The organism is Sphingobacterium detergens (assembly GCF_003610355.1).
GTDB classification, from domain to species: Bacteria; Bacteroidota; Bacteroidia; order Sphingobacteriales; family Sphingobacteriaceae; genus Sphingobacterium; species Sphingobacterium detergens.
This window is the reverse complement of record NZ_RAPY01000007.1, coordinates 173,015-288,357: the sequence shown is the minus strand read 5'-3', so window position 1 is coordinate 288,357 and position 115,343 is coordinate 173,015. Positions and strand designations below refer to the sequence as shown.

Annotated in this window: 100 protein-coding genes (2 of these 100 running past the window's edge); 61 read left to right on the top strand and 39 right to left on the bottom strand. The window is 39.6% G+C overall.

Annotated features, from left to right (window positions below; genetic code table 11):
- The 14 genes from DFQ12_RS25720 to DFQ12_RS25655 all read left to right on the top strand — a co-directional run.
- A protein-coding gene (locus DFQ12_RS25720; RefSeq protein ID WP_120261927.1) for a GH92 family glycosyl hydrolase crosses the window boundary here: on the top strand, positions 1 to 1,686 show its 3' portion. 603 nt of this gene lie to the left of the window's left edge; only the last 1,686 of its 2,289 coding nucleotides appear in the window; its start codon lies beyond the left edge, outside the window; the stop codon is at positions 1,684 to 1,686.
- Between the two features lie 175 nt (positions 1,687 to 1,861).
- Positions 1,862 to 2,224 (top strand): hypothetical protein, encoded by a 363-nt coding sequence (locus DFQ12_RS25715; protein WP_120261878.1) that lies wholly within the window; start codon positions 1,862 to 1,864, stop codon positions 2,222 to 2,224.
- Between the two features lie 146 nt (positions 2,225 to 2,370).
- Positions 2,371 to 3,477: an efflux RND transporter periplasmic adaptor subunit gene (locus DFQ12_RS25710; RefSeq protein ID WP_120261877.1), complete on the top strand. Its 1,107-nt coding sequence runs from the start codon at positions 2,371 to 2,373 to the stop codon at positions 3,475 to 3,477.
- Between the two features lie 13 nt (positions 3,478 to 3,490).
- The gene (locus tag DFQ12_RS25705) at positions 3,491 to 8,041 is read left to right on the top strand and encodes an efflux RND transporter permease subunit (protein WP_120261876.1); all 4,551 of its coding nucleotides are present in this window, start codon (positions 3,491 to 3,493) and stop codon (positions 8,039 to 8,041) included.
- Between the two features lie 170 nt (positions 8,042 to 8,211).
- Positions 8,212 to 9,840: a DUF6377 domain-containing protein gene (locus DFQ12_RS25700; RefSeq protein WP_120261875.1), complete on the top strand. Its 1,629-nt coding sequence runs from the start codon at positions 8,212 to 8,214 to the stop codon at positions 9,838 to 9,840.
- Positions 9,841 to 10,096: 256 nt separating this feature from the next.
- Positions 10,097 to 13,069 carry a SusC/RagA family TonB-linked outer membrane protein gene (locus DFQ12_RS25695; protein WP_120261874.1) on the top strand — a complete coding sequence of 991 codons (2,973 nt, stop codon included), beginning with the start codon at positions 10,097 to 10,099 and terminating at the stop codon, positions 13,067 to 13,069.
- Positions 13,070 to 13,079: 10 nt separating this feature from the next.
- Positions 13,080 to 14,600 (top strand): RagB/SusD family nutrient uptake outer membrane protein, encoded by a 1,521-nt coding sequence (locus DFQ12_RS25690; protein WP_120261873.1) that lies wholly within the window; start codon positions 13,080 to 13,082, stop codon positions 14,598 to 14,600.
- A 36-nt stretch (positions 14,601 to 14,636) separates the two neighbouring features.
- Positions 14,637 to 16,109, top strand: a complete 1,473-nt coding sequence (locus tag DFQ12_RS25685; protein ID WP_120261926.1) for a glycoside hydrolase family 30 protein — start codon at positions 14,637 to 14,639, stop codon at positions 16,107 to 16,109.
- 11 nt (positions 16,110 to 16,120) lie between these two features.
- Positions 16,121 to 17,455 (top strand): DUF5125 domain-containing protein, encoded by a 1,335-nt coding sequence (locus DFQ12_RS25680; protein WP_120261925.1) that lies wholly within the window; start codon positions 16,121 to 16,123, stop codon positions 17,453 to 17,455.
- A gap of 110 nt (positions 17,456 to 17,565) precedes the next feature.
- Entirely contained in the window at positions 17,566 to 17,946 is a 381-nt protein-coding gene (locus tag DFQ12_RS25675) for a hypothetical protein (protein ID WP_120261872.1), read from the top strand.
- 433 nt (positions 17,947 to 18,379) lie between these two features.
- Entirely contained in the window at positions 18,380 to 19,324 is a 945-nt protein-coding gene (locus DFQ12_RS25670; protein WP_167457351.1) for a hypothetical protein, read from the top strand.
- Positions 19,325 to 19,329: 5 nt separating this feature from the next.
- Positions 19,330 to 21,318 (top strand): TonB-dependent receptor plug domain-containing protein, encoded by a 1,989-nt coding sequence (locus DFQ12_RS25665; protein ID WP_120261871.1) that lies wholly within the window; start codon positions 19,330 to 19,332, stop codon positions 21,316 to 21,318.
- Positions 21,319 to 21,349: 31 nt separating this feature from the next.
- On the top strand, positions 21,350 to 22,216 hold the full coding sequence (locus tag DFQ12_RS25660) for an MbnP family protein (protein ID WP_120261870.1): 867 nt from the start codon (positions 21,350 to 21,352) through the stop codon (positions 22,214 to 22,216).
- A gap of 175 nt (positions 22,217 to 22,391) precedes the next feature.
- Positions 22,392 to 23,414: a cytochrome-c peroxidase gene (locus DFQ12_RS25655; protein WP_120261869.1), complete on the top strand. Its 1,023-nt coding sequence runs from the start codon at positions 22,392 to 22,394 to the stop codon at positions 23,412 to 23,414.
- Between the two features lie 48 nt (positions 23,415 to 23,462).
- Here DFQ12_RS25655 and folP read toward each other — a convergent pair whose 3' ends face one another.
- The 4 genes from folP to DFQ12_RS25635 all read right to left on the bottom strand — a co-directional run bounded on the left by folP (position 23,463) and on the right by DFQ12_RS25635 (position 26,390).
- Positions 23,463 to 24,302: a dihydropteroate synthase gene (folP, locus tag DFQ12_RS25650; protein ID WP_120261868.1), complete on the bottom strand. Its 840-nt coding sequence runs from the start codon at positions 24,300 to 24,302 to the stop codon at positions 23,463 to 23,465.
- Entirely contained in the window at positions 24,299 to 24,778 is a 480-nt protein-coding gene (locus DFQ12_RS25645; RefSeq protein ID WP_120261867.1) for a DUF4920 domain-containing protein, read from the bottom strand. The genes folP and DFQ12_RS25645 overlap by 4 nt, the downstream gene beginning before the upstream one ends.
- Before the next feature lie 185 nt (positions 24,779 to 24,963).
- Entirely contained in the window at positions 24,964 to 25,542 is a 579-nt protein-coding gene (locus DFQ12_RS25640) for an L-threonylcarbamoyladenylate synthase (RefSeq protein ID WP_120261866.1), read from the bottom strand.
- Positions 25,543 to 25,571: 29 nt separating this feature from the next.
- Positions 25,572 to 26,390, bottom strand: coding sequence for a 2,3,4,5-tetrahydropyridine-2,6-dicarboxylate N-succinyltransferase (locus DFQ12_RS25635; RefSeq protein ID WP_077438248.1), 819 nt, complete (start codon positions 26,388 to 26,390; stop codon positions 25,572 to 25,574).
- 102 nt (positions 26,391 to 26,492) lie between these two features.
- Here DFQ12_RS25635 and DFQ12_RS25630 point away from each other — a divergent pair, with 102 nt between their 5' ends.
- The 5 genes from DFQ12_RS25630 (at position 26,493) to DFQ12_RS25610 (ending at position 33,512) form a co-directional block, all read left to right on the top strand.
- Entirely contained in the window at positions 26,493 to 26,903 is a 411-nt protein-coding gene (locus tag DFQ12_RS25630; RefSeq protein WP_120261865.1) for an RNA-binding S4 domain-containing protein, read from the top strand.
- A gap of 101 nt (positions 26,904 to 27,004) precedes the next feature.
- Positions 27,005 to 30,136: a SusC/RagA family TonB-linked outer membrane protein gene (locus DFQ12_RS25625; protein ID WP_120261864.1), complete on the top strand. Its 3,132-nt coding sequence runs from the start codon at positions 27,005 to 27,007 to the stop codon at positions 30,134 to 30,136.
- Between the two features lie 14 nt (positions 30,137 to 30,150).
- Complete coding sequence (locus DFQ12_RS25620) at positions 30,151 to 31,581, top strand: RagB/SusD family nutrient uptake outer membrane protein (protein WP_120261863.1); 1,431 nt, start codon at positions 30,151 to 30,153, stop codon at positions 31,579 to 31,581.
- Positions 31,582 to 31,585: 4 nt separating this feature from the next.
- Entirely contained in the window at positions 31,586 to 32,641 is a 1,056-nt protein-coding gene (locus DFQ12_RS25615; RefSeq protein WP_120261923.1) for an isoaspartyl peptidase/L-asparaginase family protein, read from the top strand.
- 28 nt (positions 32,642 to 32,669) lie between these two features.
- Positions 32,670 to 33,512: a cyanophycinase gene (locus DFQ12_RS25610; protein WP_120261862.1), complete on the top strand. Its 843-nt coding sequence runs from the start codon at positions 32,670 to 32,672 to the stop codon at positions 33,510 to 33,512.
- Here the strand turns inward: DFQ12_RS25610 and ytxJ are convergent, their stop codons facing one another.
- The 5 genes from ytxJ to DFQ12_RS25585 all read right to left on the bottom strand — a co-directional run bounded on the left by ytxJ (position 33,513) and on the right by DFQ12_RS25585 (position 37,982).
- On the bottom strand, positions 33,513 to 33,842 hold the full coding sequence (gene ytxJ, locus DFQ12_RS25605) for a bacillithiol system redox-active protein YtxJ (RefSeq protein ID WP_208642623.1): 330 nt from the start codon (positions 33,840 to 33,842) through the stop codon (positions 33,513 to 33,515).
- Positions 33,843 to 33,847: 5 nt separating this feature from the next.
- A complete protein-coding gene (locus DFQ12_RS25600; protein WP_120261861.1) occupies positions 33,848 to 34,588 on the bottom strand; it encodes a hypothetical protein in 741 nt (246 codons plus the stop codon).
- Between the two features lie 147 nt (positions 34,589 to 34,735).
- Positions 34,736 to 35,224 carry a 6,7-dimethyl-8-ribityllumazine synthase gene (gene ribH / locus DFQ12_RS25595; RefSeq protein ID WP_120261860.1) on the bottom strand — a complete coding sequence of 163 codons (489 nt, stop codon included), beginning with the start codon at positions 35,222 to 35,224 and terminating at the stop codon, positions 34,736 to 34,738.
- A gap of 83 nt (positions 35,225 to 35,307) precedes the next feature.
- Positions 35,308 to 35,979: a tetratricopeptide repeat protein gene (locus tag DFQ12_RS25590; RefSeq protein WP_120261859.1), complete on the bottom strand. Its 672-nt coding sequence runs from the start codon at positions 35,977 to 35,979 to the stop codon at positions 35,308 to 35,310.
- Between the two features lie 77 nt (positions 35,980 to 36,056).
- Positions 36,057 to 37,982 (bottom strand): polysaccharide biosynthesis protein, encoded by a 1,926-nt coding sequence (locus DFQ12_RS25585; RefSeq protein WP_120261858.1) that lies wholly within the window; start codon positions 37,980 to 37,982, stop codon positions 36,057 to 36,059.
- Between the two features lie 224 nt (positions 37,983 to 38,206).
- On the opposite strand from DFQ12_RS25585, the gene DFQ12_RS25580 reads away from it, so the two are divergent.
- Positions 38,207 to 39,418, top strand: coding sequence for an alanine dehydrogenase (locus DFQ12_RS25580; protein ID WP_120261857.1), 1,212 nt, complete (start codon positions 38,207 to 38,209; stop codon positions 39,416 to 39,418).
- Positions 39,419 to 39,453: 35 nt separating this feature from the next.
- Positions 39,454 to 40,305: an alpha/beta hydrolase gene (locus DFQ12_RS25575; protein WP_120261856.1), complete on the top strand. Its 852-nt coding sequence runs from the start codon at positions 39,454 to 39,456 to the stop codon at positions 40,303 to 40,305.
- Here DFQ12_RS25575 and DFQ12_RS25570 read toward each other — a convergent pair.
- The 3 genes from DFQ12_RS25570 to porX are packed head-to-tail and all read right to left on the bottom strand — an operon-like array spanning position 40,302 to position 43,345.
- Positions 40,302 to 41,345, bottom strand: coding sequence for an ABC transporter ATP-binding protein (locus tag DFQ12_RS25570; protein ID WP_120261855.1), 1,044 nt, complete (start codon positions 41,343 to 41,345; stop codon positions 40,302 to 40,304). The genes DFQ12_RS25575 and DFQ12_RS25570 overlap by 4 nt on opposite strands.
- Positions 41,346 to 41,368: 23 nt before the next feature.
- Positions 41,369 to 41,779 (bottom strand): tRNA (adenosine(37)-N6)-threonylcarbamoyltransferase complex ATPase subunit type 1 TsaE, encoded by a 411-nt coding sequence (gene tsaE / locus DFQ12_RS25565; RefSeq protein ID WP_120261854.1) that lies wholly within the window; start codon positions 41,777 to 41,779, stop codon positions 41,369 to 41,371.
- A 12-nt stretch (positions 41,780 to 41,791) separates the two neighbouring features.
- The gene (gene porX / locus DFQ12_RS25560) at positions 41,792 to 43,345 is read right to left on the bottom strand and encodes a T9SS response regulator signal transducer PorX (RefSeq protein ID WP_120261853.1); all 1,554 of its coding nucleotides are present in this window, start codon (positions 43,343 to 43,345) and stop codon (positions 41,792 to 41,794) included.
- A 260-nt stretch (positions 43,346 to 43,605) separates the two neighbouring features.
- On the opposite strand from porX, the gene DFQ12_RS25555 reads away from it, so the two are divergent.
- The 8 genes from DFQ12_RS25555 (at position 43,606) to DFQ12_RS25520 (ending at position 52,226) form a co-directional block, all read left to right on the top strand.
- Entirely contained in the window at positions 43,606 to 44,856 is a 1,251-nt protein-coding gene (locus DFQ12_RS25555; protein WP_120261852.1) for an HD domain-containing protein, read from the top strand.
- Positions 44,857 to 44,889: 33 nt separating this feature from the next.
- Positions 44,890 to 45,930, top strand: a complete 1,041-nt coding sequence (gene lpxD, locus DFQ12_RS25550) for a UDP-3-O-(3-hydroxymyristoyl)glucosamine N-acyltransferase (RefSeq protein WP_120261851.1) — start codon at positions 44,890 to 44,892, stop codon at positions 45,928 to 45,930.
- A 143-nt stretch (positions 45,931 to 46,073) separates the two neighbouring features.
- Positions 46,074 to 47,474, top strand: a complete 1,401-nt coding sequence (locus tag DFQ12_RS25545; protein WP_208642622.1) for a bifunctional UDP-3-O-[3-hydroxymyristoyl] N-acetylglucosamine deacetylase/3-hydroxyacyl-ACP dehydratase — start codon at positions 46,074 to 46,076, stop codon at positions 47,472 to 47,474.
- Between the two features lie 10 nt (positions 47,475 to 47,484).
- Positions 47,485 to 48,273, top strand: a complete 789-nt coding sequence (gene lpxA / locus DFQ12_RS25540) for an acyl-ACP--UDP-N-acetylglucosamine O-acyltransferase (RefSeq protein WP_075990789.1) — start codon at positions 47,485 to 47,487, stop codon at positions 48,271 to 48,273.
- Between the two features lie 23 nt (positions 48,274 to 48,296).
- Positions 48,297 to 48,920, top strand: a complete 624-nt coding sequence (locus tag DFQ12_RS25535) for an ABC transporter ATP-binding protein (RefSeq protein ID WP_120261849.1) — start codon at positions 48,297 to 48,299, stop codon at positions 48,918 to 48,920.
- 84 nt (positions 48,921 to 49,004) lie between these two features.
- A complete protein-coding gene (gene efp / locus DFQ12_RS25530) occupies positions 49,005 to 49,565 on the top strand; it encodes an elongation factor P (protein ID WP_120261848.1) in 561 nt (186 codons plus the stop codon).
- A 167-nt stretch (positions 49,566 to 49,732) separates the two neighbouring features.
- Complete coding sequence (locus tag DFQ12_RS25525) at positions 49,733 to 50,332, top strand: 5-formyltetrahydrofolate cyclo-ligase (RefSeq protein ID WP_120261847.1); 600 nt, start codon at positions 49,733 to 49,735, stop codon at positions 50,330 to 50,332.
- Positions 50,333 to 50,483: 151 nt separating this feature from the next.
- Entirely contained in the window at positions 50,484 to 52,226 is a 1,743-nt protein-coding gene (locus tag DFQ12_RS25520; protein WP_120261846.1) for a transcriptional regulator, read from the top strand.
- Positions 52,227 to 52,934: 708 nt separating this feature from the next.
- Here DFQ12_RS25520 and galE read toward each other — a convergent pair.
- Together galE and DFQ12_RS25510 are read right to left on the bottom strand one after the other, a co-directional pair.
- Positions 52,935 to 53,966 (bottom strand): UDP-glucose 4-epimerase GalE, encoded by a 1,032-nt coding sequence (gene galE / locus DFQ12_RS25515; RefSeq protein WP_120261845.1) that lies wholly within the window; start codon positions 53,964 to 53,966, stop codon positions 52,935 to 52,937.
- Entirely contained in the window at positions 53,966 to 54,958 is a 993-nt protein-coding gene (locus DFQ12_RS25510; protein ID WP_120261844.1) for a UDP-glucuronic acid decarboxylase family protein, read from the bottom strand. The genes galE and DFQ12_RS25510 overlap by 1 nt, the downstream gene beginning before the upstream one ends.
- A gap of 66 nt (positions 54,959 to 55,024) precedes the next feature.
- On the opposite strand from DFQ12_RS25510, the gene DFQ12_RS25505 reads away from it, so the two are divergent.
- A complete protein-coding gene (locus DFQ12_RS25505) occupies positions 55,025 to 56,263 on the top strand; it encodes a 3-deoxy-D-manno-octulosonic acid transferase (protein ID WP_120261843.1) in 1,239 nt (412 codons plus the stop codon).
- Between the two features lie 151 nt (positions 56,264 to 56,414).
- Here DFQ12_RS25505 and DFQ12_RS25500 read toward each other — a convergent pair whose 3' ends face one another.
- Together DFQ12_RS25500 and hemW are read right to left on the bottom strand one after the other, a co-directional pair.
- The gene (locus DFQ12_RS25500) at positions 56,415 to 57,863 is read right to left on the bottom strand and encodes a glyceraldehyde-3-phosphate dehydrogenase (RefSeq protein ID WP_120261842.1); all 1,449 of its coding nucleotides are present in this window, start codon (positions 57,861 to 57,863) and stop codon (positions 56,415 to 56,417) included.
- A 138-nt stretch (positions 57,864 to 58,001) separates the two neighbouring features.
- Positions 58,002 to 59,174 (bottom strand): radical SAM family heme chaperone HemW, encoded by a 1,173-nt coding sequence (gene hemW / locus DFQ12_RS25495; RefSeq protein WP_244211852.1) that lies wholly within the window; start codon positions 59,172 to 59,174, stop codon positions 58,002 to 58,004.
- A gap of 210 nt (positions 59,175 to 59,384) precedes the next feature.
- Between hemW and DFQ12_RS25490 the strand changes: the two genes are divergently transcribed.
- Positions 59,385 to 60,506 carry a glycoside hydrolase family protein gene (locus DFQ12_RS25490; protein ID WP_208642621.1) on the top strand — a complete coding sequence of 374 codons (1,122 nt, stop codon included), beginning with the start codon at positions 59,385 to 59,387 and terminating at the stop codon, positions 60,504 to 60,506.
- A 108-nt stretch (positions 60,507 to 60,614) separates the two neighbouring features.
- On the opposite strand, the gene DFQ12_RS25485 is transcribed toward DFQ12_RS25490, so the two are convergent.
- Positions 60,615 to 62,492: a M1 family metallopeptidase gene (locus DFQ12_RS25485; RefSeq protein ID WP_120261840.1), complete on the bottom strand. Its 1,878-nt coding sequence runs from the start codon at positions 62,490 to 62,492 to the stop codon at positions 60,615 to 60,617.
- A gap of 160 nt (positions 62,493 to 62,652) precedes the next feature.
- Here DFQ12_RS25485 and DFQ12_RS25480 point away from each other — a divergent pair, with 160 nt between their 5' ends.
- On the top strand, positions 62,653 to 63,510 hold the full coding sequence (locus DFQ12_RS25480) for a hypothetical protein (RefSeq protein WP_147420476.1): 858 nt from the start codon (positions 62,653 to 62,655) through the stop codon (positions 63,508 to 63,510).
- 77 nt (positions 63,511 to 63,587) lie between these two features.
- Here DFQ12_RS25480 and DFQ12_RS25475 read toward each other — a convergent pair whose 3' ends face one another.
- The 6 genes from DFQ12_RS25475 to DFQ12_RS25450 all read right to left on the bottom strand — a co-directional run bounded on the left by DFQ12_RS25475 (position 63,588) and on the right by DFQ12_RS25450 (position 68,756).
- A complete protein-coding gene (locus DFQ12_RS25475; protein WP_120261838.1) occupies positions 63,588 to 64,985 on the bottom strand; it encodes an MBL fold metallo-hydrolase in 1,398 nt (465 codons plus the stop codon).
- Positions 64,986 to 64,997: 12 nt separating this feature from the next.
- On the bottom strand, positions 64,998 to 65,813 hold the full coding sequence (locus tag DFQ12_RS25470) for a sulfite exporter TauE/SafE family protein (RefSeq protein ID WP_120261837.1): 816 nt from the start codon (positions 65,811 to 65,813) through the stop codon (positions 64,998 to 65,000).
- Between the two features lie 58 nt (positions 65,814 to 65,871).
- A complete protein-coding gene (locus DFQ12_RS25465; protein WP_120261836.1) occupies positions 65,872 to 66,285 on the bottom strand; it encodes a DUF6691 family protein in 414 nt (137 codons plus the stop codon).
- The gene (locus DFQ12_RS25460; RefSeq protein ID WP_244211851.1) at positions 66,286 to 66,780 is read right to left on the bottom strand and encodes a YeeE/YedE family protein; all 495 of its coding nucleotides are present in this window, start codon (positions 66,778 to 66,780) and stop codon (positions 66,286 to 66,288) included.
- A gap of 148 nt (positions 66,781 to 66,928) precedes the next feature.
- The gene (locus DFQ12_RS25455; RefSeq protein ID WP_120261835.1) at positions 66,929 to 67,369 is read right to left on the bottom strand and encodes a hypothetical protein; all 441 of its coding nucleotides are present in this window, start codon (positions 67,367 to 67,369) and stop codon (positions 66,929 to 66,931) included.
- Positions 67,359 to 68,756, bottom strand: a complete 1,398-nt coding sequence (locus DFQ12_RS25450; RefSeq protein WP_120261834.1) for a WG repeat-containing protein — start codon at positions 68,754 to 68,756, stop codon at positions 67,359 to 67,361. Before DFQ12_RS25450 ends, DFQ12_RS25455 begins: the two co-directional genes overlap by 11 nt.
- A 293-nt stretch (positions 68,757 to 69,049) precedes the next feature.
- Between DFQ12_RS25450 and DFQ12_RS25445 the strand changes: the two genes are divergently transcribed.
- From DFQ12_RS25445 to groL, 26 genes are all read left to right on the top strand, one after another.
- Positions 69,050 to 69,730: a response regulator transcription factor gene (locus DFQ12_RS25445; protein ID WP_077438218.1), complete on the top strand. Its 681-nt coding sequence runs from the start codon at positions 69,050 to 69,052 to the stop codon at positions 69,728 to 69,730.
- Positions 69,720 to 71,102: a sensor histidine kinase gene (locus tag DFQ12_RS25440; RefSeq protein ID WP_167457350.1), complete on the top strand. Its 1,383-nt coding sequence runs from the start codon at positions 69,720 to 69,722 to the stop codon at positions 71,100 to 71,102. Before DFQ12_RS25445 ends, DFQ12_RS25440 begins: the two co-directional genes overlap by 11 nt.
- Positions 71,103 to 71,255: 153 nt before the next feature.
- Entirely contained in the window at positions 71,256 to 72,464 is a 1,209-nt protein-coding gene (locus DFQ12_RS25435; RefSeq protein ID WP_120261832.1) for a porin, read from the top strand.
- Positions 72,465 to 72,500: 36 nt separating this feature from the next.
- Positions 72,501 to 72,803: an urease subunit gamma gene (ureA, locus tag DFQ12_RS25430; protein ID WP_046674789.1), complete on the top strand. Its 303-nt coding sequence runs from the start codon at positions 72,501 to 72,503 to the stop codon at positions 72,801 to 72,803.
- Positions 72,804 to 72,817: 14 nt separating this feature from the next.
- Entirely contained in the window at positions 72,818 to 73,189 is a 372-nt protein-coding gene (gene ureB / locus DFQ12_RS28425; RefSeq protein WP_120261831.1) for an urease subunit beta, read from the top strand.
- 6 nt (positions 73,190 to 73,195) lie between these two features.
- Positions 73,196 to 75,046 (top strand): urease subunit alpha, encoded by a 1,851-nt coding sequence (ureC, locus tag DFQ12_RS25420; RefSeq protein WP_120261830.1) that lies wholly within the window; start codon positions 73,196 to 73,198, stop codon positions 75,044 to 75,046.
- Between the two features lie 10 nt (positions 75,047 to 75,056).
- Positions 75,057 to 75,551 carry an urease accessory protein UreE gene (locus DFQ12_RS25415; RefSeq protein ID WP_120261829.1) on the top strand — a complete coding sequence of 165 codons (495 nt, stop codon included), beginning with the start codon at positions 75,057 to 75,059 and terminating at the stop codon, positions 75,549 to 75,551.
- A 131-nt stretch (positions 75,552 to 75,682) separates the two neighbouring features.
- On the top strand, positions 75,683 to 76,369 hold the full coding sequence (locus DFQ12_RS25410) for an urease accessory protein UreF (protein ID WP_120261828.1): 687 nt from the start codon (positions 75,683 to 75,685) through the stop codon (positions 76,367 to 76,369).
- A 102-nt stretch (positions 76,370 to 76,471) separates the two neighbouring features.
- A complete protein-coding gene (gene ureG / locus DFQ12_RS25405; protein ID WP_120261827.1) occupies positions 76,472 to 77,101 on the top strand; it encodes an urease accessory protein UreG in 630 nt (209 codons plus the stop codon).
- 12 nt (positions 77,102 to 77,113) lie between these two features.
- A complete protein-coding gene (locus DFQ12_RS25400) occupies positions 77,114 to 78,085 on the top strand; it encodes an urease accessory protein UreD (RefSeq protein WP_120261826.1) in 972 nt (323 codons plus the stop codon).
- Positions 78,078 to 78,557 (top strand): urease accessory protein UreE, encoded by a 480-nt coding sequence (locus DFQ12_RS25395; RefSeq protein ID WP_120261825.1) that lies wholly within the window; start codon positions 78,078 to 78,080, stop codon positions 78,555 to 78,557. The genes DFQ12_RS25400 and DFQ12_RS25395 overlap by 8 nt, the downstream gene beginning before the upstream one ends.
- A gap of 106 nt (positions 78,558 to 78,663) precedes the next feature.
- Positions 78,664 to 79,713, top strand: a complete 1,050-nt coding sequence (gene mutY / locus DFQ12_RS25390; protein WP_120261824.1) for an A/G-specific adenine glycosylase — start codon at positions 78,664 to 78,666, stop codon at positions 79,711 to 79,713.
- 19 nt (positions 79,714 to 79,732) lie between these two features.
- A complete protein-coding gene (locus DFQ12_RS25385; protein ID WP_120261823.1) occupies positions 79,733 to 80,191 on the top strand; it encodes a single-stranded DNA-binding protein in 459 nt (152 codons plus the stop codon).
- Positions 80,192 to 80,487: 296 nt separating this feature from the next.
- On the top strand, positions 80,488 to 81,528 hold the full coding sequence (gene pheS / locus DFQ12_RS25380; RefSeq protein WP_120261919.1) for a phenylalanine--tRNA ligase subunit alpha: 1,041 nt from the start codon (positions 80,488 to 80,490) through the stop codon (positions 81,526 to 81,528).
- 114 nt (positions 81,529 to 81,642) lie between these two features.
- Positions 81,643 to 82,218, top strand: a complete 576-nt coding sequence (locus tag DFQ12_RS25375) for a TetR/AcrR family transcriptional regulator (RefSeq protein WP_120261822.1) — start codon at positions 81,643 to 81,645, stop codon at positions 82,216 to 82,218.
- A 403-nt stretch (positions 82,219 to 82,621) separates the two neighbouring features.
- Entirely contained in the window at positions 82,622 to 84,034 is a 1,413-nt protein-coding gene (rlmD, locus tag DFQ12_RS25370; RefSeq protein ID WP_120261821.1) for a 23S rRNA (uracil(1939)-C(5))-methyltransferase RlmD, read from the top strand.
- 4 nt (positions 84,035 to 84,038) lie between these two features.
- On the top strand, positions 84,039 to 84,437 hold the full coding sequence (locus DFQ12_RS25365; RefSeq protein ID WP_120261820.1) for a hypothetical protein: 399 nt from the start codon (positions 84,039 to 84,041) through the stop codon (positions 84,435 to 84,437).
- A gap of 221 nt (positions 84,438 to 84,658) precedes the next feature.
- Positions 84,659 to 85,414, top strand: a complete 756-nt coding sequence (locus DFQ12_RS25360) for a hypothetical protein (RefSeq protein WP_147420475.1) — start codon at positions 84,659 to 84,661, stop codon at positions 85,412 to 85,414.
- 201 nt (positions 85,415 to 85,615) lie between these two features.
- Complete coding sequence (locus DFQ12_RS25355) at positions 85,616 to 86,305, top strand: YiaD family glycine zipper/OmpA-like lipoprotein (protein ID WP_208642619.1); 690 nt, start codon at positions 85,616 to 85,618, stop codon at positions 86,303 to 86,305.
- A gap of 249 nt (positions 86,306 to 86,554) precedes the next feature.
- Positions 86,555 to 87,991 (top strand): tRNA (N6-isopentenyl adenosine(37)-C2)-methylthiotransferase MiaB, encoded by a 1,437-nt coding sequence (gene miaB, locus DFQ12_RS25350; RefSeq protein WP_120261817.1) that lies wholly within the window; start codon positions 86,555 to 86,557, stop codon positions 87,989 to 87,991.
- A 37-nt stretch (positions 87,992 to 88,028) separates the two neighbouring features.
- Positions 88,029 to 89,309 carry a sigma-54 interaction domain-containing protein gene (locus DFQ12_RS25345; RefSeq protein ID WP_120261816.1) on the top strand — a complete coding sequence of 427 codons (1,281 nt, stop codon included), beginning with the start codon at positions 88,029 to 88,031 and terminating at the stop codon, positions 89,307 to 89,309.
- A 79-nt stretch (positions 89,310 to 89,388) separates the two neighbouring features.
- Complete coding sequence (locus tag DFQ12_RS25340; RefSeq protein WP_341867870.1) at positions 89,389 to 89,835, top strand: LptE family protein; 447 nt, start codon at positions 89,389 to 89,391, stop codon at positions 89,833 to 89,835.
- Positions 89,836 to 89,847: 12 nt separating this feature from the next.
- A complete protein-coding gene (locus tag DFQ12_RS25335; RefSeq protein ID WP_244211850.1) occupies positions 89,848 to 90,933 on the top strand; it encodes a hypothetical protein in 1,086 nt (361 codons plus the stop codon).
- 12 nt (positions 90,934 to 90,945) lie between these two features.
- Positions 90,946 to 91,365, top strand: coding sequence for a preprotein translocase subunit SecG (gene secG, locus DFQ12_RS25330; protein ID WP_120261813.1), 420 nt, complete (start codon positions 90,946 to 90,948; stop codon positions 91,363 to 91,365).
- Between the two features lie 301 nt (positions 91,366 to 91,666).
- On the top strand, positions 91,667 to 91,942 hold the full coding sequence (locus tag DFQ12_RS25325; RefSeq protein ID WP_088160030.1) for a co-chaperone GroES: 276 nt from the start codon (positions 91,667 to 91,669) through the stop codon (positions 91,940 to 91,942).
- A 116-nt stretch (positions 91,943 to 92,058) separates the two neighbouring features.
- Complete coding sequence (gene groL / locus DFQ12_RS25320; RefSeq protein ID WP_120261812.1) at positions 92,059 to 93,696, top strand: chaperonin GroEL; 1,638 nt, start codon at positions 92,059 to 92,061, stop codon at positions 93,694 to 93,696.
- 68 nt (positions 93,697 to 93,764) lie between these two features.
- On the opposite strand, the gene ggt is transcribed toward groL, so the two are convergent.
- The 4 genes from ggt to DFQ12_RS25300 form a co-directional block, all read right to left on the bottom strand.
- The gene (gene ggt / locus DFQ12_RS25315; RefSeq protein WP_120261811.1) at positions 93,765 to 95,468 is read right to left on the bottom strand and encodes a gamma-glutamyltransferase; all 1,704 of its coding nucleotides are present in this window, start codon (positions 95,466 to 95,468) and stop codon (positions 93,765 to 93,767) included.
- A 67-nt stretch (positions 95,469 to 95,535) separates the two neighbouring features.
- Positions 95,536 to 95,862, bottom strand: a complete 327-nt coding sequence (locus DFQ12_RS25310; protein ID WP_077438193.1) for a nucleotide pyrophosphohydrolase — start codon at positions 95,860 to 95,862, stop codon at positions 95,536 to 95,538.
- An 18-nt stretch (positions 95,863 to 95,880) separates the two neighbouring features.
- Positions 95,881 to 96,339, bottom strand: a complete 459-nt coding sequence (dtd, locus tag DFQ12_RS25305) for a D-aminoacyl-tRNA deacylase (protein WP_120261918.1) — start codon at positions 96,337 to 96,339, stop codon at positions 95,881 to 95,883.
- Positions 96,340 to 96,475: 136 nt separating this feature from the next.
- Positions 96,476 to 98,932, bottom strand: coding sequence for a TonB-dependent receptor (locus DFQ12_RS25300; protein ID WP_120261810.1), 2,457 nt, complete (start codon positions 98,930 to 98,932; stop codon positions 96,476 to 96,478).
- 411 nt (positions 98,933 to 99,343) lie between these two features.
- On the opposite strand from DFQ12_RS25300, the gene DFQ12_RS25295 reads away from it, so the two are divergent.
- The 3 genes from DFQ12_RS25295 to DFQ12_RS25285 are packed head-to-tail and all read left to right on the top strand — an operon-like array spanning position 99,344 to position 102,355.
- Positions 99,344 to 100,519 carry an amidohydrolase family protein gene (locus DFQ12_RS25295; protein ID WP_120261809.1) on the top strand — a complete coding sequence of 392 codons (1,176 nt, stop codon included), beginning with the start codon at positions 99,344 to 99,346 and terminating at the stop codon, positions 100,517 to 100,519.
- 37 nt (positions 100,520 to 100,556) lie between these two features.
- Positions 100,557 to 100,838, top strand: coding sequence for an acylphosphatase (locus DFQ12_RS25290; RefSeq protein WP_120261808.1), 282 nt, complete (start codon positions 100,557 to 100,559; stop codon positions 100,836 to 100,838).
- Between the two features lie 44 nt (positions 100,839 to 100,882).
- Positions 100,883 to 102,355, top strand: coding sequence for a lipopolysaccharide biosynthesis protein (locus DFQ12_RS25285; protein ID WP_120261807.1), 1,473 nt, complete (start codon positions 100,883 to 100,885; stop codon positions 102,353 to 102,355).
- A 144-nt stretch (positions 102,356 to 102,499) separates the two neighbouring features.
- Here DFQ12_RS25285 and dusB read toward each other — a convergent pair whose 3' ends face one another.
- From dusB to DFQ12_RS25225, 12 genes are all read right to left on the bottom strand, one after another.
- Positions 102,500 to 103,495 (bottom strand): tRNA dihydrouridine synthase DusB, encoded by a 996-nt coding sequence (gene dusB, locus DFQ12_RS25280; protein WP_120261806.1) that lies wholly within the window; start codon positions 103,493 to 103,495, stop codon positions 102,500 to 102,502.
- 66 nt (positions 103,496 to 103,561) lie between these two features.
- Positions 103,562 to 106,003: an outer membrane beta-barrel family protein gene (locus DFQ12_RS25275; RefSeq protein WP_120261805.1), complete on the bottom strand. Its 2,442-nt coding sequence runs from the start codon at positions 106,001 to 106,003 to the stop codon at positions 103,562 to 103,564.
- 10 nt (positions 106,004 to 106,013) lie between these two features.
- Positions 106,014 to 107,147, bottom strand: a complete 1,134-nt coding sequence (locus tag DFQ12_RS25270; protein ID WP_120261804.1) for a PepSY-associated TM helix domain-containing protein — start codon at positions 107,145 to 107,147, stop codon at positions 106,014 to 106,016.
- Positions 107,148 to 107,214: 67 nt separating this feature from the next.
- Positions 107,215 to 108,471 carry a DUF4374 domain-containing protein gene (locus DFQ12_RS25265; protein WP_120261803.1) on the bottom strand — a complete coding sequence of 419 codons (1,257 nt, stop codon included), beginning with the start codon at positions 108,469 to 108,471 and terminating at the stop codon, positions 107,215 to 107,217.
- Between the two features lie 25 nt (positions 108,472 to 108,496).
- A complete protein-coding gene (locus DFQ12_RS25260) occupies positions 108,497 to 110,887 on the bottom strand; it encodes a TonB-dependent receptor (protein ID WP_120261802.1) in 2,391 nt (796 codons plus the stop codon).
- A gap of 114 nt (positions 110,888 to 111,001) precedes the next feature.
- Positions 111,002 to 112,090, bottom strand: coding sequence for a DUF4374 domain-containing protein (locus tag DFQ12_RS25255; protein WP_244211849.1), 1,089 nt, complete (start codon positions 112,088 to 112,090; stop codon positions 111,002 to 111,004).
- Positions 112,091 to 112,235: 145 nt separating this feature from the next.
- Positions 112,236 to 112,874 carry a hypothetical protein gene (locus DFQ12_RS25250; protein WP_120261800.1) on the bottom strand — a complete coding sequence of 213 codons (639 nt, stop codon included), beginning with the start codon at positions 112,872 to 112,874 and terminating at the stop codon, positions 112,236 to 112,238.
- A 49-nt stretch (positions 112,875 to 112,923) separates the two neighbouring features.
- Positions 112,924 to 113,469 (bottom strand): RNA polymerase sigma-70 factor, encoded by a 546-nt coding sequence (locus DFQ12_RS25245; RefSeq protein WP_244211848.1) that lies wholly within the window; start codon positions 113,467 to 113,469, stop codon positions 112,924 to 112,926.
- Between the two features lie 34 nt (positions 113,470 to 113,503).
- Entirely contained in the window at positions 113,504 to 114,286 is a 783-nt protein-coding gene (gene trpC, locus DFQ12_RS25240) for an indole-3-glycerol phosphate synthase TrpC (RefSeq protein ID WP_120261799.1), read from the bottom strand.
- 65 nt (positions 114,287 to 114,351) lie between these two features.
- The gene (locus DFQ12_RS25235; protein WP_120261798.1) at positions 114,352 to 114,924 is read right to left on the bottom strand and encodes an anthranilate synthase component II; all 573 of its coding nucleotides are present in this window, start codon (positions 114,922 to 114,924) and stop codon (positions 114,352 to 114,354) included.
- Entirely contained in the window at positions 114,911 to 115,204 is a 294-nt protein-coding gene (locus DFQ12_RS25230) for a chorismate mutase family protein (protein WP_120261797.1), read from the bottom strand. Before DFQ12_RS25230 ends, DFQ12_RS25235 begins: the two co-directional genes overlap by 14 nt.
- On the bottom strand, positions 115,201 to 115,343 hold the end of the coding sequence (locus DFQ12_RS25225) for an anthranilate synthase component I family protein (RefSeq protein ID WP_120261796.1). 1,261 nt of this gene lie beyond the right edge of the window; the window shows 143 of its 1,404 coding nt (coding positions 1,262-1,404); its start codon lies beyond the right edge, outside the window; its stop codon occupies positions 115,201 to 115,203. The genes DFQ12_RS25230 and DFQ12_RS25225 overlap by 4 nt, the downstream gene beginning before the upstream one ends.

Here is a 115,343-nt window from a genome sequence, read left to right as displayed (position 1 = left end):
AAGAATTATTTTGTCATAACTTTTGATCGGCCTTTTTCGTACCAAGCCGGAGTAAGGAATGGCAATATCAAGGATAATCAATTGGAAATTCAGGATGATCATGCTGGAGCGATCATTGGCTTCCCTTCTTTAAAAAGGGGGGAGAAAGTAATGGCAAAGGTTGCCTCTTCCTTTATTAGTTTTGAACAAGCGGAGCTTAATCTCAACGAAGTGAAGTCTAAAACATTTGAGCAGGTTGTAGATGAAGGTAAACAACAATGGAACGAGGTATTAGGGCGTGTTCAGGTAGAGGATAAAAACGTGGACCGCTTGCGTACATTTTATTCCTGTCTATACCGTTCAACATTATTTCCAAGGGATTTCTCCGAAATTGATGGTTCAGGAAGACGAATTCATTATAGCCCTTATAATGGCCAGGTTCTACCTGGTGAAATGTTTACAGATACAGGTTTTTGGGATACATTCAGAAGTTTATTTCCGCTTTTGAACCTGCTCTATCCGTCTATGAATGATCGCATGCAGGAGGGCTTAGTGAATGCCTACAAGGAAAGTGGATACTTGCCAGAATGGTCTTCACCAGGACATCGTGCGTCTATGATCGGTAATAATTCTGCATCAGTAGTAGCGGACGCTTTGGTCACCAATCGAACAGGTTATGATAAAGAAATCCTTTGGGAGGCTCTGAAACATGGTGCACATAATGCGTATCCTAAACATTCTTCTACTGGGCGTTTTGGCCATGAGTACTATAATAAACTAGGTTATATTCCAGCGGATGTAAAGGTTGACCAGAACGTGGCCCGCTCCCTGGAATATGCCTATAACGATTGGTGTATTTATGAATATGGAAAGACCTTAGGTAAACCAAAATCTGAAACAGCTATTTACGCACAACGGGCGATGAATTACAAAAATCTTTTTGACCCAACGACAAAGTTGATGCGTGGTAAAAAAGCGGATGGTTCTTTTGTCGCAAATTTTGACCCAAGTGCTTGGTCCCGTGAATATACTGAGGGTAATGCGTGGCATTGGAGTTTTTGTGTATTTCATGATCCACAGGGACTAATAGATTTGATGGGCGGAAATAAATCTTTCGTTTCCATGTTGGATACTGTCTTTGTTATCCCAAGTTATGAAGGTATGAAAAGTCGTAGCATGATCCACGAGATGCGTGAAATGCAGGTGATGAATATGGGGCAATATGCACATGGGAATCAGCCGATCCAACATATGCCTTACCTCTATAACTATGCCGCAGAACCATGGAAAGCACAATATTGGGTCCGTAAGATCATGGATAAACTGTATCTTCCGACACCAGATGGTTACTGTGGTGATGAAGATAATGGACAGACTTCGGCTTGGTACGTGTTTTCATCATTGGGATTTTATCCTGTTTCACCCGGATCAGGGGAATATGTGATTGGTTCACCTCAGTTTGATAAGGTTACCTTAAAACTCGAAAATGGGAAAGAGGTCCGTATTCATGCGAAACAAGAGCGGGGCGATCAGGTTTATGTGAACCAGCTCTCCTGGAATGGAAAAGCTTATGAGAAAAACTATATTCGCTATTCGGATCTCCTAAAAGGAGCAAATCTGGAATTTAAAATGAGTACAGAACCGAATAAAAATAGAGGAACCAAGAAGGACGATGCTCCATATTCTTTCAGTAACGAAAAGTTTTAGTACGAAAGGTAAGGAAACAAATAATATAGTATAAAAAAATTACAGGTACAATTCACTTAAAAAAGTGAAACATAAAAAACCATGATGACCAATCTATTTGCTGTCATGGTTTTTTTACACGAATAAAATAATCTTGGCTATTTAAAGTCATACCTTTGTGGTTCGAAAATTCGATATGTTAGGTAAATTATTCCATCTTTTAACACTCTTTGCGTATCTCAATCTCTTGACGTATGAGTCATTCTCATCGACGACGGGGCAAGTTTTGCATGCGGGAGAGACGATAGTGGAGTATTTTTTGGATGATGTATTGGATTTAGAACCTATTCATTCTTCACAAGAAGAGAAAGTCCTATTGCAGGATGACTACCGCATATTTTCTGTCAATAGTCAGGTACTGTCCATTTTCATATTTGTTTTTGGGATCGTATTTACTGCATTGTGCTTTTCCAAGGATAAAATACATCCATTTTATCGGTCAAAAACTCTTTGTCGACCAGGATATTATCAATTTTTATATAGATTCCGGCCTTTCTAAGGATTCTCCTATACTTTTCTATTGGAGTCTATAAAATAATAGTGTTTTTTATTTTTTCTGGTATCCAGGAGCAGTAGCTCTGGTGCATTTCTACACAATATTATTGTAGCTCCCATCTAGTTTTACATTTTATTTTTTATCGTTTTATGAAGAAATTATTTGCACTGTGCCTATTATTGGGTGCGGTAGGGATGCTAGCTTCTTGCAGCTCCTCCAATGCTAATGCCGAGCAAAAGGAAGAAATTAAGAATATACCAATTACACCGCTTGTTGTAATGGATACGACTGTCTATCAGGAGTATATTGCAGATATTCAGGCCTTGAAAAATGTTGAGATTCGGTCCAAATTAAATGGGTTTCTAGATAAAATCTATGTGGACGAGGGTGCTTGGGTAAAAAAAGGCCAGATTTTATTCAGATACAATAACGAAGAGTATCGCTCGGAGGTTGCCAAAGCAAAAGCACAATATGATAATTCCATTGCTGAAGCTCAAAAAATCAAGCTTGAGATGGAAAGAACCCAAAAGTTGGTGGATAAAAATATTGTGAGTCCTTCGGAATATAATCTATTGAAAATTCAGTTGAAGGCCGCTAATTCTAAAATTGAAGAAGCCCGTGCTTTAGTTAATCAAGCCCAAACGAGATTGGATTATACGGTTATCCAGGCACCATTTGATGGTCGAATAGATCGGATCCTATTGAAGGAAGGTTCGCTACTGACAGAGGGAAGCCTCATCACGACGATTTCTGATCTAAGCCAGGTCAATGTTTATTTTGATATTTCAGAACGGGAATACCTGACGATGATGCAAGATAAAATGAATGGAAAGGAAACTCGTAAAACGGTAAAATTAATTTTGGCGAATGGGGCCTTATACCCGCATGAAGGGGTTGCGCATATTGTCGAAAGTGAATTTGAGGCAAACACGGGTTCTATTGCCCTTCGGGTGCAATTTCCAAATAAAGAACATATCCTGAAGCACGGTGCTACTGGTAAGATTGCTGTGCCGATGGAAACTGGAGAACATGCATTTGTACATCAAAAATCAGTATTCGAGATACAGGACAAGACTTATGTTTATACCATGCAGGCCGATAGTACGGTCAAGATGACACCTTTTGTTGCTGGTCCCCGTGTAGGCCATTATTACATTGTTGAGGGCGGCCTTGATCCAAATGTTAAAGTGGTTTATGAAGGCGTGCAAAATTTGCGTAATGGGATGAAAATTAATCCAAAATTGAGGAAGCTGTAGCGGAGGATAAATTATGTTTGAAACATTTATAAAAAGGCCCATATTATCGCTTGTAATATCGGTTTTTATTACACTCTTGGGCTTACTGGCATTATTTACGTTGCCGATTACGCAATTCCCAGACATTGTACCGCCGTCGGTGGTTGTAAACGCCAATTATACAGGAGCGAATGCCGAAGTAAGTACCAATGCCGTCGCTATTCCATTGGAAAAGGCGATCAATGGTGTTGCAGGGATGACCTATATGAACTCCGTATCTACTAATAACGGAAGTACGGTGATACAGATTTTCTTTGAAGTAGGAACGGACCCGGATATTGCTGCGGTCAATGTTCAGAACAGGGTGACGACTGTACTGGATGAATTGCCTGAGGAGGTTATTAAAGCTGGGGTAACGACAGAGAAGGAAGTCAACTCCATGTTGATGTACCTGAATGTTTTTACTGAGGATGAAACTGCAGATGAACGTTTCATCTATAATTTCGCCGATATCAATATCCTTAAAGAGCTGAAACGTATTGAAGGGGTAGGACTCGCTCAGATTATGGGTATGCGTGATTATGCGATGCGTGTATGGGTAAAACCCGATCGTATGGCGGCATATAATATCTCTGCCGAAGATGTGGTAGCGGCTTTGCGCAAACAGAATATTGAAGCTGCGCCTGGGCAAACTGGGATTAGCTCAGACAAAATGCGCAATATGCAACAGTACGTCTTGCGTTATCCAGGAAAATTCACAGAGATTGATGAATATGCCAATGTGCCTATCCGTGCAAATTCCAATGGTTCGATTATTCGTATCAAGGATGTAGCAGACGTTGAATTTGGCTCGCTGGATTATGAAATGGTCTCCAAAACAGACGGGCGCCCATCTGCGTCTATCATGTTAAAACAGCTACCAGGATCAAACGCACAGGAAGTTATTCAACGGGTCAAAGATCGTATGGCTGAACTGAAGCAGAATTCGTTTCCAGCGGGTATGACCTATACCATGGGTTATGATGTATCACGTTTCTTGGATGCGTCTATTTCATCGGTTATAAAGACCCTACTGGAGGCATTCCTATTGGTTTTTATCGTGGTGTTTATCTTTTTACAGGATTTTAGAGCGACTGTTATCCCAATTCTGGCGGTACCGGTCTGTCTGATTGGAGCCTTGTTTTTTATGCAGATGTTGGGTTTCTCGATCAATCTACTAACACTATTTGCTTTGGTATTGGCAATTGGAATTGTGGTCGACAACGGGATTGTGGTCGTAGAAGCAGTTTACGCCAAGATGGAGGAAGAACATCTACAGCCCATGGAAGCAACCTTAGAAGCCATGAAAGAAGTTGGAGGGGCGGTAGTAGCGATCACATTGGTGATGTCGGCAGTTTTCGTTCCTGTTGCCTTTCTTTCAGGCCCAGTGGGTATATTTTATAGGCAATTTTCGCTGACTTTGGCCGCGGCTATCGTGATTTCAGGTATAAATGCCCTAACGTTGACACCGGCATTGTGTGCGCTTTTCTTAAAATCACCACATGATCGCAAACCATCCAATAATTGGCTGGATCGTTTTTTCAAACAATTCAATGCTATTTATGACCGAACCGCTTTCGGTTATAAAGGAATATTGATGAAAACAAGTGCTAGACGCGGACTCACGCTACTATTGTTGGGTGGATTCTTTGTTGCTACTTGGGGAAGCAGTGCGATATTGCCATCGGGCTTTATTCCAACAGAAGATCAAGGTATGATCTATGTCTCGGTAACTACACCTCCGGGGGCAACAGTAGATCGTACCGAGCGTGTATTGGATAAGATTGATTCTGTTGCACGTAAGTTGGATATTGTCGAAACCGTTTCAACCTTATCGGGATATAGTATCGTTACGGAGGTCTCCGGTGCATCTTATGGGATGGGGATGATTAACCTTAAACCTTGGAAAGAAAGAGATCAGACGGTCGATGATGTAATCAAGGAATTGCGGGAGAAAACAAAGGATTTTGTAGATGGGCAGATTGATTTCTTCCCTCCACCAACAGTTCCGGGATTTGGTAACTCTTCAGGCTTTGAATTACGGTTGTTGGACCGTAGCGGTAATGAAGATCTCAATAAGACGGCGGAGGTATTGCAGAAATTTATGGAGGATATGGAGAAAAGTGAAGTCATTCAGGACATCAGTTCCAGTTTTGATGTTAACTTTCCGCAGTATATGCTGAAAGTAGACTACGATATGGCTGCAAAGAAGGGTATATCAGTAGAAAATGCAATGAATACCCTACAAACCTTGATGGGGAGTCTATATGCAACAAACTTCATCCGTTACGGGCAAATGTATAAGGTGATGGTACAGGCAGGACCTGAGTATCGCCAGCGGCCTGAGGATGTGCTCCGTCTATATGTAAAGAATGAAACGGGAGAGATGGTACCTTATAATGCTTTTATTTCCATGGAACGTATTTATGGCCCAGAGCAGATTACTCGTTATAATATGTTTAGTTCAGCGATGGTGACAGGTCAGTCTTCTCCTGGATTTAGTTCAGGACAGGCGATCGAGGAAGTTGAAAAGATTGCATCTTCTTTGCCGCAAGGTTACAGTATCGAATGGTCGGGGATGACGCGTGAACAGAAGATTTCAGGAAATCAGGCCCTGTATATTTTTGCGCTCTGTTTACTCTTTGTTTACCTGTTGCTGTGTGCTCAGTACGAAAGCTTTTTATTACCATTACCAGTTCTCCTCTGTTTACCTGCCGGAATTTTTGGAGCCTTTATTTTCCTGAAAATATTTGGCTTGGAAAACAATATTTATGCTCAGGTCGCACTGGTCATGTTGATCGGTCTTTTGGGTAAAAATGCGATCCTAATTGTGGAATATGCTAATTTGAAATATAAGCAGGGAATGGATATTGTGACTGCTTCAATTGAGGGGGCTGTCGCGCGTTTACGTCCTATTTTGATGACTTCTTTCGCATTTATTGCTGGATTGATTCCATTAATGATGGCAAGTGGGGCTGGTGCTTTGGGGAACCGGAGTATCGGTACAGCTGCAGTCGGTGGGATGCTTATCGGGACGATATTAGGTGTTATTGTTATCCCGGGGCTGGTGATCTTATTCTCAAAAAAGGAGAATAAAAAACAGGTTATAAAACAGACATCGTTAGTGATTGCTGCACTAATTCTTTTTGGTAGTTGTTCTGTCCCCAAGAAGGCGGCACAGCCTGAGAAAATTGCCGTACCGACCGCCTTTGCAGAAAGGACTGCCGTTGATAGCGTAAATGTAGGGAATCGGTCCTGGCGCGATATTTTTAAGGATCCACTTTTAGTAGCATTGATTGATTCAGCATTACAGCATAATATTGATATTCGTCAATCGATCTTACGGTTAGAGTCGGCACAAGCTTATTTTAAACAGCGGAAGGCTGCATTAGGCCCTACTGTAGAAGCAGCTGTTGAGGGCGGGATACGTAAATATGGGCATTACACGGAATCGGGTATCGGTAACTATGATTCAAATTTTTCGGATAATTTGAAAAATGATGAAAAGTTGCCAGAACCATTTATCCCGGATTATTTTATTGGACTTCGTTCATCGTGGGAAATTGATCTATGGGGTAAATTAAAAAGTCAAAAGCAAGCTGCTTATTTTGGTTTGTTAGCCGAACAGGAAGGAAAACGCCTGTTGGAAACAGAATTGGTATCCAATATTGCAACGGCCTATTATGAGTTAATGGCTCTCGATCAAAAGATCAAGGTATATAACCGTAATATTGAACTGCATACCAATGCCCTTGAAGTCGTTGAGGTAAAAAAAGATGCCGGTTATGCTACGGAACTGTCTGTTCAGCAGTTTAAAGCACTATTAGCAAATTCTAAATCAGCTCAGGAGAAATTAAGTCAGGAGATTGCACTGTGGGAACATCATATCAACGGATTGTTGGGACGATATTATCAGCCTATTAAGCGCAGTGAATATATTGAAAACACAAATCTATATCATGCAATGACTTTTGGTACACCAGATGATCTGGTCAATCAGCGTCCGGATATTAAAACAGCTTACCTGAAGATGATGGCATCGTCAAACAATCAAGAAGCATCACGATTGGCCTTTCTACCTTCGGTAGCCATTAGTCCTTTTGTCGGTCTACAGAGCTTCAGTTTCAACAAGTTGTTTAATTTGGACAAATCTATTGCCTATAATTTATTTGGTGGTATCACGCTGCCTATATTAAATCAGAGACAATTGAAAACACAGTATGAAGTTGCAAAAGCCGATTACGGAATTGCTTTTTTAGACTATGAGAAATCTGTTGTGAATGCTTATAACGAAGTTTCTAATGTCATTATGACCCAAGAGGCAATCAGTAGACGTAGAACATTTGTAGACGAACATGTAAAAGCCTTGGACCTTTCCATTGAAGCAGCACAGGAGCTGTTTATCGCTGGACGTGTGACATCGCTGGATGTGGTTACAGCTCAAAAAGAATCCTTGGAAGCCCAGATTGGAAAAGTTGAACTGGAGAAAGAAAATACCTTGAACCAGATTTTACTTTACAAAGCTTTGGGAGGTGGATGGAAATAAACCCAATGTTTAGCTAATTAGGAAAACTATTTTTCATGCGATAAAGAATTAATTTGTTAATTCTTAGACCCCAAAAAAAGGGTCAGGGAAAGAGGCCGTCGTGAGATGTCCTCTTTTTTATTGTTATTTTTATGTAGTTTAGCTTTGACTATGTTGAACCTGACTTTATTATGTTGCAACGCATTTTTGTTTTCATTTTTCTATTTCATTTAAGTTTTTTATTAACTGCACAGGACTATTCGGATAGTACCAAGATTTTTCAACGGTTAGAATATCTAATGGAAAATCAGAAGATGTATGTTAAAAATCGGGAAGACAAATTGGATAAACTAAAACAAGAGGCGAAAGCACTTGAAGCTGACCAAATCCGTTTTTTTGAGAAGAATTATGAAATTTTTGAGAACTATAAAAAGTTCGATTCCGATGCTGCACTTACCTATATCACACTTTGCCAAAAATTAGCTCCAGCCAACAATGATTCACTTCATACAGTTATTCAATTGGATTTAGCCTGGGTGTATTCCACGATTGGACGTTATATTGAAGCATCAAAATTGTTGAACCAAATTAGCCCCTCGGGCCTTGCTACCAAACTTTTAGCCAAATATTACGATACCTATAGTTCATTTTATAGTCATTATGGACAAAGTAACAACCGTCAGGAATATTATCAAGCAAGTGAACGCTATCGAGATTCATTATTACAGGTTTTACCGAAATCTTCATTGGAATATCGGACGACCATTGCGATAAAGACCTTATTTAATGGCAGTCGGGAAGATGCGAAAAAGCAGTTTTTCAAGCTTTGGACAGAAAATCAGAAAGACTTGGAGCAGCGCGCCTTATTGTCCTATTTTATTAGCTTGATCTATAAATACGAAAAAAATACGGCCAGTCAACTTTATTATCTAGCTGTTTCAGCGAGTGCAGATATTGAGATGGCAAATCGAGACAATGCGTCATTTCATGATTTAGCGCTAGCTTATTACGATAAACAGGATTTTGATCGTGCCTTTCGCTATATTGAAAAAACGATTGATGATGCGATGTTGTGTAAAGTACGTTATCGGATTATTGAGGGCACTTCTTCCTACCCGATCATTAATGCTGCCTACCAACAGAAAATCAATAGTCAGAATAAGCAATTGATCGCCTTGGTTGTTGTGGTTAGTATTTTGTTGCTCGGTGTAATTATCGGCTTGATTGTAATCTATCGTCAAGTCCAGCATTTGCGAAGGATCAGATCGGAATTGTCAGGGACCAATCAGCAGTTGCGGTCATTGAATACTGAAATCAATCAAACGAATTTAAAACTCTCAGAATCCAATCACATTAAAGAGGAGTATATTGCGCAATTTTTTGATATGTGTTCAAGTTATATTGACAAAATGGAAGATATACGAAAAGCATTGCTGAAAAAGGCTTCCCATCACCAGTGGGAAGCAATCCGGGAGCAATTGAAATCGACACAGATGGAAGAAAGGGAGATACAACAACTCTATATCAATTTTGATCGGATCTTTTTGAACCTTTATCCAACGTTTGTTGATGAATTTAATGCCCTCCTTCAGGAGGACGAGAAGATATATCCGAAGAAAAACGAATTGCTCAATACTGAACTGCGTATTTTTGCTCTAATTCGTCTAGGAATAGATGACTCGGTTAAGATCGCTAGTTTTCTTAGATATTCCCTTCGTACAGTTTATAACTATAGGACCAAGGTACGTAACAAAGCAGCTGGCCATCGCGATGCCTTTGAGGCTTCTGTTTGTCAAATTGCAACTATTGATCGACCTTAATATCCGCTGATAAACACCGAATAGTTAGTAATACAAGCCTGTATTCGATCTCTTTTTAGTACTTTTTATCTTGTATTTGTTTTTGTAGTTAACTGTTTTGTAGTGTGTTGTGTTTTTTGGGAGGTACTTTTTAAGTACCGTCGCTTTTTTTCCTGTTTCGGTCCTGCTAGTTTTGTTTTGAGCGATGGAGCAGGGGAAACTCCTCGCTAGTTTGGAATAACCAAAGACAAAACAATAACCAATTTTTTTATTTCATATGATTTACTTTACTCGAAAAGTAACCTTTTCAATAGGGCTGATTTTCTTGTGTACCTGGTTGAATTCGGTGTTTGCGCAAGACCGAATTCAGGTCAGTGGACGGGTGCTGGATGCCCAGGATCAGAAACCACTCACTGGCGTAACAATTACACAGAAAGGTACCAGTAATGCGGTCTCCAGTAACGGAGATGGGCGTTTTCAAATGTCAGCTGTTCAAGGTAGTATTCTTCAATTTAGTTTTGTTGGCTACGACAATAAAGAATTGCCGGCTAATAGTACAATGACTGTTCAGCTGAACGCATCGACCAATGTACTTGAAGACGTTATTGTGATCGGTTATGGTGCCGTAAAACGGAAAGATGTAACCACCGCAATTTCTTCTGTATCGACCAAAGATCTGGAAAAGAGACCAGTAGTAAGTCTGGGTCAGGCTATACAGGGGAAGGCGGCAGGCGTATCTGTGATCCAACCCAATGGAGCACCCGGTGGTGAAATGTCAATTAAAGTCCGGGGTACAACCTCATTTAATGGTTCAAATGATCCACTTTATGTTGTCGATGGATTACCTGTTGAGGACATCAAATTTTTATCACCAAGTGATATTACGGACATTCAGATTTTAAAAGACGCATCTTCTGCAGCTATTTATGGGTCGCGCGGTGCAAATGGTGTTATTCTTGTAACTACAAAATCCGGAAAAGCTGGGGAAGCTAAAATTACCTTAGGCGCACAAGCTACAGCAAATGTGGTTAATAATACCGTAAAAGTCCTGAATACCGCACAATATAAGGAGTTGATGGATGAGACAGGTTATGGTAAGCTGCCTGAAGGGCTTACTGATCAAACAGACTGGTTTAAGGAAACCTATAAAACCGGAGTTCAACAGAATTACCAGTTATCAATCTCCGATGGTAACGAGAAATTACGCTATTATTTGGGTGGGGGCTATCTGACAGAGAAAGGCACACTGCAAGGTTCATTCTTTAGACGTTATAACTTCAAAGCGAATATAGATAATCAAGTAAAAAGATGGATGAAGGTTAATGCCAATTTATCTTATGCGGATTACAATACCAACGGGATTATCTCGGGCAATGGATCTAATCGTGGCGGAGTCGTTACTTCGATCATTAATACGCCAACTTATGCGCCAATATGGGATCCTCTGTTTCCTGATCGATATAATACCAATTTCAATGGGCTAAATATAAACAGCCCTTTAGAAAATCTCGAACGGACCAAGAATAACAATAATCGGGAGAATAGATTATTGGCAACAGGAAGTGTATTGATATCTTTTATGCCCAATTTAACCTGGAAGTCCTCTTTTTCAATGGACAGACGATCGGGTGTACTGACAACGTTTTTAGATCCCTGGATTACGCAACAGGGTAGAAATCAGTTTGGAGAGGCATCTGACGTTCGCAACACAAACACGGTATTGACTTGGGATAATGTGCTGACTTACAGCAGAAGTTTTGGAAAACATAGCTTGGAGGCAATGGCAGGGTCATCCTGGACAGATTCCAAATACTCCAATAGTTATATTTATGGTTCCAATTATGCTAATGGTATTATACAGACGCTCAATGCGGCAAACAAGATTTCATGGAATGGAACTGGGTCGGGGGCATCCAATTGGGCCATCCTATCCTATTTTGCCCGTGCGATGTACAATTACGATGGAAAATATCTTGTAACAGCAAATATGCGTGCGGATGGATCATCAAAATTAAGCCCTTCTGGTCGATGGGGATATTTCCCTTCGGTATCGGCAGCCTGGCGTTTATCTGCCGAGGATTTTATGAAGGACGTGGATTGGATCAATGACTTTAAAATACGTGGGGGATGGGGCCAGACCGGGAATCAATCCGGATTGGGGGACTATTCTTATCTTTCATTCAATGTGATTCAGCGTTTACCTTGGTTTGAAGACAAATATCAATATTCTCCGCCAAATATTGGGAATTCGACCACCTTGCGAGCGACAGATTTAAAATGGGAAACAACGACCCAAGCGAACGTGGGGATTGATTTTTCTACATTAAATAATCGATTGAACCTGACTTTAGATTACTACCATAAAAAAACAACAGATATGTTGATGGAAGTGAGCTTGCCTACAGGGTCTTCTTCGGCTAGTACAATTAAACGGAATGAGGGCGAGATGACCAATAAAGGATTTGAGATTGGGATCAACTCCAAGAATCTCACAGGCGATTTTACATGGAATACGGATTTCAATATCTCGTTTAATAAGAACCGTCTGGATAAGCTTGTTTTTACAAAAATCTACAATGATGCGGTTACAAATAATCTAGTCAATGCAACAGTTGTTAGAAATGAACCTGGAAGGCCTTTAGGTGGATTTTATGGTTATATCTCCGATGGTGTAAATCCGGAGACGGGTGAATTGATGTATAGAGATCTGAATGGTGATGGTAAAACTTCTCCCTCCGATCTCACTTATATCGGAGACCCCAATCCAAAATTTGTGTACGGATTGACAAATAGTTTTTCTTGGAAAAATTTTGACTTAAGTATATTTCTGCAGGGCACTTACGGTAATGATATTTTCAATGCGAGCAGAATGGAAACAGAGGGAATGTATGATGGTCGTAACCAAACGACAGTTGTACTCGATCGTTGGCGTGTACCGGGACAGATTACACATGTGCCCAAAGCAGGTTTTGATATCAAAAACTCATCTTATTTTGTGGAAGATGGAAGCTATTTGCGTGTGAAAAATATTTCATTGGGTTATTCTATCGCACCTGAAGGTTTGAAAAAGATTGGAATTCAGAAGATTCAGCCTTATTTTTCAGCAAGCAACCTATTTACGCTAACTAAATATTCAGGCATGGATCCGGAGGTAAACCAGTGGGGGAACTCGGGAAGAGTACAAGGTCTCGATTGGGGGACATATCCACAAAATAGATCTTTTGTACTTGGTGTAAATGTTGAATTTTAATTGAATTGTGATGAAAAAAACAAATATTAAATACGTTTTACCTTTGTTCATAACAGGCTTGTTGCTGGCATCTTGCTCGCTAAATCGTGATCCTCTGGACAGCTATACAGATGTGAGTCAAGGTAAAACTGAAAATGGAACACAGATCGTCTTTAAGAACAGAAGCGAGGTTGATAATTTTCTTTCCGGGATTTACCAACAGATGCGAGATCGGCAAGAGCATTGGTACCTTGATTTATTGCTGATTGGCGATTCGCATGCTGACAATGCGTACGCAGGAACAACAGGTGCGGAAGTTGTACCATTTGAGAATAATTCCATTGAGGGATCCAATTCGGTTGTTGATCGAGATTGGGCACGTTATCTGGAAGATATTGCGCGGGCCAACCGTTTAATAATCAATGTCGATAGTGTTGCGGATAAATCGATTAGTGACGCTGACATCAAAGTCTACAAGGCGCAGGGTAAAATCTTTCGGGCGCTGGCGATGTTTGATATGGTGCGCATATTTGGATCCATTCCAGTAATTACAACACAAGGAAAAGATATTACCGCGGAAAATATCGAAGCGGTATACCCAGAGTATTTCCCCAAGCAAGCAACTGAAGAGGAAGCGCATAAACAGATTGAGAAGGATCTTTTGGAGGCCCTGGTTGATGCCCCGGTCAATAACAATGCAAATAAAACTTTGTTTACAAAGTCTGTAGCCCGAGCTATGTTGGTAAAGCTATATGCTGAGAAACCGCTCAGAGATTATAATAAAGTGATTCAGTATGCAGATGCATTGGCTGGAGATGGATTTGATTTGAACCCTAATTATGGAGATTTATATGAAGTGAATACGGCCAAGACCGATTTAGGGCAACGAAATACAAAAGAATCAATTTTAGAGGCGCAATTTATGCCTGGATCTGGAAACTGGGCGACTTGGATGTTTGGTCGCGACCTCTCCAATTACGACAATGCATTTACCTGGGCCAAATGGGTCACACCATCGCGTGATTTGATACAGGCATATACGAATGAGGCAGACCAAATTCGGATGGAGCAAGCGATTGTCTACTATACAACAACCTGGAGCAACTATTACCCTTCGAGCCATTATCCTTTTATGTTTAAATTGCGTTCGGGTATGAGCAGTATCGTCAAGCTACGGTATGCAGATATTTTATTGCTAAAGGCTGAAGCCATGATCCAATTGGGGTCAAATCTTTCCGGTGCAGCTGACATTATTGATAAGATCCGTACACGTGTAAAATTGCCCAAATTACCTGCGGGAACTCGGTCGAATAAAGATGCTTTATTGGAAGCATATCTGAAAGAACGTCGTCTGGAATTAGCCTTCGAGGGGCAGCGTTGGTTTGATCTAGTTCGTTTGGATAAGGTGGAAACTGTCATGAATGCGGTGTATGCGAAGGACTCAGGAAGAAAGGCACAGGTATATCCGTTTACAAAGAATTCCTACCGTCTGCCGATTCCACAGCCTAAAATTGACCAGAATCCTAACTTAGTTCAGAATCCAGGATACTAATTATTTTAATTGTTTATGAAACGTAATAATAACACTATGATATATACATTCTTGTTGTCCTGTTTGATCACGGCAACATCTTGTAACCGTGATAGCTTCACACCCTCACAAGGTGATGATATCAAAAAATCTGGCGATGTCACTATTGTGATGACTAATACAAACCGAGCCTATGATCTGACAAAAAAATATGTCGATTTTAGTACAAAGTTTAATATGTCGCCCAGCACAATTACCTTAAATCCCGCTCAGAAGTTTCAGACAATGGACGGATTTGGTGCAGCTATTACCGGTTCTACCTGTTATAATCTAATGAAAATGAGTAAGGAGGATCGGACGAAATTTCTTACGGAAACTTTCTCCGATAAGGACGGTATGGGCATGAGCTATATTCGTATTGCTATCGGATGTTCTGATTTTTCATTGAGCGAGTATACGTGTTGGGACAAAGAAGGAAAGGAAAATTTTGGGTTGCAGTCTGAAGAAACACAATATGTCATTCCCGTGTTGAAAGAAATACTGGCCATCAATCCAAACGTCAAAATCATGGGTTCACCATGGACTCCGCCAAAATGGATGAAGGTCAATAATCTGACAGATTTAAAACCTTTCGATTCTTGGACTAGCGGTCAGTTAAATCCGAGATACTATCAGGATTATGGTTGGTATTTTGTACAATGGCTTCAAGCAATGAAGAAGGAGGGCATTAATATTTATTCAATTACTGTTCAAAATGAGCCATTGAATCGAAAAAATTCTGCTTCAATGTACATGTCATGGCAGGAGCAACAAGCATTTATTAAACAATCTCTAGGTCCACAGCTCAAGGCTGCAAGTATTGCGACGAAGATCTACGCGTTTGACCATAATTATAATTACGATAATATGGCCGATCAGGAAGATTATCCTATTAAAATCTATAATGACGCCGGGGCGGCTTCCTTTATCGCTGGAGCGGCTTATCACAACTATGGGGGAGATAAAGCCGAGCTAATTGATATTCATAATCAACGTCCGGATAAGGAGCTGGTCTTTACAGAGACATCGATCGGCGAATGGAATGACGGGCGTAACCTTAATAAGCGTTTGATGGAAGATATGCGCGAAGTAGCGTTGGGAACGGTCAATAACTGGAGCAAGGGTGTTATTGTTTGGAATTTGATGTTGGATACTGATAAGGGGCCGAATCGCGAAGGTGGTTGTCAAACCTGTTATGGTGCTGTCGATATTAGCAAATCAAATTATAAGAGCATCACGCGCAACTCGCATTATTATATTGTAGGACATCTGTCATCTGTAGTTAAATCGGGAGCGACACGAATTGGCGCTACAGGATATACAGCAGAAGGGCTGGTTTATAGTGCCTTTCAAAATACAGATGGTACCTACGCTATGGTGTTGTTAAATGAATCGAATGATAACCGGAAAATTACGCTGGCAGATGGTAAAAATCATTTTAGCTACGAGGTGCCCGCAAATTCAGTCGTCTCTTATCGTTGGAAAAACTAAATAACGGGATTATGAAAAGATATCTCATCAATATACTATTTGGAACAATAGCTGTTGTAAGTTCTTGTAAAAAGGATGAAAAATATGTCTATCAAATTGGTGATCCCAAAATTGAATTGAAATCAGCTATTTCTGCTGCTCATTTTGGGGATAGTCTCGTATTTAATATTCATGTATCGGATAGTGAAGTCGCGTTATCTACACTGAAAGCTCAATTATATTTTACGGATGACAAGGTTGCCGAAATGACAATTCGCACAAAGGAGAATGGCGACTATAGCGGAAAAATTTACGTCCCTTTTTTGAAAGACATTCCAGACGGGAAAGCTACGATTAAGTTTGTTTTGCAGAATATTAGTCAGAAAAAAAACGAACAATCCTTTGATATAGACTTAAGCCGTCCGGATTTTCCTTATCTCACTTTGGTCACCGAATCAAAGTCCTATCGGATGGAGAAAACAGGTCGAAATCAATATGCGGCCAAAGAGAATTTTCCGTTTTCTGTAAAAGGATATATTCAAGCGCCAAAGGTTGGTGAGCAGGGAAATAGCATGAATTTTGGATGGGTCAATAATGCCGTTACACTCGGATCCACATTGGATATTCCTTTCTCAAATTCGACCTCTGGTGTGTATAGTATCGCATTGAATACGTTGACTTATCAGGCATCACCATTTATTGTCGCTTATGCAATCGATGGGACAGTATTTAGTCGTCTTGATGATACACATTTCAAGGCGGAACTGAATATGACCAAGGGTAATGCGGTTACGATAGATGGTATCGAGGATCTAAAAGATTGGTGGATTGATCCGGATTTCTTCAGCCAATCAGCTGACGGGGCTATTACTTTCAATGGTGTTAACGGAAAATACCGGATTACAGCTGACTTCGCGTTGAAGTATTTTGTCGTTGAAGCAATGGCCGGAAATGATCTTGCCAAATTGCAGGAAGATGGTACTGGAGCCGTGTGGATTATTGGAGAAGGTGTTGGAAAGCCCAAAGTATCCAGTAATCAGGTGGGCTGGAATACTGATAAAGCACTTTGTTTAGCTCCATTGGGTAATAAAAAGTACCAAATTACATTAAAGGCCGCCGAGTCTATCAACACCGATAATATCAATTTTAAGTTTTTCCATCAGAAAGGCTGGGGTGGAGAATTTGGAGGTACGGATGTGACAACGTCGAGCGATGTGATTTTTATTGGTGATGGTAAAAATGGGCGTGATTCCGGAAACTTGGGTGTCAAAACAGGTAAAACCTTGGAAGCTGGAAAAACCTATCTATTTACGCTGGATTTAACTGCCGGTAATAAAAAAGCAGTGCTTACAGTTGTACCAAAATAATCTGTTTTTTGATTTTTCAGTCCCCAGGTAAAACCTTACCTGGGGACTTTATTGTTCCTATTGAATTTGTTTAATCAAGGATTCATTTATATATTTGCCGAACTCACAAGATGAAAGCTAGACAGTTCATATGGATTTTATTGCCTTTGATGCTCCTCCAGAGCTTCTCAACAGTATGGCTGTGGTCCATTTTTGAGCTCAATCGAGATTACATTGCACGCTACGAATGTATCAACCGTTTCAATGAGAACGCCCTTTCGTGTAGAGGACAATGTATCCTAATGAAAAAAATGCGTGAACACGAAGAAAAGGAGCAAAAGAACCTTGAATCACGTATTATCGATGTCGTTTTTATCAATAACTCCCAGAATTTTGACTTTAAGGTCTCTTCTTTATTTCAAGAAGATGTTGCGGAACGCTCGTTCCCTGAATACAACGAAAATTATTCTTACAGACCTATTTTTACCATTTTCCATCCTCCATTAGTTTAAATCCATTTTAAGGAATCATCATGAGTTTTTTGTTGTTCACGTAGAGCGACAAATAGTTTCTCGTGGTCACCTCATCCTGTTTAAGGAATAGTTTATTCCGATAAAACTATCATGATTTATTCAATCTTATAAGGAAATGAATAACTGAGCAAAGCGAGCCTATGAATGCCGCTGAAAACATATGCTCGATGAATAAATCCGATAGCTTCGTCACAACTGAATAAAAAATTAAACGGATGAAAACTTTATTTGAACAGGTTATCGGCTCTTTAGATGTCGGGTTCCAGTTAATTTAGAAGATTCTACGAATAGGATATGTATCGTTATCCCTTTTTGTTGGCACATCTTTCTGTCGTCGTTTTTGTCGTCTTCTAACTATACTTATCCTACACTAAGATTAGTCTCCTGTTAACTAAGCTAAGATGGTATTTTTATGAAGGTAAGTATATTGATAAAAACAATAGTTTTTTATGTTGCTATAACATGCGTATTTCTCGGGTCATGTACAAAGGGAAAAACAAATTATGAAGCCGAAAGAGGGGAGGTGGTTGAAGAAGGTGTTGAATTTAAAGAGGTTACAGATTTTGTGGCCGCTGGTTATACGATTAGCATCGAGGCGTTGAATGGCGTATTGTATCGCGGTTATAATGATATCCGCGTGAGAATCAAGAACACGCAAACGAATACTCCTGTGGAAGTGTCCAGCGTTACATTTTTGCCAATCCAGACTGCTGTTTCAGGAGAGAAAAGATCATGTCCAAATCAGTATAATTTCAGTTATAAATCGGGCGATAAGTATTTCTCGGGGTATACAGTTTTTACCAGCGAAAGTGGTGCGGAGGGCAGTTGGGAAATCAATGTCAATTTTACAGTTGGCAGTCAAAATTTCTCTGTGATAAAAGAAGTATTGGTCCGACAACAAACCAATAAAAATCTGAATATGACTATGTTCACAGGGAAAGATGATGAGCAATATGTCATAGCATTGGTCTCTCCACAGAAACCTAGTGTTGCTGAAAATAAATTGGTCGCTGGTATCTATAAATTGAATAAGCCACTTGATTCTTCATCGAAGAGCATCGCTGATCAATTGCAGTTTTCCTATTCGCAAGTCGATCGTTATACACTGAAGTTAGACCCACGTATGCCTGAACCGTCTATGGGCAATCACTCGTCTCCTAATAATAAAGATTTGATACAGGAAGCGGATGGTTTATATCACGGTATTGTGAATTATACGATGACCGGCAACTGGACGTTAAATTTCATTTTGTTGAATCCAGATGGAAAAGTAATCCGTGGTACCGAGGTGCCAAAGGATTTTACACCGGGAGTAGAGGGCCGTAAAAGTGAGTTGTACCTTGATATCCTATTCTAAGAGTTATGAAGAAACTAAGTATTATTCTTTTTATTCTTTCTCTTGGATTGAAAGTACATGGGCAAAGCATCTCCGTAAAAAGAGATACAACGAGACGTTTGGGGGAAGTCAATGTTGAAGCGGCGATCAAGCGAAAGATTGAAAGTGACATGAAAATGGCCGTCTCCGTCGATGAATTTTTGGCTTCATCAGACAATATCAGCTTTATCAAACGTGGGGCCTACGCATGGGAACCCTTACTGAATAACATGAGTACTGAGCGTTCCACAATCACAATTGATGGTATGCATATTTTTGGTGCCTGCACAGATAAGATGGACCCCATAACTTCCTATGTGGAAACGAACAACCTTTCTTCCATTGATATTAAATCTGGGCAAGAAGGGAATATGCATGGCGCGACAGTGGCTGGAAGTATTGATCTCAAAAGGAGAAGTACGCCTTTTGGTCTGCAACAAAAAGTAGGTGGTGCGTATCAGACAGGTTTTGAGTTTAACAATAAACAAGCGTTTAACCTTGGAAATCTATTCTATTCAACCGACAACTTCGTTGCTGATGGTAGTGTTGCCTTTCGTAAAGCCGGTAATTATTATGACGGAAACAACAAGGAAGTACTACACTCGCAATATAATAAACTGAATGCATCATTGGGTCTAGCCTATAAGACAAGTCCACTTTCTGCCATCAGGGTAGATGCGATATTTGATCGGGCAAAAGATGTTGGCTTTCCGGCTTTACCAATGGATCTATGGTTATCGCGGGCGATTATTACATCAGCATCCTATAAACAATTGTTTGAGGAAGGGTTGGTAAAAGTGTGGGATACCAAAGTTTATTTCAACGCCGTGGAGCACTATATGGATGATACGACACGGCCGGAGAATTTGGTACATATGGATATGCCCGGATGGAGTACAACCTATGGATTGGTGTCAAAAATAAATTTAAAGAAAGACCGATATTCTTCAGAAGTACAGCTAAATGCTTATGATAATCTTTCAATAGCGGAAATGCGGATGTACCCACAGGATCGATCCAAACAGACCATGTTTGCCTATAGTTGGCCCTGGGTAACAACCCGTTTTGCGAGTATTGCAATGAATAATTCTTGGGAGATTTCAGATCGGAGTAAAGTGAACTTGGGTGGATCGTTGGGCTGGAACTACAATTATTCTAAATATGTGGAATTTAACTGGATTTTTCATCCGGGAGCACCGCAAAAAAAGAATAGATGGCTTCCAGGGCTACATGCCAGTTACGAGTTAAACTTAAATCAGTTTGATATTTCTGTCGGAACAGGGTTTGGACATCGCGCTCCTTCCGTTTCCGAAGCCTATGGCTATTATATTTATAATAGCTTTGATCGCTACGATTACATCGGAAACCCTGATCTCAAAAATGAGATTTCTTATGAGGTTAACGCCAGTGTTGGCTTCAAAACGGAAAAGCTAAGTATATCCGCAAAAGTGAACTACTTCTACATCGACAATTATATCATCGGACGGATTTTGAGTTTAGGGAGTCCAATGAATTATCAATCCGTTGGTGTGAAGGGTTATACATCTTTAAAGTATGGGACGCTGTTTAATACAGCGATGAGCATAGATTATAAAGTCCTGGATAACCTGCATTGGAAAGCGGTGATAACATACGCCAGAGGTAAGGACGACGAAGAGGGGAATCTACCTTTTATACGCCCGTTGAGCTATCAGACATCACTGCATTATAACTATAAACGAATAGGCTTGCGGACGTCATTAAATGGAGATTTTACACAGACAAATTATAGCCCAGCCTATGGTGAAGATCAAACCTCTTCCTACAAAATATGGAATTTATCTGCCGATTATAGTTTCAGCCTAGGCAAGTTCAAAACTGTATTTCAGGTTGGCGCCGAGAACCTGTTGAATGAATACTATAGCACCTATGCGGATTGGGGAAATATTCCACGAATGGGGCGGAATATTTTTACCTCCCTAAAAGTCAATTTTTAAAAAAATCAATCACATTTAAATAACACATACAATGAAAAAATTAACGAACTATCTAATTTTATCTGCTGCTTCATTAATAATGATTTCCTGTAGTAAAAACGATAACAACCCCGTAGCAAATAATATCAGCCTACATTTTAACAATACATTTAAAAATAACACGATTGTCCTTGGAGGAGCTGCATCTACTGATGCTACCGTTAACACATCAGAAAAGGATCAAGCACACCACCTCTCAGAACTTAAGTATGTTGTCAGTAATATTCGACTTGTTAAAACAGATGGGACTGAAATTCCTTACAATGTAAGTGACCTGGATAAGGGGGCTACTGTGGTTAACCAAAGCAAGCAAGCGAGTTTGGATTATGTATTGACTAATATACCTGTAGGGGAGTATCGTCAGCTCAAATTTGGGTTAGGGGTAAAGCAAGAAATCAATACATTGGATCAGGTCAGATTTCCGGTATTTTATGCAGCAGCGGGAGCTAATGATACCGACATGATGTGGCAATGGGCTACTGGATATCGATTTACGAAGATCGAAGGATTTTATGGTGGTGAAAATAATGCATTTCAGGTCCACACCGGAAGTACGCTGAATGGAGAGGGAGGTAAACCTGAAACATATACGCAGGGCGTGGATGCTTATCGCGATATCACGTTGGATCTAACGACGACTGCTGTTGTGGGAAACAATGCGCCTAAAATCACGATCAAAGCTGACTTTGATAAACTCTTAAGTGGAAAAACAAAAGTAATCCTAACCTCGAAAAATGCAACAACACCGAGCCTACATAGCAGCATGGCAGCCATGGAAGTGTTTGTAAACAATATTGGGGGGGATGGTAAAGAGGATAAAAGCGGCATGTTTTCTGTCGAGCGTGTCGAAAATAATTAAAGGAAATATAAATTGATAGCAGGGCCATCAGGAACTTAGGAATATTCAGATTGGAATGTCTGTGCTGTTCCTGTGATGGCCCTGTCTAACATAAAATCTAACAGACCTTTTGTTAGTTAATAGGGAACTATAGCGGTATAATACCCCGATTCTTATTTGCAAATCATTTATTCTAATGAAAAAAGTAATCTGCGTTTTAGGTGTTTTGTTGATTGTGCTATCCTGCAGTAAAAGGGATATAAACGAATCAATCAAGGAGGACAACCCAGAAATTTCTCTGGAGATACCAGCTGAATTTCCAGCGCTAAATGGCTCCGTAGCACAAAATAGACCTACAAAATATGGTGTTGAATTGGGCGAGAAATTATTTCATGAAAAAAGGTTCAGCGGAAATAATACGATTTCCTGTGCGAGTTGTCACAATCCCAACCTAGCTTTTTCAGATGGAAAGCAACAAGCGGTCGGAATTTATGAACGGGTGGGACTTCGTAATACCCCTGCAATTCAGAATATGGCATTTATGAAGTTTTATAATTGGGATGGAAATATCCTGCAATTGGAAAAACAACCTCTCGTTCCGATTATAACACATGAAGAAATGAACTCTTCTATTCTTGAGGTGATTGGTAAAATTGCTGTTGATACCGATTATAAAAAATTATTTCAAAAAGCATTTGGCGATGCAAGCATAACGGCTGATCGAATTTATCGCAGTATTGCACAATACGAGTATACATTGATCTCTGCAAATAGCAAATATGATCGTGTAAAAAGAAATGAAGGGGAGCGATTTACAGCGGAACAGGAGAGAGGGTATACTACTTTCAAAAGTAAATGTGCAAGTTGTCATAGTACAGCGCTATTTACTGATCAAAGCTTTAGGAATGTAGGGTTTCCATTGAATCCAAACCCAGAAGAAGTCGGCCGCGGTCGGGTCACAGGGCGTATTGAGGATCAGATGGCATTTCGTGTTCCGTCGTTAAGAAATGCCATGTATACGGCCCCTTATGGGAGTTTTGGTCAATTTCCAACTTTAAGATCTGTTTTGGATTATTTCGATAAAGGCGTGTTAGCAGCGGAAAATCTCGATCCTATTCTTAAAGAAAACGGTAATCGAATTCCATTATCAGAACAGGAAAAGCAGGATATTATCGCTTTTATAGAAACATTAAGTGATCCAACATTTATTGGGAAGTAAATACAACATACTCCGAGCGATGTTTATACAGATAGTGTGTGCACTGCTCTAATAGAAGAGATCAACAAGCTGTTTCGCTTCTGCGACATCATGGACACGGAGTATCTGTACACCTCTTTCCAAAAGTAGGGTATTTAATGCCGTTGTACCATTGAGTGCTTCTTGGGCCGTAGTACCCAATTTTTTGTAGATCATGGATTTACGTGATATGCCACCTAAAATTGGTAGACCAAGATAGTGTAATTCATCGACCCGATAAAGCAGCTCGTAATTTTGATCGATTGTTTTGGCAAACCCAAACCCGGGATCGAGGATTATATCCTTTACACCCAGATCCCTTAAACGAGCTATACCTTGTCCCAAAAAGGTAGCAACATCAGTCACGATGTCGGTATATTCGGTTTGTCCTTGCATGGTTTCTGGAGTTCCACGCATATGCATGAGGATATAAGGCACCTGATATTTGGCTACTGTTGCAAACATCTCCTCATCAAGCGTGCCTCCTGATACGTCATTGACAATATGTACACCCGCGTCAATGGCTTCTGCAGCGACATCCGCCCGGAAGGTGTCTATGGATAAGATCGCTTCTGGAAAGGCGTTTCTGATTGCCAGGATAGGGGGAAGCGCTCTGTCCATTTCTTCCTGAGAAGAGATTAATGGCGCGCCGGGACGTGAAGAATAGGCCCCAATATCGAGGATTTGAGCGCCTGCCGTTAAGAGACTACTTGCTTTTTCCAGCGCTTTCTCTACTGTTGTATTATCTCCACCATCAAAAAAGGAATCTGGTGTAACATTGAGAATACCCATAATAACAGGTTTTTCAAATGTCATTAGCTTTCCACCTACATTGATGGATGGGGCAGTTGCTGTTTGAAATTTTTTCATCTTACGACAAGAACCCCATCAGCAACAATATTAATATCGTTTTTTGGCTGAGTAATCTGATTTATTTCGGCTTGAGATTTACCGAGATCTTTTGCGGCATGTTGCAATGAAGCGACTGAAGTTTCTTTCCGCTTGGCTACACCTTCGACAACAACTGTCTTACCGATGATATCTGCGGGCATAAAGAATCCATAATCTTTAAAACGTACCATAATAGGTTCCTCTCCGTCGCGTTGTAAGGTCATGAAACAGCCTTTCTTTTTGCAGACTTCAACGACTTTGCCTTCAATTTTACCGTTGAAAGTATTCTTGCTACTTAGTTCTTTTTCCAGTTTAGCAACAGAAATCGCTTTATTAGCCTGAATTTCCTTTCCATATTTTACACCCGGTTTCGCTGAAGGAATCTCCTTTTTCTGAGCGTATAATTGCGTATTTACAGCAATTGCCAATGCAAAAAATAAAATGATCTTTTTCATCTGTATAAATTATTTGTTCATCAATCACGCTGCCTTCGACGGTTTCAATTGTGATGAAGCTATCCGCTTAGTCTCCGAGCGCACGGGCTCGGTTTTCATCGCGACTATATGAAAGCTGCATGCAAGATAACTAACACCATTTATTCAATCTACTATGAGTTTGAATACATCATGATGGATTGATATTACTTTCGAATGAATTCAAATTTACCACTTGGGTCCAGCTTCATAATGGTAGACGATTTACCATCAGTCTTCACATGCCTGTCGTATTCGACAATATAGTCTACACCTGCTTTGATCTCTTCAGCTATTTCGTCAAAATCCTTCGCTGTTGGTTCACCACTGATATTTGCTGAAGTAGAGATAATAGGTTTACGGAAACGTTGTAGAAGCTGTTCACAAAAAGGATGTTTGACAATTCGAATGCCAATCGAACCGTCCTCTGCAATGGCATTAGGAGCAAGATTTTTGGCATTCGAATAGACAATTGTCAATGGCTTGTCCGTATATTCAATAAGTTGATAAGCAACATCTGGGATTTCGTTGACATAACTTGCCAATTGGTTGTCGTTATGTAAAAGGACGATCAGACTTTTGGACTTATCTCTTCCTTTCAATTGAAAGATTTTCTCTACGGCATCAGGATTAGTGGCATCACAGCCTATCCCCCAGATTGTATCTGTTGGGTATAGAATTAATCCACCTGCTTTTAGCGTTTCCAACGCTTTGTTTAAATCCTCACGATCCACAAATGCATTCATTTTTTATTTTTTTAGTTCTGACCTTGAATTTAGACAGCTACATTGTGCTCACGCAGAGCATCATTTAATGAAGTTTTCTTATCAGTAGATTCTTTACGTTGACCAATGATCAATGCACAAGGAACTTGATACTCGCCAGCGGCGAATTTTTTAGTATAAGATCCAGGGATGACAACCGAACGGGCAGGAACATAACCTTTGTATTCTACAGGTTCAGGTCCAGTAACATCAATAATTTTAGTCGATGCAGTCAATACGACATTAGCACCTAATACAGCTTCTTTTTCTACGCGAATTCCTTCAACAACGATCGCTCTTGATCCAATAAATACATTGTCTTCAATGATAACCGGAGCAGCTTGAACTGGCTCAAGTACGCCACCGATACCAACACCACCACTTAAGTGAACGTGTTTACCGATTTGAGCACAGGAACCGACTGTTGCCCATGTATCTACCATGGTACCTTCGTCTACATAAGCACCGATATTAACATAAGAAGGCATCATGATTACCCCCTTCGCTAAATAAGCACCTAAACGAGCAGAAGCGCCAGGAACCACACGAACACCCGTGTGTTTGTAATCTGTTTTTAGCTTCATTTTGTCATGGAATACAAAAGGACCTGCTGTCATTTCGCGCATATCGTTGATCGGGAAATACAAGATCACAGCTTTCTTGATCCAGTCATTTACATGCCATCTCGTGCCGATCAATTCCGCTACACGGATTTCACCGCTGTCTAGCTTCATGATCACGGTACGAATCGCTTCTGTATATTCTTTATACTCCAATAATTGTCTATCTTCCCAAGCTTCCTCAATCAATTTTTTAAGTGGCTCTACCATATTATTTGTTTGCTTATTTGAATTTGTTTATTTTGATGTACAAATATGTTAATTTTCGGTGGGAATACCACGATAATTTGCTAATATAACTATTTTTGCACTATGGCTGCAGCATCAGAAAAATTGAGAATTGATAAATATTTATGGTCGATAAGATTGTTTAAAACAAGAACTTTGGCAACCGAAGCCTGTAAGGCGGGACGGGTCAAGCTGAATGGTCAAAATATTAAACCTTCTTACGAAGTTAAGATCGGCGATGTCTATCATATCCAAAAAGGAATAGAAAAGAAAGTTGTTAAAGTGATCGGTCTTCTCGAGCGGCGGGTGGATGCAAAAACTGCTGTTCAGTTTTATGAAGATCAAACCCCTGTAGAAGAGACTGTAGGCTACAAATCGGTATTTCAGGCACCTGTGCTTAAGCGAGACCGCGGAACGGGAAGACCAACGAAGAAAGATCGTCGTGAAATAGACGATTTGCAAGCTTCAGACTGGTGGGATAAAGAAGATGAATAACGCAAAAAACATTTCATTTCTTCGATAATTATTTGCATTTTAGGTTAGCTAAAGTTATCCATGTTGATACGCTTTAACACTGACCAAAAATGTAGATAATTATGAGAGGTAGCATGCACGCACAAGCGCTGATGACACTAGCGCTCACCCTAAACCTAGCACCAACTATTGCCAAGACTGGAAGCAAATCCATCTCATTTGCCAATCATGGAAATTCATTTGTAGTATTTCAACAAACTATTCGAGGAAAAGTCATTGATGAGAAGGGCCAGGGCATAGGAGGCGTTACCGTCAGAAATTCAACGGCAGGAACAACGGCACAGTCTGCTCCAGATGGCAGTTTCAGTATAGCTGCAAAACCGGGGGATCAATTGGAATTCTCCTCTGTGGGCTATGACCGACAGCGCAATACTGTCAGTGGTTCTGGTCCGCTAACGATTGTATTGGCAAATAAGAGCACGGTGTTGGAGGATGTGACGGTGACAGGATATACGAATTATTCGAAAAAACAGTCCGCCAATGTTTCAACCACAGTGAAAGCAAAAGATCTGGAACAGGTACCTATGGCTTCTGTTGACCAAATGCTGCAGGGGCGTGTTCCGGGGATGAGTGTGATGGCTAGTTCAGGACAACCCGGTGCTACTGCTTCTGTCGTTATTCGAGGAATTGGTTCCATCAATGGTATTTCGGATCCTCTGTATGTAATCGATGGAATTCCTATTGCCACATCTGAACTGAAGAATTTCAGCGCGAATGATTTTGAATCTGTCAATGTATTGCGCGATGCAACAGGAAAATCTTTATACGGATCCAGAGGTTCAAACGGTGTTATTGTTATCACGACAAAAAAAGGTAAATCTGGCCAGCTAGCTGTGAATTTTAACTCTCAATATGGTCTTTCCAAACTGACACGGCCAAAATTCCAAATGATGAATACACAGCAACGTTTGCAATTTGAAGAAGAATTGGGGCCCTTTGTCGATCCAGATAACAATGAAGGCATAGGTCCCGGATGGACGTATTCACCTAAAAATCCCGAGGTAGCGGGCGGAACTTCCGCTTATAAAGCGCGAGCAGCTCAAATTTTGGATAGTTTGAGAGGGATTAATGTTGACTGGCGTGATTACTTCTTTCGTAACGGAAAGTTTATGGATCAGCAGGTGAATATAAGTGGAGGCGGGGAGCATGTGCGGTTCTATAGCAGTGCGGGATACTATAAACAGGAAGGTGTTGCCATTCGATCTGGTCTTGATCGGTATACCTTGAAAAATAATGTAGATTTTGATAAAGGGAAGCTTTCAGGAGGTGTAAATGTGACCCTTGGGTATACAAATTCGAAATTTACCGAAGGTGTAGGAGCTTCACGTGTCGGATCGTCTATGGCATCGGTTTATTATGCACTACCTTATGAATATCCGTATGCACCGGACGGAACGCTCATTCATTTTGGTAATGAAGACGATTACTTTATTTTGGATCAGCGTGAAGGGAGTGCCGGATTGGAACGTCTGCTCAACTCAAGTAGCTCTTCTGAGTTATTTAATACCAATGTTGGCCTCAATCTAAATTATCAATTGCTACCGACCTTAAAAGTCCACACGCGATTGGGGATAGACTATAATACGACTACCGGCCAAGATTATATCAACCCGGATTCTTATTATGGATCACGGGATCGAGATCCGACACTTGGGGGAAAGGGATTATTTGCAGAAGACAATCTCCGGTCTACCAATGTGATCAGTACCACAGGATTAACCTATCAAAATACTTTTGACGAAAAGCATAATTTGGAGCTCTCGGCTTATTTTGAATATTTATATCGACGTAACCGCGCCTTTGGGTACAAAGGTTACGGTATTGATAGCCGTCTACCGGAAAATCCGAATGGTGTAACTGTAAGTCCGACCTATTTACCAGCCATTTTGGGTGGGCGCACCAAATATGCATTGGCTTCGTATATGGCCCTGGGAAGGTATACTTATGACAATCGTTACTCGTTGACGGCAAGTTATCGTTATGATGGCTCTTCCCGTGTAGCGGAGGCGAATCGTTGGCATGGTTTCTATTCCTTCGGTGCCAATTGGAATGTCAAGGAAGAGGAATTCTTGAAGTCCAATGAATTCATACAAGGCCTATCCCTACGGGCTAGTTACGGTACCACGGCCAGTACAATCAATGGTGATTTCAATTACTTAGCAACTTTTAGAAAGGACATTACCTATGGTGGTGAAACAGCCATTCGTCCTTATGATCCCGGAAATCCGAATTATGACTGGGAATATGTGGATGAGTTCAATGCAGGATTTGATCTGGAGCTTTTTCCATCAAAGCGGCTTCGTGTTGCCATGGATTATTATAATAAAATAACCAAGAATATGTTTTTTGATCAGCCGATTTCCTTGACATCGGGATTCTTGGATCGTAAGCTACCATTGAGCACGGGCAAGATGCGTAATAGGGGAGTGGAGATGAGCTTATCCGGTGATGTCATAAAGAGGGAAGATTGGGGGCTGACTTTAGGGGTCAATGCTTCCTATAATAAAAATACTATATTATATCTTTCTGATGCATTGACAGAGGTTTTAGATGGAGATACACGGATCATGCGAGTTGGATTGCCTTATGGAACCTATTATGCGCCAGAGTGGGCGGGGGTTAATCCCCAGACTGGCGATGCGCAGTATTATAACCGTGATGGTAGTATAACAACCGAATATGATGAAACTTCACAGGCCGTTACAAAATCTGGCAGTATGTTTCCAAAATGGGTTGGCGGATTTAATACAACTGTCCGCTGGAAAAACCTCTCGTTGGATGCTTTGTTTGCATTTGTTAGTGACGTGCGCCGTTGGAATAACGAGGATTTTTATAATGAGAATTCGAGCTATATGACGAGTAACCAAAGTATACGCATGCTTACTGACCGTTGGAAGCAACCGGGAGATAATGCCATTTTACAACGGATTGATATACCGCGCGAATATACATCCAAAGATATCCAGGATGCTTCTTTCCTCAGGTTGCGGAATGTCAACTTAGTTTATCAGTTTCCAAAAACCTTGTTTGGGGATCAAAAGGTAATTAAAGGGGCCCGAATTTTCTTTCAGGGGCAAAATTTATTGACCTGGACGTCCTGGAGGGGGCTTGATCCCGAAAATAGTGAAGGGATAAGTCGTTTTAACTATCCAGCTCCGAGAACATATACAGCAGGATTCAGTGTTAATTTTTAAAAAGGACTACGGCAATGAAATCATTTAAAAATATATTAGTAATTGGCCTCTTTACTGTGGGTTTGTCGACTTTCTATTCCTGTAATAAATTAGATCTAAAACCTTCAGATACGATTGATCCCGAAAAGGCTTACCGTAATCTGGATGATATCGATATGGCCATCAAGGGTGCTTACGCTGGTATGACCTATACACTCATTGGAAATAGTGTGGTTGTCTCGGATGAAGCAATTTATCCACTGGAAAACACCGTCGGAAATGTTAGTGCTTATCGTTGGCAATATACCGCCTCAAGTTCATCGGTGACGAGCGCTTTTGGTGAGTACTATGTGGTCATAGATCGTGCGAATCGCGCTTTGGCAGGACTGGAAAAATTGGAGAAAGTGGATGCTGATAAGCAAAAGCATTACCAAGGCGAATTGCTTGCCATCCGTGCTTTTGCTCATATTGAGCTTTTGAGAGCTTATGCAGCGGGCTATGAGCCTACAGCATTGGGAATTCCCTATATGTTAAAGTCTGAAATTGGACATCCACCACGCAAAACAGTTGCCGAAGTAATCAGCTTGGCCCAAAAGGACATTAATGACGCTTTGGGATTAATTGGAGATGAAGAGGCTGTTTACCGTTTTTCTAAGACTGGCTTGTATGCATTGCAGGCAAGAACCGCTTTATATGCAAAAGATTGGACCTTGGCAATTGCTGCTTCATCAAAAGTCATTGCTGCAAAGCCACTGGCTGACCGGACTTCTTTTCCGAAAATATGGTCAGACGAGAGTTCCAATGAAGTGGTGTTTTCATTGCGTAGGACAGCCGCAGATCTACCTAAAGAAGATGATTCTCCAGCTGAAGGACCTATCGGGGCGATGTTTTTTAGGCAGGATGGCGAGATAGCACTTTACACACCTTCAAATAAATTGATTGCTCTATTTGACAAGAATAAAGATATCCGTTTTGGAAGCTATATTCTCGATGATCCCAATCGGGGAGAAGGGAAACAACAGTACCTGATTGGAAAATATTTGGGCCGTAAAGAAGCTGATGCAACAGCTGGCCTCGTGGACGTAAAATTATTTAGAACAGGCGAGATGTACCTGATCCGCGCGGAGGCCAATGCGGAGACAAATAAGCTCAATGAAGCAAATAATGATTTGAACGTGTTGCGGAAAGCGCGAATCCAAGATTATCAAAATCAGGTCTTATCCTCCAAAGACGAATTAATTGATGCTATTTTAGCGGAGCGTTATAAGGAATTGGCATTTGAGGGTCATCGTTTTTTTGATTTAAAAAGAAGGAAAATGCCTGTACGTAGAGGAGCCCAAGATGCTATAAATACTGCGGGAGCACTATTGTTGGAGTCAACAAAAGCGCAATACAATTTTCCTATTCCCGCAGATGAAATATTTGTCAACAAAAATATGGTGCAAAATCCAGGTTATACAAAATAATAAAATGAAGATACATGCAATGATAGCCATGATTATTGGAAGTGCTGCGGTTGCAGCTTCTTGTAATCACAATGACGGAAAGGAAAAACAAGAAATGACGAAAGAACAATTTGTTCTGGCAATTCATGGAGGTGCAGGGACAATTTTGAAAAAAAATATGACTGACTCCATGGAGCAGGCGTATAAAACAGTTTTGGAGCAAGCTTTGAATGAAGGTTACAATCAATTGAAGAAGGGGAATTCCAGTTTAGATGCTGTTGAACAAGCGATTCATGTAATGGAAGATTCTCCTTTGTTTAATGCAGGCAAGGGAGCTGTCTTTACGAATGAGGGAAAAAACGAGTTGGATGCTTCTATCATGGATGGAAAGACATTAGCTGCTGGTGCAGTAGCTGGAGTCACCACCATTAGAAACCCAATTTCCGCAGCGCGTGCGGTCATGGAGAAGTCGGAACATGTGATGATGGTGGGCAAAGGAGCAGAAGAGTTTGCCAAAGAAGCTGGTTTGCAAATCGTTGATCCATCTTATTTTTGGACGAAAATGCGTTGGGATGCCCTGCAAAAAATTAAAAAAGAGGATAGTACCAAAACACAGCTGGATCATGATCAGAAACAGAGTTCCCGTTTGGGGATTCTTAATAAGGATTCTAAATTTGGGACAGTGGGTTGTGTCGCATTGGATAATCAGGGAAATTTAGCTGCGGGTACTTCGACTGGTGGGATGACGAACAAAAAATTTGGTCGTGTTGGTGATTCACCAATTATTGGTGCAGGGACTTATGCTAATAATGCAACTTGCGCAGTTTCCTGTACCGGTTGGGGTGAGTTTTATATTCGTAATGTAGCCGCATATTCTGTTTCGGTCTTAATGGAATATAAAAATGATAATGTATGGCAAGCCGGTCAAGCTGTCATTGATCGGATTGGCAAAATGGGCGGAGATGGTGGAATGATTGTTATGGATAAAGAAGGACATGTCGCCATGCCGTTCAATACCGAAGGCATGTATAGGGGCACGGTAACAAAGGAAGGTAAGATAAAAGTAGAAATTTATAAGTAATCAAACGTATAATCTAAGGGAAGCTGTTATGAAAAAGTTGTTGTGTATTATCGCGGTAATCGTTTTGTGTTCTTTCACCAGCCAGAAATCACGCATTTCACCTAAAGGAACATTGTTTGTCATTGGTGGCGGACATAAAGATGAACATCTGATGGAAGCTTTGGTCGAAGCAGCGCAGCTTTCACCAAAGGATTACATAATGATCTTACCGATGGCTTCCACCGTCCCCGATGAGTCTGTAGAGGGGATGGTAAATCAATTAAAGGAAGTGACAAAAAATAAGATCACCAGTATTAATTTTTCGAAATCGGATGCTGAAGATCGGAAGCTTGTTGATTCGGTACGCCATGCAAAACTGATTTATATTACAGGGGGAGATCAAAATCGTTTTATGTCGATCGTAGCACATACAGCATTGTTCGATGCGATTCATACAGCTTATCAGCAAGGTGCTTGTATTGCCGGTACAAGTGCTGGTGCGGCTATTATGAGCGAGACAATGATAACAGGTAATCAATTAAAAGATTCGGTCTATCGAGCTACCTTCAATAGACTGGAACACCAAAATTTAGAGACAGCCAAAGGTCTGGGACTGATAAAATCTGCGATTATAGATCAGCATTTTGTAAAGAGAAGTCGATATAATCGACTTTTTACTGCCTTAGCGGAGTTCCCTGACAAGACCTGTATCGGGATTGATGAGGGAACTGCTATCATCGTTCGACAGAATACCGTAAAAGTGGTTGGGGAATCCCAAGTCATCGTTGCCAGAAATCCACGTGGATTAAAGAAAAAATCCAATGGAATGATCACTTGGGATAATCTTACATTGAGTGCCTATGATGAAGGCAAAATATTTAAGATCAAATAATTACAGGTATTTTTCAATTTCGTCAAATTGAATATCCCCATGTGAAGCATCGTAAAGGCTGTTTTTGCCTTCGACAATCAGTATCTGTGGCGATTGATGTTCGATATTCCATCGTTGTGCAATTTCATTGGAAAGTGCCCGATAGCGCAACAGGTCTAAAAGATAAATAGAATAGTCCTGATCAACAGTAGTTGACATCCGTTCCAAACTGCGTTTTGCCATGTTACTGATACCACAGGTTGTGCTGTGTTTGAATATGGCGGACACCTTATCGGATTGATAAAGTTCCTGTAATTGTTCTTCTGTATTTAATTCTATCCAATTAATCATAATAGCTATAATTCTTTAAATTTCTTTTGCTCGACTTGTACAAATGAAGAGATCGAAGAGAATACACAGGTTCTCTTGTCGTTGCTTGCAGCACTAAATAAACTAGGTAGACGTATTCCATCACCTATTTCTTTGTATTTGCTTACCTCATAACTGATTTTTTCTGTTTTATCAGTGTATTCGTAGCGCGTAATCTCACCCGTATTTTGATCGATATAGATTAAACCGTCTAGCTTCGAGCCAAGAACCGGACCTGATGAGGTAATACTTGCAACTGTTAATTTTTGCCCACCAATAAATCGTTCTTCCTGATTTTTAAACTGAACACTTCTTTGCTCTATCAGCGTTGGTAGCAAGAGCAGATTTAGATCCGCAAAAAGTTGATTTTTTATGGATTTCTTTATTTCTTGGCCATCAGTAGATAGATTGCCCGCAATAAAAAGCTTATCTGTGCTGCTTCCTTTAAAATTGAATAAATAGGTTACCTGATCAGATCCGCTAAATCCATCGAATCTACATTCTCCTGTTGTACGGTTAAAGAGGAATTTACGTTCTTCATTGGACAACTCTTCCGATACGGTATTACCCTTTGCAGAAAAAGCGAGATACTGTAGGGAATCCCATTTACCTTGGCCACCAATACTGCGCCAGATTTGCTTATTCAGGCTATCGTCTTGAGCAGATAAATGCCCGACAGAAAGAAATGATAGCATAAATACGAAGAGTATGTTCGATAATGTTTTCATAATCATATCTAAAAAATAAAAATCGATTAATAAGATATTATCATACTTTATTAATCGATTTATTTAAAATTAAAGTACTTGTGCGTTTCTATGTTTTGGCCCAGAATACTTTTTCATGATTAAATAATAGACAAAATTGATACCAAACTAGAATTTTTTAGCAATGGCAGCCATTTGTATTGCTGTAATAGCAGCTTCTTCACCCTTATTGCCATGTTTACCACCGGCACGGTCCAAAGCTTGTTGAAGGTTGTCTGTCGTTAGTACACCAAAGATAGCTGGTTTGTTGTACTTCAGTCCTACGTTTGAAACACCATTGGCTACCGCATGACAAATAAAATCGAAATGGCGGGTTTCTCCCTGGATTACACAGCCTAGACAGATAACAGCATCAAAGCTTTGATTTCTCAATGCCAGATCTGCTCCAGAGGTCAGTTCGAAGCTTCCTGGAACCTCGATAACTTCGATATTGCCTTCTTTTGCACCATGTTTTTCTAAACCTGAGATAGCACCGTTCAATAGTGCACCAGTAATTTCTGCATTCCACTGTGCAACTACAATTGCAAATTTGAATGGACTCGCATCCGCAACTTGGATATGCGAAAAGTCTGATAGATTTTTAATGCTACTTGCCATAATAGATGCAAAGATAGTGATTTTAGATGGTCACAAAAAAAGAGGCTATCAAATAGCCTCTTTTTTTGTGTATTTATGATTTCTTATAAATGTGCTTGTACTCTACCCAATAGACCATCGATAGTAGAAGCTTCTTGGCTTTCCGGAAAATCTGTTTTGATTTTTTTGTAAGCTGTTTCAGCACTTTTGTAATCGTTTTGTGCCTCGTAAACAAGACCTAATTTTTTTAGGAATAATGGAGTTGTGTATGAGTTGCTTGATTTTTCAGAAGCTTGTTTGTAATAATCAGCCGCTTTTTTATAGTCTTTTAACTCTGAATAAGCATCTCCTGTCAAACCAATAACTAGCGGGTCTAAGATTTGACTTCCTGTAGGGGAATATTTTTCCAATGCTTTTACAGCATCATCAAATTTACCTTGACGTAAGTAAAGACCTCCTAAATATGCATTTGCAATATTTGCAGATTTTGTGTTTGAATATTCGTCTGCAATTTGCTTGAAACCAAGGAATGCGCCATCTCCTGAAATCGCTTTATTCTGTAAAGAATCAATTGTAACAAGCTGCTCGGCTTTATACATACGATTTGATGCTTCCTCTGCTCTTGGTTGCAAGTAAAGTTTTTCGTATCCAAAGTACAGCAAAATCAACACAACGATACCACCTAAAATAAACGCAACGCTTTTTTGGTTATCTTGAAAAAAAGATCCTTTTGAAGGTTTCAAACCTTGATTTGTATTATTTGTATTTTTAGACATTACTAATCAGTAAAATATGGTTGCAAAAATACACTTTTCGAGCAAATTTGCAAGTGTTTTACAAATTTTAAAGTGAATTAACTTTTGTTTTCGGACTCATTTGATAATTCGATTTCTTTATCCAGTTGTTCATAGATCGAATTTTTGCTTTTAAATTCTGGAACAATAAGCTTCATTTGATAGACGACCTCATTTTTATTTTGAGTCGCTAACTGCTGTTCTAATTCCGCTAGTTTCAGACTTACAATGTTATAATTATTTTCACGAACCTTGGCGATCATAATTTTCTCATGATGGGTTGGAAGAGTGTTTTCTAGATCGTTTAAGAGTTCTTCATATAATTTTTCACCTGGTCTTAGACCGGTGAATTTTATTTCGATATCTTCATTTGGTTTGAACCCGGAAAGACGTATCATCTTCTTGGCCAGCTCAACAATCTTCACGGATTTACCCATGTCAAAGACGAATATTTCTCCACCCTGACCCATTGCACCAGCTTCAAGAACAAGCCGACAGGCTTCGGGGATAGTCATAAAATAACGTGTAATCTCGGGGTGAGTTACTGTAACAGGGCCTCCTTTTTGGATCTGATCTCTAAATCTAGGAATAACAGAACCATTTGAGCCAAGAACATTGCCAAATCGCGTAGTAATAAATTTGGTATTGACGTCTCCATTCGATAAACTTTCCAGATGATTGTTTAGGGCTTGTACATATATTTCGGCAATTCGTTTTGTTGCCCCCATAATATTTGTTGGATTAACAGCCTTATCTGTAGAAACAAAAACGAATTTTTCGACCAGAAATTCCACCGCCAGATCAGCTAGGTTTTTGGTACCCATAACATTGGTTTGTACTGCTTCAAGCGGATGGTTTTCCATCATAGGAACGTGTTTATAAGCTGCAGCATGATATACATAATGTGGTTTGAATGTTTCAAAGAGTAAACGCATTCTTTTTGTACTTCTGATATCTGCTATATAAGTATGGTATACCTGATTTGGAAATTCGTCCTGTAAATCCAGTTGTAAATTGTGCAATGGGGATTCCGCCTGATCACAGAGAATAATCATTTGGGGTTCATATTTACCCAATTGTGAGGCGATTTCGCTCCCTATTGATCCAGCGGCACCAGTAACAAGGATTCTTTTACCTTTGGTTTGGTTTAGGATATGATCATCATTGATTTTGATTGGATCCCTTTCTAATAGATCTTCAATTTTTATTTTTTGAATCTGATTGGGGTTAAGATCCCCATTCATAATTTTTTTGACAGGTGGAAGTGTTAAGATACTTACATTTCGCTCTAAAGCAATATCCGTAATTTCGTTTTTGCGCTCTGAAGGAATATTGTGTGATGCAATAATGACCTCTTCTACATTCAAGGTATTGATCAGATGATTGAACTTCTTAGATGAATAGATTTTCGTTCCATCAATTACTTTGTTGATCTTTTGATCATTATCATCCAAAAAGCCAATGATCGCATTTTTCGATCGTACATCATGATCTAATGTTCTTTTTACGGCGATACCGAGATCACCGGCGCCATAAATCAAGGTTTTCTTTCTGGTGCCATTGACTTTCTTTGTATAGAGAAAGAAAATTTTAATAATAGTTCGATATACGGTTAATATTAAAAATGAGAAGAGCGCAAAGAAGATGATCAACGCTGTGGGAATATTCCGTTCAATTTCATTTGCTTGAATAATCAATTTGATGATTAGAAGCATGAACACGCTAAATACTATGGTGGATAATATCCTGATGGAGTCAATGGCGCTTGTGTAACGAATGATCCCAGTATACATCTTAAATAAGTAAAATGATAGGGAGCAGACGCTTATAAATAGAATATATCTTATGCTGAAATCTATGTCAAGGAGAAAGTCAAAGTTAAAATCGTAATAAATGACGTTTGCAAGGAGATAGGCAATAGAGACACTGAAAATATCCAATAAAAAAATGATCCATCTGGGTACGATACTGATTTTACTTAGCATGGTATTATATCTGATTAATTTAGACAAATGTAGATAATTTTGTTTCATTCCCATGGCCTTTGTATGGATTAATCTTTTACCCAATTTAATAGCTACAGGAGGTTGATAGGAGCGCTATGTAGCCTGTAGATCACCAACTAAGGAGCTGAGCAGCTTGTCAATTTTATCTTCGTTTGATTACATTGATTATTTATTGTAATTTTAACTAAAGTCAATTTAATAAAATGAATGAGTTAGGGAAGCTTGCGAGTCAGGCCATGATTTCTCCGAAAGAAATGCTTTTTGAGAAGAAAAAGAATGGGAAAAGTCTTTTTATTGGGATCCCAAAGGAGACCTCACTTCAGGAAAAGCGTATATGTCTGACACCCTTGGCGGTAGCATTACTTGTCGAAAACGGACATGAGGTATTGATTGAAACTGGAGCCGGAGCCGGAGCGAATTTTTTGGATCACCATTATAGTGAACAGGGAGCTCGGATCGTGTCATCCAGAGAAGAAATATATCAAGCAGATTTGATCATTAAAGTTGGTAGTCCTACCGTCTCTGAGGTTAAATTGATGAAAGAAAGGCAAGTACTCTTGTCTTCCCAACAGCCTTCTTTAATGAATATTGAGGTGTTAAAGGCGCTGATGCATAAGAAGATTACCGCGATCTCTTATGAATATCTGCGGGATGAAGGGGGGTGTTTAGCTGTGGTGCGGGCGATGAGCGAAATTGTCGGGGCGACAGCGACTTTGATCGCTGGGGAGTATTTAAGTAATGCTTTCGGTGGAAAAGGACTCATGCTAGGAGGTGTTACAGGAGTAGCTTCTACAGAGGTCGTCATTATAGGCGCAGGGACAGTTGGGGAACAGGCTGCACGAACAGCCTTGGCGCTGGGCGCACAAGTAAAAGTATTTGACAATTCAATTTATAAACTCCGTCGTTTGCAAAACAACCTCGGCAGTCTTGTATTCACTTCGGTTATTCAACCAATTATTCTCAATAAAGCCGTAATAAGTTCAGATGTCGTTATTGGTGCATTACGCGCACGCAATGGCCGTTCTGCTTGTGTGATTTCCGAAGAAACGGTTTCAAAGATGAAACCTAACTCGGTTGTAATAGATGTCAGTATCGATCAAGGAGGGAATTTTGAGACATCGGAAGTAACGTCACATGATAAACCTGTTTTTCGGAAATTTGATGTCATTCACTATTGTGTTCCCAATATCGCTTCTCGGGTCGCTCGTACAGCAACCTATGCAATGAGTAATATTTTCACCTCTATCTTGTTGGACTTCGCCGAGTTGGGCGGATTGAAAAATGCAATTTGGAAAAACCCGGGGATAAGAAGTTCAATCTATCTGTACCAAGGTAACCTAACCAATGCCGATATGGCTTCCCGATTTAATATGACGGCAAAAGATTTGGATTTATTGGTAGTTTCTTCACTTTAGGGGATACCACATATTATATAATATAGATAATAGAGATGAAAAAAATTCTTATGATCTTATGTTCTTTGGTTTCGCTTGCAAAGGCTCAGGAAGTTATAAATCTTTACCCAGATACTATTCCGAATGCAACAGATAAAGATCAGGTTCTTTTGGAAAAAAACATACCCAAATTATTTGTTTATACTCCAGCTGAAGGTGCGGCCAAAAATATTGCCGTACTTGTGATCCCTGGAGGTGGATACGCACATATCGCAATGGATCATGAAGGGCATGCAGTCGCTCAGGAACTCGTAAGAAATGGATATTCGGCTTATGTATTACAATACAGATTACCCTCACCCAATATCATGCGGGATAAGAGTATTGGGCCGCTTCAAGATGCTCAACGGGCAGTACAATTGATTCGCACATCCAACCCACAACTTAAAAAAGTTGGTGTTATTGGATTTTCGGCGGGAGGACATTTAGCATCAACCTTAGTGACAAAATTTAAGAAAGAATATATTTCCAATCCGTCACATGTGTCACTTCGACCGGACTTTGCAGGACTAATATATCCAGTTATTTCTATGCAGAATGATGTGACACATAAAGGTTCTAAAATCAATCTGATTGGAGAAAATCCATCCGAAGAACTTGTTCAATTATTCTCTTCAGATTTACAGGTTTCTCCTGAGGTCTGTCCTGTTTTTTTTGTGCATGCCAAAGATGACAAATCTGTTCCGATTGAAAACAGCTACCGAATGATGGCAGCATTGGATAAGGTGCATGTCCCAAATACAATCTATGTGTTTGAACAAGGCGGCCACGGCTTTGGCTTGATCAACAAAACTTCAGAAAAAAAATGGTTTGATGCATTTCTATCCTGGATGTCCACCTTGAATTAATCGAAAGGAATCCAATGAGAAATTGTTAATTCAACAGCCTGATTTTTTTGTGGGATTAGCTGTGAAATGGTTGTGCAATGTAGGTCAACCACATTGTTTGAAACAACGATTTCATAATAGAAGCCTCTAAATTTAGTGTCTTTTACAAAGAAAGGTGATTCTTCGGCGAGCATAATAGAAATCCATTCTTGATGAATTGCAATGGGCTTTTCACTTGCTATACCTAAATTTTGTGCTTGTTGGGGATTTAGGATATTACTTTTTGCCAACAATTGTGCCGTATAGGGGTGTGATGGTTGGCTATATAATAGGTGTGGATTATTTTGATCTAATATTTTTCCTGATTTCATGACAATAAGGTTGTCTGCCAGCGCAAGCACCTCAGTGGGATCATGCGAAACCAAAATGATCGTAAGACCTGTTTCCTTCACAATATCTTTGATGTCCTGTTGCAAGGTGTCGCGAAAAGATGCGTCCACTTGGTTAAATGGTTCATCCATCAATAATACCTCAGGTTCATTGATCAATGCGCGGCAGATCGCAACACGCTGTTTTTCTCCGCCACTGATATCGGCAACTCGTTTTTTTGCCAAATGATCTATGCGTAAGCGTTGTAAAATCTCTGCGGTTTTATCCTGCTTGCGTTTGATATCCGTATTGGGTAGCTGTGAAGCAACGTTATCCCATACATTCGCATAGGTATTTAAATCGTCGAATCCTTGCGAAACGAGTTTCATGGCATCATGTCCGGGTATTAGCTTGTCTTTGCGTGTGGGAACTTGCCAGCCTTTATACCGTACGACTCCGTCCGTAGGTTCTAACAAGCCATAGATTAATTTAAGAAGCGTACTTTTTCCACTTCCGGACTCACCGATGATAGCCGTTATTTTTCCCCCTTCAATATCAAAAGAAGCATTTTCAACAGCAAACTGTACATTGTTTTCATGGAAGGAGAAACTTAAATGTTCTGCATGAATAGCTGCTAACCCTGGTACGTGGATATCTGAAGGAATATATTGACAAGACGATGAATGAGCCATAATGGAATATGATAAAAGATAGATTAACGGATAGATATTTTTCGGGTAGCGGCGTCTATGATGCTGATATGTATTTCTTTCGCTTCTTCGGGCAACAAATTTGGTATTTTTTCAGGCCACTCAATAAAGCAGTATGCTCCCGAATAGAAATATTCCTCATAACCAAAGTCAAATGCCTCCTGTTCATCTTTAATCCTATAAAAATCAAAATGATAGATTGGCCCGTTATCAGAATCATATTCGTTAACAATCGAGAAGGTAGGACTAGACGTGCTATCTTTTACACCTAATTGTTCACACAAATATTTTATAAAGGTCGTTTTTCCTGCCCCCATTGCACCATATAACAGAAAAATTCGATCCTTTGGAAACCTGTTCAAAAGAGTTTGGGCTGCAACAGAAAGATCTGCCGTTGTATTTACGATAATTTCCATGTTGCAAAATTACTATTTCGGCAAGTATGTCGCAAAGGGGATGATCATTTCTTCCAATGATATTCCTCCATGTTGGAATGTTCCGTTAAAGTAATTAACAAATTGATTGTAATTGTTTGGATAAACAAAGTAGGAATCCTCTTTGGCGAATACATAGGTTGAGCTAACATGAAGTTTGGGCAACTGTGCATCATGGGGATTTTTTATCGTAAATACATCTTTTTCAATGTAGTTTAGATTTTTCCCTTGTTTATAGCGGAGATTCGTATTTGTATTTCTATCTCCAACGATTTTGCTCGGTTTTTTTACCCGAATCGTCCCATGGTCCGTTGTGATAATAACACGTACTTTTTTCTGTGAAAGCCATTTAAGGGTCTCTAATAGGGGTGAGTGCTCAAACCAGGATAAGGTAAGCGAACGGTATGCCGCTTCATCATTCGCCAGTTCACGGATCATAGAGCTGTCTGTTCGTGCATGGGATAGCATATCAACGAAGTTGTAGACCAGGACATTGAGCTGATTATGCATCAAGTTCCCTAAATTATCTAAAACGTCCTTGCCTTGTTCAAGTGTTAAAACTTTGGTGTAAGAATGTTTTATCGGTTTACGATATAACCTTTTGACCTGATCATCTAGAAATTTGTCTTCATATAAGTTCTTGCCCCCCTCATCCTCGTCATTTTGCCATAACTTCGGAAACCGTTTTTCCATTTCTAATGGTGTTAAGCCGCTGAAGATTGCATTTCTTGCATATTGTGTTGCAGTTGGAAGGATGCTGAAATAGTTGATCTCTTCTTCCAGTCTAAAATAATCTGTAATCACCTCGTTGATGATTTTCCATTGATCAAAACGCAAATTATCTATCAGGACGAAAAAGGTAGAGATTTCATCCTCAAGTACTGGAAATACTTTCTTTTTAAACAACTGATGGGATAAAATAGGTGCATTTTCCGGGCGATTGATCCAATTGATATAGTTATTTTCTACAAACTTTGAAAATTGCATGTTTGCTTCCGACTTTTGCATGGTCAGGATTTCATGCATGTTGTTGTCATCAAGCTTTTCAAGTGATAATTCCCAGTAAACAAGTTTTTTATATACTTCTGACCACTGATTGAAATCCAGATCGTCATTTAAGATCATACCTAAATTGCGGAAATCTTGCTGGTAGGCCATGGAAGTTTTCTCATTGACAATACGTTTATTTTCAGTGAGTTTTTTTATTGTCATCAAAATCTGCTTGGGATTTACAGGTTTGATTAAATAGTCATCTATCTTAGATCCGATGGCATCTTCCATGACATGTTCCTCTTCATTTTTGGTGACGAGCACGATAGGAACTGTAGGATTAATGGACTTGATGATCGCAAGTGTTTCGAGCCCAGTTAGCCCCGGCATGTTTTCATCCAGAAATATTAAGTGAAAAAAACCATTTTTAAAGGCTTCAACCGCATCATTTCCATTGTTGACTGTGTCAACTTTATACCCCTTACTTTCTAAAAACAAAATATGAGGTTTTAGAAAGTCAATTTCGTCATCAGCCCAGAGAATATGTGTTTTTTGCATCTTGTTATATATGTCTACTATAAGAGAGGTTGATATGTTACTCAAATTGTAACAAAAGAAAATACCTCGTTCATTGAATGGATTTCAATATCGTGCTAACATAAGCAAATATCGTGCTTTAGATTTATTTTTAACATTTCTTAACGATGAACTAACTATCTTTGTTTTAAGTTTATATTAGTGATAACCATAAGTTTGTGTTTTACACAAGCGGGTTTTCTATTTAATATGTTGAAAAGTAGCATTAATTTATCGCCGCATTGAACAAAAATAAAATCATCAATGATCCTGTATACGGGTTTGTTGCCATTCCTACGGGGTTGGTCTTTGACCTTGTACAACATCCCTATTTTCAGCGACTTCGTTATGTTAAACAGGTGAGTATGACTCATTTGGTCTATCCAGGGGCGTTACATACACGATTTCAGCACGCGATAGGAGCGATGCATCTGATGTCGATGGCATTGGAGACGCTTCGAAGTAAAGGGGTAGAGATCTCTGAAAAGGAAGAAGAAGCTGTCTTAGCCGCGATTTTGCTACACGATATCGGTCATGGTCCCTTTTCCCATTCATTGGAACATAGTTTGATTGCAGGCGTTTCACATGAATTGCTTTCCTCTTTGTTGATGGATCGGATGAACCAGGATTTGGGTGGGAGATTAAGTATCGCGATTGATATCTTTAATAATAAATACACTCGAAAATTTCTCCATCAGCTTGTCTCCAGCCAATTGGATGTAGACCGGATGGATTATCTAAATAGAGACAGCTTTTTTACTGGCGTTTCTGAAGGTGTAATTTCATTTGACCGCATTATTAAGATGTTGAATGTAGTGAATGACGAGATTGTAGTTGAATACAAAGGACTTTATTCTGTGGAAAAATTTATTATTGCACGGAGACTGATGTATTGGCAAGTGTATTTACATAAAACAGTTATAGGGGCAGAGCAATTATTGATTAAAATTTTACAAAGAGCAAAATATTTAACAGCATCTGGAGTAACACTCTTTTCTACCCCAGCATTCCATTGGTTTTTGAGTCAGGAGATTGACCTAACAAATTTTATGGCAGACCCGTTGCATTTGGACTGGTTTACTCGTTTAGATGATACAGATATTATGTCAGCGATAAAAACATGGGAGCTGCATGAGGACAAGATTTTGAGTAAAATGTGTCAGCGAATAATGAAAAGAGACCTGTATCGTTCAGTTATGAGCAATAAACCCTTTTCCCCAGATTATATCGAACTGGTAAAAACCAAAGTGCAGGAGTGCTTGAGTGTAAAGGAAGAGGATCTTCATTATTATGTGTTTACACAGGAAATTCATAATCGCGCATATAACCCTTCCAATGATCAAATCAAGATATTATTGAAATCGGGAGAGCTTATTGATATTACTGAAGCGTCGGATCTTGGAAATTTAGAAGCATTGTCAAAAAATGTGTCCAAATACGCATTATGTTATCCGAAAGAGGTAGGATATATTGCAATTCCTTCCATCGGATAGTTATTTTTTAATAAAAAAACATAGATTTGTACCATGCAATTTACTGCTCAACAAATAGGGACATTATTAGAAGGAAGGATTGAAGGGAATCCTGAAGTTACTGTAGGTAACCTTGCCAAAATTGAGGAAGGTAAAAAAGGCGATCTTTCTTTTTTGTCAAATCCAAAATATGAGCATTTTATTTATACTACTGATGCATCAATTGTCATTGTGAATGAAGATTTGCAATTGATGCAAGAGACCAAACCCACACTGACGATTATTCGTGTTAAGAATGCCTATGCTGCTTTCTCTACCATATTGAATATGTATAATGAGTTTCGTCTCGACAAAAGTGGACGTGAAGAACCTTGTTTTATACACCCTGAGGCAACAATAGGAGCAGGGGGGTATATTGGAGCGTTTGCGTATATTGGTAAGGGGGTTACGATTGGCGATAATGTGAAGATTTATCCACAGGTTTTTATAGGAGATAAAGTTACGATTGATGATAATACGACCCTTTATCCAGGAGTAAAGATCTACCATGATTGCAAGGTAGGTAAGAACGTTGTTGTTCATTCAGGTGTCGTTATTGGCTCTGATGGTTTTGGTTTTGCCCCTCAGGAAGACGGTTCTTATAAGAAGGTCCCACAAATAGGTTATGTTCAAATAGAGGACAATGTTGAGATTGGCGCGAATACTGTGATCGATAGAGCTACTATGGGGGCAACTATTGTGCGTGATGGTGTCAAATTGGATAATCTGATTCAAATTGCACATAACGTTGATATTGGTAAAAATACAGTAATTGCTGCGCAGACAGGTATTTCTGGAAGCTCAAAAATTGGAGAGCGAGTGGTGTTAGGAGGACAGGTTGGTGTCGTAGGACATATTGTCGTGGCTAAAGGCTCCCAAATACAAGCTCAATCGGGTGTTAATCGGTCAATTAAAGACGAAGGGAAAAAATGGGGTGGCACACCTGTGATGCCGTATCAGCCTCAGTTACGCTCAAATGTGATATTTGCGCGCCTTCCAGAGTTAGAGAAACGCATCCAAGAGCTAGAAAAATTAATAGAATCAAAGTTAAAATAATCTTTTTTCATTGAAATAAACTGTTATTTAATTGTAATGAAGCGATCATGAGCAGTCTAGCTTGCTGCTATTTCGATATAAATATTATAATCTCATGATGGTTTTGTCAAAAGAAGTTTTGATTTAAAAATATGTTATTAGAAATGAATGTGAAACAGAGAACCATCAAAAACGAGGTTGAAATTTCGGGGGTAGGTCTTCATACAGGAAAAATTGTATCGATGACGATCAAACCAGCTCCGGAAAATCACTGGTTTAAGTTCAGACGTGTAGATTTAGAAGGTCAACCTGAGGTTTTGGTTGATGCAGATAATGTTACAGACACTTCCAGAGGGACCACTATTTCTCAGAATGGAGCAAGTGTCAGTACAATCGAGCATTTAATGGCATCATTAATTGGTCTGCAAATCGACAATGTCATGATTGATATTGATGGTCCTGAAATTCCAATTTTGGATGGGAGTTCAGCAATTTTTGTGAAATTGTTGGAAGAAGCGGGGTTTGAAGAACAAGATGCAGACAGAGATTATTATGAGATCTCTAGTAATATTCATTATGCAGAACCAGAACGTAAAGTAGAGATCCTGGGAATGCCTATGGATGATTATCGTTTGACTTGTATGATTGATTTCAATTCACCTGTCTTGGGTAGTCAACACGCTGCGATTACTTCTATAGAAGATTTTAAAGCAGAAATAGCTTCTTCACGTACGTTTTGTTTTCTACACGAATTGGAGATGTTAGTCGACCACGGACTCATTAAAGGAGGGGATCTAAGCAATGCAATTGTTATTGTTGATAAAGAAACTTCTCCTGAGGAATTGCAGAAACTTGCGCATCTTTTTCATAATGATACAGTCGCCGTTGCAAAAGAAGGTATTCTGAATAATATTCAGTTGCGTCATCAGAATGAGCCTGCTCGACATAAACTGTTGGATATGGTTGGTGATTTGGCACTTGTAGGTCGACCTCTGAAAGGCCATATTATGGCTGCTCGTCCGGGACATGCTGCAAATGTCGCCTTTGCAAAGAAAATCAAAGAGCAGATTAAGAAAGATAAAACACGTAAAAAAATAAAAGTTTACGATCCAAATATGCCTGCATTGTATGATACTGTGGAGATTATGAAAATCCTTCCGCATCGTCAGCCAATGCTCATGGTCGATAAGATTTTAGAATTAACCGAGACACATGTTGTGGGGTTAAAGAATGTAACCATGAATGAAGACTTATTTATGGGACATTTTCCTGGAGCTCCATTATTCCCCGGTGTATTGCAAGTTGAAGCAATGGCTCAGACTGGTGGTATCTTGGTCCTAAAGACTGTTCCAGATCCTGAAAACTGGCTAACATTATTTCTCAAAATTGAGAATGCACGTTTTAAAGCACAAGTAACCCCTGGGGACTGTGTTATTTTTAGATGTGATCTCATGGAGCCGATCCGGAGAGGTATTGCTAAAATGAAAGGTGTGGCCATGGTGGGAGAGAAAATAGTCTGCGAGGCAGAACTTATGGCACAGATCGTAAGAGTAAATAACAACTAAAGAAGTATAGATGATACAGCCATTAGCTTATATTCATCCAGAAGCAAAGATTGCTAAAAATGTGGTCATTGAACCATTTGTAACCATTTACAAGGACGTTGTCATTGGAGAAGGTACTTGGATTGGATCAAATGTGACCATTATGGATGGAGCTCGAATTGGAAAGAACTGTAAGATATATCCCGGTGCCGTGATTTCTGGTGAACCTCAAGACTTAAAATTTGATGGCGAGATTACAACAGCAGAAATTGGAGATAATACAACGATTCGTGAATGTGTAACAATCAATAGAGGAACGAAGGACCGTTATAAAACTGTCATCGGTAAAAACTGTTTGATTCAAGCCTACAGCCACGTCGCACATGATTGTGAAGTGGGTGATAATTGTGTTTTTTCGAATAACAGTACCCTTGCAGGACATATCACAGTCGGGGATTATGTTGTTTTAGCAGGGATGGTCGCAGTACATCAATTTGTGAAAATTGGTTCGCATGCATTCGTCACAGGAGGTTCTTTGGTACGTAAAGATATTCCACCGTTTGTAAAAGCGGCCCGTGAGCCGATTTCTTATGCCGGAATTAACTCTGTAGGATTGCGGAGAAGAGGTTTTTCGGAAGAGCAGATAGCTGAAATTCAAAATCTTTACCGTATTCTATTTGTTCAGAACCGAAATTTAGCCAAAGCAATAGAAATTATTGAAGCTGAATATCAGGCAACAGAGATCCGTGATGAAATTTTGGATTTCATTCGGAATTCCGGAAGAGGTATCATGAAGGGATTCAACAATAGAGCGATGTAATAGCTTTACCGATTTTTATAGCTTTGGAAATAACATTAAAGGATATTGGTCGAAGATATAACAGTGAATGGATTTTCAGGCATATTAACTATCGTTTTGAATCCGGAAAGAGCTATGCTGTCCTCGGACAGAATGGTTCTGGAAAATCCACCTTGTTGAAGGTTCTTTCTGGCAGTCTGTCATCTTCTGAAGGTGAATTGGTTTATACGAATGGAGAGAGCATCATTGGTATCGATCAGGTTTACCAACATCTGTCTATTGCCGCACCATATATAGAGTTGATCGAAGAGTTTACCTTGCGTGAGCTGTTCGATTTTCATTTTCAATTTAAAAGTTATCTTCAGGGTTTTGATAAAGAGAGTGTATTAAATTTGTTGGGGTTGGAAAGTGCTCTCGACAAAGAAATAAAGCATTTTTCATCAGGGATGCGCCAACGGGTTAAACTGGTGTTGGCATGCTGCTCTAATTCAAATTTAGTATTGTTGGACGAGCCAACAAGTAATCTGGATAGTGAAGGAGAGGAATGGTATTTGAATTTAATAGCGCGTACCAAGCTCGATTTTAGATTGTTTATTATCTGTTCAAATCAAAAAAAAGAATACGAATTTTGTGACGAAACAATTTCTATTGTCGACTTCAAAAAGTAACGAATGAAATTTTAATAAAACAATTAGTTTTTGTATTTTTGACGACTCAATAATGAGATAACCGTTTAAAGTTCAATTCAAAGAATGGCTAAGGCATCAGAGGTAAAATCAGGAAATATTTTAAGATTTAATGGAGAGTTAGTCTCTGTAGAAGAATATATACACCGTACACCAGGTAATTTGCGCGCTTTTTATCAAGCAAGAATGCGTAATGTGAAGACTGGGAAATTAGTTGAATATCGTTTTAGAGTTGATGAGAGTGTGGAGATTGCGCGTGTTGAAACGAGTGATTACCAATACCTATACGAGGATGGCGAATTTTTCGTCGTGATGGACAATAATACATACGAGCAATTCAATATTCCTAAGTTTTTATTTGGTGATTCAGCACGTTTCCTGAAAGAAGGAATGACTGTCATTATTGCTTTTGAAAGTGATGAGCCTATTATGGCAGAAGCACCTAAAAGTGTTGAATTGGAAATTACATATACGGAGCCAGCAGTGAAGGGAGATACGTCTACAAACGCTTTGAAAAAAGCTACTGTAGAAACAGGAGTAGAGATTATGGTGCCTTTATTCATTAATCAGGGAGAGAAAGTCAGAGTCGATACGCAAACAGGTAACTATATCGAACGCGTAAAGTAATATAAGAATTTAGGTTTAGGTTGATTATTCGGTCTTGATAGCGCTCGCTACAAGGCCGTTTTTTTTGCTTGGTTCCGTCGATTTGCAGTTTCATTATCGAGAATTAGATCATCCATTTACTGGATGCGTTTTATCGGAATGATGGAATAAAAAAATTATCTTTAAGCATGAAATCTAAAAAGGAATTAAGACAGGAGTTTAAGATGAAAAGATGCCAACTTTCCAAAGAAGATGAGGAAAGTCTTAACCATGAATTACTGTTACAATTTCAAAAAATAGCGCTAACAAAGGTTAGCTATATGCATGTTTTTCTTCCTATCCAAAAATATCATGAACCCAATACTTATCCCATTATAAATTATGTGAAGGAATTTTTTCCGAAGATCATCTTGGTCGTATCCCGCTCAAATTTTTCGGACTATTCTATGCAACACTATATCCTTGATCATCAAACGATTTTTGAGACGAATGAATGGGGAATTCCGGAGCCTGTTGCAGGAGTAGAAGTATCCCCTTCAGTTATTGATTTTATTCTAGTTCCTCTATTGGCGTTTGATGTTGATGGTCATCGAGTAGGTTATGGAAAAGGATTTTATGATCGTTTTTTTGCACTTTGTGCATTAGAAACCCAACGAGTAGGATTATCTTTTTTTGATCCTATCGGACAAATCGCTGATCGAAATGAACACGATGTTGTGTTGACTAAAGCAATTACACCAAATCGCATTTATAATTTTGGTACTCATGGACGTGATACCTCATTTTAGCGATCTTTAAGATGTCCGGAGATCTCCATTTAATGATTTATTTTATCGGATCGATGTATTTCTCTTTTTATCCGTGTGTTGATTTTAGTGTATGCTGATTTAATTAAAATTATTTTTTATTTTTAGTGAGAAATTCTACCTCTATACCGGTATGCTGAGATTTTTTATTATACTATTTTTTATAACGATAATTCCCGGTCGCGCCGTTTTTGGAATGGATTTGATGGATTCCAATTCCTCGGCGGAAGAGAAGAATTTTTATGAAACAATTATTCGGGAATCACAGAAGTATCAGACTTCTAGTTCGGCATTGAGCACATACCTAACCCCATATTTCAATCAGGCTATTCGGAAAAATGACAATGCATTGCTCGCAATCTACTATTGTTTGTTAGCGGATCAATCTTTTGACAGTGAAGGTGGAAGAAATAGCTTTAGTGACAAATACTACCTAAAGGCCCTCGATCTGGAGAAGGATTATAATTATCAGAATGTCAAAGCTTGGGTGAAGGTGATGTATGGTTTTTATTTGTATAGATGTCTGAAAGCTTCTGAGGCACTTCCTCTATTATTAGAGGGTGAAAAGGGCTTAGAGGATATATCAAAGGATCTGGTGTTAGATCTGACACATACTTATAAAAAACTGGGTTATTTCTTCGGCACTTTGGGCGACTATAGAACGGGAATTAAGTATTTGGAACTCGGTCAGCAACAAGAAGGCATTTCTCCAAAACTTAAAGCGGAGATTTTGGACAACCTTGGCTTATTGACTTTAAAAAGTGGTGGGGATACGGCACAGGCGATGAAAAATTTTGAGATTGCCCAAAATCTGGCGCTTTCTGAGAAGGATTCTCTTCGCTATGCCAAGACCTTGGGCAACCAGGCACGGATCTATGAGGGAATGAAAGATTATCAAAAGGCATTGTCACTTTTAGATAAAGATCTGGAAATCTCGAAATCGCTGGGTAATAATAAAAACACCATTTTCGCTTTAATGATGCGGATTCGTTTGTGTATTTCTATGGGAGCAAATCGGGAAGTCCGTCAAATGATCAAGGAGACCGAATATCTATTGGAAGGAGCTGATGACAAAAAAACGATACTGGAGCTAGAGGGGCATAAGTTGAATCTTGCTATTCAAAATGGCGATTTGAAACAAGAATTAAACGCACGTCGGCGCATCGAACAACTTCAGGATTCATTGCGATTTCTGGATGGAGATCCCGTTTTGTCGCAACTGAAATTTATGGCTGACAAACAAAAATATGCTGATAAACTATCGTTGGCTCAGGCGCTCATCAAAAAGAAACGTGCTGAGACGAGATTGTGGGTGATATTGAGTTTGTTTGTATTGGTATTATCCTTTTTTATTTATAATGCATTTCGATACCGTTCACGCAAGCGTATGCGGGAATATGAATACCAATTGTTGAATCTAAAGTATACTAAAGCCGAATTGGACAAGGAATTGATGAGTTCCAAAAGTCAGCTCGAAGAGTATATGGTATATCTCAAGCGTAACAATGAACAGATCGATCTTCTTTCTTCGATGCTTGATGAAATGGGGGAGACAAGTGCCAAAGACCGGGATGAACTTAAAACACTTTTGCAGTCTCATCTTATAACGGATGAGAAATGGCAGGAATTTAAGCTTTTGCTGGCTAAGGAGTTTCCGAACTTGTTGCAGGATATCCAGGCTAAATTTCCAGATATTACTGAATCTAACCTGAGGGTGATTGTGCTTATGAAAATGGGCTTAAATAATAGAGAGGTTGCCAATGTTTTGGGCGTTACTCCGGATGCAATCAAAAAATCAATGCAGCGTTTGAAAAAGAAACTTGGTGGACAAGCCGGTATATTGATGGAATATATTTCGGATAAGGAGCTTGTTTAGCGATTTATTCCGAACTATATTTTTTTAATAAAGCTCCAAATCTAATACACTAACAATAACTACTTTTATACCATCTGATCACGTCGTATTTCTGCTACAGTTTTGAATCATGGAACTTCATCTTGCTTAGACAAAGTGGTCCTAAATTAATTTCATTTATAACTTTTTCTCTATTGGTGATCTTCGATCATCCCTGCCCTTTGCTGGGGACCAAATTAAGACCAAGTTATTACCAACTTTGGACTGTAAGCAGATTGAGTGTACAATGAGTCCACGTTGAGTCCACCTTTTTATGTGCTTACACTGTGTCTGCATGTTTTTTACAAGTCGGGAGGAGTGCGAGCTTGGGGCAAACCTGTTCCTAAGTTATTTACAAGAAATGGCAAGGAAAATTGCAAGAATTACGATTGTTATTTAGCGTGAATTTGGGATTACCCAAAAATCAGCTAGATGCTTGATAAAGTGGGATTTAGTATCTTTAGGTGCAGGGTCAATGGTAATGGATTTATCAAACACCTAACGCGGCTCTTTGTGTAGATTTGCTAACAAAGATAAGCCGATTTGGCCCAGATTTGCTTCGTCACAAACAAGAGGTAGCTTTTGAAAGAAGAGAAAGGATGTAGACAATCCAATTCACTACTACCAAAAATATGACCGTCTCAGTTCCCTGGACGGTCATATTAAGTGTAGAGCTCAATGGGCTCCTATTTAATCCAAAGGATTTTCTTTCAGATTTTTTTCCCATGCCCATGCAGAGGCCATCATCTCATCGATGCCCAATGCAGCTTTCCAATGCAGTTGATCTGCTGATTTGGTCACATCACCATATACCTTGATGATATCGCCATCCCGACGTGGGCCAATTTCATAATTCAATTTTTGACCAGAAGCCTTCTCAAATGCTTTGATGGCTTCAAGTACTGAATAGCCGTTACCGGTTCCTACATTGAATACGTCATATTTACCGTTAGGGTTTCCTTTTTCCAATAATTTGATTGCAGCGACGTGGGCTTTTGCTAAATCGACCACATGAATATAATCGCGTACACAAGAACCATCCGGCGTATCATAATCGTCTCCAAATACGGTTAGTTTTTCTCTTTTTCCGATCGCAGTCTGCGTAATGAATGGTAGTAAATTTTGAGGTACACCATTTGGCAATTCACCTATCAAAGCAGACTCATGCGCACCTACTGGATTGAAGTAACGCAGGGCGATAATGTTATAGTTATCGTATGCAGTCGCTGTTTCTTCAAGAATCTCTTCGGCGATCTGTTTTGTATTTCCGTAAGGTGAAGTTGCTTTTTTTACAGGAGCACTTTCAGTGACAGGAAGAGTGTCCGGTTCACCGTAAACTGTACAGCTTGAAGAGAATACAAAATTAATCGGTTTATTCCGATAAGATTCCAAGATGTTGATCAGGGAGAAGAAATTATTGTGGTAGTATTTTAAAGGGTTTTGAACGGATTCACCTACAGCTTTAGATGCCGCAAAATGAATAATCCCTGAAATATCACTGTTATTTTTCACAAATTCAATTACCTTATTGGCATCACAAAGATCGAATTGATGAAATTCAGGTTTAATTCCGATGATTTTTTCTATTTGATCCAATATCTTGATATTTGAATTGGAAAGATCATCAACGATTACAGGAATATATCCTGCCTGATGTAGTTCGACAACTGTGTGAGAACCAATATAGCCTGTTCCGCCTGTGACTAATATTTTTTTGCTCATTATTTTTGATTATAGTATGTAAAGTCTTTATGTGATAAAGTTTCCAAAGGAACCTTTTTGTAAAAATCTATCGTTTTTTCTAAACCTAATTTTCGGTCTATTTTGGGCTGCCAATTCAACTGTGCCTTCGCCAGACCAATATCCGGTTTACGTTGTTTAGGGTCGTCTATGGGCAATGGCCTATGGCTGATCTTACTTGAACTTCCGGTTAGTTCTATGATCTCCTGTGCCAACTGCAATAGTGATATTTCGTCGGGGTTGCCTATGTTTATGGGCTGTATACAATCTGAATGCAACAACCTATAAATGCCTTCGATTTGATCATCGATATAACAGAACGACCGTGTCTGTGAACCATCACCAAAAAGGGTAATGTCTTCGCCTCGAATAGCTTGGGCTATAAACGTTGGGATGGCACGTCCGTCATTGAGACGCATTCTGGAACCAAAGGTGTTAAATATTCTTACAATACGTGTGTCAAGCCCATGTGCATTATGATAGGCCATCGTAATTGCCTCCTGAAATCTTTTGGCTTCATCATATACCCCTCTGGGACCGACAGGGTTAACATTGCCCCAATAATCTTCTGACTGTGGGGAGACCAGGGGGTCGCCATAGACTTCTGAGGTCGATGCCACTAATATTCGGGCTTGTTTTGCCCTAGCCAAGCCAAGGAGATTATGCGTACCTAAGGAGCCGACTTTGAGTGTCTGAATAGGGATTTTGAGGTAATCAACGGGACTGGCTGGAGAAGCAAAATGGAGGATATAATCCAAATCCCCCGGAATATGCACAAACTTTGAAACGTCGTGATGATAAAAGTCGAAATTCTCCAGCTTGAATAAATGTGCGATATTCTGTAGGTCTCCAGTGATTAGATTATCCATCCCGATAACATCGTAGTCTTCGGCAATAAAGCGATCGCAAAGGTGGGAACCAAGGAAGCCTGCTGCTCCAGTGATCAAAATCCGTTTGCGATGTTTATTTTCCACTCAATGGTTCCTTATTAATGAAATGGGTTTGATATCTTTGACTAAGATAAACATTATTTTAACAACATGCGTTTGCTTTATTCAATTGGAATCTTTCTTTATGGACTCTTATTGCGTATTTTGGCCCCTTTTCATGCCAAAGCGCGCCTTATGGTAACAGGGCGAAAAGACTGGTATTTGCGGATGAAACAATCGGTTGACTCTAGCCAAAAACATATCTGGTTTCACTTCGCTTCATTGGGCGAATTTGAGCAGGGAAGACCTGTTTTGGAGGCCGTGAAAAATAATTATTTAGACCATAAAATCATTGTAACATTTTATTCTCCTTCAGGCTATGAGATCAGAAAGAATACCAATCTGGCGGATCATGTTTTCTATTTACCTTATGACACGGCCCAGAATGCACGGTTGTTTTTAGACCTGATCAATCCCTCATTTGCAGTCTTTACAAAATATGAGTATTGGTATTATTATTTTGAAGGCTTACACAGCAGGTCTATCCCATTATTTCTTGTTTCGGCAATTTTCAGACCGGAACAGATTTTCTTTCAGGCTTATGGTACTTTTTTTCTGAAAATTCTGGGCTTTGTGACATATTTCTTTGTTCAGAATGAGGAAAGCGTGCGTTTGTTGAAAGAATATGGAATTAGAAATGCGGGATTAGCAGGCGATACACGTTTTGATCGTGTGATTGACCTGCCTAAGGTTCGAAAAGAAATACCGCTGATAGCGGATTTTGTGGAAACAGCTCCTGTTTTGGTGGCTGGGAGCACCTGGCCTGAGGATGAGAAATTATTGAAAGAACTGCTCCAACGGTTTCAAGAATATAAGCTGATTTTAGCGCCACACGAGATCAATGAGGGACATATTGTCAGCATATTAAATCTGTGGCCTGCGGCGCTTCGTTTTTCAAAAATGACGGAATATGACAGGGCAACTTTAACGGAAGCAAAGGTATTAATCATAGACAATATTGGACTTTTGTCTTCTTTGTATGGTTATGGTCAGGTCGCCTATATCGGCGGCGGATTTGGTGTAGGGATACATAATACACTGGAAGCGGCAACCTATGGAATGCCTGTCTTGTTTGGTTCCAATTTTAAGAAATTTCAGGAAGCGAAAGATCTGATTGAACAGGGGGGAGGCTTTTCATTTGCGGATAGTAAGGGGCTTCTGGATGCCTTTGAACGATTACAGGATCAATCAAAACGTGTGGAGGCAGCGAAATCCGCCCGCCAATATGTACAGCAAAAAGCGGGAGCAACACCCATTATCATGAAATATTTGAAGAATGCCAATTTATAAAAATATAAAGAAAGCTGCTCCAAAGATAAAAGCAAACTAGCTGGGAATTGAATAGCTGAAAAAGAGACGTTAAGCGTAGACGAACGACATTAAAGAAAAATAGGGTATCCAAAATGATCGGATACCCTATTTTTATATTGAAAATGAGATTTTAATAGTACGTATATCTTCTTACACCTGCAATATGCCGCGATAAACGCATAACTTGATGGGAATAGCCATACTCATTATCATACCACACATAGAGCACAATATTTTTACCATCAGCTGAAACGATGGTTGCTGGTCCATCAACGACAGCAGCAGCTGTTGTACCTATAATATCGGTAGATACAAGCTCATCATTGCTTGAAAATTTAATCTGTTCGACAAGATTGCCTTGTAATGCACTCGTTTTTAAGAGTGTGTTTATTTGTTCCAAAGCTATGGCGGAGGTCAATTCTAAATTTAATATTGCTAATGACCCATTAGGGACAGGTACCCGGATTGCGTTGGAAGTGAGTTTGCCTGTTAATGTCGGGAGTACTTTTGAAACAGCACTGCCGGCCCCAGTCTCCGTAATGACCATGTTCAAGGCCGCAGCACGACCTCTTCTGGATTTTTTATGCATATTATCCACCAGATTTTGATCATTTGTATAGGAATGGATCGTTTCTATATGGCCTTTCAAGATACCTATTTTCTCTTCGAGGACGGCCAAAACTGGCGCAATAGCGTTTGTGGTACAGGAGGCTGCGGAAAAAATAGCATGTTTTTCCAGATCTATCGTGCTTTCGTTTACACCGTAAACAATGTTGGGTACACCTTTGCCAGGTGCCGTCAACAATACTTGCGAAGCGCCTTTAGAGGTTAAATGGCGTGCAAGTTCTTTTTCATCACGAAAGGCACCTGTATTATCAATAACCAATGCATTATTGATGCCGTATGCGGTATAATCAATATCTTCAGGTTGCTTAGCAGAGATGACGTTGACTGTGATACCATTAATAATTAGCGCATTTTTTTCAGGGTCTGTATAAACTTCACCCTCAAATTCGCCGTGTATAGAATCGCTTTTCAGGAGAGCAGCTCTTTTTAACAATGATTTGGCATCATTGGGGTCTCTGGTGACTATTGCCCGTAGACGAAGTTGCTTGCCAGAACCCGATTTATTAATGAGTTCGCGTGCGAGCAGGCGACCAATACGACCGAAACCATAGAGCACAACATCGCGGGGTGTTAATTCCTGCGATTCGGCGATTCCCTGTAATTCATTGAAAATAAAAGAAGACAAATCCTCCACATTGATCTGGTCGTTTGTGGCTTTGATCGCAAGTTTACCGATATCAATTCGAGCGGGAGCCAGATTTGATTTTTCCAATACACGAGCGACATTCAATAGATCAAATATGGTCAGTATATTGCCGGTAAGGATAGTGCTTTCCCGGAGGTGGTTGAGAATCACACTTACTTTTTCATCAACAAGCTGCTCTCTGAACAGAACGAACTCAACGGCCTGGTTATACCAAAGATTACTAATGATTTGAATCAGTTCAACAGCTGCATTCTGCTGCTCTCTGTAACTTTTGATTTCTAAATCAAAAGAAGGGCTATGTAACATAATATTTTTATAATAGATTATGTTGCAAACATAGTATAAACAGCGCTAAAAAAGTGATTTGATTTTCATTTTCGTAATTATTGAAATAAAAATACGCTTACTATTGCTGTTTTGATAATTTTTTAGACTATTTTGTTGTTAATTTTCAATAATAAATAATTCGGACATGATATGGTCCGCCATTAGTTTGCCAGAATCTGTTAATCTTAATTTATTATCGTCTAAAATTAATTGTTGCTGCTCGAGAAATGGTGCGGCATCTTCCATTATTTTGCTTCTAACGGAGTAATCAAAATTCTTTTCTAACTGCTCCAGATCAAGCCCCCACATGGTGCGCAGTGAGGTCATAATAAACTCGTTAATCTGATCGCGAACAGATAGATGCTCGATCTCCAAGGGAAGCTGGTTGGTCTGTATGGAACCGATATACTTGGCATTATTGGCGATATTCCAAGATCTGGAATGACCATTGAATGAATGGGCTGAAGGGCCGATACCTAGATAATGTTTGCCTTTCCAATAGTTTGTATTATGACATGCATATAAACCATTTTTAGCAAAATTGGAAATTTCATATTGTTCATAACCCGCACCTTTCAATGTTTCGATCAGCAGATTCATCTGATCGGCCGCCTGATCTGAATCAATGGCCGGACTCATGCCCTTCTTGATGAAATGATCTAGTGCTGTTTTAGCTTCCACAGTCATTGAATAGGAAGAAATATGGGGGATCGCAAAATCGATCAGTTGTTGCATATTGTAGCGCCATTTTTCATCGGTCAACAAGGGGTAGCCATAAATAAGATCACAGGTGATATTCTCAAATCCTGCATCCTGTACACGCATGATTGCTGCGGATGCTTCCTGTCTGGTATGTGCCCGATTCATCCATTTCAGATCTTCCTCAAAAAAAGACTGTACCCCTATACTGAACCTATTCACGGGAGTTGATCTTAATGCATTCACTTTTGCGGCATTGAGGTCATCTGGATTGGCTTCCAACGTAATTTCAGCCTGATCACTTATGTCAAATTGTTTGGCAACAGCATCAATGATCCTTGAGATTTCGTCCGCCTCCAACAGGGAGGGTGTCCCACCACCAAAATAGATGGATTCAACTTTTCTGTCTTCCAAATAGGGAGACCTAAGTTCGATTTCTCGCAAAAGGGCGTTAACCATTTCGGTCTTGTATTGCAGTGAAGTACTGAAATGGAAATCACAATAATGGCAAGCCTGTTTGCAGAATGGGATATGGATGTAAATCATGGGCACAAATATACCAAGACTGGTGTAAATTCGGCGTTTATTCATATTTTTTCTTCCATTTGGGGAGCCGTTTCCCCTATCCTCTTGGATATTTTTTATTGGCGAGCAACAGCCAGTGTTATGTCATCTCGATGTTGAATGGGGTTATTTTTGGAAATAGTCTTTTAAAAATAGGAGATAAAGAGTTTGACAACAAAGGAGTTATTTTCTATCTTGATGGTCAGATTCATTTTACATAATCAAAAAACCAATCTTATGAAAATATCTTCCCGTCGTGACTTTCTGAAAAATGTCATTGGTGCATCGAGTATGCTATTGCTTTCACAGCAAGGATTTGCGGTGGATAATCGGTATGAAGAAGCATTTATCGATAAGTTGCTCCCAGCACCAAAAGGAGGTGGATTTGCCATGGCAGATTATTGGATATGGGATCCTTCAGTGATTAAGGGAGAAGATGGTAGATATCATATGTTTGCATCACGTTGGAGCAAAAAATATGGCTTTGGTAATTGGGTGACCAACTCGGAAGTCGTGCGTGCGATTGCTGATACACCCGAGGGACCTTACGAATTTGTTGAGGTGGTATTGCCTGCCCGTGGGAAAAAGTATTTTGATGGTTGTACAACCCACAATCCCCGGATCGTTAAAAACGGTGACTATTATGTACTTTATTATTTTGGAAACAATTATGAGGAGCCCAATCCTGGTTATTCCGAGAATGTTTGGGAATCGGGTTTGGGACAGAGGGCCTGGATGCATAAACGTATTGGAATGGCCTATTCAAAGTCGATATCAGGTCCTTGGAAGCGCGTCGATCAGCCCATTTTGAATCCGAGGCAAGGCGAGTGGGACGCTTCCATAACATCCAATCCTTCTCCGGTTGTTTTGCCCGATGGAAAGGTGTATCTGATCTATAAATCATCACCTGTGAATTACAATCCCCCTTTGCTATTGGGTGCGGCGCAAGCTGATTCGTTCTTGGGGCCATATCTTCGTTTGTCTGATAAACCTATTTTTTCTTTCCATACTGATCAAAATCATGAAAATGATGTGGAAGATCCTTTCGTATGGCATAATGGTCAGCATTTTGAATTGATTATGAAAGACCGCTATGGCAAAATCTGTGGGGAAGAGGGCGGCGGCATCCATGCATATTCGAAAGATGGAATCGATTGGCATCTGTCAAAAGCCGTCAAAGCTTATTCCAAGACGATCCGTTGGAATGATGGTACTGTCAGCCATCAAGCCAATTTTGAACGGCCATTTTTACTATTTGAAAATGGAAAACCGACACATCTTTTTGCAGCTACAGGAGATGGGACTGAATCTTATCAGTTTGAACGGACCTGGAATATGGTCATTCCGTTGGAGGTATAATAAAAGAGCTGTATCAAATTTTTAGTATGATACAGCTCTTTATGATTTTTATGATCTCATCAAAGGAACAGCATCTGTTTATAGATGCTTATTTTTTCAGCATTTGAATTAGCGTGTGAGGCTATTGTTCGCTGATTCTACATCCGCAAGTCGAAGCGATGGATCTATTGTGATTGTTTTTGGAGCCTTATTGACTGAAATTTTATATTCAGGGTTTGTCCAGAACCAATCCTTCAATATCGTGCGTTTTATACCCTTATAGATTTCAAAATTTTCCTCTGGTTTTTCACCGCGCATTTCACGTAAAGGGATGTAAAATAGCTCTTTGCTTCCATCTTGATATTCTACAAGTATATCGAGTGGCATCGCAAAGTTTGATTTATTGAGCAGTTGAATTTCTGAATCGGTTACCTTGCCAATTGCATAATCAATTTGGCGTGTCGTATTGATGAACAAATTGAAATACCACTTCAGGTTTATTCCGGATACATCCTCTGCAACGCGTTTGAAATCATTCGGTGTCGGATGTTTGAATTTCCAGATGTCGTAGAATTTCAAAAAGGTTTTCTCTAGATTTTCCTGACCGATAATATAGCCTAATTGCTCCGCTAGCACAGCACCCTTATTGTAAGCCTCATTACTGTACCCATAATTCGTATTGTAATAATCCGCAAGCAGGCTCATCGGCTCTTCCTTGCCTGAAAGTGCTAATTTATAATAAGCTCGATAGGCATCGATAAGGGGATTCGATGCAATGGCGCCCCGTTTTTCGAAGAGATGCTGCATGGCCAATTCTTCCACGTAGGAAGTAAATCCTTCATCAAACCACTCATCTACTGTTTCATTGATTCCAAATAAATGTTGATACCAGGAGTGAGCAGACTCGTGAAAAATTACACCAACAAGGCTTTTCAGATTACGGCCTCCAGTAATCAAGGTTGCTGTGCCATATTCCATACCACCGTCACCGCCTTGGATGATGGTGTAAGTCGGCCATGGGTACGTACCAAACTTAGCACTGCAAAAATCAAAAAATTCGGTAGATAGACCCAAGGCTGTCTTCCAATTTGAAATAACCTCTTTGTCAGTAGGAAGGTAAACAGTATACACTTTGATTCCATTTTTGCTAGCTGCAGAGTCTACAACAAATTTGGGATCTGCAGCCCAAACGAAATCGTGAATATTTTGGGCTTTGTAATGCCATGTAGCCTTACCATTGCTGGCTTTTACCTTGGCTTTTGCCTGATAGCCTTTTACCTCATCTGGATTTTGAAGAACACCTGATGCACCGACAACATAATTCTTGTTGAGGTGTATTGTGACGTCAAAGTTGCCGAAAGGAGCTATAAACTCACGGCCGATATATTCATCGAGATGCCAACCGAATTCATCAAACTGTGCCATCTTCGGATACCATTGTGCCATAGAAAGCGCCACGCCTTCTGCCGAATTGCGGCCTGACCTCCGGATCTGTTCAGGTACCTGTGCGGTCCACTCTATATTAAAATTAGCTGTTTCCCCGTCCTGGATCGCAGTGGGCAGGGTGACCTCTAGTATGGTACCATCAATCTTATAGCTTGTATTGGCCCCATTCATGCTGAGGCTTTTTATTTTTTGGTAACCGATCTGGTTTGGTTGTAACGTTTCGATACGGCTTTGCAATATTGGTTTTTCTTTGGTGCCAATATTTGATACCATCCGTTTATCTGGATCACTGATATTTTTCAACCGGTAATCCATCATTGATCCTGGTTGGAATGCGTTAAAATATAAATGAAAATAGACTTTTTTTAAGGATTGGCCTGAATTGTTGCTATATTTCAAAGCCATTTTTCCATCATATTGATAAGCTTTTTCATCTACGTTGACATCCATTGTATAGTCAACCTTCTGCTGCCAGAATCCTTTTCTCTGGGCCTTTACTTCCTGTCCTCCAATATTTATGACACATATAAGCGCTAGAAAGGACAATATTTTGATTTTCATGTTCCAAACTTACAAAATTGTCTCAAGAAATGCCGATTAATCAGCCCAATCCAGATAAATGTCATCAAATCTTGACGAAAAGTGATTTGATTATTAATAATTGGCTTGGTTTTGGTTAGAAAATTTATCTGATGAGTTACCAAATATTACAAATAAATTTATGGAAAATCTGTATTATAAGCCTTCGGGGAAGGTGCCTGCTTTCGCATTAATCGGCTCGCTTGTGTTGGGTATTGTAGGATCAATTATCTTGGCAATTGTCTATATCGCCTTACAGTGGTTTATTCCGATTGTCTATTTCAATGTCTTTATCACACTTGGATTTGGAGCAGGACTGTTTTATCTGCTTAATTTTTGTTTCAAACAATGGAAGCTCAGGAACAAAGGTGTTGCGATTATCATCACACTGATCGTTGCTATAGTTGGTTTTTATGCACAGTGGGCGCTGTTTGTTTCGTTGATGTATAATGCTGAAGGTACCATGGGTGGAGACACCTGGGTGAAATCTTCTTTTAGCCTGGAAGGCTTTAAAGCATTTTTTATGCACCCCTCTTTTATCTGGGAGGCATTACAGGGCTTAAATGAGGTTGGTACATTTAGCTTGAAGAAATCAACTGTGTCAGGAGGGATGCTTTGGGCCGTATGGGGAATTGAAATGGCAATCATTCTGATTACACCTATTATTATGGCTTTCCGGGGTATTACCATTTATCCTTTTTCAGAGAAAGACGAGATCTGGATGAACAAACGGATTTTACCGGGGCGATTAAAGTTTGTTGAAGACAAAGACGCTACGGCGAACACATTGGCCAATCATGATTTTGCCTATGTCTACGATCATCTTTCTGATGAAGAAGAGCATTTTTCTTTTGCAACGGCAGAAGTGTACGAATCGGATACCGATGACCATCAATACCTGACCATCTATAATCATCAATTCGTGGAGAAGAAAGGGAAGATGGAGGAAAAGAAAGATGAGGTTATTGAATTCCTTCGAATTAACAGGAATAGCTTGTAGAAGCAGCTGAATGACTGTGATTATGTGAAAATAAAATAGCTCCGGGATTTATTTCTGGAGCTATTTTATTTAACAGGCTATTTAACTAATAGACCACCTTTTGCTTTCCAGTCATTGATGGACGCACTATATATTTTAATGTCTTTAATTCCATTTTTAGCTAAGATCGAAGCTGCAATTGTCGCCCGGTCTCCAGATTGACAATGCAGGTATAATTCTTTTGTGCGATCAATTTTGTATAGATTGTCTTCAATTGTTCCAACAAAGAGATGTGTGGCATGTGGTAGATGTCCTGCCGTAAATTCGGCTGTATTCCTGACATCCAGAATCTGAACGTTGGGATTGTCAAGGACATCATTCATTTCCTGAAATCCGATAAGCTGTTGTTGTTCCAAAGGAATTCCCAATTGTGGAATGGCTTCGACTGTAATATAGCCGACAACATTGTCAAGACCTATGCGCATTAATTTACGTGCAATTTCGTCCTGTTCGTTTTCATCTATGATAAGAATAAATGGTTTTGTGTAATCCAATATCCAGCCGGCCCAGGTGTTGAATGTCCGATTATGTTGTATGTTGATGCTGTTGGGAAGATAACCTTTTGCAAAATCAAATTTATGTCGAGTATCGATGACCGTGGTACCTGACTGATACAGTCTGGTGAACTCTTCCATCGAAAGCTTGGGATACTGAGGTACGCTTGTCTGTAGCGGACGCATGATTTTGTTGAGTTTCTTCATCATGGCAAAATAGCGCGGCGGCTCAGGCTGTCCTTCTAAAAGTTCCGCAACAAAATCACTTTCATTATTTTGATATTGAAACGCCCAGTTGCGTATCCGTTCATAACCAACCGTTGAACTAGGTACAGCACCCAATGCTTTGCCACATGCTGATCCAGCACCATGAGCAGGCCACACCTGGATATAATCTGGTAAGGTCAAAAAATGCTGTAAAGACTTAAACATCTGCTGTGCACCGACTTCCTTGGTACCAATGAGGCCAGCGGCATTCTCCAAAAGATCTGGACGGCCAATATCTCCAACAAATACAAAATCACCTGTAAATATCATCACCGGATCCATTGTTGCTGGCGTATCAATTAAAACAAAACTAAGACTCTCAGGCGTATGTCCAGGGGTATGGAGCACCTTGAAAATTAGATTTCCAAGATGGATCTGATCACCGTCTTTTAATCCGATATGGGGAAACTCATATTGCCAATCCTCGCCTCCTTCGTCGGAAAGGTAACATTGGGCGCCTGTTAGTTCAGCTAATTCCAATGTTCCGGAGAGATAATCAGCATGGATATGTGTTTCGGCAATATGTGTAATTTTTAAATTGTTTTTTGCTGCAATCTCTAAATAAGTGTCGACATCTCTTTTGGGGTCAATTACCATGGCAACACCCTTGGCCTGACAGCCAATTAAATAACTTGAATGTGCTAAAGATGACTCGAAAATGTGTTGAAAAAACATAATATATGATTTTTAGTGATTTACGAATTGAATGATTTCGAAAGTAAGAATTAGGATACCGATACTGATCAGGAAATAACCAAAGATCCCCTGTAGTCGTACCACCTCCAATTTGTCTTTCCATTTGGAACCAATCTGAAGGCCTATTAAAGTGATTAGCGTAAAAGTAAGCAATATCGGCCAATTCATGTGGTTCAATAGCTGGTAGTTTGCAACCAGACCAAAGGAGGCGTTTAACCCAATGATAAATAGCGATGTTGCGATAGCCTGTTTTAATGGAATTCCCAAAAGGAGCACCAACGACGGTACAATAATAAAGCCGCCACCGGCACCGACAAGTCCTGTCATGACACCCACAAGTAGACCCGCGATAATTATTTTGAGGACTTGACCAATATGCATCGTGACAGCTGGTATTTCGACCTGTTTCCTTCTGCGGATCATTGCCAGTGCGGAAATCAGGATGACAATCGAAAACAGCAGCATAATAACGTGATTTCTGGAGACCGCTATTTCCGCAAGATGAAATTGCGTTGGTATGGCAGCCAACAGGTGGCGCTTGGTCAAGTAGACCGATAGTAAAGACGGAACCAAAAAGAACGCCGTGGTTTTTAAATCTATTTCGCCTCTGGTCAGGGGTTTAATTGAGCCGATTATGGCCAGTATTCCAATGGAAAACAGGGAATAATCAAGCGCATATTGGGGCTCAATATGAAATAGGTAGACGAAGATCGGTAGAGTTAAAATACTGCCGCCACTCCCCATCAAACCCATTGATAGCCCAACCAATATCGCCAATAAAAAGCCAATTATAAATAGTAGTTCCATTTTTGTTAAATCAAATGCTATCGTTATACCCACAGACTCATGATCATCTATTCTCGGCTTAATGAGGCAGCTTGTGTCTAATTAAACCATAGATCCATGTCCCCAGGATAGCGAAGATCAGTACAATGCCCAATGTCCAATAGCCTGAACCGATCAATGCAAACATAGGCCCCGGACAGGCTCCTGATAATGCCCAGCCCAGCCCGAAAATGGTACCACCGACGAGATAGCGTGTGATACTTTTGTCTTTCGCCTGAAATGCGATCTGCATGCCATTGCTGTCTTTAATCTGTTTCCGTTTGATAATTTGTACAATGATAATCGCTGTTGCGAGCGCCGTACCGATCATGCCATACATGTGGAAGGAGCGGAACTGAAACATCTCATAAATGCGATACCATGAAGCGGCTTCTGATTTGTATAAAATGATCCCAAATAAGATCCCGATCAATATAAATTTTACTGCTTTCATTTATGCGAAGATTAAAGGAAATAAGAAGTGAACCATGATGATGCCACCTATAAAAAAGCCAATGACAGCGATTAAAGAGGGAAGCTGAAAATTGCTGAGTCCTGAGATGGCGTGTCCGGACGAGCAGCCTCCGGCATATCTTGTCCCGAAACCGATCAATAGTCCGCCAATGCTCAGTATTAAAAACTGAAACCAAGAGCCATTAAAAATAAAGATCGATTCGGGAAGATAGCCCTGTAGTTGATCTATTATGCCTAGTTCCTTTAAATCAGCGACACTTTTTGCATTGATTTGCGCAGCAGAGCCGTCGCTTAAGAAGTAATGGGCAATGAATCCTCCAATGGCGGTTCCGAGTACCACAAGAAGGTTCCAGGATTGCGTCTTCCAGTCGAAGCGAAAAAAAGAGGATGATTTACCGGCACCTAATACCGTACACATCGTCCGCAGATTATTCGACATACCGAAATCTTTTCCTTGTTTTAGCAATAAGTACATGACTAATGCAATTAAGGGCCCCGAAATATACCAAGGCCATGGTTGTTTGATGTATTCCAATAACATAGCTTGTTCTTAATTTATATGACAAAGGTACATACCGCTATTACAAAAAACGGTAACAAATGTTACCGTGGAATGTATGTTATTACATATCGTAATACTCAATATTAGCCTCTTTGAGTGCTTGGGTCAATAGGGGCAGATCATCTTCTTTCTGAAATAATTTATTACGCCAGGTACGAAAAGCGGAACCTTTGTTTTGGTTTATAATAATCAAATTGCCGCCGGAGCGTCTGAGATTTCGAATATGTGAAATGTTGCTCAAGGGGAATTCAACTGTTTTTTTTGAATTGCTGACGGTGAGTGTATCTTCATCCAACCGCCATGTGGAATCCAGTGTAGAACACTTGATCGCCAAATACAGTGCAAGGGGAACCATCAAAAGAGCGATGATGATCTTATAAATTTCTTGAATCGGAACTTTCGACATGCCTATCCCTATCAATAGAATCGAGGTCAATAGAATAAACATGTATTTCCCGCGATGCAATGTTGAAAGATAGAATGTTTGTGGATTACTCTTCATACTTTTTTATAAACTTTCCTTTTGCATTAATATAGTAAAAATTCTCAAGGTCTTCGCTGACCAAGGCTAATCCATTTTCAAAGGGTTGTGCATTCTGGAATTTAAAAGGAATGACCACTTTGCCACTGTAGTCAAGATATCCATACGTGTTGTCTTTAAAAACCAATAATAATTTCTCACCAGCAAAAGATAAATATTCCTGACCTGTAGGTAATAATTTTTTGCCGGATTTGTCAACTAACTGATAGGTTAGATTTTCAACAATCAGTGCTAGATTGTCGCGATACTCTGAGATAGTTTCGTATTTCGCAGGAATCAATACGTTCCCTTTTAGATCGAGTACACCAGTAAAGTCTCCTTCGTTGTATAAGGCATGGCTTAAACTTGGGACAGAGATGAAATCATATTTGGCAGCGAGCAATAGCTTACCGCTGTTATCCAACAGACCATATTTCTGATCTTTCATAAATACTAATGGTGCCCCTTCCGTATCTAAACTCAACGATTCGTATTGACAGGGGATAACTTCTTTTCCCTGTAAGTCGATCAGGCCAAACATTTGAGCTGCATCGGTGACGATGGCATAATCACCAACATACGCATAGATGGAAGCATATTTTGCTGGCGTGAGTTTATTGCCTAAGCTATCCTGTACGCCAAAAAATTCAGTATTGGGATCTTGATACCAGGACAAATGATCATTTAGTGCAGAGTCGGTCGCAGTTTCTTCTGCTTCTCCTTCTTCATAACCTTCCGGAATTTCGAATAATGCCGTTTCGTAAGGGACCTCTTCAACTTTCGTCGCTTGGATTCCTAAACCCTCGGCACCGATAGATAGCGCTGCTCCGGGTACCTTTTCTAGGTAATCGTAGGTTCCCCAGTATAGTTTTGGTAAATTTTCCGCATACCAGACTGTGATTTCGGTTTGTTTATCTTTACTACCTGCTAGATTAAATGTTGCTTTTTTACAGGACAATCCTGCGATAATTTTCTTTTCATTCGGAATTAAGCTCATTTCAAAATCACTCGAGTACGCATAATCTCCACCCGCTGATGTTTCAATAAGCTTACCGGTAGCAAGATCCGTTGAAGTATATGTTTTGCTGTTTTCGTCGATCAGATAAGAAGTCTCGTCTTTGATGTTGCTAATCTGTATGGATTTTACAAACAGCAAACTCTCTACACGCATTTGATCCTTGCAAATATAGGCGTGCATCAATGCTTCTCCGTTTCCGGCCAAAATTTTGATAAATTCAGAAGCTGATGTATCTGTACCTGTTTCGGGATCGGCAAATTGATAGGTTATTTTAAAGACCTTTTGTTGAGCCAGACTGGTTTTAGCAAAAACTAATGTGAAAAAGGCTATGCAAAGGAAAAAATGTTTCATTGGAAATACGAATTAGAATACGAAAGTATTGAAATTTGGTTGGTTTGTGAAATAATCTTTTGTCGATTGGGAAAAATCATGCAGAAATTTTGATATTATTGTATTCAAATGCCATTTTGTAAAATAGGTGATGCTAGTAGACGGGAACATAATAAGTGCGTTTCTATCATCCTGAAAATATCATATAAAAGTCAAGAATTTGTGAATTTCATGACATTCAGTAGCTTAGGTGAGACGTGCGGTGATATTTTCGTATTTTACAAACCTTAAATTTACTTTTTAAAACAATATCTGTGGAACTACTGCTTATAGAAGACGAACCGTCGGTCATATCCTTGATAGAAAGAGGGCTAAAGGAAGAAGGCTATAACATTAGCATTGCAATGGATGGCTATACAGGTCTAAAAATGGCCGGATTAAATCATTATGACCTCATCTTGTTGGATGTCATGCTTCCCGGCATGAATGGTCTTGATGTATGCAAAAACATCCGGATGTCCAATAATGAAGTGCCGATTATTATCCTTACTGCATTGAATCAAACCGAAGATATTGTGGAAGCTTTTGAACGTGATGCGGATGATTACCTGACCAAACCGTTTCGCCTGGAGGAACTAAAGGCGCGTATAAATCGCTATAGCCGCAAGTCCAAAACGGTGACCGAACAAAAGAATGTCTTGACATTTGATGACCTGCAATTGGATCGGGATAGTAAATCTGTTCAACGTGGGGAATCTCCGATCATACTTACAGCCACCGAATTCCGCTTATTGGAATTCTTGATGCTCAATCGGAATAAAGTATTGACACGAATAGACATCTTGGAGGAAGTGTGGGGTATGGATGTCGATTTAAGTACCAATGTTGTGGATGTTTATGTCAATTATTTGCGTAAAAAAATTGACAAACAATTTGCCCGTAAACTGATCCATACGGTTATTGGTATGGGCTATGTTATCCGTCATGAAAATTAGGACCAAGATTGTACTCTTATTTTCTATTATCAGCACGCTTCTGCTTGTTGTCTTTGCCTTGTATGTCTCTTATTTTACCTATGATAGTTTGCAGACCAAGTTTTTTCACCGGTTGGAAGAAAACGCGGTCATCGTAGGTGACCATATTGTCAACCAGAAGGAAGAAAACAAGGAACTCTATATTCAAGTAAAACGTAAATACCTCAAACAACTATCTGAAGGAACAGATCATTTGCTCCGTGTGGTAAAAGGCAGTGACAGTATCCGTTTTAAACCCAATTTACCTATGCCCATGAGCTTCTATAAAGATGTGCTGCGGTACGGCAAGGGTAGGTACATGCATAATGAAACCGCATTCGTAGCGGTATTTTTTAAAGATCAACTTCATCACGATAATTTAATTGTTGTGTCAGAAGGAGTTGATGAATATGGCCATGATGAACAACGACAATTGGATCGTACCTTGATTACAGGTGGATTCTTAGCAATTCTATTGATTATCCTCATGTCATTTTATTTTGCAGATCGACTACTAAAGCCTATAAAAGATATTAACAGTGATTTGGGGAAAGTGGATATTGCTAATCTGGACTATAGACTATCCAGTAAATTCAGCAATGCTAAAGATGAGCTAGGGGTATTAATTGCTAACCTCAACTCGATGCTCAGTCGTTTGGATATTTCTGTACAGTCGCAACAGAGTTTTATTGGAAATGCATCCCATTCATTAAAGACTCCTTTAACAATTATTGGTGGTGAGGCCGAACTTGCACGAAATCTAATCCCCAAAGAACACGAAGCCTACTATTCATTGGAGACGATTTCCAAGTATGCGGATAAGATGGAACTCATTATTAATAATCTCCTTCAATTATCCCGTATGGGCTTTAAAGGAGAGGTAGATAATAAAGTGCTCATTCGCATTGACGAATTGCTCTATGAAATTTATAAGGCTGAACGAAGCATCCATAAAGATTTTAGGTTGTCATTTGATCTTACTCAAATCCCTGAGGATAGCGATGAGTTAACCGTGTTTGCTAATCCTGATCTATTCTATATTGCATTTAGCAATATTATCTCCAATGCCTATAAATATGGTAATGGGGAGCAGGTCCAGGTCGCTATTAGCTGTGATGACCGAAATATTACAATTAAAGTATTTGATAAAGGGATCGGAATCCCGCAGAAAGATCAGCCTCATATTTTTACTTCGTTTTATCGTGCTTCCAATGTCGGGGATATCTATGGAAATGGCCTGGGGCTTGTTTTAGCCAAGAATATCTTCGATCTCCATGGTGCCGAGCTCAACCTTTATTCTGCAGAAGGGCAAGGTACCCAGGTTGTTGTTACGCTGCCTAAAATTGCTTTCTAATCTCATTTTAATCTCATCCTTATTCCATTTTTAATTTGCCGTGATATACTTGTACCAGAGATAGGTATATCATATGAAACCATCACGATTTATTCAAACCTATAAAGGAATAAATCTGATAGCTTCATCACCAACAAAAAGCAAGTTATACGGATGAAAAAAACACTTTCACTTATTACAACGTTGGGTTTGGGCATTGCGACATTACATGCGCAGGAACAGGCTCCAACAGATTCCATTCCAGCAGAAAGAAATAGCTTATTATCCAGAAGTAGTTTATTGTCAAAGGAACCAGCTAGGGCAAAATCATTTCAATTGGATGTTTTGCTGCGTGCAGGTCTGCAAGCTGATAACAGCGATGGCTCTGGTCAGGCAAAAGCAAATCTGGACGATGCCCGCATCTTGATGAGCGGTGATTACAATGATCAGCTTTCCTATAAAGTACGTTTTCGTCTGAATAGATCATTTGCACCAACCAGTCAGGACAATGGATCAAGGGCATTGGATATGGCCTATATCAAATATAAGTTTGGAAAGGATCTGAAATGGTCCGTCACAGCGGGTAAGCAGAGTGCTATTGTGGGTAGCTACGAGTTTGAAAATAATCCTATTTACGAGTATAAATTCACGGATTATGTTGACCGTATCCTGAATTTATTTGTGGTCGGGGGAACATTGTCCTATGAAGTTAACCCTAATCATTCCTTACATGCACAAGTTTATAATACGACAAACGATAGTTTTATGGATGTGCATACCAAAAATGGTTTTGCAGTAGGTGATCTGGAGCGATCTGATGTGCCAATGGGTGCTTACTTTACTTGGGTAGGAGCCTTTATGGATAAAAAAATCAATACGAAATGGTCCTATAATATCTCTCAGTTTGCGAAGGGGCATACCAATCATTCCATCTCTTTGGCAAACAAGTTTAAAACGCCGAAGCAAATGGTCTATTTAGACCTGCAATATTCTTATCTAGGTGTTGACCATGCCTTGATTGCATCATCGGCAATCAATGACTTTTATGGACGTACGGGGACAGGACGCGTTTTGGCAAAGGATGTCAATTACGCTTCGGCAATTGTACGGTATGATCAATTTTTAAGTGAAAAATGGGAGGTAGCTCTGAAAGGTGGTTATGAGACTGCTGGATCGAGAGATGACGATCAAGTTGGTGAAAATTTCCGTCAAAACTGGACCTACTTTGCGACCCTACAACATAAGCCTTTTCATAATCAGGATTTGCGATTTTACCTTGGTTATGTAGGTAATACAGTAAACTACAAGGGGCATATGGATATGGGTAAGAGTCAATATAACCGTGTTGCCTTCGGAGCATATTTTACAATTCCGGTCTTGTAATAATTCCTTTAACAAAATAACAAATAATTATTTTTTATGCGTTTAACACCAAGAGAAACAGAAAAGCTGCTATTGCATTTAGCAGGAGAATTGGCAGCAAAGCGACTAAAGCGCGGGGTGAAACTAAATTACCCTGAATGTATTGCCTATATCAGTGCTCAGATTATGGAGGAAGCAAGAGATGGTCGGTCTGTTGCGGACTTAATGTCTTATGGTACGACCTTATTGAAAAGAAGCCAGGTGATGGAAGGTGTCCCTGAGATGATCCATGATGTGCAGATTGAGGTTACTTTTCCGGACGGTACCAAGTTGGTAACAGTTCATGATCCTATTCGTTAATAAATCTTAATCATATGATTCCAGGAGAATACATTTTAAAAAAAGAAGAAATCAAAGCTAACGTGGGGCGTAGAACCACTAGCCTTGTTGTAAAAAATGAAGGCGATAGACCGATTCAGGTAGGTTCGCACTATCATTTTTTTGAAGCGAACAAATTGCTTTCGTTTGACCGCGAAAAAGCATTTGGTATGCGCTTGAATATTCCTGCAAGTACAGCGGTACGGTTTGAACCAGGTGAACAGAAGTCTGTTGTACTGGTTGAATTTGGAGGAAGCAAAGAAATTCACGGTTTCAATGGATTGACAAATGGTAAGTATACTGACCAAAATGTCAAGTCAAAAGCTGTTGAGAAAATGAAAAAATTAAAATTCAGACAATCTAAATAATATAGAATGGGAGGATGGAATAGACGCGAATGGATTAAGGTGGTAGGACTCACGACATTGGGATCTACCGTTGGTCTACATGCGCTTGGTTTAGATAAACTAGGTTTAGACAAATCATCTGTTAAATATATTGATGGGGAGCTTTATATCCCTAGAGAAAAATATGCTGCTCTTTTTGGCCCGACAACGGGTGATAAGGTGCGTTTAGCTGATACGGAGTTGTTTATTGAAATTGAAAAAGATTTCAACGTATATGGCGAAGAAAATAAATTCGGTGGTGGTAAAACGATCCGTGATGGGATGGGGCAATCTGCCCGTGCCCTGCGCGATGAGGGTGTTTTAGACTTCTGTATTACCAATGTAATCATTATTGACCACTGGGGTATTGTGAAAGCTGATGTCGGTATCAAGGATGGTAAAATTGTTGGAATAGGAAAGGCAGGTAACCCTGATGTACAGGATGGTGTAACCGAAGGAATGATTATCGGAGCTTCTACCGAAGTACACGGTGGTGCGGGTTATATCCTTACTGCTGGCGGTATTGATACACACATTCACTTTATATCACCACAACAGATCGAAACTGCATTATACTCAGGTGTAACTACATTTATCGGCGGTGGTGCCGGTCCAGCAGATGGTACCCTGGCAACAACTGTTACTTCGGGTAAATGGTATATCGAGCGTATGTTTGAAGCGTTTGAAAACTTACCGATCAACGTTGGTTTCTTCGGTAAAGGTAACGTTTCGACAACCAAGCCGATCGAAGAGCAAATTGAAGCCGGTGCATTAGGAGTGAAAATCCATGAGGACTGGGGGGCTACGCCTGCGACTATCGATGCCGCGTTAAAAGTTGCTGATAAGTACGACGTACAAGTGGCTATACACACGGATACATTGAATGAAGCTGGTTTCTTAGAAGATACGGTTGCCGCAATCGACGGTCGTGTTATCCACACGTTCCATACAGAAGGAGCTGGTGGTGGACACGCACCTGATATCATCAAAATTGCGATGTATCCAAACATTCTCCCTGCATCTACCAACCCGACAAAACCGTTTACAGTGAATACCGCAGAAGAGCATCTTGATATGTTAATGGTCTGCCATCACTTGGATAAAAATGTGAAAGAAGATGTTGCCTTTGCAGATTCACGTATCCGTCCACAAACGATCGCTGCTGAAGATATTCTTCAAGATATGGGTGTATTCTCTATTATGAGTTCGGATAGTCAGGCGATGGGACGTGTAGGTGAAGTTATCTCGCGTACATTCCAGACGGCACATAAAATGAAGATACAACGTGGTCCTTTGGCTGAAGATAAGGGTAAAGATAATGACAACTTCCGTGTAAAACGTTATGTGTCCAAATTTACAATCAACCCTGCAAAAGCGCATGGTATTGATAAATATATCGGATCTATTGAGACAGGTAAATATGCCGATTTGATCTTGTGGAAGCCAGAGTTGTTTGGTGTGAAGCCAGAGTTGATTATCAAAGGAGGTATGATCCTAGGTGCGAAAATGGGCGATGCGAATGCTTCTATCCCTACACCACAGCCTATCATCTACAGACCGATGTTCGGAAACTATGGTAAAGCAGTGTCAAAATTGTGTTTCAACTTCGTTTCAAAAGTATCCATAGAGAATGGAAATATCCAAAAATTGAATTTATCACGTAAATGTTTGCCAGTAGAAGGCTGTCGTACAGTGATGAAAAAGGATATGGTACATAATCATGCCACACCAAATATCGTGGTCAATCCAGAAACGTATGAAGTAACAGTGGATGGTGTTTTAGCTACTTGTGAGCCATTAAAAGAGCTTCCAATGGCACAACGTTACTTCCTGTTCTAATTCAGCATATATGATTTTAGCAAGAGACATTAAAGGCAATATTTGGGCAGATGGCAAGGAGCAGGATGCTGCGGAACTTGATTTTTTAGAGCTTGAATGGTTTGATACCGAGCGACGTGTCATTCGGGGATTTACCGTTCAGGGCCGAGAGATCGGATTTAAAAATCTGGGTGAAGACTCCTTGTTCGATGGTGATATTCTGTTTGAAACAGAGGAACTCCGTATCGTTGTCCGAATATTGCCCTGTCCTTGTTTGGTTGTACGACCAAAAAATGTATTGGATATGGCAAGAATATGTTTAGAAATAGGCAATAAGCATATCCCTGTTTTTATCAACAAAGATCATGAAATCATAGCGGCCTACGAAAATCCGCTGTGGGAACAATTACTGCGGGCGGGATTTACACCAACGAAAGAGTCGCGGGTAATCGAACGCACGCATACATTGCGCATACATCAGTATGCCGTAGTGCAAAATAAAATCACACTAGCAAAGGAGATATAATATGAAATATCCATATTGTAGCTACATAAATCTAATGACCACAAAGTATGATCAGGCGATTGCTAGCAGGAGTGATAGAACAAAGTAATCTGGATATTCCATATGACCATTAAAAAACAAATAATTTACATATGAATCCATTGTTGACATTGATGCAGATCAATGATTCCGTTTTTCCGATTGGAGGATTCACACATTCCTATGGATTGGAAACCTATATAACCAAAGGTCTTGTACACGACTCGAAAACTGCCAAAGAGTACGCGCAGACTTTATTGGAACATAGCTTCTATTACAACGATGCGGCCTTTTTTCATAAGACTTGGCAATTATGCGAAACAAAGGCAACAAAGAAGAAGGTAGCTGAATTAGATGCCTTGATCACGGCCTTTAAAGCGCCTTATGAAATTCGGGATGCAAGTAAAAAATTAGGAATACGCTTCTTGAAGCTGACTGAAAAATTGCAGCCGGTTAAACGTTGTTCAGCTTATTTAAAAGCAATAAATACACAAGAATTGCATGGGCATTACGCGATGGCATTTGCCATGTTTGCACATGCGCAAGGGATTAGTTATTCAGATGCATTGAGTGCTTTTTATTACAATTCACTCAATGGTATTATGACCAACTGCGCGAAACTGGTCCCTATTAGTCAAATGGATGCACAACAGATTCTGTTTAAGTTGCAGCCATTAATCAATAAGTTGGTTATCGCGCAACCAGCGTTGGAAGAGGATTTAATCGGTAATTGTTGTATCGCACAAGATATCCGTTGTATGCAACATGAAAAGTTATATACACGTATCTATATATCGTAAAAGAAAGATTACTGCTATACTTAAAATTTATTTTATCTGATTGAGCAAGGTAAATTTTAAGCATCATAAACTTCATCTAAGCGATGAAATAAATAGTTAAGGATGAAAAAGACGTCAAAAAGAAATTATGTAAAAATTGGTGTTGCCGGACCTGTTGGATCGGGCAAGACTGCTTTGATCGAACGATTGACACGTTCGATGTCCGCAGATTATAGCATCTGTGTTGTTACAAATGATATTTACACACGTGAAGATGCGATGTATCTGCAGCAAAATTCGGCCCTACCAGCGGAACGTATCATTGGTGTAGAGACTGGCGGATGCCCACATACCGCGATCCGAGAGGATGCATCGATGAATATTGAAGCCGTAGAAGAATTGGCCAATCGTTTTGAGGATGTAGAGCTTATTTTCGTTGAAAGTGGGGGGGATAACCTGACAGCAACATTCAGCCCTGATTTAGCGGATTTAACCATCTTTGTTCTTGATGTTGCTGAAGGAGAAAAAATGCCGCGTAAAGGTGGGCCCGGTATCACACGCTCAGATTTGTTATTGATCAATAAAATTGATTTGGCGCCCTATGTACATGCAGATTTGGAGGTCATGCGCCGAGATACATTGCGCATGCGTGGAGAACGTCCTTTTATTTTTACGAATCTGATGACATTAGAGGGGTTGGAGGATGTAAAGAAATGGATTAAAGAATACGCTTTATTAGAACAAGTAGGCTAAAAACAATAGGATATGGATAGTAAGATAGTATTAAATGTAGCCAAAGAGGACGGTAGAAGCAGACTGAAAGAAAGCTACCATAATGCGCCTTATAAATTGACCCATTATGGAGCAGCGAATCTAACTGACCATTTGGAAATGATTATCATGAGTGCATCACCCGGTATTATGGATACAGATCATCTTCATATTGATGTCCATGTAAAGGAAGAGGCCCAATTAAAGCTGTTTACGCAGTCTTTCAATAAATTGCATCCGATGAAGACTGGTGCCAGCCAGCACACAGATGTACAGGTGGCTACGGGGGGTATATTGCATTACATCCCACACCCGGTCACGCCTTTTAAAGACTCCATATTTAAGGCGACCAATCATATTCATTTGGCCGAAGATGCGGTTTTGATGTGGGGTGATATTATCAGTGTCGGGCGGATCTATATGAAAGAAGCATTTGAATTTGATCGTTTGCATACACAGACTAAGATTTTCAGATCAGGAAAACTGGCCTTTATTGATAATCAGCTGTTGCAACCCAAAAAGCAGCCCATCCAGAAGATGCTCTTCTTTGAAGGTTATACCCATCAAGCGACCTTTATATTCTCCGCCCTTTTTGCACAGGAATTAAAGAACGAGCTTGATGAAATATTGACCGTAGAATATAATGACATCTCTTATGGATTTACACAGGCTTCATCAGATGTCGTTATTTTACGAGCGCTTGGTTCTGATGGTGAATTGCTCTATGATTTTCTGCAAATGTTGGGGCAATTGTGCTGGGACTTTACCATGCATAAACTGTCGGAATCAAAAGAAGTTGAAGTCATCGAAAAAGAGGTGACAGAGCCTGTGCCAGTTGTGGCAGAGTCGACTGTGGTAGAGGCTGCTGCGGCAGAGGCAGTTGTCACTAAAAAGAAAAGTACAGCCAGCCCGCGGAAAAAGAGCGTAAGCAAGAGTAAAACGGAGGAAGGACTGAAATATGCGTAAATCGAAAGAGCCTACCGAAATCCTCATTGAGTCCATTTCCAATTTTGAGCATGTTAAATTCAATCGTGAATCGGATATCTTGGATCTTTCCTACTTTGAAGTGAATAAACGTGTTATCCATCGCAAAACGCGTAAGGGCAATACGGTAAAGATACAACGGGATGACAGCACGGCCTTGCAGTCGGGGCAATGTATCTATCATAGCGAAGATCTGTTTATACAGGTTAATATCTTACCTTGTCTTTGTGTATTGCTTGACAGTCAAGATCTTTCTGTGGTCGGAGAATTCTGTTTTGATGTAGGCAATCGTCATTTGCCCGTGTATCTGAAAGCTGATGGGCGCTTTGCTGTCTCCTATGACGGACGCTTGTATCAGGCATTAAAAGAAAAATATAATGGTTCCATTTCCTTGGAAAATGCCATTTTGGAACCGGATGAACAGATTACGTCGCTTCGTAATGCGAAAAAATAAGAGGTGAGTATTCGAACGCTTGTTTTAGGTTTTGATTTGATAGCGGGAACCGATCTTTGTTTGTACGCTGCTTGAAAATGCTGAAAAATTGTGCATTTTTGTTGTTATGACATTTGGTGCGGAATTGCAGGGATGGTATCAACAGCATAAGCGTGATTTACCATGGCGGGAAACAAGAGATGCCTATAAAATTTGGCTCTCTGAGATTATCCTGCAACAGACTCGAGTAGAACAAGGGCTGCCTTACTATTTACGATTTGTGGAACGGTTTGAGACAGTCGTTGACTTTGCTAACGCAGAGGAAGATGATATTTTACACCTTTGGCAGGGACTGGGTTATTATTCAAGGGGACGAAATATGCATAAGGCTGCACGAATCGTCCGTGATGAATATAATGGCATTTTTCCCATAGACTATAAGACCTTGCTAAAGCTTCCCGGTATAGGTGAATATACCGCTGCCGCAATATCATCCTTTTCCAATAATGAGGCCCAGGCAGTATTGGATGGGAATGTGTTCCGTGTGCTCTCGAGATATTATGGCATAGACACAGCGATTAATTCTACTGAGGGAAAGAAAATTTTTACGGCTATCGCTCAGGAAAATTTGGATCAGGACCATCCGGCATTATATAATCAGGCCATTATGGATTTTGGTGCAATTCATTGTAAGCCGAAGCAACCTTTGTGTATTACTTGTATGTTTAATACATCCTGTTACGCCGTGCTACAGGGAGAGGTTGATCGATTACCGGTTAAACTTAAAGGCAAAGCAAGCAGAGAACGGTACTTTAATTATTTTATCCTTAAAGACGAAGCGCAAATCTTGATGTCAAAACGCGGAGAAGGCGATGTCTGGCAGAATTTATACGAGTTTCCCCTGGTCGAGTCTGATCGAACATTGAGTATACCCGAGCTCCTTGGAGATGAGCAATTTGTCCAGTATTTCGGGGATAAGGCGGAGATCAAACTTCTGCAAAAACAAACTAAACATATTCTGAGCCATCAGAATATTTATGCGACATTCTTTGAAGTGCGGTTAAAGGGCGGTCTAAATCAAAAAAAATCCAATTGGGATTATGTATTTTTAAAAGATTTAGATAAATTAGCTAAACACAAGTTGATCTTTACCTTTTTGGAAAGATCCAATTTTTAACCATTTATGCTTTTAAATTATGTCAGGAGTTAACAAAGTTATTTTAGTGGGACATCTTGGAAAAGATCCCGAAATTCGATATTTAGAAGGCAATGTCTCCGTTGCCAGTTTCCCATTGGCAACTTCAGAAACGTATAACAAGGACGGAAAACGAGTAGAACAAACCGAGTGGCACAATATTGTCATGTGGCGCGGTTTGGCAGATGTGGCGGTAAAATACCTTACTAAGGGCAAATTGGTCTATATCGAAGGTCGATTACGTACGCGTACCTACGAAGATAAAGAGGGGATCAGACGTTATGCTACTGAAGTAGTTGCTGAGACTTTTACCCTTTTGGGACGGAAATCAGATTTTGAACCTGCTGGAGCTGCTAACACGGGGAATGTTGCAAGTACCCCGGCGCAGAAAGCTGAGGATAAAGAAATCGAAGTTGATTTTACCGAAAACGATCAGGAGGATAATCCACTTCCATTTTAATCGAACTTAAAGGTAGCTTTGAATATTAGAAGATTATCATTGTATATTAAATATAGTTATGGGCAAAAGAGCAGATTTTTCATCTGCTCTTTTTGATTTCTTGGATATTTCTAAATCCTTTTAATCACAATAAAAAAGAATCCAACCATTTGTGCAGGTTCAACGAGTTGATTACAAAGACCTTTGTCCCATCGAATCATAAACACTAATTTTCGGTACAGATACGCTTTTGACACGAGTTGAGAGATCGCTAAAATTTCTTTTTGGCGGAAATTTTGGCTATGTTTGTCGTAATTATGTTGCAAGATAAAATTACGCAGTATACTGAAGAAATTAAGGCGTTTGTGCCATCTTCTTCAGCCGATGTAGAAAATTTCAGATTGAAGTTTTTGGTTTCCAAAGGGATCGTAAAAAATCTTTTTGACGAATTCAAAACAGTAACTCCTGAGGAAAAACGTACTTTGGGGAAAGTACTGAATGAATTTAAGCAGTTGGCAGAAAATACATTCAAGGAAGCACAAGAGAAATTTGGTTCCGGTGAGAAGCAGAAATCCCAACAAATGGAAGGTGATTTGACATTGCCTGGTAATGGATTTCAATTGGGGTCTAGACATCCGATCTCATTGGTACGCAAGGAAATCGTTGAGATCTTTAAAAAGCTAGGCTTTATCGTTTCTGAGGGGCCAGAGATTGAAGATGATTGGCACAATTTCTCTGCGTTGAATTTTCCTCCTGAGCATCCGGCGCGTGATATGCAAGATACATTCTTTATCAAAAAGCAAGAAGGTAACGATATTACGCTAAGAACGCATACATCTTCTGTTCAGGTTCGCCTTATGGAAGCGGGTAAACCTCCTTTTAGAGCGATTATGCCCGGACGTGTGTATCGGAACGAAGCCATTTCTGCCCGCGCGCATTGTTTCTTTCATCAGGTAGAAGGATTATATGTGGATGAAAATGTTTCGTTTGCTGATTTGAAGCAGACTTTATATCATTTTGTTCAAGAAATGTATGGTGAGGGAACTAAAGTACGTTTCCGTCCTTCTTATTTCCCCTTTACAGAGCCTTCTGCGGAGATGGATATTTCTTGTACGATCTGTAAAGGTGCTGGATGTAATCTTTGTAAATATTCAGGTTGGGTAGAGATTTTAGGTTGTGGAATGGTAGACCCTAATGTACTTGAAAATTGTGGCATCGACAGTAAAAAGTATTCAGGTTTTGCCTTCGGTATGGGTATCGAACGGATCACAAACCTTAAATATGTGATCAAAGATTTGCGACTTTTCTCTGAAAATGATTCGCGTTTCTTAGCTCAGTTTGAGACTGAATTAATATAAATCAATGCTAATAAAGACTATTGAAACCATCACACTATTACCACTCTCCAAGCATATCTTGTTCTGTTCAGGAATTGGAAATAGTGTGATGTGTGGTAGTCTTATCTGAAGAATATGGAACCAGATCATATCATTGAATCCATAAAAAGAACCGCACGGGAACTCTTTCGTCAAAATGGTTATCATAAAACCAGTGTAAACACCTTAGCAAAAAAAGCTAAGATCGCTAAAGCGACTGTTTATAAATACTTTGATAGTAAGGAGATGATCTTGCATGCTATTTTGATGGATTATCTGCGGGCGAGTTTGCTGGAGATCTTAAAGACGACGAAATATGAGGATGATATGGCCTCTTTTTTGGCTTCTACCATTCTTCGTGTCAGCCGACTGACCTATACCGCATGTAATGAGTTGATTGGCTGGGAATTTATTCGTGAATCTGCCAATGCACAGGAATATCTAAAAACACTATCTGAGGATTTGGAATTTTTGCTTTTAAGTACATTTATTCAGAATGAAAAGATTAATGAGGCGATCAGTGAGGAAAAACTGACATTTCTGATCAAATCAAGTAAGAGCATTGTATTCTCCTTTGCTTTTACGGCGGTTTCGGATGCTGATGTGCGTAAAAATTTTATTTCTTTTCAAAAGGAGATTCTTCCTTATCTCGTGCAGGCAACTATACTTTAGGCGAGGCTAGGTCTTATTTGCCTATTGCTCTTCGGTTGTCCATTTTTAAAATACTCTTCAATTTTTTTTCTGAATTATCTGTTTTTTTATTGATTTGTGCTTTTTATTAATGCATCAAGGAGCTTGCTGGGCTCAGTTAGTTGCCCAGCATGAAATTTTGGCCAATTTTCATAGCTATGGTGCTTGTAAGAACATAACGGTTTTAATGCGATTATTTACAGTTTTCTTCGCCTTTTGGAGTTTAGGCGGATAAACTGATGGCCTTTGATCTCGCTTGAATCATTTTGAATATTGGGTAAATCGGATTGTTGGAAATGGATTATTGTGATGTGCAAAAGGTCTTTTTTTTAAGACCATGTGGGTCAGTGGAAAATCATTATAAAAAATTGTATTTTTGCAAACTATGAGTAGAAGAATTCCGCAAGAAAAAAAGTTCTTGAAAGATATTGCAATCATTGATATTGCCGAAGAAGGTAGAGGTGTAGGTAAAACTGATGATTTGGTTTTGTTTGTCGAAAAAGCTGTCCCCGGTGATGTTGTGGATGTGGAGTTAATGCGCAAGAAGAAGAATTTTGCTGAAGCTCGGGTGACGAGTTTAAAAGAAGCTTCTACTTATCGCGTTGATCCTTTTTGCGAGCATTTCGGTGTTTGTGGTGGTTGTAAATGGCAACACATGAGCTATGAAGCCCAATTGAAATTCAAGCAACAATCTGTTGATAATGCTTTATCCCGTATTGGGAAAGTCGATACTTCTTCCATGGAAGATATTTTGGGATCGGCACAAACGGAGTATTATAGAAACAAATTAGAATATACATTTTCCAATAAGAAATGGTTGACCTCTGTTGATGAAGATTCCTCGCAATTGGAAATGAATGCTTTGGGCTTCCATGTACCTGGACGTTTTGATAAAATCTTAGATATCGATCACTGTTTTCTTCAGGAAGATCCTTCCAATGAGGTGCGAAATACCATACGTGACTTTGCATTAAGCAAGGGGATGACCTTCTATGACCTTCGTGAACATACAGGGGTATTGCGAAATCTGATTATCCGTATTTCTTCTACTGGGGAGATGATGGTCATTGTGGTTTTTGCCTACCCAGAAGAAGGACAAGTGGAATTGTTGATGGACTTCATCAATGAAAAATATCCGAAGATCGCTTCACTCCTTTATATTGTGAATCAAAAGCGCAACGATACCATTTTTGATCAAGATATTCACGTGTATGCAGGGCGGGATTTTATTTATGAGGAGATGGAAGGTCTTCGCTATAAGGTCGGGCCGAAATCATTTTATCAGACCAATTCTGCGCAAGCATACGAACTCTATAAGATCACACGTGATTTTGCGGATCTAAAAGGGGATGAGTTGGTTTATGACTTATATACAGGAGCTGGTACAATTGCGAATTTTGTTGCTAAGAAAGCAAAAGAAGTGATTGGAGTTGAGTACGTACCTACGGCAATTGAAGATGCAAAGGTCAATTCTGCGATCAATAATATCAACAATACGAAGTTTTACGCTGGGGATATGAAAGATGTGTTGATACCATCTTTTATTGCTGAGCATGGTAAACCGGATGTCGTGATTACGGATCCGCCAAGAGCAGGTATGCATGCGGATGTTGTGGCCCGGTTATTGGAAATGGAGTCTCCAAAAATTGTTTACGTGAGTTGTAATGCAGCAACACAGGCGAGAGATTTAGTACTATTGGCAGAAAAATACGATGTAAAACGTATGAAGCCTGTGGATATGTTCCCGCATACACAGCACGTAGAAAATGTCGTTCTATTGGAACTAAAAAAATCATAATATTATGGAAGTAGAGGATTTATTTTCGGGCGGAGCCAGAAATGAGGAAGCGAAATCTACTGGGCAGAGCCCGTTGAAAAGTTTGCAGGTAGATCTTGATTTTTATAGTGAGTCGATCCGTGAAGTTTCGATGGAAATCATAGAGGAAGGCTATTCTTCCTATCCGATTTTTGTAGCACATCAACATGAGGTTTCCGTAGGGGAAGTGATTTTAGATCGTGTGGATCTGGAAACTAATTGGACAATCAATGCCTCTACTTTGGAGGAATTTGTCGAATTGGATATCATTCAGGAGGATCGTAAAGCTGCTTTTATTCAGAATTATAAATCTGCGAAGGATTATATGTGTTTGTTTGTCGTTGTTGCTGAGGGTGCCAATTTTGTTTTCTATCCCTATAAATAGAGAAGGAATATTTAAACTTTTTTAACAATACAATTGTCAAACTATTACTATTTTTAGCGAAATAGGTTGAAAGCATGATGGATTCAAAAAGCTATAATGAGCAGACTGGAGAATCAGGTCGTTTGGATTTAGAGTCGTTGATATTACATTATAGCTTTCAAAAGACGCTAATGGCGAGATAAATGCCTGAGAAAACTAGCGTAATAAAACAATATATTCCAATGAGAAGAATACACATAGGAGGGCTATTAGGCATCTTGATATTGCTTTTGACGGCATTCGGTGCAAAGGCCCAACATATACAGAAAGTGTCAGGTATGGTGATGCAAAGGGGAACTGCCAATAGAATTGGCGATGTGGTGGTCCTGAATTTGCGCACGAGTAGATCAGCATTGACAAACTCTTTTGGGGTGTTCACAATAGATGCCTCTGTGGGAGATTCTCTTTCTTTCACTAAAGTTGGATTTTCACCTGTAAAGACTGTTTTGACAAACCTGAATGAATTCTATATTGAGATGCAGGAGGGAATTAAGCTTGAAACAGTCATTGTAGAACGAAAGTCTAAGGAAGCCGAGTTGAATGATGCCATGGGGAATTATTCAAAAAAGGGGGTCTATAATGGCGGGAAAAATAAATTTGGAACCTATTTAGGTAGTCCTGCTACTGCACTTTATAATCTTTTTGGACGTGAGGCGAAAAATGCGAAACGCTTTGGACGTTTTATGGACCGGGAAAAGGAGGAATTGCAGGTAGACCGTATCTTTTCAAGGGCAGCTGTCCAGAAATTAACGAAATTGGATAGTGCTGATCTAGATGCGTTCATGATACGTTATCGTCCCTCATTTGATCTAGCTGAACATTGGGGCCAATATGATTTGATGAATTATGTACAGCAATCTTTAGCGGATTTTGAAGCAAAAGGACGTCCAAAAGGGTCATTGTTGCCTGATATTGAAGTTAAGACCCAAGAGAAATAAAACATTTTTCATTTTATGCTGTTAGTTCTTGTGAACATTGACCGTCAAGATTATTTGTAGCTTATCGTCTTCATTTATCAACGTTGTGATGCTTTTTTTGGAGTATGGTAACAAAAAAGTTAAAAAAGGATGCTTTTGGCACTTTGTTTGATTTTAACATGAACAGTAATTTAATTTGAATATTAAAAGTCTTAGATAGATATGAAAATGAATAGAAAATTAGCTGTATTTGGTTTGACTGTTGCAACCTCGGCTATGTTATTTGGAAGTTGTTCTACAATCCAAAATACAAATAATACGACTAAAGGTGGTGTGATCGGTGGTGTTGCGGGTGGTGCTTTAGGTGCATTAATTGGTGGTAAGGCTGGTAATACGGCTATTGGTACATTAGCAGGTGCGGCAATCGGCGGTGCAGCGGGTGTATTGATCGGTAAGAAAATGGATAAACAAGCTGCTGAGATTTCTAAAACCGTCGAAGGTGCTGAGGTGACTCAATCTGCAGAAGGTATTGTTGTGAAATTTGATTCAGGTATCTTGTTTGATTTCAATAAATCTGATTTAAAAACATCTGCAAAGGATAATATTGCAAATTTAGTTGCAACATTAAATAAAGAGCAAGGAACAGAAATTTTAGTTATCGGACACACAGATAACGTGGGAACGCTAGCTGCAAATGACAAAGTTTCTTTGGACCGTGCAAATTCGGTACGTGCCTTTGCAGTATCTAAAGGTTTATCTTCTTCACGTATTAAAACTGAAGGAAGAAACTTCTCTGAGCCAATTGCAAGTAATGACACAGAATCTGGACGTGCCCAAAACCGTCGCGTAGAGATCGTTATCGTTGCTGGTGATCAAATGAAGAAAGAAGCAAAACAACAAGCTAACCAATAACAAGCTAAACATATCACTCCCCTAGGAACGAATATGTTTGACTCTTCTAAATGGCGAGTTTGTTGAATTTCGAAAATAACAGAAGGCGCGGATTTTATCCGTGCCTTTTTTGTGAAATATCCCGCCAGACCGCTATGATATAAATTATTTACTTCAGAAATTTGACAAAGTATAAACCATATTTCTGGCTGACAAACTGTCATTATATGAATTTTAATTTCTAACTTTGTAGTCTTTGAAAATTGAGCTATGCTAGATTTAACACATACAACTAAGGAACACGACGAATCTCGTCAGGGTGAGGCATTGTTATTGGAACAAGATCCAAAGATCAGTAATGGACGTAAACTGTATATTGAAAGTTACGGTTGTCAAATGAACTTCTCGGATAGTGAGATCGTTGCTTCTATTTTGTTGGATAAGGGTTTTGAGACAACAAAGAATTATCAGGAAGCTGATGTTGTCTTTATTAACACCTGTTCAATCCGTGAGAATGCAGAGCAACGTGTTCGTAATCGACTGAAAGAATTTGAGGCGGCAAAGACCAGAAATCCTGGAATGATCGTCGGTGTACTTGGCTGTATGGCTGAGCGTTTAAAATCGAAGTTTCTAGAGGAAGAAAAATTAGTTGATGTTGTAGTAGGTCCTGATGCGTATCGCGATCTTCCTAACTTAATTGATAAGGTAGATGACGGTGCCAAAGCAGTGAATGTATTGCTATCGCGTGAGGAGACTTATGCTGATATTAATCCCGTTCGGTTAAACTCAAATGGAGTAACGGCCTTTATTTCGATCATGCGTGGTTGTGATAACATGTGTTCGTTCTGTGTTGTTCCTTTTACCAGGGGACGTGAGCGTAGCCGCGACCCACAATCTATTGTGAAAGAAGCGCAAGATCTATTCAACGCTGGATATAAAGAAGTAACCTTATTGGGGCAAAATGTGGATTCCTATAAACATACGGCGCCAGTTGCAGAAGGAGAAACTCCTGGTGAGACGGTAACGTTTGCTAAATTATTGACGATGGTTGCGGAGGTGAGCCCACTTTTACGGGTTCGTTTTTCGACTTCCCATCCAAAAGATATCACGGATGAAGTTTTGTATGCCATCGCATCACATGAAAATGTTTGTAACTATATCCATTTGCCAGTACAATCTGGGAATTCTAGGGTATTGGAGCTTATGAATCGTACTTATGATCGTGAGTGGTATATGGAACGTGTAGATGCTATCCGTAAAATTATTCCTGATTGTGCGATTTCTACTGACGTTATTACCGGATTCTGTACAGAAACGGAAGCAGAACATCAGGAAACGTTATCGATGATGGATTATGTGAAATATGACTTTGCATACATGTTTGCTTATTCTGAAAGACCAGGTACATTAGCTGCGAAGCGTTATGAAGATGATATTCCTGAAGATGTCAAAAAACGCCGTTTGACTGAGGTTATCAACAAACAACGTGACCATAGCTTATATCGTTACCAACATTTTATTGGAAAAGTTTGTAAAGTTCTGATAGAAGGTTTTTCGAAAAGATCTGAGTTTGATTTCTGTGGTCGTAATGATCAGAATGCCTTGGTTGTGTTTCCTATAGACCCTCGTTACAAACAAGGGGATTATGTCAATGTGCTTGTGGAATCATGTACATCAGCAACCCTGCTCGGTAAAATTGTTGATTAAGAAAACGTAATATAAATTTATTTCCAACTGGAAATTTATGGATAATCAAGATATAAAAAATAGGTTTGGAATCATCGGTAATTCACCGTTGTTAAATCGGGCGATTGATATTGCCCGGCAGGTGGCTCCAACTGATATTTCTGTATTAATACAAGGTGAAAGCGGTAGTGGTAAAGAAGTTTTTTCGCATATTATCCATCAATTGAGTTCCCGTAAGCATGGGCCATTTATAGCGGTCAACTGTGGAGCAATACCGGAGGGAACAATAGACTCTGAATTATTCGGACATGAGAAAGGTTCCTTTACCGGAGCACATGAAGCACGTAAGGGCTATTTTGAAGTAGTTGATGGCGGGACAATTTTCTTGGACGAGGTCGGAGAGTTACCTTTAGGTACACAAGCTCGATTACTTCGTGTTTTGGAATCTGGGGAGTATATTCGTGTGGGATCATCAAAGGTTCAAAAAACCAATGTGCGTGTGGTTGCTGCGACAAACGTCAATATGTTTGAAGCTGTTCAAAAAGGTAAATTTAGGGAGGATTTATATTATCGTCTAAATACCGTTCCTCTGCGTGTGCCTTCACTCAGAGAACGTCCCGAAGACATCAATTTATTGTTCCGCAAGTTTATTGTTGATTTTTCGGAAAAATATCGCTCCCCTGGTGTGCAGCTGACTGAAGATGCACAAAATATGCTACGTAATTATAACTGGCCAGGTAATGTGCGTCAATTGAAAAATGTTGCCGAACAAATTGCCGTTTTAGAGAAGGAACGTATTGTTGACGCGCATACACTACAAAACTATTTGCCAAATGAATCACGTACGAGTCTACCAGCTATAGTTACATCCAATAATAACGCAAAAGAAGATTTCTCTGAAAGAGACCTCCTGTATAAGGTACTTTTCGATATGAAGAAAGATATGGTCGATCTGAAAAAGCTCGTAGTCGAGTTGATCCAGAAAGGTGTGGATTCTTCTACATTCGATCAAAATTCTCCTTATATCAATCAGCTCTATCAGGAAATTGAACCACAGATAAAATCCGATACCGAAGGATACGGTATCGCGCCAACCTTGACGATACATTCGCCGAATAATAATAATACCGCAAATGTATTGAAGAACCCTGTTGCGCAGGACGATTATCTGCAAGATGCACAAGAGGTGGAAGAGTCTTTGTCTTTGGTAGATAAGGAGTCGGATCTGATCAAAAAAGCCTTGAAAAAACATCGCGGGAAACGGAAAGCTGCAGCACAAGAATTGGGAATTTCCGAAAGAACTTTGTATCGGAAAATTAAAGACTTAAATTTAGACTAAGGTTTTGCACATGTTGTCAAGAAGAATTTTATATACCTTTCTCACAACCGCTTTTCTATTCATCATGAATAGTTGTGGTGTGAAATATAGATTTACAGGAGGATCCATTCCAGAAGGAATGAAGACCGTCAATATTCAATATTTCGAAAATATCGCACCTTTGGTTTATCCGACTTTAAGCCAGAATTTTACAGAGGCATTAAAGGAACGTATTCGAAACCAATCCCGATTAAGCCAGGTCAACCAAGATGGTGATGCTACTTTTGAAGGGTTCATTACAGACTATACAATCAGTCCAGCCGCCGTTGAAGCAGGAACAGACCGCGCTGCGATGAATAGAATGACGATTACAATTAAAGTCTCCTATCATAATAAGCTCAATCCTAAAGACGACTTTGAGCAACCTTTTACACGTTTCAAAGAGTTCGCAGGAAATCTTCAGAGTGCACAGGAGGAGACCTTGGGTAAGGAAATTATCCAAATGTTGACAGAGGATATTTATAATAAGGCATTTGCTAACTGGTAATCCTGTTCCAAGATGAATATTACTATGCCACTATCGAATAACGACCTTTTCTTTCGAGCAATCAATCATCCGGAGTCTATTGATGAAGATGTAATTTTGGCTTTGATTGAAAAATATCCCTATGCGCAAAGTTTGCGATTTATATATGAACGTAAAGTTTTTGGTGAAAGCAAGCCTGTTCAGAATTTATCGTCTGCATTGCTGTATGCTTCGTCTCCAAACTGGTTGTACGAATTTATGCATAGCAGGTCAATTGTGGCAGTAAAAGAAATCCAATTGGAAGATATCGTTCTTGATGAGGAAATTGAAGATGGGTTGTCGGAAGGTATAGTCGTTGAGGAAGTAGTCGCGGTTGATACTGAGGTTGAACAGGAGGAAACTGAGGTTGACGAGGTGGAGAAGACAGATGAATTGGACCGTTTGATTCAAGCAGGTGTAGCGCAGGATTATTTTCGTTCGCGTGAAGCAAAACAACAGGCCACCATTATTGAGTCAACTGAAACTGTTGAGCCAGCTCATTCTGAAATTGCTGTTCAGCCATTGGAGGATACGCAGGAGCGTGTCACAGTCTATGATGATGATACAATGCCCTATAGCTTTTTATGGTGGTTGCATAAGACGCGACTTGAGTATGCTGAAACATACCAACCTTATGTAAATTCACCGTTGGGCCCAATGACACCATCAAATGATGATATTGCAAAGATCCATGAAAAATTGGATAGCCAGTTATTGGATCAACAGATTCGGGAAAATATTTTCCATCTGCAATCACCAGAGGCAAAACTCAGCGATGAGGTGAAAACAACAATCTCTTTCCAGATTCCGCGCAAAACGGATGAGGTGATTGAAAAATTTATCCGTGAAGAGCCTATAATCCAACCGTTGCAGGCTGAAAAGTTAGATTTAGAGAATAAAGCGAGAAAAAGCTCAGAAGATCAGCATTCACTAGTGACAGAGACCCTTGCAAAAATATATACCGAACAGGGTTTATATCCTAAAGCAATAGAGGTTTACGAAAAATTAGTTTTGAAATATCCAGAAAAAAATGCTTACTTTGCGGCACGCATAACAGAATTAGAAAAGAAATTAAATTAATTACATAAAGAGATGCAAGGATTATTAATTGGTCTTATCATATTAGCTAGTATTATTTTAGCATTTTTGGTTTTAATCCAAAATCCAAAAGGTGGTGGTTTATCATCTGGTTTTTCCGGTGGAACAAACCTAATGGGTGTAAAGCGTACAGGAGACTTTTTGGAAAAAGGTACATGGATCATGGTGATTGCTATTATGATTTTTAGTTTGGGTGTTAACATTATGGGATCATCTCCAAGTACATCTAAAGGTGGTTTGGGTGGTCAAATTGAAGCCCCAGCACAACAACAAGGGCCTTTGAACTTGGGTACGCCAGCACAGAAACCTGCAGGTGCTCCAGCAGGACAAGAGCAAGCTGCTCCAGCGCAATCAGAACAAAAAACTCCGGCGACAACGCCAGCAGCTAAGCCAACTGAAGAAGCTAAGAAATAGTTGCGAACAAAGAAATTCAAAAGGCCTCGTCTACAATTTAGACGAGGCCTTTTTTTGTTATATGCGATTTGTCAGTCTGCCTATCGAAGTAGGATTGGGATGGCAAACAGAGTTTTGTAAGGATGTCAGACAAACAGTGACAGTGTGACAGCAAAATGTGCTTTTATCTGTGAACATGTTAAGTTTTCGGTGAAAAATTGTCTTATACATCATCTTATTTACAATTGGCATAAAAGATGTTGTGTTTATAACGATTATAACATAAAAATAAATTCAATAACAGATAAAAAGTAAATTAATTATGGCATTAAGTATCCAACCTATCGGAGATAGAGTAGTAGTAGAAGCTGCTCCAGCAGAAGAAAAAACAGCTTCAGGGTTATATATTCCCGATACAGCAAAAGAAAAACCATCTCAAGGTACAGTAGTTGCTGTAGGTACTGGTAAAGTTGACGAGCCGTTAACTGTAAAAGTAGGTGACAAAGTATTATATGGTAAATATGCAGGTACTGAAATTACTTACGAAGGAAAAGAGTACTTAATTATGCGTGAGTCTGATATTTACGCTGTTATCTAAGCGATTAAAAAGTCTAAATTACAAAGTTAAAATTTAAAAGATTGAGGCAGTCCGTAGCTGCAGACTTTTAACATTAGAGTCTCACTACCAATATCTCAATACTCAATACTAAAAAAATGGCAAAACAAGTAAAATATAACGTTGAGGCTCGTGAGGCCCTTAAAAAAGGTGTAGACACTTTAGCTAATGCTGTTAAAGTAACATTGGGTCCTAAAGGACGTAACGTAATTATTGAGAAGAAATTCGGTGCACCAGTAATTACTAAAGATGGTGTTTCAGTTGCGAAAGAAATCGAATTGAAAGATGCTTTGGAAAATATGGGTGCGCAAATGGTAAAAGAAGTTGCTTCTAAAACTGCTGATCAAGCGGGTGATGGTACAACTACGGCTACTGTATTGGCACAAGCAATCGTTGCTCCAGGTATCAAATCTGTAGCTGCAGGTGCTAATCCAATGGATTTAAAACGTGGTATTGACAAAGCTGTGGCAGCTGTTGTTGCTAACTTGAAATCTCAATCTCAAGTAGTTGGTCAAGACAACAACAAAATTAAACAAGTAGCAGCGATCTCCGCGAATAACGACGAGATCATCGGTTCTTTGATTGCGCAGGCAATGGAAAAAGTTGGTAACGATGGTGTTATCACTGTTGAAGAAGCAAAAGGTACTGAAACAGAAGTAAAAACTGTAGAAGGTATGCAATTTGACCGTGGATATTTATCTCCTTACTTTGTTACGAACTCTGACAAAATGGAAGCGGAATTAGATAACCCTTACATTTTGATCTACGACAAGAAAATTAGCAACATGAAAGAGTTGTTGCCTATCTTGGAAAAACAAGTTCAAACAGGTAAACCATTGTTGATCATTGCTGAAGATCTAGATGGTGAAGCGCTTGCAACATTAGTTGTTAATAAAATCCGTGGTTCACTGAAAGTGGCAGCTGTAAAAGCTCCAGGTTTTGGTGACCGTCGTAAAGCGATGTTAGAAGATATTGCTATCTTAACTGGTGGTACCGTAATCTCTGAAGAAAGAGGTTTCAAATTGGAGAATGCTGAGTTATCTTATTTAGGTCAAGCTGAAAAGGTTCAAGTTGACAAAGATAATACAACAATTATCAATGGTGGTGGTAACGTAGATGACATCAAAGCTCGCGTTGCTCAAATCCGTTCACAAATCGAAACAACCACTTCTGACTACGATCGCGAGAAATTACAAGAGCGTTTGGCAAAATTGTCAGGTGGTGTTGCTGTATTGTACGTAGGTGCTACTACTGAGGTAGAAATGAAAGAGAAAAAAGACCGTGTTGATGATGCTTTACATGCGACTCGCGCTGCAGTTGAAGAAGGTATCGTTGCTGGTGGTGGTGTTGCATTTATCCGTGCTACTGAAGCTTTGGTAAGCCTTAAAGGTGAAAACGAAGATGAGCAAATCGGTATTGACATTATCAAACGTGCTATCGAAGAACCTTTGCGTCAAATCTGTAATAACGCAGGTATCGAAGGTGCAGTGATCGTTCAAAAAGTAAAAGAAGGTACAGCTGACTTTGGTTATAACGCACGTACTGACCGTTACGAAAACTTAATCGCAGCAGGTGTAATTGACCCGACTAAAGTATCTCGTATTGCTTTGGAAAATGCAGCTTCAGTTGCTTCAATGTTGTTGACAACAGAGTGTGTATTGGCTGACGAGGCTGAAGAAAACCCTGTAGGTGCTGGTGCTCCTCCAATGGGTGGTGGTATGGGTGGAATGATGTAAGATCATCCAAACTATCAGATATAAAAAAGGCTCATCTGGGATTCCGGATGAGCCTTTTTATTTGATGTCTAATATCCTTTTGCCGTATCATCTCCACGAGGATCGGCCCCGGTCTGCAATTTGCCGTTTGGAAGGATAAGAATATTTTCTACACGTCCTATTGTTCCTCTGGGATTTATCACATAGCCGTCTTTTGTCAATTTGTCCCGTAGTTTTGTGTCAATCGCACCTTGCTCAACATCAATACGGTCAGGTAACCACTGGTGATGGAATCGGGGTGAACTGACAGCAGATTGTGCATTTTGTCCAAAGTCAATCACATTTAATATGGTTTGGAAAACGGAGGTAATAATAGTTGATCCACCGGGTGTCCCCACCACCATAAATAGTTTACCATCCTTTTCTAGAATAGTAGGTGTCATTGAACTCAACATTCTTTTCCCAGGCTGAATTTCATTTGCCTTTTCTCCTGTCAGACCATACATATTAGGTACACCGGTCTTTATTGAGAAATCGTCCATTTCATTGTTTAATAAAAATCCTGCGCCATCTACGATAACACCAGATCCATAGGAATCATTGAGCGTGGTGGTGATAGAAACTGCATTTCCCTGCTCATCAACAATATTGAAATGAGTTGTTTGCTCACTTTCGTATCCCGAAATAACATCTGCATTGACGTTTTTACTCAATGTTGCCTGATGGAAATTAAACGGATTCAGTTTAGTGGCATTTGTCGTGGAATCTATCAGTTGTTGTACAGGGACATTGATAAAATCTGGATCCCCTAAATACTTTGCTCTATTTGCATACACATAGCGTTCTGCTTCAACGATGACACGTATGGTGGAGTCCCTCTGGAATCCCCAGCGCTGAAGTGGGAATTGTTCAACCGACTTTAATAAGGCCAGTAGGGAGGTTCCGCCGCTCGATGGTGGAGGCATAGAAACAACCTTGTGTCCTCTATAGCTCGATGCAATCGGGGCACGCCAGACTGCCTTATAGCTCGTTAGATCCTCATGGGTAATGATCCCTTTACCTTTATTCATTTCTGCAATGAGCAGATCGGCGGTTTTTCCTTTATAGAAGCCGTCACGTCCTTCATTAGCGATTCTTTCGATAGTATTGGCTAGATCTTCTTGTACAAATAGGTCACCAGTTTTCCAGGTTGTATTTTTGATAATTGCGGCACCAGTGGGATTCAGCTTCACAAATCGCTCTTTATGGCTTTCAAACTCGCGGGCCTGCCTTTCACTGATCTTGAAACCTTTTCGCGCAAGTTCAATTGCGGGTAAGAGCAATTCTTTCCAGGCTAGCTTCCCATATTTCTGATGGGCGTCCCACATGCCGGCGACAGAACCGGGCACACCCGATGCGAGCGCACTGTATAGGCTCAAATCAGGGATAACATTCTTTTGTGCATTCAGGTACATATCCCGGTGAGCCTGTTTAGGCGCGGTTTCCCGAAAGTCTAGTGCGTCGTACTGCCCCTTATTGTTGCGATATAGCATAAAACCACCGCCACCAATATTTCCTGCATTTGGATATACTACAGCAAGGGCAAACTGCACCGCAACGGCAGCATCAATGGCATTTCCTCCCTTTTTTAGCACCATGACACCAACTTCCGAAGCTATGGGGTGTGCTGTTACCACCGCCGCTTTGTTGAATGTCTCGGGGCTAGTTTTATATGCGTCAACCTGCCTGCGGGTATTGGAACATGAAGCGAATAGCAAACTTCCTATTAGCGAATAAATAAATAGTTTATTCATAATATCTGCTCTAAAATTGTGCGTAAGATTAATATTAAACCTTGTATACCTCTGAAAAACAAAGGTGTTATTTTAATTTTTCATTGTTTTTATGACGGTCTGCATCCCGGATAGATTTCTTTTGCAGGTTCTTTTCCAATGCTTCGGTCAGGTCTATGCCCGTTTGATTTGCAAGACACATTAAGACAAACAATACATCGGCCATTTCATCAGCCAGATTAACCTCTTTATCTGATTTTTTGAAAGACTGTTCACCGTATTGTCTGGCCATGATCCGAGCCACTTCGCCAACTTCTTCCATAAGCATGGCAGTATTTGTCAGCTCATTGAAATAGCGTATCCCCGTTGTATTGATCCATTTATCAATTACTTCTTGTGCTTCTTTGATTGTCATTTTTTCGGATTAAGTAGTTTAAAAATTGTCCTTATCTTTTGTATCCATAATGATGGTAACGGGACCATCATTCAATAGATTGATTTTCATGTCAGCTCCAAATACGCCGAGCTGAACAGGCTGATCGATCAGTTGAGAAAGCAATTTGGCCATTTCTTCATACAGCGGTTTGGCGGTATCAGGTTTGGCCGCGCGAATAAATGATGGCCTATTTCCTTTTTTTGTCTGGGCGAATAAGGTGAACTGAGAAATCAGTAAGATATTACCACCGATATCCAGTATAGATTTATTCATTAGTCCCTGCTCATCTTCAAAAATCCGTAGGTTAACGAATTTTTGTCCCAACCATTTTAAGTCTTCAATTGTATCGGCTTCTTCTATTCCCAATAGGATCACTAAACCTTTTTGAATCTGGCCGGTGATCTGTTCGTCTACTGTACAGGAAGCATGTTTTACCCGTTGTATTACTGCACGCATAATGAAAAGTATAAAACCAAAGTTAAAAATTCCCATCGTCAAACACGATCCAATCTAGCATTTATTGGTGCCAAAATAAAAAGCCACCTTATCTATTTAAGTTAAGGTGGCTTTTATATATACAGGATCTTAATTGTTAGAATTTGATATTCAGGCCTAACATAAAATTTGTAGGTGCCTGTGGGAAGTAGAAATTGTAATATTTTCGGGTATCGCCATCCATCCCACCAAAGGTGTAACCATTGGTTTCATACTTTTCGTTCAGGATGTTGTTGATCTGTAAAGTTGCATTGATGTTTTTGATGCCTAACGCGGTGAAGCTATAATTCGCCAACAAATTGTTGACAAAATAAGAAGAAATGCTTCTTTCTTTTGCGGATGAATTATCAAGATATTGCCGTCCAACATATTTGGATAGCAAAGAAAATGTGAGCGACTCAATAGGACTGTAGGCAAAGTTACTGGAGAGTATAGTTCCCGGGGAAAGCGCGATGTCCGTCTTCGAATAGAAAATTTTGGTATCGGGGCTGACACCGTTGATATCTTTCACAATTTCTTCGAAATTCTTAATTCTGTTTTGACTGAAGCTGGCCGTCGCCTTCCAGTTCAATTGCTTACTGATGTTCCAGGTTCCGTCAAATTCCAGCCCGATTCTATAGCTGTTTTTCACATTTTGGCGGATAGGAGAACCAGTATCACTGATCTCACCTGTTGGGATCAATTGGTCATTATAAAACATGCCATATCCATTCAATCCAAATTCGAATTTAGTGTTGTTGAATCTATACCCGATTTCGATATCCTGCATTTTTTCTGGCGTTGGATCTGGAAGTTTGCTGTTTTTCTCTATGAAATCCTTCCGGACGGGTTCTTTTTGCGCAAAGGCATAAGAAGCATAGATATTTGCATGGTCATTTAACAGGTAGGTTGCTCCTGCTTTGGGATTTAGAAAATTGAATTTTGGGTGGTAATTGTAATTTTTGACCTTATCATCATCGCCATACATGCGGTAGTCTACATTTCGGTATTGCACGTCAGCCATTAGGATCCATTTATCCAATTTGTAATCCACTTTTAAGAAATTGCTGAAGTCATTTTTCTGCGATTTACCAAAATAATATTTGTCGTCTATAAATCCTGTCGAAGCATATTGAGCCCAGATTACCTCACCATAGTGCTTTCCTCGATATTGGTTGTATGCACCGCCCCATATAATTTCAAGCTGATCGTTGGGTTTGTAATTAAAGGCATAGGTCATGCCGTAGAAATAATTATCTAACCATCTTCTACGGACTAGATCTGTTTTTTTGATGGTATCCTGACCAATAATGACGTCTGGCAGTCCATATTTACTTAATTTATCCCCCGGTCTCATCTCCTCATAGTAGCCATAACCTCTTGTATAATGTAAGGCGGTATTCAATGTGAGTTTATCACTGAGGATATTGGTATAGTGAATCTGGTGGTGCTTTTGGGTATAGTTATCCGTTTGGTTTTTGTACGTATAAAGGTTATAGTTTCGCCCAGCATTCATAAAACGGTCTTTTTCTGTCCCCGATATATATAAACCATTATCTGCATAATCATCCATACGGGATCTGTCTCCAGTAATCAAGGGCTCTGGTACACCGTTCCAGGCTTGGTAGGTTTTCTCTTTTCCCCAAAATACGATCCCTTTTAAAATATGTTTCTTTCCATAGTAGCCTCCATCGATATAAAAGGATTGTAAATCTGAAGAAGCTCTTTCAATATAACCGTTGCTGCTAATCCTAGATAACCGTGCATTGAAAGCAAATTTGTCGTTGATCAAACCGGTTCCGAGCTTTAAGGTGTTTTTCCAGGTATTATAAGAACCGAAAGAATTATTGAGCTCAACATAGGGTTTTTCGGCTAAGGTATTGGATTGAATATTTAAGGAAGCACCGAAGGAACCAGCACCATTTGTCGAGGTTCCAATGCCCCGTTGCACTTGAATGCTTTCGGTAGATGATGCGAAATCAGGAAGATTGACAAAGAATGAGCCCATGCTTTCAGCATCATTTAGTGGAATTCCATTAAGCGTGACATTGATACGCTGGTTGTCAGACCCACGAATGGTCATGTTTGTATATCCTATGCCGGCTCCTGCATCGGAGTTGACCTGGACAGAAGGTGTTTGATTCAATAGATAGGGGATATCTTGCCCTAGATTGTTTCGGGAAATCTCTTCTTTTGAGATATTCTTGAATGTTGTTGGGGCATTCTTTTTGGCTCTGGTAGATACAACGAGTACTTCTTCTGTACGAATTGTTTTCGGATCAAGTTGGACCGTCAATTCCATATCGCGCTCAATGTTCAGGTTTTGGGTCCAGGTATGATATCCTATAAAAGAAACTTGAACGGAATGCTTCCCTTTCTGGATATTATACAATTTGATCAGACCATCTTTGTCCGATTTGGTTGTAAATGAAGCCTGTCCATCCAGGGATACTGATGCATTTTGTAGCGGCCTTTGTGTGTTCTTGTCTACGGTCTTAATCGTCAAATTGTGTTGAGCAACAGCAATTTGGATAGAAACAGTAGCTAAAGCGCTACAAATCAAAAATTTGATCATGTTGATGTATTTTGTTTAAGTTAAACAAATCATAGAAAGGGGTCACTATGATCGTTCTATTTAACTAACCTCTCCCTCCGCCAGCATTACCTGGATCAGGTGCACAGAACTTAATCTGTTGGGTATAATCTCAGCCCTTATTTGTGTTTCTGACAAAACAAGGCACCCCTATTCGATGGTGCGAATATATACATTAAAATCGGAATGGTATAACATGATGTGTTTTTTGACAAAAGGACAGTCTAGTTAAAAATTTGTTAAAATTTCCTTATGGTTTAAAGTTTTACGTTTAGGCTTGTTTTTGGTATTTATTGTTCTTTTTAGGTACCTTGGCATAGAGTTTTCTACTGTTAGTATGTATTCATATCGGTCAAAAATTTTTAATTACTAATTTGAGAGTGAGGAGATAAAATGTTAAAATATTTAAGCGCAAATTATATTCTACCGGTCACTTCAATGCCAATAAAAGATGGTATTGTAGCGGTAGATGAAGAGGGGGTAATTCAGGGTATTTACGACCCCGCATCGTTTACTTTGAATGATAAAGTCAAGATCGAAAGGTATGATGGCGTTATTATTCCAGGTTTTATCAACGCCCATTGCCATCTTGAATTGTCACATATGAAAGGTGTGGTCCCTAAAGGTACCGGTCTACCGAATTTCTTGAGTCAGGTGATGACTTCACGCAGTGCTTCAATGAAGAAAATGGATGATGCAATGGCAAAGGCGGATAAAGAAATGTATGAAAATGGTATTGTAGCTGTGGGCGATCATGCGAATACAGATAACTCTTCTACACTGAAAGAGGAATCGCAAATACTTTATCATACGTTTGTGGAAGTCATTGGTGTTGAACCTGAGGAAGCTGATTTTAAATTAAAAGAAGCAAAATCGTTGACGCAAGAATTTAGAAATGGCCATGTGTCGATTACACCACATGCACCTTATTCCTGTTCAAAAGCTCTTTTCAAAAAATTCAAAAAAGCTGTCCCTGAGACGAACATCATTAGTATTCATAATCAGGAGAGTGATGAAGAGAATAAATTGTTTAGATACAAGACAGGTGAGTTCCTGGACTTCTATAAGAGTATCGGAAAAAATGCAGATTCTATTAAAGCACAAGCCCGGAATTCGATCCAGTCTTACTTACCTTATTTGCCTTATCCGAATAAGTTGTTGTTAGTTCATAATACGTATACTTCATTAAAAGATTTGGATTTTGTGGAGCGTATGGATCGGGATGTTGTGTGGTGTTTGTGTCCGAAAGCAAATTTATATATCGAGGGTGCTTTACCTAAGATTCATAATTTTATAAATGCTGGACAACCCTTAGTTATCGGAACGGATAGTTTGGCATCGAACGATACGCTTTCAGTATTGGAAGAGTTGAAGGCATTGCATGAACATTTCGAAGATTTGGATTTCTTGCAAACCATTCAATGGGCTACAATCAACGGGGCTGTTGCGTTGAATATCCAAGATAAATATGGATCTCTGGAAGTAGGTAAAAAGCCGGGAGTTGTTTTGCTCCAAGGTATGGAACACATGCGTTTGACAGATAAAGTTAAAATCAAACGTTTAGCATAGTATTTAATTCCACAAAAACTTCTGTACTTTTGCTCTTATGAAACATTTGAATATTTCAATAAGGGGTAAAGTACAGGGAGTCTTTTTTCGATTGACGGCCAAAGCTGTTGCAGATCAGGTTGGTGTAAAAGGCTTTGTTGTCAATCAAAAGGATGGATCTGTCTATATTGAAGCTGAGGGTGACGATTTTGCACTCGATTCAATGATGGACTTCTGCCAGGAAGGTCCAGAGGATGCAAATGTTGAAGCTGTTGAAGTTGAGGAAGGTGAGCTGAAAGGCTTTTCTAATTTTGAAGTGATTAAAAGAGTTCAATCTTAATTCTTTCCGTTTTGTCAGTATTAAAAAAATTCGCCGGGCAGACCATGATTTATGGGATGAGCACGATTATAGCACGTTTGCTTTACTTCGTGATGACGCCCCTGTATGTCAATAAATATCCTCCTGCTTCTTATGGTGTTGTTACTCAGATGTATGCCTGGGCTTCGATGATCAATGCGGTACTCGCATTTGGTATGGAGACGACCTTTTTCAGGTATCTCCAAAAGGTCGATGAAAAGGATAAACCCAAAGTCTTTAACAATAGTTTTATTGTCATAGCTGTTCTGGCAGTGTTATTTTTTGTAACAGCATTTGTTTTTGCCGGTACAATTGGTACATGGCTAAAAAAAGGAGAGTATAGTGCAGATTTTGAGCGGTATGTGAAATATTTTGCCTTGATATTGGCAATGGATGCCTTGGCCGTAGTTCCTTTTGCAAAATTGAGATCCGAGGGAAGACCAATTCAATTTGGGGTGATCAAATTAGCGAATATCGGTATCATGGTCTCTTTAAATCTATTCTTTATTATGCTGGTTCCTTATCTGATTAAACAGGGAGGGGCTATCGGGACTTGGTGTTCAGGTTGGTATCGCGATGAATGGATCGGATATATATTTATTTCTAATATTGTTGCTAGTGCTGTTACCTTATTGCTGCTTTTACCTCAGATGAAGGGATTTTCTTTTAGACCTGAGAAGCAATTGATCCTAAAAATGCTATCCTATAGCTCTCCGATCTTAATAGCCAATATTTCATATATAATTAATGAAAACCTGGATAAGATCGTTCTTCCGATTTATTTGCCAAAGGATGTCGGTGATCAAGATTTAGGTATATATGGAGCCGTGGGTAAATTGGCGATGTTTCTGAGTATTTTTGTTCAGGCTTTTCGTTTAGGGGCTGAGCCATTTTTCTTTTCATATTCAAAAAATGCCAATGCAAAGAAAACCTACGCAGTAATCATGGAGTATTTTGTCATTGTTATGATGTTGGTGATGCTGGGAATAACAGCAAATATAGATTGGTTAAAATATTTTATAAAGGGAAAGGACGAGGTAACGCGGGAGTTATACTGGTCGGGCCTTTTTATCGTTCCTTTGTTGCTGTTTAACTATGTTTTATTGGGTATCTATATGAACTTGTCGGTATGGTATAAGCTATCTGACCAAACACGTTATGCACTCTATATATCACTTGTAGGAGCCGTCATCACAATAGTTGCAAACTATTATCTGATTCCTAAATACAGTTATGTCGGTGCGGCGATTGTTACATTTATGGCTTATTTTTCAATGGTGGTACTTTCCTATTTCTGGGGACAAAAAAATTATCCTATTCCATATAAACTGGGGAAAATATTGGCATATATCGTAACGGGTATATTGTTCTCCTACCTTTCCTATTTTGTATTTCAGCACAATGTCGTCATCGGAAACGGTTTGCTGATTGTTTATATAGCTGGTGTATTTCTGATGGAAAAGAATCAGCTGAAGCAATTCATTAAAAAAGGAGCTTAGAGAAAAAGAAGCAGTCCAGAGATGAAATCGAATCTCGCCCAGAATTGAATATCTGAAAAGAGGAAACGGGGGCGGGTACAAATGATGTTAAATAAAAATGTCGCATTGATATAAACTCAATACGACATTTTTTATTGCTAAGCCTTACACCATTTCGGATGTAAAGTTATGTTCAATATCATGGAGTACATCCAAAATTTCGTCTTGCGTTTGTAAGCTGACAAGTTTCATTCTGGATTCTTTAAAATTCGGAATTCCTTTGAAATAATTTGCGTAATGTCTCCGCATTTCAAAGATCCCTAATTTATCACCTTTCCATTCGATGGATTTGTTTAAGTGTGTTTTACATACCTCGACACGTTCGGCAATTGTAGGTCCCTCCAGGCGTTCACCTGTATGGAAGAAATGTTTGATTTCTCTAAAGATCCATGGGTAACCAATTGCAGCACGACCGATCATAATACCATCAACCTCATATTCTTGTCTCCAGGCAGCGGCTTTCTCCACCGAATCCACATCACCGTTGCCAAAAATTGGAATCTGAATGCGTGGATTGCGTTTGATATCACGGATCATAGACCAGTCTGCCTGACCTTTGTACAATTGTGCACGGGTACGACCATGTATTGCTAATGCTTTGATGCCGACATCTTGCAATCGCTCTGCTACTTCGTATACATTTTTGGTATTGTCATCCCAGCCAAGACGGGTTTTTACTGTCACGGGCAGATGAGTTGCTTCAACAACAGCTTTAGTCATCGCAACCATTTTATCAATGTCTTGCAATAAGGAAGAGCCAGCTCCCTTACAGACCACTTTCTTAACAGGGCAACCGTAATTGATGTCGATTAGATTTGGATTTGCTTTTGTGCAGATTTCCGCTGATTGACGCATACTTTCAATATCTCCACCGAATATCTGGATACCAATGGGCCGTTCATATTCAAAAATATCTAGTTTTTGAACAGATTTAGCCGCATCACGAATCAGTCCTTCTGAGGAAATAAATTCAGTATACATTAAATCAACACCATTTTGTTTGCAAACATACCGAAATGGGGGATCGCTGACATCCTCCATCGGAGCAAGTAACAATGGGAATTCTCCCAATTCAATATTTTCACCAATCTTGACCGACATCTTCAATTTTTTTTTACAAAGGTACAAAATTTGGTATTAGTATAAAGTTAGCTAACTGTCATGAGTTTAGAGCCTACTTTTTATGTCTTCAGAACCCGTAGCGCGTTGTGCTGTTGCGTTCTGAGAACCACCGAAACGGTAGCTGAAAGATAAGATGGCGGTCCTACTGTCGGGGTTAGATCTACCGATGAGCCTGATGGTCGGGGAGATGGTTTCATATCGTCGATTGTTGGTTCTGAAAATGTCGTTTACGACTAATTTCAGCGTGGCTTTTTTATTGAGGAAGTTTTTTTGGATGCCAGAATAGACCTGTCCGTAGCTTTTGATATGACTGATCCCTACCGTCAAGCCAGACACATAGTTGCCCCCCAATTCAATAGACCAATCCTTAGGCAATTTGAAGGAATTTTGGCTGTTTAGACTTAATGTATTGCCCTCGCGGACAATTAGCCCATCTTCTTGTGGCAATTCATATTCATTCCGATAATAGTTTGCAAAATGTGTTGCCGACCACCAGCTGGTAAATTGGGTCGGGGCAATAAAGGAGATCCCATAATTTTTAAAAGAACCTATATTCTCGGGCCTTTCAAAAGTAATATAGGGATTAAGTGGATCTCTGCCCAATATTTCGTTGACAACATTTGACCGCTGGGCATAATTCAGCGTTAAGACGTATTTGCTTGCGTAAGTATAACCTAGTTCAAAGGAATGTTCGTATGCTGGGTTTAAGTTTGAATTTCCCTCAGCATAGGAAAAAGGATCTGTGTATACCCTGAATGGATTTAAATCCCAAAACGAAGGTCGTTGTACGCGATAGCTGTAGCTGGTCTGTACTTTATGATTGTCATTGGCTGTATAAGTGAAAAACGCTGCTGGGAATAGTTTGAAATAGGATCTTTCAAATTGTTCGTTCAATGTAATTTGATGACTACCTGTACGGGTGTGTTCACCACGAACGCCTATTTGCGTTGAAAACTTATGCCAGCTTTTTGATAGATTTAGATAACCCGCATGAATAGTCTCTTTGTAGATAAAGTGATTACTTGTACCCAGATCCGGAACATATTGATCATTTTGTAATGTATCATAATGTAGATCGTTTTCAGTGCGTACGTAACTGCTCTTCCAGCCAGCTTCCAGTTTATATTCTTTTGGAAGAGGAAGTGTATAATCTAGCTTGGCGACATATACCTTATTGTCTGAGGGGATATCACCTATTCTGGAGGAGCTTGCAGGCGGTGTTGAAGCTCCGACATTGTTGTATGCCGTATTCAGCTGCTGATCCATTTTTGAATAGTGGTCAACAAGGTCAAGATCTATTTTTAATTCATGGCCTTTATCATTGAGCTTTAAATTATAATTGACATTGTACAACATATCTCGCCAACGCTCCTTGCCCTCCGTGATGGTCGTGGATGACCATACTAAATTATCAGTATTAAAGTTTCGGAAACTATTCGTGGTAGGCTCGTACTTTGGAAATTTCCCGAATCCTCCATTAATTAAGAAACCTATCGTCTGTTTGGGATTTATGCTGTAGTCCATGCCGACTCTAAAATTATTAGATCGAAGTTTGGGCTGTATGGTGTTCTCCTGCTGTGAATACGATTCAGGGACTGATCCTTGATCAGTGTAAAAATAGCGTGTAAGTGAGTTATAATATTTCAGATTTTGGAAATACTGATTATAAATCCCGAATACATTGATTTTTTCTGTACGATAATTAAGGTTTAGACTCCCGCCAAGATGTGCTCCTCTACCGGCACCGGCATTAGCCGATACGGAACCATTAAACCCTTGTTTGAGTCCTTTCTTTAATACAATGTTGATGATACCTGCGGATCCAGCGGCATCCTGTTTTGCATTTGGATTGGACATGACCTCGATTTTATTGATGTCCATTGAGGAGGTGCTACGTAGGAGATTGGCCAATTGATCGGCGGACAGGTATGTAATTTTCCCATTGATCATGACCGTCGCTCCAGATTTACCTTTAATACTTAGCGAACCACTTTCGTCGACAGCGACACCAGGAATCTTGCTAAGTAATTCCAGTCCGTTGTTGCCGTCTGCGAGCATTGAGTTTTCAATATTGAAGACCAGCTTGTCCTGTTGCTGTTCGATAAATTGTTTTTTTCTTTCGACAACGACCTCGGCGAGATAAGCATTGTTTTGCAATAATAGGATCTTGCCAAGATCATACTCGTCAAAATGTTCGTCCAACCTGAAATGGGGACTGAAAGTATCCTGATGGGTAAGGCTTTTGACTTTAATAAAATAGCTGCCCGCTTTTGTATTGGTAAACCTGAAATTTCCGGTACTATCTGAGCGTGCCGTACTAGCCAGTATTCCATCATTGACGTGATAAAGCGAAATACTTACATAAGGAATGGCCTGTTTATCTTCGCCCACAGTCTGTCCCTTGATATGATTTGCTTTTTGAGCTTGGCTTGTAAATAGGGTACAGATCCAAAGGAGACTTAAGAGATAACGGAGGATATAAGGCATGATTATATAATTAAGTTGTTGCTAATTGTGGACGTCTTGTTTTTTTTGTTGACTTTTTTTTCTTTCCCCACCAGATGTAGAATCCTGTTATAGGCAAAGTCGCACAGATAAGTGATGCGATGAAGTAAATTATTTTGGTGGTCATTCCACCGATAAAACCAGTATGGAGGGCGTAATTGGAACGCATGAGCCATTCCGTGGTATTGGCTTCATCAATTGGTCCTTGTTTGCGCCCGGTTAGTTCCAGTGTATTGCGGTCAAAATTAAGGTCTCTCCAGCTTCCGTTGGCCATGTCCGTGCAGGCATACACCGCTTTATCGTCTTTTTCGGGGTAGTGGACAATAACAGCTTCTTTGTTGAATTTTGCATATTCATGACGCACTTTATACCAGATCTGATCAGCAACTACCAACGCATCATTTAGCGGTTGATCTGGAAGCTCAGGTTTATTATTCTTTTCCGTTTTTGGTTTGTTGGGATAGCCTCCCGTCATCCAAACGACAGAACTTCGAATCCAGGGAAAACTCATGATGAGCCCTGTAAAACACATGACGAATGCGATTGTTAGCGCATAGAAACCCAGTACGTTGTGGAGGTCATAATTGACACGTTTAAATTTAGCTTTCCATTTGATGGTAAAACTCTGTTCTCTCGATCTACGGTTCCATTTCTTTGGCCACCATAATACTAGGCCTGTAATCAGTAGTATGAAAAAGATAAAGGTGCTCCAGCCAACGACCTGCCTGCCTATTTTTGTGGGCATCCAAAGATGACGATGCCCCTCATCCATGAAATGGAAAAAATCCTCATGGTTGACAATCGCCAGCACTTCGGCTGTATAAGGGTTTACATAGACAAGACTGTCAGAGTGATCTAGACTTACTTTAACTGATTTGTCCAGACCATAATACCAGGAACTCGCAATTTCATAATCAGGAAGCGTCGCTTTAACAGATTTATAGATCGCAGATGGAGGAAGCTGTTCTTCCGATTTTTGAGCTGTGACCTGAATATAGTTTGTGGTTAATTCTTTGATATCATGTTCAAAGACAAGTACGCAGCCTGTAATTCCTAAGATGATAACAGGAATACCCGCAGCGATTCCTAACCAAAGGTGTAGCCAGGCATTAATTTTACTGAGCATAATGGGAAACGATTTTTTATAATCCGATCTGCACATGTTGGTCGGCAGATCGGATCATTGCGGATGATTAATAACTGATTTTGCTCATTGATGATACTTGGGATATCCCAGTAAATTTCAACCCTCTTTTTGCTGAAGCGTTGTTGATATCAATGATGTAGGTGTAATATTGTTTGTCGTCTTTATCCTGACAGGTATAGTAAGCCTTAGCGCCACCTTTGTCAACATATACGACATCTTTATAACCTTGTTGTTCATGTGAAGGAATCTCTATGATTTCTGTCATTTTTTTTGTTTGTATATCTACGATATATAATTTGACAAGACCACCGCCTACACCTTCGGACTGTTCACCCTTGTTGTAGATCGTCATTAAAAATTTATTGTCTTTGAGATAACTACCTCTTGCTATTTTACCCTTTCCAAGAGATTCGATATCGAAATAATAATCTTTATCAAATTCATCCGTTCCTTTTTTGATTCTTAGGAATCCAGATTTGTTTTTTGTAGCCAATGATGCTTCATTTGCCGAGAACCATACATATGCATCACCTTTATCGTCTACTGCTAAACCTTGTTGAGCAAACCAGTTTCCGATATGGGAACCTCTTCCATCACGGATTGTTTTTTCAAATTTAAGTTCAGGATAAGAGAAGATACCGATATAGGTTGTATCTGTCGTCGTAAAATCTCCGCCCCAGTTATTTGAACCATCTCCAGATTGGAAAGGAATATAGACCTTATTACCTACTTGGAATACACCTGTCCAGATCGCCATGCGTTTACCTCCCAATACTTTGGAAAGATCGACCGTGTTTTTGTTGGCGATGGAGAAATTTTGAGCATCATAGTTTCTTAGCGTCGCGACAGGATTTACCATGCTTCGGTTGGTTGTCCCTAAAATCACATTTTTATCACCGAAATTACCATAGATACCTGCGGTTTCGGCGTTTACCTGATCATCTTTAAGTCTTTGCAGATCGCCTTTGGCATCAATAGCATAAGGAGTTATCGGGCCTTGGCCACCGTATGTCAGACCAAAAACATGGTTGTTTTGATTAATAAAAGAGAATTCTGTTGCTGGCATACCGTTACCCACAATACTTAAATTACCTTGGCTAACATCATCCGTAGTAACAATATAAGTACCCGATGAACCTGACTCCGAGCTCCCTTGACCAGTTACAATAAAGACAAATTTTTCCTTCTTTTTCGAGTTCCCTGAATCTTCTCCTCCTTCAACGGGCTTGTCCTTTGAACAAGCGGTAATTGTTAATACGCCACAGGCTACTGTAAGCAATCTTAAGTAATTTGACTTTTTCATTTTGAGTTATTTAATAAATTGTGTGTTATTTTTTGCGTATAAAGTATCTGAATTTGACATTGAAAGACCGACTAGGTTTCTGCATTTCAAAATTGTCGTATCGTGTTGCGTCGGTTAGGTTATTACATTCCAGCGCAACATTGTATTTTCCCGAAGCCATTGCATAGACAATGTTGACATCGTGAGATAGCTGTTCGGGAATAATGAAACGCTGTGCTGGCGTGCCTAAACTTGGAAAGTCCAAAAAGAAAGCATGAATATATTGGAGGTTGTAACCGATCGTCAATGTATTATGTTTACCTCCGAAGTGGTGCAAATAATAGGCAGCATCTGCATTACCATATAAATATGGGATATTAGGCATGCGATCCTTGTAAACACTGCTTTCTACGAGTTGACCGGGCTCATATTTCGTGTTATTGATTATATTTTGGTAGGTTAGATTACCACCGATTGAAAACTGATTTTTATAGAAATATTTTAGATTAAGATCTACTCCATTATTGAGGACACTCCTTAAATTGAGGTATTTACTCTCTCTTTTGTTGTTTGAGCTTAATGGGCTGATGTAGAGTCTTATAAAATCAGTTGCATTTCTATAGGTATAGTTGGCATCTATGATGATATGATTATGCTCATTCCATTTTTTTGTGTAGGAGAGACCGACATTGATGTTATGGCTATTCTCTGGTTTAAGTGTTGGATTTGCACTCAGATCTTGTGCATCGCCAAATAATTCGTTGTTTTCAGGTAATCTGGAAGCTTTCTCATAGGAAGCTTTCAATTGTAGGGTTGGATTGACAAAGTAGGAAGCCGCAAAGCCATAGCCTAATTTATTGACCGTCGTTTCTACATTTTTGTAGATTTCATTTTTCTTGACTTCTTCAAAGTACTTACCTTTTTGATTGTAATTTTTTGCAAATACATTTAAATCCCATTGATCGGCTATGTTGGTACGATAACCTAATGCAGTAATATTTTTTGTGGTTTTTCGTGGCAACTTATTGATTTCGAGATCTGGGTAATATTTATCTTTTCCTTTGCGGTCAAAGGTTGTCAATAGGTGATTGACCATAAAATGGTGTTTTTCATTGATCGCATAGGAGAGATTGGCAATGAAGTTGCCATTGTTATTGTTGAAACGATAATCGCGTAGTTCGTTTTCACCTCCGGGAGCATTAGGGTTATTTTTATCTTTGGGTTCACTCTCTCCGGACCAGGTAAATCTTCTATTCACTGTGTCGAGGCTGCGTTCTTTACCGAGGTTGTATCGGCCAAATATGTTGACATCTAGTCCCTTTACAAATAGATCCTTTTTGATATATTTTACACTGGGTTGGATGATATTTCCTAGGGCTTCCCTGCCCCCATAAACATCGTCCATGTGGTTTCCGGTCTGGATTTCTTTTTTGTTTTCACCCAGTGTTATTCCAAAAAGTAGCTGATCTGCATATTTCTTGTTGGAGACCCCGATATTATAAACCATAGTTTCATTTCGGTAGGTATCATGAAAACGCCTTCTTCTTCCATTGGTATATTTTCCGGTGTTAAAATCAGCGGTCCGCACATTTACCCAGTAATTGTTGTCCGAATAGTTTTGGAAGGCCGATAAGGTCATCGTTAATCCGTTATTCGAGATGTATCCCGCATTTACCGCAGTCTTATGTGTGTTGAAGGAACCATAAGAATAAGAAGCATCAAGGTACTTACCAGGGTCATTTTTGGTGACAATATTCACAGCACCACCCAAAGCATCGCCACCCAGCCATACCGGAACAACACCTTTATACACTTCCACACGCTCGGCAAAATTGATCGGGATATTATTCAATTGAAAGGATGAACCAAAATTGTCCATCGGAATGCCATCCAGAAATAGTTTCACCTGATTGCCGGAAAATCCATTAATACTAAAAGACATATTTGATCCGACACCGCCAGACTCTCTCAAACGTACACCCGAGACTCTATTAAGTGCCTGACCGATATCTAAAGTCGTATTGTACAGTTTTTTTGCATCTATTGCAGAGACATTGTAGGGTTGTCGTGTTACTTCACTTGTAGTGGATCTACCTATAACTTCAACTTCCGCCATGATTTTTTGATCTGGGGTCATTTGAATTCCGGATAGATCAATAACATTTTTACTACAGGTTACTGACCGATTTATGGTCTGATATCCGACCGCGGAAATTGTAACCTGATGATTACCGAAAGAGATTCCGCTTATTTTGAAAAAGCCATTTTTGTCTGCTTTGGCTCCTTTATTTGTACCTGATAGGACAATTGTTGCCCCATGAATAGGCTCGTTTGATGTATTGGTAACACTACCTTTGACTTCGGCTAGTTGTTGGGAATGTGAAGGAAATGATATGATTAGGAAAAAGAATAACCATACTACTTTAAATTTTGACATTACTTTATTTAGATTAATTACATATAGAGAAGTTGCGTAACTCTAAATCTACCGAAGGTCAAATAAGTAAATAAAAATTATTATTTTTTAATAAGCTGAATATCAGTTAGAAATTTAATGTAGACGGTCTATTCTAACAATAAAATCGGTCGCTTGATCTAGGGTAAGGCCAACCTGAATATTTTTTGATTTGATATCATAGATCCAAACTTGATGCTGATCCTTTGCATCGTCTATTGTGATATAGGCTTTCCCATTTTCGACAAGAACGGATTCTTTGCGTGTCCCCTTGTCGAAAGGGAGGTTTAATTTTGTCGTAGTTTGGCTGATAAGATCGACCACATAGTACTCAAATTGATAGGTGGAATGATGATCGCTAAAGTCGGTGTAGCGATCTCTACGTTCACTACGGACGATAGCCTGATTGTTGCCCAAATACCACATGCCATAAGCATGATTGTGTGTTTTGGCTGTTAGATTGAGAAAATAGGTAGGGTTGATGTGGGTGGAATTGCTGTCAATTCTGAAAATTGCGGTAGGTTTTGATGGGCTGTTGCCTAGTGCTATACCAGGGCAGGACATAAAATAGAAATTGCCATTTTCGTCATGGAAGCTATAAGATTGAACAGTATTGACTCCTCCGGGGTAAGAAGAACGAGTATCTTTTTGTACATTTTCTAATTGTAAAGTCGTCTTATCCAGTGTCGCAATATACATTGTATCTATTGTGGTAAAGTCAGTCTCATTAATCACTTTATTAAAGGTATAACCGATCAATAACTGTTGTTGATGTATGGTGCCAAACCCGACAGAAAGAATCTTAAAGTCCGCTGAGGCTGAAGGTAGTTTTACTTCTTGCTGTTGGTTGATTTTGAAATCGTTGACCGTAATTTTAGAGACCCATAGCCGACGGTTTGTTTTGTTGTCCGAAGTAAATAGGAGTAATGTGTCTCGATCAAGCCAGTTTATATTTTCAATATGCTGATCTTGCATAGCCAACTGTGCAATTTCCTTTAATCCATTTGATTGAAGTGTATATTTTCTGAATTTTCCCGCTCTTAAAAAATAAAAATGCTTGTCCTTAACGATGATGCTTCGATCGAATTGCTGTGTCGGAATGTCTATGCCATTTTTTGAGATGGTTAGATTTCCACTATCAACGGTATTTGAGGTGATGATCGTGTTTCCGAGATCTTTATTCATCGTATAGAGACTGTACTTCCCGTCGATATTTCTCCCCCCATCTTCCGTTCTGCAGCTTATTACTAAATGAAGTAATAACAAGGATAAGAATAGCGTGAAGCGGTTGGATAGCATGAGTGTATGGACTAATTGAGGTTTTTCTTATTTAGATGATATTAAATTGTATTTTCAGTTCGTGTTGAATGGTAGGGGCTAAAAAAGTAAGTTCCGATTTGGAGATTATTACCTGCTTGCCATTTTTTTGTGGTTTTAATACAAAATATGTTTCCCCATGTTTGAGTTCTTTCTTTTTATCTGTTCCAGAAAAGCTAAATGCAAAATTTTTTTTGGGAATGAACATCATATTGCCCGAAGTTTTGAATTCCCCGGTATCCGTATTGATCTCAGCCCGTGCATTTTTACCGAGGATGATATTGTAACTATTCTGGTTAATATATTTCAGTCCAGCACTTGTTCTGTTATCAAAGATGGCGGCAGTGTTTTCGGCATCCTTACTGAATTGATAAAAACCAAAACAGAGTAAAAATATAATACTGGCTGCTATTCCAATATATTTAAAGTTATATTTTTGGGGAGGAACTATTGTTGGGACTTCGGACTGATCAATATGGCTGCTCAGCTCGGCCCAGATATCCGTTTCTAATTTTGTTTTTTTAGTGATGGAAATAGACAAGGGCTCCGATTCGAGGGTATCATCCAATAACCATTCCTCCACAAGAAGTTGTTCTGCGGGAGAGCATTGGCCTAAATGATATTTCTCTATGAGTTTATGATCTATTTTCATATAATATACTTCCTGACAAAAGTACAGGATTTCTTTTGTATAGCTAAATTTAGGATATATATTCCGTTAGTTCTGTTTTTAATGTTTTTAATGCTCGTGAAATATGGTATTCTACCGCCCGTTCGGAAATATAGAGCTTATGCGCGATTTCCTTGTTGGTGAGCCCCTGTTCTCTGCTCATGCGGAAGACATTTTTGCATTGTTTGGGCAAACTATCGATCAGATGTGATATCTTCTTGGCTAGTTCATCAGCGATCAGCGAATTATCTACGTAATGCTCTTCTCTTGTATTTGAAATATTGTCCAGGTGTTGTTGTCGTGATACTTTATTGCGGATGTATTCAAATGTTTTGAGCTTTACTGATCTGATCAGATACCGCTCGACCTCTATGAGACGAAGCTCTTCACGTCGTTCCCAAAGAGATTTGAAAACATCCTGAACGATTTCCTTGGAATGTTCTTCATCTTTGATACTGCTCAGGCAAAAGGCAAACATACCTTCCCAGTGTTGAAGATATATTTGCTCAAAACCTGCTTTATCTATAATAAAAAACTCTTTTTCCAAAATACCAGTTCTCTGCTTGTTCTGACGCAAAGATAGGCTTATTTAGATTCGTTTTAAATAATTTCTAAATTTCTTTTACGAAATCCTTGATCGCTTTACCCGGATCTGCAGTTTTCATAAAATTTTCACCGATTAGAAAGCTTTGGAAACCAGCTTTTTTCAATGCTTTAATAGTCGTGGGATCAGAGATGCCACTTTCAGAAACTTTAATATATTCGGATGGAATTTTATCCAAAAGCTCGTACGAATGGTTTAGATCTACGGAAAAATCTTTTAAGTTTCTATTGTTGACACCAATGGCATCAATATCGTCGAAAAGATTATCCAAAAGTTCCTGTTCATTGTGTACTTCAAGCAATACATTGAGTCCGATCTGATGTGCATAGGCGGCAAACTCCTGAACTTCTTCCTTTTTGAGGCAGGCTGCTATTAGAAGGATGACATCGGCACCATAAGCCTTGGCCTCAGTAATCTGATATTTGTCGACAATGAATTCTTTACGCAAAATAGGGATGTTAATTGCTTCCCTTGCTTTCGAAAGATCTTCAAGATTGCCCTTGAAAAACTCCCCATCGGTCAGCACAGAGACCGCCGAGGCACCAGCTTCTTCATAAGCCTTGACAACATCTTCGACTTTTGCCGTACTGTTGATATCTCCTTTTGAAGGTGATGCTCGTTTATATTCAGCTATAATTCCTGTTTTTTGAGGATCTAATATAGATTCCCGTAAAGAAAGACAGGCTACATTGAAATAGGGATAGTTCAACAGCTCTTCGAATGGAACTAAGGCCTTCGCCTTTTCTACTTCTATTCTTTTTCGTTCAATGATTTTATCGAGTATCGTCATTTTTAGTATTTAGTATAGATATTTTAGTACTTTAAGCCTTTGGCATATAGTTGAGTATTGAGATACTAAAATAACCAGTTTTCAATTAATTTTTTTCCATTTGTTGTCAGTACTGATTCCGGATGGAACTGCATGCCTCGCACATCATACTCCGTATGTGTCAGTGCCATGATGATACCATTCTCGTCTACGGCTGTCACTTTAAGTGTACTTGGCAATGTCTCTTTGTTTACAGCCCATGAATGGTAGCGTCCTATTTTGGAATCTTTCGGGAAGTCCTGAAATAGCTTTTCGGATTCATCAGTAACGATAATGCTGGTTGCAACCCCATGCAGCGGTTTTTCCATATTGAATAGTGTGCCGCCAAATACTTCAGCGATTGCCTGTTGCCCCAGGCAGATGCCCAATATACTTTTGTGCGGAGCATAGGTGCGGATCACGTCAAGCAATAGACCTGCCTCTTCCGGAATCCCGGGACCTGGGGAAAGAAGTATTTTATCGAATGCTTCCAGCTCTTCCAGTTTGAATTTATCATTTCTCAATACCACATAGTCCTGTCCCAACTCCTGTAGCAAATGAACCAAATTATAGGTGAATGAATCGTAATTGTCAATGACGACGATTTTATTGTTGCTCATAGCCTCTTGTTGTATAGTCCTGATTAAAGTAATTATCTATTTCCTGAAATATCGCTTGAACAAATTCCACTGGCAGGTCGAATTTCTTTGCCAGTGTCGCCTGATTGCTGCTGATATTTTTAATAATATGCTGCCCGGCATCGGTATGATCATCCAATACTTTTGCCTTATTGAGATAGGTCTTCCGCAAAGCCAGCAATTCAACGATGCGGTTGTCGATGGTGTCTATCGAAACATTGATATGTTGTGTATTGACACAGTATTCTAATGGTCTGATCATAACGTTTCTGCTAATTGTAATGCTTTTCGCAAAGCAGCTATTTTATTGTTGACTTCCTGAAGTTCCATTTCAGGGTCAGAGTCCAATACAATTCCACCACCAGCTTGATAGTGCAATGTGTTTTGTTTACTGAGGAATG

Coding starts and splice junctions, on each gene's coding strand:
- DFQ12_RS25590 (WP_120261859.1), bottom strand. CDS start 35,979: ATGTCTAAAAATACAAATAATACAAATCAAGGTTTGAAACCTTCAAAA.
- DFQ12_RS25385 (WP_120261823.1), top strand. CDS start 79,733: ATGTCAGGAGTTAACAAAGTTATTTTAGTGGGACATCTTGGAAAAGAT.
- porX (WP_120261853.1), bottom strand. CDS start 43,345: ATGCAAAAAACACATATTCTCTGGGCTGATGACGAAATTGACTTTCTA.
- DFQ12_RS25290 (WP_120261808.1), top strand. CDS start 100,557: ATGAAACATTTGAATATTTCAATAAGGGGTAAAGTACAGGGAGTCTTT.
- DFQ12_RS25610 (WP_120261862.1), top strand. CDS start 32,670: ATGAAAAAGTTGTTGTGTATTATCGCGGTAATCGTTTTGTGTTCTTTC.
- DFQ12_RS25355 (WP_208642619.1), top strand. CDS start 85,616: ATGAAAATGAATAGAAAATTAGCTGTATTTGGTTTGACTGTTGCAACC.
- hemW (WP_244211852.1), bottom strand. CDS start 59,174: ATGAATAAACGCCGAATTTACACCAGTCTTGGTATATTTGTGCCCATG.
- DFQ12_RS25460 (WP_244211851.1), bottom strand. CDS start 66,780: ATGTACTTATTGCTAAAACAAGGAAAAGATTTCGGTATGTCGAATAAT.
- DFQ12_RS25640 (WP_120261866.1), bottom strand. CDS start 25,542: ATGAATGCATTTGTGGATCGTGAGGATTTAAACAAAGCGTTGGAAACG.
- DFQ12_RS25575 (WP_120261856.1), top strand. CDS start 39,454: ATGAAAAAAATTCTTATGATCTTATGTTCTTTGGTTTCGCTTGCAAAG.
- lpxA (WP_075990789.1), top strand. CDS start 47,485: ATGATACAGCCATTAGCTTATATTCATCCAGAAGCAAAGATTGCTAAA.
- DFQ12_RS25270 (WP_120261804.1), bottom strand. CDS start 107,147: ATGCTCAGTAAAATTAATGCCTGGCTACACCTTTGGTTAGGAATCGCT.
- ribH (WP_120261860.1), bottom strand. CDS start 35,224: ATGGCAAGTAGCATTAAAAATCTATCAGACTTTTCGCATATCCAAGTT.
- mutY (WP_120261824.1), top strand. CDS start 78,664: ATGACATTTGGTGCGGAATTGCAGGGATGGTATCAACAGCATAAGCGT.
- DFQ12_RS25400 (WP_120261826.1), top strand. CDS start 77,114: ATGGATAGTAAGATAGTATTAAATGTAGCCAAAGAGGACGGTAGAAGC.
- DFQ12_RS25435 (WP_120261832.1), top strand. CDS start 71,256: ATGAAAAAAACACTTTCACTTATTACAACGTTGGGTTTGGGCATTGCG.
- DFQ12_RS25440 (WP_167457350.1), top strand. CDS start 69,720: ATGAAAATTAGGACCAAGATTGTACTCTTATTTTCTATTATCAGCACG.
- DFQ12_RS25450 (WP_120261834.1), bottom strand. CDS start 68,756: ATGAAACATTTTTTCCTTTGCATAGCCTTTTTCACATTAGTTTTTGCT.
- DFQ12_RS25410 (WP_120261828.1), top strand. CDS start 75,683: ATGAATCCATTGTTGACATTGATGCAGATCAATGATTCCGTTTTTCCG.
- DFQ12_RS25630 (WP_120261865.1), top strand. CDS start 26,493: ATGGCTGCAGCATCAGAAAAATTGAGAATTGATAAATATTTATGGTCG.
- DFQ12_RS25710 (WP_120261877.1), top strand. CDS start 2,371: ATGAAGAAATTATTTGCACTGTGCCTATTATTGGGTGCGGTAGGGATG.
- DFQ12_RS25525 (WP_120261847.1), top strand. CDS start 49,733: ATGAAATCTAAAAAGGAATTAAGACAGGAGTTTAAGATGAAAAGATGC.
- DFQ12_RS25600 (WP_120261861.1), bottom strand. CDS start 34,588: ATGAAAACATTATCGAACATACTCTTCGTATTTATGCTATCATTTCTT.
- DFQ12_RS25360 (WP_147420475.1), top strand. CDS start 84,659: ATGAGAAGAATACACATAGGAGGGCTATTAGGCATCTTGATATTGCTT.
- DFQ12_RS25655 (WP_120261869.1), top strand. CDS start 22,392: ATGAAAAAAGTAATCTGCGTTTTAGGTGTTTTGTTGATTGTGCTATCC.
- DFQ12_RS25475 (WP_120261838.1), bottom strand. CDS start 64,985: ATGTTTTTTCAACACATTTTCGAGTCATCTTTAGCACATTCAAGTTAT.
- miaB (WP_120261817.1), top strand. CDS start 86,555: ATGCTAGATTTAACACATACAACTAAGGAACACGACGAATCTCGTCAG.
- rlmD (WP_120261821.1), top strand. CDS start 82,622: ATGAGTAGAAGAATTCCGCAAGAAAAAAAGTTCTTGAAAGATATTGCA.
- DFQ12_RS25415 (WP_120261829.1), top strand. CDS start 75,057: ATGATTTTAGCAAGAGACATTAAAGGCAATATTTGGGCAGATGGCAAG.
- DFQ12_RS25545 (WP_208642622.1), top strand. CDS start 46,074: ATGAATGTGAAACAGAGAACCATCAAAAACGAGGTTGAAATTTCGGGG.
- ytxJ (WP_208642623.1), bottom strand. CDS start 33,842: ATGATTAATTGGATAGAATTAAATACAGAAGAACAATTACAGGAACTT.
- ureC (WP_120261830.1), top strand. CDS start 73,196: ATGGGAGGATGGAATAGACGCGAATGGATTAAGGTGGTAGGACTCACG.
- DFQ12_RS25520 (WP_120261846.1), top strand. CDS start 50,484: ATGCTGAGATTTTTTATTATACTATTTTTTATAACGATAATTCCCGGT.
- DFQ12_RS25250 (WP_120261800.1), bottom strand. CDS start 112,874: ATGAAAATAGATCATAAACTCATAGAGAAATATCATTTAGGCCAATGC.
- DFQ12_RS25395 (WP_120261825.1), top strand. CDS start 78,078: ATGCGTAAATCGAAAGAGCCTACCGAAATCCTCATTGAGTCCATTTCC.
- dusB (WP_120261806.1), bottom strand. CDS start 103,495: ATGTCGGTCAAGATTGGTGAAAATATTGAATTGGGAGAATTCCCATTG.
- DFQ12_RS25275 (WP_120261805.1), bottom strand. CDS start 106,003: ATGCCTTATATCCTCCGTTATCTCTTAAGTCTCCTTTGGATCTGTACC.
- DFQ12_RS25690 (WP_120261873.1), top strand. CDS start 13,080: ATGAAAAAAACAAATATTAAATACGTTTTACCTTTGTTCATAACAGGC.
- DFQ12_RS25325 (WP_088160030.1), top strand. CDS start 91,667: ATGGCATTAAGTATCCAACCTATCGGAGATAGAGTAGTAGTAGAAGCT.
- DFQ12_RS25335 (WP_244211850.1), top strand. CDS start 89,848: ATGAATATTACTATGCCACTATCGAATAACGACCTTTTCTTTCGAGCA.
- DFQ12_RS25645 (WP_120261867.1), bottom strand. CDS start 24,778: ATGAAAAAGATCATTTTATTTTTTGCATTGGCAATTGCTGTAAATACG.
- DFQ12_RS25295 (WP_120261809.1), top strand. CDS start 99,344: ATGTTAAAATATTTAAGCGCAAATTATATTCTACCGGTCACTTCAATG.
- DFQ12_RS25700 (WP_120261875.1), top strand. CDS start 8,212: ATGTTGCAACGCATTTTTGTTTTCATTTTTCTATTTCATTTAAGTTTT.
- DFQ12_RS25665 (WP_120261871.1), top strand. CDS start 19,330: ATGAAGAAACTAAGTATTATTCTTTTTATTCTTTCTCTTGGATTGAAA.
- DFQ12_RS25470 (WP_120261837.1), bottom strand. CDS start 65,813: ATGGAACTACTATTTATAATTGGCTTTTTATTGGCGATATTGGTTGGG.
- trpC (WP_120261799.1), bottom strand. CDS start 114,286: ATGACGATACTCGATAAAATCATTGAACGAAAAAGAATAGAAGTAGAA.
- DFQ12_RS25680 (WP_120261925.1), top strand. CDS start 16,121: ATGAAAAGATATCTCATCAATATACTATTTGGAACAATAGCTGTTGTA.
- DFQ12_RS25310 (WP_077438193.1), bottom strand. CDS start 95,862: ATGACAATCAAAGAAGCACAAGAAGTAATTGATAAATGGATCAATACA.
- ureA (WP_046674789.1), top strand. CDS start 72,501: ATGCGTTTAACACCAAGAGAAACAGAAAAGCTGCTATTGCATTTAGCA.
- secG (WP_120261813.1), top strand. CDS start 90,946: ATGCAAGGATTATTAATTGGTCTTATCATATTAGCTAGTATTATTTTA.
- DFQ12_RS25685 (WP_120261926.1), top strand. CDS start 14,637: ATGATATATACATTCTTGTTGTCCTGTTTGATCACGGCAACATCTTGT.
- DFQ12_RS25620 (WP_120261863.1), top strand. CDS start 30,151: ATGAAATCATTTAAAAATATATTAGTAATTGGCCTCTTTACTGTGGGT.
- DFQ12_RS25285 (WP_120261807.1), top strand. CDS start 100,883: ATGATTTATGGGATGAGCACGATTATAGCACGTTTGCTTTACTTCGTG.
- DFQ12_RS25635 (WP_077438248.1), bottom strand. CDS start 26,390: ATGGTAGAGCCACTTAAAAAATTGATTGAGGAAGCTTGGGAAGATAGA.
- dtd (WP_120261918.1), bottom strand. CDS start 96,339: ATGCGTGCAGTAATACAACGGGTAAAACATGCTTCCTGTACAGTAGAC.
- DFQ12_RS25660 (WP_120261870.1), top strand. CDS start 21,350: ATGAAAAAATTAACGAACTATCTAATTTTATCTGCTGCTTCATTAATA.
- pheS (WP_120261919.1), top strand. CDS start 80,488: ATGTTGCAAGATAAAATTACGCAGTATACTGAAGAAATTAAGGCGTTT.
- lpxD (WP_120261851.1), top strand. CDS start 44,890: ATGCAATTTACTGCTCAACAAATAGGGACATTATTAGAAGGAAGGATT.
- DFQ12_RS25375 (WP_120261822.1), top strand. CDS start 81,643: ATGGAACCAGATCATATCATTGAATCCATAAAAAGAACCGCACGGGAA.
- galE (WP_120261845.1), bottom strand. CDS start 53,966: ATGAGCAAAAAAATATTAGTCACAGGCGGAACAGGCTATATTGGTTCT.
- DFQ12_RS25365 (WP_120261820.1), top strand. CDS start 84,039: ATGGAAGTAGAGGATTTATTTTCGGGCGGAGCCAGAAATGAGGAAGCG.
- DFQ12_RS25675 (WP_120261872.1), top strand. CDS start 17,566: ATGAAAGCTAGACAGTTCATATGGATTTTATTGCCTTTGATGCTCCTC.
- DFQ12_RS25715 (WP_120261878.1), top strand. CDS start 1,862: ATGTTAGGTAAATTATTCCATCTTTTAACACTCTTTGCGTATCTCAAT.
- DFQ12_RS25705 (WP_120261876.1), top strand. CDS start 3,491: ATGTTTGAAACATTTATAAAAAGGCCCATATTATCGCTTGTAATATCG.
- DFQ12_RS25570 (WP_120261855.1), bottom strand. CDS start 41,345: ATGGCTCATTCATCGTCTTGTCAATATATTCCTTCAGATATCCACGTA.
- DFQ12_RS25670 (WP_167457351.1), top strand. CDS start 18,380: ATGAAGGTAAGTATATTGATAAAAACAATAGTTTTTTATGTTGCTATA.
- DFQ12_RS25465 (WP_120261836.1), bottom strand. CDS start 66,285: ATGAAAGCAGTAAAATTTATATTGATCGGGATCTTATTTGGGATCATT.
- DFQ12_RS25300 (WP_120261810.1), bottom strand. CDS start 98,932: ATGATCAAATTTTTGATTTGTAGCGCTTTAGCTACTGTTTCTATCCAA.
- efp (WP_120261848.1), top strand. CDS start 49,005: ATGGCTAAGGCATCAGAGGTAAAATCAGGAAATATTTTAAGATTTAAT.
- ureG (WP_120261827.1), top strand. CDS start 76,472: ATGAAAAAGACGTCAAAAAGAAATTATGTAAAAATTGGTGTTGCCGGA.
- DFQ12_RS25615 (WP_120261923.1), top strand. CDS start 31,586: ATGAAGATACATGCAATGATAGCCATGATTATTGGAAGTGCTGCGGTT.
- DFQ12_RS25585 (WP_120261858.1), bottom strand. CDS start 37,982: ATGCTAAGTAAAATCAGTATCGTACCCAGATGGATCATTTTTTTATTG.
- DFQ12_RS25490 (WP_208642621.1), top strand. CDS start 59,385: ATGAAAATATCTTCCCGTCGTGACTTTCTGAAAAATGTCATTGGTGCA.
- DFQ12_RS25265 (WP_120261803.1), bottom strand. CDS start 108,471: ATGAAAAAGTCAAATTACTTAAGATTGCTTACAGTAGCCTGTGGCGTA.
- DFQ12_RS25255 (WP_244211849.1), bottom strand. CDS start 112,090: ATGAATAAAGATCTCGGAAACACGATCATCACCTCAAATACCGTTGAT.
- groL (WP_120261812.1), top strand. CDS start 92,059: ATGGCAAAACAAGTAAAATATAACGTTGAGGCTCGTGAGGCCCTTAAA.
- DFQ12_RS25345 (WP_120261816.1), top strand. CDS start 88,029: ATGGATAATCAAGATATAAAAAATAGGTTTGGAATCATCGGTAATTCA.
- DFQ12_RS25580 (WP_120261857.1), top strand. CDS start 38,207: ATGAATGAGTTAGGGAAGCTTGCGAGTCAGGCCATGATTTCTCCGAAA.
- DFQ12_RS25695 (WP_120261874.1), top strand. CDS start 10,097: ATGATTTACTTTACTCGAAAAGTAACCTTTTCAATAGGGCTGATTTTC.
- DFQ12_RS25260 (WP_120261802.1), bottom strand. CDS start 110,887: ATGTCAAAATTTAAAGTAGTATGGTTATTCTTTTTCCTAATCATATCA.
- DFQ12_RS25625 (WP_120261864.1), top strand. CDS start 27,005: ATGAGAGGTAGCATGCACGCACAAGCGCTGATGACACTAGCGCTCACC.
- DFQ12_RS25480 (WP_147420476.1), top strand. CDS start 62,653: ATGGAAAATCTGTATTATAAGCCTTCGGGGAAGGTGCCTGCTTTCGCA.
- DFQ12_RS25230 (WP_120261797.1), bottom strand. CDS start 115,204: ATGATCAGACCATTAGAATACTGTGTCAATACACAACATATCAATGTT.
- ggt (WP_120261811.1), bottom strand. CDS start 95,468: ATGAATAAACTATTTATTTATTCGCTAATAGGAAGTTTGCTATTCGCT.
- DFQ12_RS25235 (WP_120261798.1), bottom strand. CDS start 114,924: ATGAGCAACAATAAAATCGTCGTCATTGACAATTACGATTCATTCACC.
- DFQ12_RS25505 (WP_120261843.1), top strand. CDS start 55,025: ATGCGTTTGCTTTATTCAATTGGAATCTTTCTTTATGGACTCTTATTG.
- ureB (WP_120261831.1), top strand. CDS start 72,818: ATGATTCCAGGAGAATACATTTTAAAAAAAGAAGAAATCAAAGCTAAC.
- folP (WP_120261868.1), bottom strand. CDS start 24,302: ATGAAAAAATTTCAAACAGCAACTGCCCCATCCATCAATGTAGGTGGA.
- tsaE (WP_120261854.1), bottom strand. CDS start 41,779: ATGGAAATTATCGTAAATACAACGGCAGATCTTTCTGTTGCAGCCCAA.
- DFQ12_RS25485 (WP_120261840.1), bottom strand. CDS start 62,492: ATGAAAATCAAAATATTGTCCTTTCTAGCGCTTATATGTGTCATAAAT.
- DFQ12_RS25455 (WP_120261835.1), bottom strand. CDS start 67,369: ATGAAGAGTAATCCACAAACATTCTATCTTTCAACATTGCATCGCGGG.
- DFQ12_RS25500 (WP_120261842.1), bottom strand. CDS start 57,863: ATGTTACATAGCCCTTCTTTTGATTTAGAAATCAAAAGTTACAGAGAG.